This window comes from Flavobacterium sp. 1, from assembly GCF_002797935.1.
In the GTDB taxonomy this organism is placed as follows: Bacteria; Bacteroidota; Bacteroidia; order Flavobacteriales; family Flavobacteriaceae; genus Flavobacterium.
Map to the genome: position 1 here is coordinate 3,748,637 of NZ_PGER01000001.1, position 115,343 is coordinate 3,863,979.

Here is a 115,343-nt window from a genome sequence, read left to right on the forward strand (position 1 = left end):
AAGATAAAGTTACCATTTTGGATGCCAAAACCAAAATTAAGGACAAAGTAGATATCGTAAAAGCTGATACCGATTGGCCTAATCTTGACAACGGAAGCAAAGTGGAACCCAGCGTATTTGAATTGAACATTTCGGAAGAAGTGCCGATTCTCAACATCAATCTGCAGGGAAACTACACGACGCAGCAACTTAAAAAATATGGAGAACTGCTTCAGGACGATATTGAAGAAATCCCTGAAGTGAAAAAAGTGGACATTCTGGGCGTTGATGATAAAGAGGTGGAAATTGCCGTTGATATTTTCAAAATGACGGCCGCCCAAGTTTCTTTTGACGATATTCAAAGTGCTGTCAAATATGAGAATATGACGCTTTCGGGAGGTAATTTAATTTCTCAGGGCTCTCGAAACAACATCAGAATCGTTGGTGAAATAAAAGATCCTAAGGAACTCGAAAACATCATCGTAAAACACAATGGCGGAACCGTTTACCTGAAAGATATTGCAGTGGTTAGTTTCAAAGAAAAAGAAAAAACCACTTATGCCCGTGAGAAAGGAACCGAAGTAGTGATGCTGAACGTAAAGAAACGTTCCAATCAAAATATGATTTCGGCTATTGAACAGGTAAAAGAAAAAATTGAGGAGGCCAAAGCTTCCTATCTGCCTTCAAATCTTAAAATTGAATTAACAAACGACCAATCTTCCCGTGTAGAACATCAGGTTGATGAACTTTCGAACCATATCATTTTCGGGATTGTGCTGGTAATGATTGTACTGATGTTTACAATGGGACTTCGAAACTCGTTGTTTGTGGGTGCAGCCATTCCATTATCGATGCTGATGGCTTTTAGTATACTATCGGCATTTGGACTTACGCTGAACACTATGGTGCTTTTCGGATTAGTAATGGGACTGGGAATGCTCGTGGATGACGGAATTGTCGTAGTCGATAATGTATTTGCCAATATGAAAAAAGGAATGCCAAGAATACAAGCATCAAAAACAGGAATTGGTGAAATCGCCTGGCCGGTAATTTCCTCTACCGCTACAACCTTGATGGCATTCTTACCTTTTGCATTATGGCCTGGAACTATGGGTAAATTCATGAAATATTTCCCAATGACATTAACGGTAACATTATCAGCATCTTTGTTTGTCGCAATGGTCGTCAATGCAGCAATGACAGGAGGCTCAATGGATATTGAAGACCGAAATGTGACTAAAAAATCGGCCAAGACCTACTCAATAATTTTTACTATTATCGCTGTTATTTTTGTGCTTCTCGGAAATATTTATGATTCTAAATTTGCAAAAGCCATTGGACACTTAGCCATTATTTCTCTTGGACTGATGTGGCTGTACAAATTGAAATTGTACCAATGGACACAAGATTTTCAGCACAGCTTTTTCCCTAGAATGGAAGACAGATACAAAACCTTTTTGGCAAAAATTTTGACCAAAAGAAGAGCTTGGTATGCTTTGGCGGGAATTATTGGTCTGTTATTTTTCTCTTTTATCCTTTTGGGAATATTCCCTAGAAAAGTGCTCTTCTTTCCTGACAATATCCCGAATCAGGTAATCACTTATATCGAATACCCGCAAGGAACCGATATTGAAAAAACCAATAAGGCTACCCTATTTGTGGAAAAACAGGTTATCGAAGTTTTAAAAAAATATATTGATCCAAAAACAGATAAAAACTATCTGGCCGAATCCATCGTGTCGCAAGTGGGTGTTGGAGCCGGTAACCCGAATGTTGATGCTGGATCAGCTTCGGAAACGCCTTTTAAAGGAAAAGTGACCGTAAATTTCTCCGAATTTAAATTCAGAAGAGGCATCAACACCGCTGATATTTTGGAAGAAATCAGAGGAAAAGTAAAAGGAATTGCCGGAGCTACGGTTACGGTCGAAAAAGACGCCAACGGACCACCGGCAGGTTACCCGATCAGTATTCAGCTGACAGGTATCGATTATGACGAAATGCTGAAAGAAGCAGACAAGATGATTACTTTTATCAATTCCAAAAACATTCCCGGAATTGAGCGTTTGAGTATTGATGTTAATAAAGAAAGCCCGGAACTTGAGGTAAAAGTAGACCGTGTAAGTGCGGGAAGTTTAGGGGTTTCGACAGGGCAGCTGGGATTCAATTTGCGCCGTTCGGTATATGGTCAGGAAATCTCGACTTACAAAGAAGGTGATGACGACTACAACATCACGATGCGTATGCAGGATGATCAGCGTAAAAACGAAAACATATTATTCAATCAGGCACTGACTTTTAGAAATCCTGCTAACGGACAAATGATGCAGGTGCCAATTTCGGCGGTTTCCGAAACAGAGAAAACCACAACCTATAATCAAATCAAGAGAAAAAACCAAAAACGTATTATGACGGTTTACTCTAATGTTTTGACGGGTTACAATGGAGATGAAATCACCAAACAAATTGCCACCGATTTAAAAGGATATGAATTGCCAAAAACAATTACCTATTCCTTCTCGGGAGTACAGGAAGAGCAAGGCAAAAACCAAAGTTTCCTGATGTATGCGCTCTTTTTGGCTTTGGCCGGAATTACGATTATTATTGTATTGCAGTTTAATTCGGTTTCCAAAACGATGGTGATCCTGTTTACGGTAATCCTGAGTTTTAGCGGGGTCTTTTATGGATACGTCATTGCCAACATGGATTTTGTAATCCTGATGACGATGATGGGAATCATTTCGCTGGCGGGTATTGTGGTGAAAAATGGTATCGTATTAATGGACTTCTTTGTTCTCTTATTAGACAAAAAAGTTGCCGATAATCATCTGGAAAGCCATGACGATTTAACGATAGAAGAAATCAAAGAAGTGATAATCGAATCGGGTAAATCAAGGCTGCGTCCTGTATTACTGACTGCTTTGACAGCCGTTTTGGGATTAATCCCGCTGGCCATCGGACTGAATTTTGACTTTTTCTCTTTGATAACCAACTTGAATCCACATATTTTCATGGGTGGGGACAACGTGATTTTCTGGGGTCCTTTGGCCTGGACCATCATCTTCGGGTTGACTTATGCCACGGTATTGACCTTGGTAATGGTACCGGTAATGTTCTATCTCGTTAAAAGAACGAAGTATTGGTTGAGAGATCGAAGACAAATTCAAGCCGATAAAATATAGATTTTTAAAATCTTTCTAAAAACCCACCTGAAATTTGATTTTGGGTGGGTTTTTGTTTTCTAATCAAGTTTTCCAAAAATTACCTTTACCGGCTGTTAGCCCTGATGGAAGTGACATCCCGTCCCGTCTTTTTTGACAGGACGGAATATAGCGGACAGCAGGAACCCATATTTCCCAATAAAGCCAATTGTTTCGCTCCTTATTATTATTTTTAATTTTAGAGTTTTGTGCTTTACCTTTGCCAGAATTAAAAAATCCATTAAAGTCCCAAATTCAAGATGAAGAGAGAGCATTATATCCCATTTGATAAGGAATTCTTACTCGAAGAGCAACTGGCTGAATTTGCCGGTGATAAAAAGCAGACCGAAAATTTCAAAAAGCTGTTTGACATCATTGAACATTATTTTCACTATGAAGCGTTTAATCTGATTCGGAATATAAAACAGCATTACGCTTTTTTTGATCCTGATTTGCATCCAAAAGAAAGAGAGACTTTTAAGGGCAAAAGTGATTTTGCGCTTTTCAAAGAAAATCTGCTTAAAGTTCTGGATTTAAGCAATTATAGTCGTGTAAGTCAGGAAACTTTGGATCAGGCTTTCCAAGATTCAGATTTGATAGGCTTAAAACTGGCTATTGACTTGGATGTTTATAAGGATTATGAAATTTATGTGAGAGGTCAGCATACTGCCAAAGAAAAGGTTAGCCGATACGTTTTTTGGAAGAAAAAAATTGAGGTCGAATATTATGACCGCGTGATGATTTACCTTAGCTATCATGATGCTGATTATTACAAAAAAAACAAACTCAAAAAAAACAAATCACTAATCGAACCTGGAACTGTAGTTTTAAAAATCTTTAAACGCGTTCCCAAAAACGATCTCGAAACGATTTTTCCAAATGCCATTCCCAAAATGTCGTTAACCGACAAACTATTATTATGGGTTCCAGGTGTTGTGGGGGGGATTTCATTGTTGATCACCAAGGTAATTCCAGCATTGATTACAATGCAATCGGCATACGAATCTGGGGAAACTATAGATTTGTTGAACAGCAAAACGTCGTTGAACCAAGGATTAATTGCGCTTGGAATTTTGGGTGCGTACTTGTTCCGCCAATACAACAACTTTGTAAACAAGAAAATCAGATATTCCAAAATGCTTTCGGACAGTTTGTATTTTAAGAATCTTGGAAACAACAGCGGTGCGTTTTATTCTTTGCTGAATTCTTCAGAAGAAGAAGTCCTAAAGGAAACCATATTGGCGTATTCTTTTTTGAGCAAAAGCGGAACTCCGTTGACCGAAGATGAACTCGATTATCAAATTGAATCCTGGTTTAAAACCAAACACAATACAGACCTTGATTTTGATGTAAAAGAAGCATTGCTTAAATTAAAAAACAGCGGTCTTGCATTTGAAACCAATGGAAAATGGGAAGTGATTTCCATAGGGAAAGCACTAGTAAGAATGGACGAAATTTGGGACGGGGTTTTTGAGTATAATCAATTCGTTAGGGATTAGACAATCGAGAATTCAAGCTATACTAAACTCTGCTTATTCCACAAATCAAAATACTTCCCTTTTTGTTCTAACAAATCAGTATGATTACCCGATTCTACAATCATTCCATTTTCCATAACGAGAATGGTATTTGCATTGGCTATGGTACTCAAACGATGGGCAATTACGATAACCGTTTTACCTTGTGCCTTAAAATTGTCAATCACTTCTTTTACAATTCGTTCTGAGTTGGTGTCCAAGGATGACGTCGCTTCATCCATCAATAAAACCTCTGGATTTTTATATAAGGCTCTGGCAATGGCAATACGCTGTTTTTGCCCACCTGAAAGCATCGCTCCGTTTTCGCCTATTTGGGTTTCAAATCCATTAGGCAATTTTTCGACAAATTCCGTAATTGCTAATTGTTTGGACAAATCCAATACCCGTTGAATGTTTGGAAACGAATCGCCTAAAGCAATATTTTCAATAATATTTCCAGAAAATAAATTGAGCTGCTGCGGAATCACCCCAATGCAGTTGCGTAAACTTTGGTAATGAACAAACTGCGTATCATAATCTCCTATGTAGATTTTGCCCTCTTTTATGGGATACAAATTTTGCAAAAGTGAAATCAAAGTTGTTTTCCCGCTCCCGCTTTCTCCCACAATAGCAGTAGTTTCATTTTTCTTAAATACCGCATTGAAATTTTTGAATACTTCTGTTCTCGAACCATATCGAAAAGACACATTTTCAAATTTTATATCGCCAATACTTTCTCTTTGCAGTTCCACTTTGTTTTCAGTTTCCTCTCTTTCCAAATCCATAATTTCAAAAAGCCGGTCGGCAGCAATCAAGGCATTTTGTGCCGTTTTGTTCATCCCGATTAAGGAAGCAACTGGTGAAGTAAAATAACCAATCAAAGCATAAAACGAAAATAATTCTCCAGGCGTAATCGCTCTGTCTATCACATAACCCGAACCTATCCACATTAAAACAACCGTAAATATTGAAGCCAGAAATTGAGTAGAAGTTCCTGCGAAAATTCCATTCAACCCCGATTTATAAGTAGTAAACAATAATTTCACAAACTTATTTTCAGTTTTCAAATTTGAGAATTCTTCAATGCCAAATTCCTTTACCGTACGAACATGGGTAACACTTTCGACCAATTGAGTCTGCAATTCGGCTGCGTTTTCCATAATGGTTCGTTCTACTTTTTTATTGAATTTGTTCAAAATAAAATAAATCAAAGTATAAAACGGAATTACAAGCAAAATTACCAAAGCCAATTTCCAGTAATAAGTAAACATCAAGGTAAATGAAAAAATCACAATAAACACATTGACAATCATCTCTATCGCAACTTCATTGATAAACGAACGTATTTTGACGGCATCATTAATTCTCGAAGTAATTTCCCCGATTTGCATTGTATCAAAAAAACGTTGTGGTAAGTGAAGTAAATGCTTATAGTAGCCCAAAATCAATTTGGCATCTATCAATTGTCCAGTTTTCATGACAAAAACACTCTTTTTGGACCCGATGTAAGCTTGAAGCAAAATAATGACAATCATGGAAACACTCAATAAATTGAGCAAGTTTCTATTGCCTTCAACCAAAACATAATCCGTAATTTTTTGGATATAAATAGACATCGCCAATCCCAAAACAGTAAAAAGAATGGCACCAACCAATGCCTGAATCAAAATGGTTTTGTGGGGCTGTACCAAATGCCAGAATCGTTTTATGGGAGAAACTTTCTCATTATAAGTTCTAAAATCATCATTTGGAGCAAAAAGAACCAAAACACCTGTCCATATTTTTTGAAATTCTTCAAAAGTGTAGGTTTCCATTTTGCCAAAAGCAGGATCCATAACTTCAATTTTTCCTTTCCCTACAGAATAAATCACCACATAATGATGCAGTTGTTCTTTGACCACTACATGAGCAATAGCAGGAAGCGGAATTTTATCTATGGCATCCATTCCTCCTTTTACGCCCTTGGCTGTAAAATCCATTTTTTCGGCAGCTTCAATTATTCCCAGTACATTCGTACCGCGTTTATCAGTATTGGCATATTGACGAATTCTCGCTATTGGGAGATTAACTTGGTAATGATTTCCAATAGAAGCGAGACAAGCAGCCCCACAATCTTTAATATCATGTTGTTTTATTTTTATGGAGGCCATTAAAGAGTATAGATAATAGAAGAAAGATTTTAGACTTTCCCTGAATTAAAATATTATTTTACAATTATTTCCAAACTTAAGATTTTGGGGCAATTTGTTTCGGGTTCAACCAATCATCCATTTTGTCAAACAACAAATCATAAAGACTTCTTCTTGTTATCATATAACGGGTCGTGAGAGTCATTCCTTTTGAAATTTGGGTTTTATACCCTGATTGCAATTGCATAGCGGTACTATTCAAAGCGCAACGTACTTTAAAAAAAGTTTGATTTTCCTGAATCGTAATATTACGGTCAATGTCAATTACTTTCCCTTCCAGTAATCCCCATTGATTGTAATTAAACGCATCGAGTTGAAATTTTACTTTTTGATTATTATGTATTAATCCAATATCATTAGGCGAAACCGTGCTTTCCACAATAAGCTGATCTGTAGCCGAAATTGTGGCAATAGGTTGTGACGCATTTAAAAATGAACCTACTTGAATTCCAGAAAAGCCCTCTACTGTCCCAGATAAAGGAGCAATTATGACATAATTTTTAGCTTCTACATTTATTTTTTGCAATGTCCCATTTAGATTTTGCAATTGCTCCTCGAGTTCTCTCTTTTTGTTTTGCCATTCAGATCGCTGATTTTTTTCCAATCCGGATAATGCCTGTTGTGCATAAGTAAATTCAAAACTGTATTTTTCGAACTCAGCTTTCGCAATTACGCCTTTGTCATACAATTGTTTGTTTCGGTCGAATCCTGTTTTAGCTTGAGCAATTTTACTAAGCAGCTCCTCGCGTTTGCTGGAATAACTAAACCATTCCTGCTGCAATTCTGGTGTTTTTAGTAAATTACTTTTACCCAAAATAACCAATGACAAATCCTGAATCTGGTTTTGAATAGTAGCCGAAAGTGTTTGATTGGTTGCTTTCTCAGTATCCAGATTATCCAGAGTGAGCTGCACAAGAGTATCGCCTTTTTGCACCATCCTATTGTTCTTGAGATTTACAAAAGTTACTTTGCCATTGACCAAACTAGTGAGTGGCACATTATCGGTAGTCGAGCGTACCATACCACGACTTTGACTACTGATATCTACTTTAATAACGGGCAATAATGCCAGAAAAGCTAAAATTCCTAAAACCACCACCAAGTATATGGAAATGCTCTTGGTTTTGTTTTTGGCGATAAGATTCTCTAGGGTATTTATGGGGTCTGAACTGAAGTTCATTCTTGTTTTATTTTAAAATACGCCTTTACAAATATGAATGTCAATAGAATCTCATAAGCTCTATAAATCCAAATATTTGTATCAAAGCTACAAACATCATACGTTAACTTTGGTTTTATTACAGATTTAATTAAATCAATAATAGCAACTGCGGAGAATACAAGCAATAATATTTTAATTGTTTTCGTTTTCAATTTAAGACTTATTAATTATTAACCTCTTTTAATAGAATGAAGAGTTATTTTTTTTACTATAAAAGCAAGAAAAATAACTCTTTTTCATTTATTTAAAAGAATCTAAGTTATAGTGCAAAAATTGCAACAAGACCAAACAAAGTAGCAGTTTGTTTAACAGTCGTTGCTAATGCTCTTCCCATTCTGTACCCCCATTCTTCAGAAGTACCACCTTCAATATTCAATAATTCAAATTCGTTTAATTCAATTAAATTTTCCATTTTTTTATTTTTTATTAGTTAAAGATTCTCTAAAAAGCCATTGACAAACCCATACGCAAACATACCAAATTCTCTTGAAGCATGCCACGCTGCATAAGGAGATAAAAGATTTATTCCCCCGTCAACTTCTTGTACTTCCAGAGCATTAAGCTCTACTAATTTTAAATTATCTAAATTCATTTTTATGTTTTTTAAATATTAATTAATCGTTTGTAACAAAATCCTTTTCTCACGAACATTTGTTTTTCACAGACTTTATTCAGGCACTTGTGTTCCCTTTGCTCTGTTTTTTTATAGGGTTACATAACAGCTGTAGCAATCCCTCATAATTGACCTAATTACAATTGCAGAAAATGATTTAACTTTCAGAGTAACGTCTTACCAAAAAACTGTTTCACTATCCTGATGCCAAAACTAGTCGAAACTTCCTATCTAAAGCAAACTATTGCTGTCGGGATTCGGGAATTCAGACATGATTTTTAAAAATATTCAGCTCATAAAACAAGTAGACTGCTAATGTCTAATTTAATAACCGTCAATAGTGGCAGAAAAAACAAAACTGCAATAAGAAATACTAAATAGAAGGAGATACTCTTGATTTTGTTTCTGGCAAAAAGATTTTCTAGGGTGTTTATGGGGTCTGAACTGAAGTTCATAGATTTTAAATTGTTTTTTTAGATAAGATCTTTTATTTCAAGTTAATTTTTTTGAGTCTAAGCTTTTTTGATGAAAATATAATTTGATGAATGCAATTGCAATTAAAAATCGATAACTCCTATAAATCCAAATATTGACATCCCAACAGAATAATTCATGCGTGTCACGTTTATCAAATAGTGAATAAAAAAAATCTATTGTAAACAACACACCTATTAGAAGATAAAAGTTTTTTGAAAATTTCATTAAAATTTTAATTTAAAGCTTATGAAAAGCTAGTTTTTACTTGTAAAGAATAGCTGTTGCTACGAAATCAGGAGAATTCGCAGAGCAGGATATCTTTTTTAATGTGTTTTTATATAAGATCAATAATATGAGTTTTTGTCTTGTTGCAAACATATTAGCCATAGTAGATATAGATGAGATTTTGATTGTTAAAAAAATAAATTATTTAATTAGTAAATCTTTTACAAAATGTTTAAATGCTGGGTAAAAACTTATCAAATAGTTAATTAAAAAAATTAGAAAAAAAATTATTGAAACTTTAATAACCTTTGACAAAAAAAACTTTAATTTTTGTAATATATTCATAGTTGTAAAATTAAAAAAAGGGAAATGATTCCCTTTTTAGAGTTAAATGATTAAATGATTATGCAAATGGAATTCCATAAACGAAATTCATTTTATATTTCCAAGTAAGATAATAAGCAGCATCATACCAAAAACTTGTTTCAGTGGTGATCTGTCCTCCTGAAATAGTAATAATTTCTTTGGTATTTAATTCTATCAAAAATTCAGTAGTTATATTTGTCATAAGAATATTTTATTAAAATTATAATGTATGCCATGCATCTCTAGCACCTCTTTTGATATCAGACCAATTGTTAATTATACCCGCTCCAACAAAGGCTATTGCAGCATAAGCTACATCATCTATCCCAAACACCCCCCGTCAACTTCTTGCACTTCCTGAGCATTAAGCTCTACTAATTTTAAATTATCTAAATTCATTTTTACGTTTTTTTAAATGTTAATTAATCGTTTGTAACAAAATCGTTTTCTCGAGAACATTTATTTTTCACAGACTTTATTCAGGCACTTGTGTTCCCTTTGCTCTGTTTTTTATAGGGTTACAGTACAGCTGAAACAATCCCACATAATTGGCCAAATTACAATTGCAGAAAATGATTTAACTTTCAGAGTAACGTCTTACCAAAAAACTGTTTCACTATCCTGATGCCAAAACTAGTCGAAACTTCCTATCTAAAGCAAACTATTGCTGTCGGGATTCGGGAATTCAGACACGATTTTCAGGAATTAAGGGATTGGCGTTTTTATAAACGCCTCAATATCAAAGTTATAATACACTTATAAGAAAATCATTATTTTTATTAAAAATAGTATTGTTTGCTGTATTTTTGTGAAAAACCAAACCCAATGACCTACTTAAACTGGAAGAAAATACTTTTTTTACTCTTAATTCCATTTACTTTATTTGGACAGGTATCAAAAAAAGAACTTTCAAGGCTTCCTTATGATACCTTAAAAAAAATATTTATCAAAAATGATAGGGATACTAAATTACAAAAAGAGATTGCAAATGCCTATTTAATAAAAGCGAAAAACGAGCAAAATCCTATTAGAATAGCAAAAGGGTATTATATGTATTCTGTGTTAAATACAGGAAACAAATCAATTTATTTTTTAGATAGTGTAATTAAATATTCCATAAAAACTAACGATATCGATTTTCCCGCAGTTGCTTATACAGAAAAAGGGTACGAATTAAAATCTCAATTTAAATATAATGAAGCAATTGATAATTTTATTTTGGCTGAAAAATATGCTTTAAAGAACAACATTGACTATTACTTTGAGATAAAATATTCTATTGCAGTATTACGATCTGAAGAGTTGGGCGAAACAATTGAAGCATTAAATTTATATAGAGAATGCTTGAAATACTATAAAAAAAAGGAGTTAAGAACTCCTAAATATTCTATAATGTATCAAAATACACTATTCGCTCTTGCAGATGCATTTAAAACATTAAATCAAACCGACTCTGCAACTTATTATAATAGACTAGGATATACAGAGTCCAAAATGACTAAAAATGAGATATACAATTCCCTTTTCATTTTAAATGAAGGTGCTAATTTAGTCTTGAAAAAAAAATACAAAACAGCTCTTGACAGTATTAAAAAAGCATTGCCAAAAATAATAGTCTATAAAGATGAAGGAAACACTTTGGCTGCCTATTACTATTTAGGAAAGGCCTATGAGGGACTTGGAAATAAACACTTGGCAATAAAAAACTTCATTAAAGTAGATTCCCTTTATAACAAAACAAAAAGAATTACTCCAGAATTCACAAGTGGTTATTCTTTTCTAATCTCTTATTTCAAAGAAAAGGGTGACAAAGGGAATCAATTAAAATATCTCACAAAATATATGTACATAGACAGTACTTTGCAAAAAAATTATAAAGAATTAACAAAAAAATTACAAAAAGAATATGACACACCCCATTTGATTTCCGATAAAGAAAGCTTGATTCAATCTCTTGAAAGTGAAAGAACAACATCATACTGGGGAATTGGAGGTTTGTTTTTAATTACCATTTCCGTTACTAGTTTAGGTATTTATCAACACAATCTGAAAAAAAAGTATAAATCCAGTTTTGAAAAAATCATAAACCAAACGGAGCAATCCAAAAACAACATAACAAATATACCCAACGATGAAATCGAAATTGAAGCCAATAATTCCAATGTAGACATTGGTATTGCTGAAGAACTGGTAAAACAAATTCTTGAAAAACTCAAACGATTTGAATCCAAAAAAGAATACTTACAATCTAATATTACAGTACAAACCCTTTCAAATACATTTGAAACAAACAGCAAATACATTTCAAAAATTGTAAATACCCATAAAGGAAAAACATTTATTCAATACATCAATGATTTAAGAATTGAGTATGCCATTATTCAATTACAAAAAGACAATAAGCTTCGTAAATACACTATTCATGCTCTCTCTTTAGAGTACGGATTTAATAATGCTGAATCCTTTTCAACCGCTTTTTACAAAAAAACAGGCATAAAACCCACTTATTTCATCAAAGAATTAGAGACTCAAACAAAAAACATAATCAAATCAAAATCAATCATTTGAATAATATTTGCTTATCGAAATTCCTGAATTTCGATAAGCAAACCAAAGTATTTTAATTTTAAAAATAAAAGTTACTATAAATTTGCAGTAATTAATAACAACCAAAATATTAAAAATTATGAAAACGGACAAAGAGAAAAAAGCTAACAAAAAATTTGATTTAGAAAAAATGAATGTAGCAAAATTAAAAAACATCCATTTGATCAATGGAGGATTCGGTAAAGATGAAGATGTTGTAACTGTTACAGAAACAAAAACAATTATTGTTAAAGTTACTCGATAGACATTTAAAACTCTAACACTTTATGAAGTCCAGTTATAATCTATTTTTATTTGTATTATTGTTGTTTTCTGGATGCAAATCTGCAAAACAACCGATTTTAATTTCTGATATTTCACAAAATTCAAAAAAAATATTACAATATTGGTATCAAAAAGATTATGACCAAGATGGAAATCCTGGTATTTCTTTAGACAAATGGTATGCCCAAAATAAAAACAAACCCAAAAGCAAAAATATTACAGTTGCGGTAATTGACACTCAAATTGATAAAAACCATGAAGATTTAAAAGACAACATCTGGATCAATCCAAAAGAAATTGTTAATAACGGCATCGATGACGACCATAATGGTTACATTGATGATATAAATGGATGGAATTTTACAGGAACCAAAAATGGAGGTTATATAGTATGGGGAAATTTTGAATATGTTCGCTTTGTGAGAATGTGGAATCCATTATTTAAAAACAAAATTGAAAATGAAATTCCAGTTAAAGACTTACCAAACTATAAAGAATACTTAAGAGCAGAAAAAATACTGAAAGAAAAAACTATTTACTACAAAAATTTACTTAAAATCACAAAACATTGCATGGTCACTTATTCGTTGGCAAAAGATAGTTTAAAACATTATTTTCCAAAAGAAGACTATACTTATCAGGAATTGGATAGCATGTATAAAAAACACAAGATAAACAACAAAACATTCGGTCAAAGGAGCGATGATAAGGATACAGATTTTGGCACACTAATAGACGGCATGATGGTTAATTTTGAAGTTAATCAAAAAGACTTCAAACAGATTAATGAAAACGCCACACAGTCAGATTCTGTCGTCAATAAAAATCTTAACCTGAATTATAATGAACGTATTTCTATAGGAGACAATCCTGACTTTCTTGAAAAGGGTTATGGCACAAACAATATTAGCATAAACAAAGAAGGGTATAGAAATATACAAAATCATAGTACTGAAGTCTCAGGTATTATAGCAGCCAACAGAAACAATAATATTGGCATAAAAGGAATTGCTGAAAATGCAAAAATAATGCCTTTGTGTATTTCCTTTTCTGGTGATGAGCACGATAAAGATATTACTATGGCGATACGTTATGCGGTGGATAATGGGGCCAAAATAATCAATATGTCTTTTGGGAAAGAATTCTCATTGCACAAAGAATGGGTATTCGAAGCTTTTAAGTACGCTGAAGAGCACAATGTTCTACTGGTTCATTGCGCTGGAAATAATGGATTTAATGTTGATGAAAATCCGTATTACCCGAGTGATAATAGTTTTAATGGAACTAAAGAAGTATGCAATAATTTCATCAATGTAGGATCCATTTCTTCTAGACTAGACAGTACATTTGTATCCACTTTTTCTAATTATGGAAAGCAAAACGTAGATTTATTTGCCCCTGGCGAAGAAATCTATACTACTTCCACAGGAAACAACACCTATGTCTCAGATTCAGGAACCTCGCTTGCAGGCCCAATGGTTTCCGGAACCGCTGCATTAATCTGGTCGTACTATCCAAACCTTACAGCAACTGAAGTCAAACAGATCATTCTGGATTCGGGTACTGCTTATGATTTAGAAGTTATTGTTCCTGACACAACTGACAAAAAAGTCCCATTCTCGGAATTATCCAAATCAGGAAAAGTTTTAAATGTATATAATGCCATGCAAATGGCTGAGAAAGTGAGTAAACATAAATCTTAATGAAATCTATTTATACTTTTCTTTTCTTTTTAATTTTTTTCATAAGTTGCAAAACAACAATAGATCCTACATCTATTCCTTTGAAGTCTACCTTTACAAAGGAGCTTAATCCTTTGAACATGCAAACATGGCATCAAAAAGACTACCAGCAAGATACTATCCCAGGAATTTCTCTGGATAAATGGTATAGTCTAAACAAAAAGAAACCCAAAAGTAAAAGCATCATTGTTGCAGTAATCGACACTCAAATCGATTTGAATCACGAAGATTTACAAGGCCAAATATGGACAAACCCCAATGAAATTCCAAACAATGGTATTGATGATGACAAAAACGGCTATATAGACGACATCAATGGCTGGAGTTTTACAGGAACAAAAAGTGGTGGCTATGTTGTATGGAATAGATATGAATACGTGCGAATCGTAAAAGATTGGGAATCATTATTTAAGAATAAAACAGAATCTCAGATCGGCACTCAAGACTTGTATAAATATAAAGAATACCAAAGGGCATTAAAAACACTGGAAGAAAAAGACAAGTATTATCAAAATTGGTTAAAATCCTTAAAGCACAGTGTAGCCATCTATCCCTTGGTAAAAGATACCTTAAAACATTTTTTTCCTAAAGAAGATTATACCTATGAACAACTGGATAGTATGTATAAAAAATATAAAATAAATGATAAAAGGTACAGACAGAGACGTGATGACAATGATAAAGATCTTGGAGCATTAATCGATTATATGATGGGTAATCTTGAAGTTAATGAAAAAACTTTAGAGGATATAAAAGACAAAGAAATTCAACTAGACTCTGTTGTCAATAAAAATTTGAATTTAAATTATAACGAACGACTCTCTATTGGTGATAATCCAACAATCCTAGAAAAAGGATATGGTAATAACAAAGTTAGCAATACGATAAAAGGTGTAAGAACTATTCAAGATCATAACACAATGGTATCTGGTATTATTGCTGCGAACAGGAATAATAGCAAAGGAATAAAAGGGATTGCACAGAATGTAAAAGTCATGCCCTTGAACATTTCTCCATCGGGAGACGAACATGACAAAGACATCACTATGGCGATTCGCTATGCTGTGGATAATGGTGCAAAAATAATCAATATGTCCTTTGGTAAAGAATTCACAATGCACAAAGAATGGGTTTATGAGGCTTTTAAATATGCTGAAAAACACAATGTACTACTCGTTCACAGTGCAGGAAATGATAGTCAAAGTGTAGATGAAAACCCCTCTTATCCTAGTGATATTAGCTATGATGGTTCTAAAGAAATGTGTAACAATTTCATCAATGTAGGTTCTATAACCCACAAACTAAGCAGTACATTTGTGTCAGATTTTACTAATTATGGAAAGCAAAATGTAGATTTATTTGCCCCTGGAGATAAAATTTACACCACAGGAGCAGGCAATATTTATAAAACGGAGTCTGGCACTTCACTTGCGGCTCCAATGGTTTCTGGAACCGCTGCATTAATCTGGTCGTACTATCCAAACCTTACAGCGACTGAAGTCAAACAAATCATTCTGGATTCGGGTACTGCTTATGATTTAGAAGTTCTAGTTCCGGGGATAAAAGACAAAAAAGTTCCTTTCTCGGAATTATCCAAATCCGGAAAAGTATTAAATGTATATAATGCTATGCAAATGGCTGAGAAAGTGAGTAAACATAAAAAGTAATGAACAAATACAAAGTTCTGCCTTTCCAACACTATGTTTTAAGAACTCCATTATTTCCAATTTCTTTCTACAGCAATTTAGCAGCCAATTATTCATTCGAAAACCTTTTGCTACAGTTAGAAAATGACTATGTTCGAGAAGCTATTCACTTAGCTTCTCCTGAACTGCTCTCAGCTTTAGGCAAATGTAAATCAAACCCATCAACCGTATCTGATAAAAAAAAGCTAGCTTTAGAACTCAGCTTTCTTAAATATTTATCCAGAATGTCTGCTCGCTGTACTCCTTTCGGAATATTTGCAGGTTGTACAGTGGGAAAAATAACTCCAGAGACAAACATTACACTTGAATCTCAAGAAAACCACTCTCGGCATACACAATTTGACATGCAGTTTTGGGTAGCCTTATTGCAAGACTTTTCGAGACGAAAAGAGGTCATCCCACATTTAAAATATTATCCTAATACTTCAATTTATGAATTAGGTAACTTTTATCGATTTGTAGAATACAAATACATAAAAACAAAAAGAGAACACCATATTTCGGCAATACGTAAATCCGATTTACTAGCTCTTTTATTGGCCAAAACCAAATCAGGCATAACTGTTCCTGAAATGATTTGTTTATTAGCTGATGATGGTTCCGAAACTGAAGAAGCATTAGAATATATCAATCAACTCATCGATTTTCAATTTCTAGTAAGCGAATTGGATGCAACGGTAACAGGAGATGACGATTGGGGCAGCGTTTTTACTATTCTGAATAAAATTCCAGCTTTAAAAGAGGAATGCGAACTTTTGCAAAAAATAAAAGAACAGTTTTCAGCATTAGACGCAAGTCTAAATCCTTTCGAAAATAAGTACGAGAAAATAAAAACTGAAATTCAAAAATTAGGTATTGAATATGACAACAAATATCTTTTTCAAACAGATTTAAACACAACTGATTTTGTAAATACATTAAGCGACAACGTATCTAGAAAAGTACTTCAAGCCATTCGATTTTTAAATGGAATTCAGAAACAAAAAGAATCTGTGAATCAAATCCATTTCATTAAGGCATTTACCAAAAGATATGAATCAAGAGAAATGCCTTTGACCACAGTCTTAGACACGGAGACTGGTATTGGCTATCTTCAAAATCAAGAGATGAACGACACTCATGATCTTTTAGAACAATTCTCATTTGCAACTAAAATTTCAGACGAAAAAAATCAAAATTGGACTGATTTTGACTTTATTTTGGAAACAAAACTGCAGGAATCTCTTTTAAAAAAAGAAAACATCATAACCCTCTCTGAAAAAGATTTTCCTGAATTTGACCATAATTGGAATAATGCTCCTGCAACCTTTTCGGTCATGATAGAATGTTTAAGAAAGGATGAACGTGAAATTATTGCAATAGAGTCTTCGGGCAGTATAAGTGCCGCAAAATTACTTGCCCGTTTTTGTAATGGCAATAAAGCAATTCACAACTTAAGTTCAGAAATCATACAAAAGGAAACGATCTATCATAAAGATAAAATTCTAGCCGAAATCGTTCATATTCCAGAATCGAGAACTGGAAATATTTTAAGAAGACCCGTTTTAAGAGAATTTGAAATTCCTTATTTATCAAATTCAGGAGTACCCGCAGAATATCAAATTGGGCTGGATGATTTAATGGTCTCCATTAAAAATGACACTATTGTATTACGTTCTAAAAAACACAATAAAGAAATCATTCCATGCTTGTCAAACGCACATAATTATTCCAATAAATCATTGCCCATTTATCACTTTTTGGCTGATTTACAGTCCCAAAATGTAAAACCAATTTATAGTTTCTCATGGGGAGTCTTAGAAAGCCATTATAACTATTTCCCAAGGGTCGTATACAGAGATATCATTCTTAGCAAAGCAAGATGGAGCGTAACCAAAAAAGAAATGGAATCTTTTTATAAACAAAACAGCTCTTCTCTAGTGGAAATCTTTACAATTTGGCGAACTATGCGTAACATTCCCCAATATGTAAATTGGATACATTTTGACAATACTCTTTTAATCGATTTTAAGAATGAAATTGGAATTCAGCTATTCTTAAAATCAATACAAAGTCAAAATATAATCGACTTAGAAGAATTTTTATTTACAGAAGAATCAGTTGTTAAAGATAAAAACGGAGAAAACTTCGCCAATCAAATTATACTTTCATTTTATAAAGAACAAACTTAGAATATGAAGAGAGATTTTTGCTTAGGAAGCGAATGGTTATACTATAAAATCTATACTGGCGTTAAAACTGCCGATATCATTTTACTTGAAAAACTAAATCCAGTAATACAAGAATTAAGAGACGAAAATAAAATCCAAAAATGGTTTTTCATTAGATACAAAGACCCTGAGGAGCATCTTAGAATTCGAATTTATTGTGCAAATTCAGAAAACACATCCCTTATTATTGCGCAATTGTACCCTGTTTTAAACACATTACTCCAAGATAATATTGTTTGGAAAGTTCAAACAGATACTTATCAAAGAGAAATGGAACGATATGGAAAAAACACTATTGAAGATTCCGAAACTTTATTCTGGCAGGATAGCGAAATGATATTAAATTATCTATCTCTAAAATTAAATTTTACAAAAAATAAGATGGAATTAATTTTTAGTTTTCTTTCGATTGACAGTTTTTTAAATTCATTTTCGTTAAGTAATATTCAGAAATTGACTTTAATGGATGAATTACAAGCTTCTTTCAAAAAGGAATTTGATGCAGATAAAACTCTTAAAAAAGAAATGGCTAACCATTATAAAGAATTGTCTCAGGAAGTACAGTTTTTCTTGTCGGGAACAGCTTTAAATGATTTTCCTAAAATTTATGTAGCGATACAAGAAAAACAAAATCAAACTAATAAAACAATCTTGTTAATAAAAGATAAATTAACAATTCCATTATCTGATTTTCTAATGAGTCATATTCACATGATGATGAATCGTCAATACACATCAAAACAAAGAATGTATGAGTTATTAATCTATGATCATTTATTCAGATACTACAAAAGCATTGAGCACTTTAAAACCAATAAATAATTAAGGAGAAAATCGTTTTTATTTTCTCCTTTTCTAAAATAAGCCATAAATACTATTCCGCAGTAACTGGATCAATTATTTCAGAAACTAGGCTGATTTTATTAGCGGGAAACCCACCTTGACTTGCATGTTCCCGAATCATTTCTTCATTTGGGGCAATGTAAACACAATAAATCTTATCATCAGTCACATAACTGTGTTTCCATTGTATTTCCGGTCCCATTTTTCTTAAGACATCGCAAGACGCATTCGAAATCTCCTTTAATTGTTCTGGTGTCAAATTCCCTGCGTTAGGAATTTCTCTTTCAATAACATACTTTGGCATACTAATTAGATTAAAAAAGTTAGAATAAAATAATTATAGAAAACCTCTTTTGGTTTTGCTTTGACCATTAATTAAAGAAATTAAGAAAGATTCATGCAGAAAGGGGCAGTTATACGATTATATTTCAAATGCATAAAAAGTGAAACGCATTGAAACAATCAAAATCGGCTAATACAGTAACCCATAAAAGCCGATTTCTTAACAAACACAAACTTTATAATTTAGAGTTCTGACAAATAGATATTTAAACTAACTGATTCTCTATTTCACCCCTAAACCATGCGCCATATTTGTTTAATAAAGATACAATAAATTCAGTTAAACATGTTTTGCCTTAACAAAGTTATAACATTGAAAATCAGAATAAAAAAAGGAGAAAATCAACAAAGACTTTCTCCTTTTCTTAAATTAACTATGTATTATGCTATTCGTTTGAAGTTGCAAAAGCATCTTGTCTCCAATTTTTAACTTTTTCAATCTTATTATTAGAAAAATCTACTTCACAAAGACTATTTTTTCCGGTTTTTTGTGACCAAAAAAACCATTTTCCTGTTTTTACTCCAGCAACATATTCACCTGAGGCAATTTTATCTCCAGCTTCGTTATAAGAAACCCAAATTCCTTCTAATTTTCCGTTTTCAAAATATCCTTCCTGTTGCACTTGCCCATTTTCATAAAAATAAGTCGCTTTTAATTTTTTACCAAAAGGCTCCAAAACCGGTTTCGCATCTTGGGCAAAAATTGCTCCTGAAAATAATACCGCGGCCAAAATCATAATCTTTTTCATATCGTTAGTTTTTAATTGTTTGTATCTTACTGTATCAAAATTAGGAACAAATTTTACATTAAAAAAACTTTTACTTAACAATTTAGTAACATAGACAAAAGCTTAACATTGGAAATCAAAAAGAAAGAAATACACTGCAAAATAATCACAAAACTTACTGTTCTTTAAAATTAAAAGCCTATTTGAAGAAATTAAAAAAGTAATAAATGTAAAAAATAAACTTTGACAATCTAATATTGAGAATTAGTCCTAAATTTGCAGTCGCGCTAAAAAGCAAAAACTAAAATTTATATCATGTACAGAAGTCATAATTGCGGCGAATTAAATGCCTCACATATCAATACAGAAGTTACGCTTGCCGGTTGGGTTCAAAAATCTAGAGATAAAGGATTTATGAATTGGGTTGATTTACGCGACCGTTACGGAATTACTCAATTGATTTTTGACGAAAGCCGTTCTATAAAAGAAGTTTTTGAAACTGCCAAAACATTGGGACGCGAATATGTGATTCAGGTAAAAGGAACTGTTATTGAGCGTGAAGCCAAAAACAAAAACATTCCAACTGGTGAAATTGAAATATTAGTTACCGAACTTAATATATTAAACGCCGCTTTAACCCCTCCGTTTACTATTGAAGATGAAACTGACGGCGGTGAAGACATCCGAATGAAATACCGTTACTTGGACATTCGTAGAAATCCAGTAAAAAACAGTTTGCTTTTCCGCCACAAGGTAGCAATGGAAGTGCGTAAATACCTTTCGGATCTTGATTTCTGCGAAGTGGAAACTCCATACTTAATCAAATCAACTCCAGAAGGAGCAAGAGATTTTGTCGTTCCTTCCCGTATGAACGAAGGACAGTTTTATGCTTTACCGCAATCACCGCAAACTTTCAAACAATTATTGATGGTGGGCGGAATGGATAAATATTTTCAGATTGTAAAATGTTTCCGTGACGAGGATTTGCGTGCAGACCGTCAGCCAGAGTTTACGCAAATTGACTGCGAAATGGCTTTTGTGGAGCAAGAAGACATTTTGAATGTTTTTGAAGGTTTGACCCGTCATTTATTAAAAGAAATAAAAGGTGTAGATGTAGATAAATTCCCGAGAATTACCTACGATTACGCTATGAAAACCTACGGAAATGACAAACCGGACATTCGTTTCGGAATGAAATTTGGTGAATTAAATGAATTTGCACAGCACAAAGATTTCCCAGTTTTCAATACTGCCGAATTAGTTGTGGGAATAGCAGTTCCTGAAGCGGGAAATTATACCCGTAAGGAAATTGATGCTTTAATTGACTGGGTAAAACGTCCGCAAGTTGGCGCTAGCGGAATGGTTTATGTAAAATGTAACGAAGACGGCACTTTCAAATCATCAGTAGATAAGTTCTACGATCAGGAAGATTTAACCAATTGGGCAAAAACTACTGGAGCAAAACCGGGAGATATGATTTTTGTTCTTTCTGGATCTGCCGATAAAACAAGAGCACAATTAAGCGCACTACGTATGGAATTAGCTACTCGTTTGGGGTTAAGAAATCCAGCTGAATTTGCGCCTCTTTGGGTTATTGATTTTCCATTATTGGAATTTGATGAAGAAAGTGGACGTTATCATGCAATGCACCATCCATTTACATCTCCAAAACCGGAAGACATGCACTTATTAGAAACCAATCCCGGAAAAGTTCGTGCCAATGCCTACGATATGGTTTTAAACGGAAATGAAATTGGCGGTGGATCAATCCGTATTCATGATAAAGCGACACAACAGTTAATGTTTAAATATTTAGGTTTTACAGAAGAAGAAGCCAAAGCACAATTTGGATTCTTAATGGATGCCTTTCAATTTGGAGCACCTCCTCACGGTGGTTTGGCTTTTGGATTGGATCGTTTGGTTGCTATTTTAGGGGGGCAGGAAACAATTCGTGATTTTATTGCTTTTCCAAAAAACAACTCTGGGAGAGATGTAATGATTGATGCTCCATCTGTTATAGATGAATCTCAATTAAAGGAATTACATATTAAATTAGATTCAAACAATTAGGTAAAAACACTTGAATATCAATAATTTTAGAAAAAAAAAATAGCATAATGATTTTCGTATTATATTAAAGGTTACATTTGTGATATTATAAATTATTATTACTATTACAATGCGTACAGGTACAGTTAAATTTTTCAATGAATCTAAAGGTTACGGATTCATTACAGACGAAGAAACAGGAAAAGACATTTTTGTTCATGCTTCAGGCATCAACGCGGAAGAATTACGCGAAGGTGACAGAGTTAGCTATGAAGAAGAAGAAGGAAGAAAAGGTAAAGTTGCTGCTAAAGTAGCAGTACTTTAAGCATAAAAATCGCTTACTGTTTTATTGCAAAAAACGTCTAAAAAACGTTCCGATACATCGGAACGTTTTTTTTTGTGCCATGCTAAAAAACCAGCACCAATAACCTTATTTATAATGAATAAAAATTATGATTGTATTAAGTTAATGTTTCCACTAAATCCGTTACAAAACTTGTGTTTTAATAACACTAAAGCTATCTTTGTAACTTAATTTAAAGTAAAAATTAATAATTATGCAATCCGAACAATTAAACTATATCCCAGTCTTTATGCAGCTTGTTCTAGCTGTAGGATTTGTTGTAGGTATGATCATTATTTCAGGTAAATTAGGACCAAAAAGACTATCTGAAAATAAAGATAAAAACTTCGAATGCGGAATTGAATCAGTTGGAAATGCAAGAATACCTTTTTCGGTAAAATATTTCATAGTAGCTATCTTATTTGTTCTTTTTGATGTCGAGGTAATATTTTTATATCCTTGGGCAGTGAATTTCAAAGAGTTAGGCATCGAAGGAATGATAAAAATGGTTATCTTTATGATGTTGCTTTTAGTTGGCTTTTTCTACATCATCAAGAAGAAAGCCTTAGAATGGGAATAAAATTATTTTAAATTATAAATGTTGAATTACAAACTAATTGAAACATTCAAAAAATTTAAAATTCAACATTCAAAATAAAAAAACAAAATGAGTGATTCAAAAATAAATATGGTTGCCCCGCCAGAAGGTGTTGTTGGAGAAGGATTCTTTGCCACAAAACTGAATGACGTTGTTGGATTAGCACGTGCCAATTCGCTTTGGCCATTACCATTTGCAACATCTTGTTGCGGAATCGAATTTATGGCAACAATGGCTTCACATTATGATTTAGCGCGTTTTGGGTCTGAAAGAGTGAGTTTCTCTCCTCGCCAAGCCGACATGCTATTGGTAATGGGAACTATTTCAAAAAAAATGGCTCCTATTTTACGTCAAGTATACGAACAAATGGCCGAACCTAGATGGGTAATCGCTGTCGGTGCCTGCGCATCATCAGGAGGAATTTTCGATACTTACTCCGTATTGCAGGGAATTGACAAAGTAATACCTGTTGATGTATATGTTCCTGGCTGTCCTCCGCGTCCTGAACAAATTGTAGATGGCGTTATGAAATTACAAGAATTAGTAAAAAGCGAATCTGTAAGAAGAAGAAGCTCACCTGAATACAAAGAATTATTGGCATCTTACAACATTCAATAAGAAAATGGCATTAGAGACAACAGAAATTCAAGAGAAGTTAATCGAAAATTTTGGTTCAAAGGTTTTACAATTTAACCAGGAGAAAGATATTTTTACATTTGAAGTGGATTCGGATATCATTACAGCCGTTATCCTTTTTTTAAAGAATGATTCCACTTTACGTTTTCATTTTTTAACCGATTTATGCGCAGTACATTATCCCGAAAATGACGAAAACAGACAATTTGCTGTTGTTTATCATTTACACAATTGGTACGAAAATAAACGCATTAGAATTAAATCTTTCTTAAACGGCACCAATCCAGAAATTAAAAGTTTATCAAATATTTTTTTATGTTCCAATTGGATGGAAAGAGAAACGTATGATTTTTACGGAATAAACTTCATAGGACATCCTCAATTGAAGCGTATCTTGAATATGGACGAAATGATTTCTTTCCCAATGCGCAAAGAATTCCCTATGGAAGACAGTGGAAGAACGGATAAAGACGACAGGTATTTTGGTAGAACAATAATCAACCAAGAACTAAAAAAATAAATATAATTTTTCACATTAGATAAATGTCAGAACTATTATTACCACCAGAGCATCGCTATGCTAAAATAATCAAAGAGCGACACAATGAAGACGGAAGCGAGCTTTCTATTCTGAATTTAGGTCCAACGCATCCTGCAACGCATGGTATTTTCCAAAATATCCTGTTGATGGATGGTGAAAAAATTCTTGAAGCTGAGCCAACTATTGGTTACATTCACAGAGCTTTTGAAAAAATTGCCGAAAACCGTCCCTTTTACCAAATCACGCCTCTTACCGATAGAATGAACTACTGTTCATCTCCTATCAACAATATGGGATGGTGGATGACATTAGAAAAATTATTGGATATTGAAGTTCCTAAAAGAGCTCAATACCTGAGAGTTATTATAATGGAATTGGCTCGTATTACCGATCACTTGATTTGTAATTCCATTCTAGGTGTTGATACCGGAGCTTACACTGGATTCCTTTATGTATTTCAATTTAGAGAAAAAGTATACGAAATTTACGAAGAAATTTGCGGAGCCCGTCTTACTACTAATATGGGAAGAATTGGCGGTTTCGAAAGAGACTGGTCACCAGAAGCTTTTAGAAAACTAGATGACTTTTTAAGAGATTTCCCAATTGCTTGGAAAGAATTTGAAAACTTATTCGAAAGAAACAGAATATTTATCGATAGAACTGTAAATGTTGGAGCTATCTCTGCTGAAAAAGCAATGGCTTATGGATTTACAGGACCAAATTTACGTGCTGCAGGTGTCGATTACGATGTACGTGTAGCACAGCCTTACAGTTCTTATGAAGATTTTGATTTTATAGTTCCAGTAGGAAAATCTGGAGACACTTACGACCGTTTCTGCGTTAGAAACGCTGAAGTTTGGGAAAGTTTAAGCATTATCCGTCAAGCATTAGATAAAATGCCAGAAGGAAATGAATACCATGCCGAAGTTCCAGAATATTACCTTCCTCCAAAAGAAGACGTTTATACCAATATGGAATCATTGATATACCATTTCAAAATTGTGATGGGTGAAATTCCTGTTCCAGTTGCCGAAATTTACCATCCCGTAGAAGGAGGAAATGGAGAATTAGGATTTTATTTAGTGACAGACGGAAGCAGAACCCCTTATAGATTGCATTTTAGAAGACCTTGCTTTATTTTTTATCAAGCTTATCCGGAAATGATTAAAGGATCAATGTTATCTGATGCGATTGTTATTTTATCGAGTTTAAATGTTATTGCAGGAGAATTAGACGCATAAATTATGGTACACACACATTACAAACAAGAAATAAACATGACTGAAGGATTGATGTCCCGCATCAATGAATTAATCAGCCATTACCCAGAAGATAAAAGAAAATCAGCTTTACTTCCCGTTTTACATGAAGTTCAAGACGCACACGACAATTGGCTGAGTATTGAACTGCAAGATAAAGTTGCCGAAATTTTACATATCAAACCTATAGAAGTGTATGAAGTAGTTACTTTTTACACGATGTATAACCAAAGACCAATTGGCAAATACATGTTTGAATTTTGTCAAACTTCTCCTTGCTGTTTAAACGGTGTAGAGGATTTGATGGATTATACCTGCGGAAAATTAGGTGTTCCTGTTGGAGAACCAACAGCTGACGGTCTTTTTGAAGTTAGAGGAGTTGAATGTTTAGGTGCTTGCGGATATGCTCCAATGATGCAATTGGGAGATTTTTACAAAGAACATTTGAACAAAGAAAAAATCGACCAGTTAATTGCCGATTGTAAAGACGATAAAATAATATTACACGATAAATAATATGTCACAAAAAATATTATTAGACAAAATCAATATTCCAGGGATTAAAACCTATGAAGTGTATCGCCAAAACGGTGGTTACGCTTCTGTAGAAAAAGCATTGAAAACCTTAACTCCAGACGAAGTTGTTGAAGAAGTAAAAACTTCGGGATTACGTGGTCGTGGTGGTGCTGGTTTCCCAGCTGGAATGAAATGGAGTTTTATTGATAAAAAATCAGGAAAACCAAGACATTTGGTTTGCAATGCCGATGAATCTGAACCAGGAACTTTCAAAGATCGTTATCTGATGGAATATATTCCTCACTTATTGATTGAGGGAATGATTACTTCCAGTTATGCATTGGGTGCTAATCTTTCGTATATCTATATTCGTGGAGAATACATGTGGGTTTTCAAAATATTAGAAAGAGCCATTGCCGAAGCAAAAGCAGCTGGCTTTTTAGGAAAAAACATATTGGGTTCTGGATATGATTTAGAATTACACGTTCATTGTGGTGCCGGAGCTTATATCTGTGGCGAAGAAACGGCGCTGATCGAATCATTAGAAGGAAAAAGAGGAAACCCTCGTATTAAACCGCCATTTCCAGCAGTTTCAGGACTTTGGGCAAATCCAACTGTAGTAAATAATGTAGAAACTATCGCAGCTGTGCCGTGGATTATAAACAATTCGGGGGCGGATTATGCCAAAATTGGTATCGGAAGATCTACAGGAACCAAATTAATCTCTGCTTCGGGACATATCAAAAACCCTGGTGTTTATGAAATTGAATTAGGACTAAGCGTCTATGAATTCATGAATTCTGACGAATATCTTGGCGGAATGAGTTCTGACCGTCCATTAAAAGCATTTGTGCCTGGAGGAAGTTCTGTTCCTGTTTTACCAGCACATTTAATTTATAAAACTGCAGCAGGCGAAGATCGTTTGATGTCTTACGAATCCCTAAGCGATGGTGGTTTTGCCACAGGATCTATGTTGGGTTCTGGAGGATTTATTGTTTATAACGACACTTCTTGCATTGTTCGCAATACTTGGAATTTCTCCCGTTTTTATCACCATGAAAGCTGTGGTCAATGTACTCCATGCAGAGAAGGAACAGGATGGATGGAAAAAGTATTGCACAGAATTGAAAACGGACACGGACGTGAAGAAGATATCGATTTGCTACTGAGTATTCAAAGTAAAATTGAAGGAAACACGATTTGTCCTCTTGGAGACGCAGCAGCTTGGCCGGTAGCGGCAGCTATTCGTCACTTTAGAGATGAATTCGAATATCACATTCGTTTCCCTGAAAAAATAAAAAACAGAGACCATTTTGTTGCAGAGCCTTTTGAAAAAGTAAAGCACTTAGTTTCTAAAGAAATAGTATAAAGAAAGAATTTCAGACAATGAAAGTAACCATAGACGGTCAAGAAATTGAAGTAGAAGCAGGGACAACGATCTTGCAGGCTGCGCGCATGATTGGTGGAGAAGTTGTTCCGCCAGCGATGTGCTATTATTCTAAATTAAAAGGAAGCGGTGGAAAATGCCGTTGTTGTTTGGTCGATGTGACTAAAGGCAGTGACGCTGATCCAAGACCTATGCCAAAATTGATGGCATCTTGCGTAACAGGCTGTCAGGACGGAATGGAAATCGCCAGTAAAGCATCTCCAAGAGTTCAGGAAGCAAGAAAATCGGTGACAGAATTTTTGTTAATCAATCACCCGCTGGATTGTCCTATTTGCGACCAAGCCGGAGAATGTGATTTGCAAAACTTAAGTTTTGAACACGGAAAATCAGAATCCCGTTTTATTGAAGAAAAAAGAACTTTTGAACCTGAAGATATTGGCCCGAACATTCAGCTGCACATGAATCGCTGTATTTTATGTCAAAGATGTGTACAAGTTGCGGATCAATTGACAGACGATCGTGTTCATGGTGTAATGGATCGCGGTGATCATGCTAATATCTCGACTTGTATTTCAAAAGCCATAACTAATGAGTTTTCTGGAAATATGATTGATGTGTGTCCGGTTGGCGCTTTGACTGATAAAACTTTTAGATTTAAATCTAGAGTTTGGTTTAACAAGCCTTATAATGCGCATAGAGAATGTACAACACCAGGCTGCTGTGGGAAAACAACTGTTTGGATGTTTGGAAACGAAATTCAACGTGTTACTGGCCGTAAAGATGAATTCCACGAAGTAGAAGAATTCATTTGTAACAGTTGTCGTTTTGACCACAAAGATGTTGCAGACTGGGTAATTGAAGGACCGCGTGAATTTGAAAAAGATTCGGTTATCAATCAAAATAATTATACTCAAAAATTAGAAAAAGTAGAAATAGCTACTGAGAAAAACATACTTTTGGGTAGAGACCAAGATCGTAAAAAAATAAGTATGGCTTCAAATCCATTGGACACTAACACTAATAAATCTTAAAAATGGACAGTACATTTGTTATAGAAAAAGGTGTGTTTATAGTTGTTATTTTTGCTCTTACTATGCTGATGGCTATGTATTCTACATGGGCAGAACGCAAAGTGGCCGCTTGGCTGCAGGATAGAATTGGACCTAACAGAGCAGGACCTTGGGGATTGCTTCAGCCACTTGCTGATGGAGGTAAATTATTTGCAAAAGAAGAATTTATTCCAAACACTCCTAATAAATTTTTATTTGTTGTTGGACCAGCGATTGCAATGAGTACGGCTTTGATGACTAGTGCGGTTATTCCATGGGGAGATAAATTACACTTGTTCGGAAGAGATATTCTGCTACAGGCAACAGACGTAAATATTGCTATCTTATATGTTTTTGGAGTGGTTTCGTTAGGAGTTTACGGCATCATGATTGGTGGTTGGGCTTCGAATAACAAGTTCTCTTTGATGGGAGCTATTAGAGCGGCATCACAAATGGTTTCTTATGAAGTAGCCATGGGATTATCCATAATCGCTTTGACTATGATGACTGGAACTTTAAGTTTAAAAGAAATTTCAATACAACAGTCCGAATGGCATTGGAATGTTTTGTATCAGCCGTTAACTTTCCTAATTTTCTTGATTTGTTCTTTTGCGGAGCTAAACAGAACTCCTTTTGACTTAGCAGAATGTGAATCGGAATTAATTGGCGGTTATCATACAGAATATTCTTCAATGAAAATGGGATTCTATTTATTTGCTGAATATGCAAATATGTTTATTTCCTCTACTATTATGGCTGTGTTATTTTTTGGTGGCTATAATTATCCAGGAATGGCATGGGCGGTAGAAAACTTGGGAGTAAATATTGCGAACGTAATTGGAATGATGGCGCTGTTTGCTAAATTATGCGGTTTTATTTTCTTTATCATGTGGGTTCGCTGGACGATTCCAAGATTTAGATATGACCAATTGATGCACTTGGGATGGAGAATTTTGATTCCGCTTGCGATTGTAAATATTATGATAACCGGAGTTGTGCTTTTAAGAAGTGAAATTGCTGTTTATTTAGGATTTTAGTCTTTTATAGACAAGAGGTGGTCATAATTTTGCAAGAACAAACACAAAAACGCAACTTAAGTTGCTAAAAACAATATAGTAAGGCAGTCACAAATTGTGACCGCCTCATAAAACAAAAATTGAATTAACTGATTTATGAGTGAAGAATTAATCATAACCGAAGAATTTATAATGAGCAAAATATTGCTGATTAGAGATACGAAAGTGATGATTGATTCAGATTTAGCTGTCCTTTATGGAGTAGAAACTAAACAACTCAAAAGACAAGTCAGAAGAAATATAGAACGATTCCCTGAAGATTTCATGTTTGAATTAAACAAAAATGAAGTAGAAATCTTAAGGAGCCAATTTGGTACCTTAAAACAAGGAGCACATTCAAAATATACTCCGATGGTGTTTACAGAACAAGGAGTCGCAATGTTGTCGAGTGTATTAAATAGCGCTACGGCTATAAAGGTAAACATTCAAATTATAAGGGTTTTTACTAAAATTAGAGTTATGTTATCCGATACAATGACAATGAAATTAGATATTGAGGAGATAAAAAACAAACTCACTAACCAAAGCAGAAACATAGAATTGGTTTTCACCTATTTAGATGAGTTGATGGAGAAACAGGATAATAAGATTGAAAGAAATAAAATTGGGTATAAAAAATAAAGTTAATTAGTTCACGAATGCCTTAGCCCTGATAGAAGCGGCATCCTTTTATTTTTTTCTTTAAAAAATAAAAGATACAGCGGATAGCAGGATTAGCTACAAATAAAAAATATAAAATGTCAATAGAAACTATATCCTTATCGGGAAGAAAAAAAATGGTCTCCAATAAAGAGATGACTTTTTTGGAACGCATGTATCTGATTGCGATTGTAAAAGGGTTGGCCATTACTATAAAACACCTTTTTAAAAGAAAAGCGACGATTCAATATCCTGAGCAAGTTCGTGAGATGAGTCCTGTTTATCGTGGTCAACATATGTTGAAACGTGATGAACAAGGCAGAGAAAACTGTACTGCGTGCGGATTATGCGCCTTATCTTGCCCTGCTGAAGCGATTACAATGAAAGCTGGTGAGCGCAAGGCTAATGAAATGCATTTGTATAGAGAGGAAAAATATGCCGAGATATATGAAATCAATATGCTGAGATGTATTTTTTGCGGGCTTTGCGAAGAAGCTTGTCCAAAAGATGCTATTTATTTGACTATTTCTAAAGAATTAGTTCCTTCTAGCTATGAAAGAGAAGATTTTATTTTTGGAAAAGACAAACTGGTTATGCCACTAGAAATGGCGATGAAAAACACTCAACTTAAAAACGCTAACTAATGTCAACAGTACTTGTTTTATTTTGTGTATTGTCTGCAATCACGCTGCTAACTGCATTTTTAACTATTTTTAGCAGAAACCCAATACATAGCGCTATTTACTTAGTGATTTGTTTTTTCTCTATAGCAGGACATTATTTATTATTGAACGCCCAGTTTTTGGCCATTGTACATATCATTGTCTATTCGGGAGCGATTATGATTTTATTGCTCTTCACCATAATGCTTATGAATCTTAATGAAGCTGATGAAGTTCATAAACCAAGGTTCACGAGATTGGGAGCTATTGTTTCCTTTTGTTTGGTTTGTTTGGTTTTGATAAAAATCTTTATTGACTCGAAACCTATTGTAGAATATGATTATACGGGTGAAGATTACCAATCGATAAAAGTACTCGGAAAAGCATTATTGAATGAATATATGGTTCCGTTTGAATTTGCTTCTATCTTGTTATTGGTCGCAATGATTGGAACTGTGTTATTGTCTAAAAAAGAAAAATTAGAAAAATAATGAACAATATTTTAACTCAAATTGGTATAGAGAACTATATCTTCCTGTGTGTAACGCTTTTTTGCATTGGTATTTTTGGAGTTTTATACAGACGAAATGCAATTATCGTATTCATGTCTATCGAAATCATGCTGAATGCTGTTAACTTATTGTTCGTGGCTTTCTCTACGTACCACCAAGACACACAAGGGCAGGTATTCGTATTTTTCTCCATGGCTGTAGCGGCTGCCGAGGTTGCGGTTGGACTGGCTATATTAGTTTCGATATTTAGAAATATTGGATCAATTAGCATCGATAATTTAAAAAACTTAAAAGGATAAATGGCAATGGATACCAATTTAGCTTTAGTCTTACTATTAACTCCTTTTTTAGGATTTTTAATTAATATTTTCTTTGGAAAAAGTTTAGGAAAATCTGTTTCAGGAATCATTGGAACGCTTTCGGTAGTAATTTCCTTTGTTGTTGCGATTTCCTTTTTTCTTCAAATCAGTCAAACAAAACAAGCTATAAACATTCAATTATTTGATTGGATTCAGATTAGCAATTTCAATGTGAGTTTTGGTTTTTTACTGGATCAATTATCAATTTTATGGTTGCTTTTTGTAACAGGAATTGGATCATTGATACATTTATATTCTATCAGCTACATGCATGATGACGAGAATATGCACAAGTTTTTTGCTTATTTGAATTTGTTTATCTTTTTCATGATTTCATTAGTAGTTGGAAGCAACTTATTGGTGATGTTCATTGGTTGGGAAGGAGTTGGACTTTGTTCTTACTTATTGATTGGATTTTGGTATAAAAACCAAGACTACAATGATGCCGCCAAAAAAGCTTTTATCATGAACCGTATTGGGGATTTAGGATTGCTAATTGGAATCTTTATCTTGGGAAGCATGTTCTCTACATTGGATTTTGCCACTTTGAAAACTGCTATTGCTGGAGCCAGTAATGTAGATACATTTTGGTTAAGCATTGCAACTTTGGCTTTGTTTATTGGAGCTTGCGGAAAATCGGCACAAATTCCATTATACACTTGGCTGCCAGATGCGATGGCAGGACCTACTCCTGTTTCAGCATTGATTCACGCTGCTACGATGGTAACAGCTGGTATTTTTATGATAACCAGAATGCATTTCTTATTTGACTTAACACCCGAAATACAAACAATAATTGCCGTAGTTGGAGGTGTAACTTCATTAGTTGCTGCAACTATTGGTTTAGTTCAAACTGATATTAAAAAAGTACTGGCCTACTCTACTGTTTCTCAATTGGGATTAATGTTTTTGGCTTTAGGTTTTGGCGCTTATGAAGTAGCAGTATTTCACGTAATCACTCACGCTTTCTTCAAAGCTTGTTTATTCTTGGGTTCAGGATCTGTGATTCACGGATTACATGGAGAACAGGATATGCGAAAAATGGGCGGATTGAGAAAGGCGATGCCAATCACTTTTTGGACAATGCTTATTTCTTCATTAGCAATTTCGGGAGTTCCTGTATTTTCAGGTTTCTTTTCTAAAGATGAAATTTTGATGACAGCTTTCCATCATAACATCCCGCTTTGGGTTATTGCATCTGTAGCTTCTATAATGACTGCTTTCTATATGTTTAGATTAATGTTCTTGACCTTCTTTAATGATTTTAGAGGAACTGAAGAACAAAAACATCATTTGCATGAAAGCCCAGCTTTAATTACTTTCCCTTTGATTGTATTGGCTATTTTGGCTGCTGTTGGAGGTTTGATCAGTTTGCCTGGAAATAGCTGGCTGAATCATTATTTAGCTCCTTTATTTTCAAATGCAGCGCATGAAGAACATACACTAGGAACTACCGAATATATCCTTATGGCAATTGCCGTTGTTGGCGGATTAGTTGGAATTGGGATTGCTTATGCTAAATATTTCAAGCAAAATGAAGTACCAAGTGAAGATGCTGAAATAACAGGAGTTGCAAAAGTGCTTTACAACAAATACTATATTGACGAACTATACGATTCTTTATTTGTAGCACCAATTAATGGTCTATCAAAATTCTTTAGAGACTATGTAGAAACCGGAATTTCTTTCGTAGTCTTTGGATTAGGAAAAGTAACCAGCGAACTTAGTTACCAAGGTAAAAAAATCCAGAATGGAAGTGTTGGACTATACCTATTTGCTTTTGTTTTAGGCATGTGTGCCATTATTTCTTATTTATTTCTAGCTCAATAATTATATACTATGAACGTATCTCTAATATTAATCATCCTTTTAGTTGGCGCATTTGCAACTTATTTAGCTGGTGACAAGCTCGCTTCAAAAGTGGCATTATTTTTTGGGTTGGCTTCTTTGGGTTGCTCAATTGTTTTGTTAAATCATTTTAATTTAGGAGAAAACATTAGCTATATAAGCCAATGGATTACTTTACCTAAAGTTTCATTTGCATTACAAGCAGACGGATTATCGATAGCAATGGTTTTATTGACAACTGCCTTGACTCCTATTATAATCTTATCTTCTTTTTTGGTAATGATTTCAAAAATGCAAAAGCAATTTATGCTTTAATATTATTCATGTCTTTTGCAATGACAGGAACTTTCTTGGCAAGCGACGGACTTTTATATTATATCTTCTGGGAATTATCTTTGATTCCAATTTACTTTATCGCCTTGATTTGGGGTAACGGAGATGCTGAAGAACGCAAAAAAGCAGTGGTTAAATTTTTTATCTATACGCTTGCGGGCTCCTTATTCATGCTGGTTGCATTTATTTATATGTACCAAAAAGCAGGAAGCTTCCTAATCGAAGATTTATATAAACTGAACTTAACTGTTGACGAACAAAAATGGATTTTTACAGCTTTCTTCTTAGCTTATGCTATTAAGATTCCTTTGATTCCTTTCCATACTTGGCAGGCGAATGTTTACCAAAAAGCACCAACTCTTGGAACAATGCTTTTGTCTGGGATTATGTTAAAAATGGGATTGTACAGTCTTATCCGCTGGCAACTGCCTTTGGCTCCGTTAGCTGCCAAAGAATACATGTTCATATTTATTGGAGTGGGTATTGCTGGAGTAATTTATGGTTCAATAGTTGCATTGAGACAAAAAGACCTTAAAAAATTATTAGCTTATTCATCTCTTGCTCACGTTGGTCTAATCGCTGCCGGAACTTACACTTTAACCCTTGATGGTTTTAGAGGAGCTGTTTTACAAATGATTGCTCACGGATTTGTGGTAGTTGGATTGTTTTTTGCTGCTGAAATCATTTTTAGAAGATACGAAACCAGAGCAATTGCAGAGTTGGGTGGCATTCGCTCTCAATCTCCAAAATTCACTTCTATGTTTTTAATTTTGGTATTGGCTTCTGTGGCTTTGCCAACAACTTTTAACTTTATTGGTGAATTTACCGTATTGTATAGTCTTTATCAAATCAATATTTGGTTTGCGATTTTGGGCGGAACGACTATCATTTTAGGAGCTTATTATATGCTAAAAATGTTTCAACACTCTATGTTAGGAGAAACTAATACAAAAGTATTTGCTGATGTTACTTTCTCTGAAGGCTTGACAATGGTGCTAATTATTGCAGTATTGTTTTTCTTCGGAATGTATCCAAAACCAATCAATGATTTAATAACGCCTAGTCTTGAAATCATTTTAAAGGTGATAAATAAGGCATAGAAGTTTGATTTTAGAATGAAGATTAACGATTTTTTATTTCAGACATTAAATCTAAAAAAGAAATCTTTCAAGTATAAAAAATAAAGAATAATAAAATAAATTAGGTCAAACCAGATTACCATTGTTACCATTTATCAATGCTAAATCTAAAATCCTAAATTAAAAAATAAAAAATGACAACATTAATAGCTGTAATAGGATTAGGTGTTTTATGCCTCATATTTGAAATCTTTGATTTTAGAAAAGCAATTGTTCCAATAACAGTAATTGGATTATTAGCTATTCTAGGGCTGACTGTTTCCGAATTTAATTCACCTGGAAGTTACTATAACAATATGATTGTTGTGAGTAAATTTTCGGTTGCATTTTCTAGTCTATTTATTGTCTTAACCATATTTTTGGTGACCTTAGGACATAATTTTTATGAAAATCATCAAAGCAAAATTTCCGATTTTATTGCTATAAAAGTATTTCTTTTAGCTGGAGCTGTTGCTATGGTTTCTTTTGGAAATCTTGCGATGTTCTTTTTAGGAATCGAAATACTATCTATTTCTCTTTATATACTTGCTGCGAGCAATAGAACCAAAGTTAAAAGTAATGAAGCAGGTATGAAGTACTTCTTGATGGGGTCATTTGCATCAGGAATTATTTTATTTGGTATCTGTATGATTTATGGAGCTATGGGTTCATTTGATATTGTTGAAATTAGTGACATGTCTCAATCAGCAGAATTACCAATTTGGTTCCCAATCGGGATCGTTTTGCTAACTATTGGAATGCTGTTTAAAATCGCAGCAGTTCCATTCCACTTTTGGGCTCCTGACGTTTATGAGGGTTCTCCAACTCTAACAACTGCCTTAATGAGCACTTTGGCAAAAGTAGTAGCCATTGCGACACTTTATAAATTGTTGTCCAGTATGCATGCTGATGTCAATTACTCATTTCAAATTGTTATAGTTGTTATTTCGATTCTTTCTATGACTGTAGGTAATATCATGGCATTAAGACAAGCCAATGTAAAACGTATGCTGGCTTTCTCTGGTATTTCACACGCAGGTTTCATGTTGATGACATTATTGAGCATCTCTAATTCAGCGGGAAGTTTACTATATTACACTTCGGCTTATTCTCTAGCGGGAATTGCTGCTTTCAGCGTTATCCTATATGTGTGCAAGAACAAAGAAAATGAAGATATTGTGAACTTTCACGGCTTAGGCAAGACTAATCCTTTATTGGCAGCTATTTTAACCGGATCATTACTTTCTATGGCTGGAATTCCAATCTTTGCAGGTTTCTTTGCCAAATTGGTTTTATTTGGTCAAACCATTCAAGCAGGCTATTTAGTGGTGGTTATATTTGCCGTGATCAACTCTATTATAAGTGTTGGTTACTACTTTAAATTAATTTTGGCAATGTACACTAAAGAGCCTAACGAAGCCCGCACTGGAAAACCATTCTTGTATTATGCTGTTGCTGTTATTGCTATTGCATTAAATATTATCATAGGATTGTTTCCTTCACTAGTTTTAGATTTATTAGCATAAAACGACATTTATAACAATATGTAAGAGCCAGCTAAATTTAGCTGGCTCTTTTTTTATATAAAAAAAGCCATCAATTAAAAAATTGATGGCTATTCCCCCTAATCTAATCAAACTCAAAACTATTGTTCAAATATTTATAACCTATCTATATTTACTATCTAAATAGATTATAAAAACTGTTTACAAAAATCACTTCTAACTTGTTTAATTTTATCAAATATATCAAATACAAAACTCATATTTTTACGTATTTATACCTGATTTTTCAATGTGAATTTTCTAATTTTCAGAAAATTATAGAAAAAGCTAAACTATATTTATTTTAGTTCACAGCATAGGAATATGCTAAAGAAATACAAACAATAGCTTATATATCGAATATAATCGCTAAATTACGATATGAAATAAATAACGCTATGGGAACAACCAAAAAACAAGATTTCGATCAAGAAACAAATGCAATAGCAGAAATCTGCAAAGCATTGGGACACCCAACCCGAATGCAGATAATGACACTATTATGGAACCAAAACAACAGAACCTGCGGTGAAATTGTCTCTCTAATTCCATTAGCGCAATCCACAATATCTAAACATTTATTAGAATTAAAAAAAGCTGACTTATTAAATGTAAAGAATGTCGGAAAAAAAACGATTTACTCCATTGAAGTAGAAAAAATACAAATTCTGAAAAAATACTTAACCAATTATTTATCCAACAAATTACTTTCAAAAGAAGCAGAAATTGCGATACTTCCCCACAAACCACAAATCAAGAAAAGAGATAAATTACATTTAAAGGAATTTAACTATCAATTTCCAGTTAAAAAAAGTGATCCAAATCAAAGCAATATTAAGTAGTCTTATAATAAAAACTTAAATAACAAAAGTCCGAAATTCAATTTCTTTAATTTTGAACTTTAAATTATTTGGCAGTGCCAAGAAAAATATCAAAATGAAAAATCAATTAAAAATACAAATCTGGTCAGATGTAATGTGTCCGTTTTGTTATATAGGAAAAAGAAAAATAGAAGAAGCCATAACACAATTTGAAAACAAAAATTCCATTGAAATAGAATGGAAAAGCTTTGAATTGGATCCCTCATTTGCAGCTACTCCCAATGAAAGCATCGCAGATCATTTGGCTGACAAATATGGCAGAGATAAAGATTGGGCTCAGTCTATGTTAGAAAACACAACTCAAACTGCTAAAAGTAACGGCTTGGATTTCCATTTTGAAAAAGCAATCTTGGCAAATTCATTAAACGCTCACCGATTACTGCATTTGGCGAAAAGGTACAATCACTCTAACGAGTTAGAAGAACTGCTTTTTAAGGCATATTTTACCGAAGGAAAAAATGTCGACGATTGGAATACACTACAAGAAATTGGGCAAAAAGCAGGTTTGCACATTGAGGAAATCAAACAGCTTATAGATACTGATGCATACACAAAAGAGGTCAGACAAGACCAGCAAGAAGCACAAGATCTTGGAGTAACAGGAGTTCCATTCTTTGTATTCGATAATAAATACGCAGTATCTGGAGCACAGCCAACAGATGTCTTTTTGAAAACCCTTGAAAAAACTTGGAAAGAAGGCAATTTTAACACTCCAATACAAATCCAAAATCCAGACGAAACCAACAGTTGCACAATTGATGGCTGTGAATAATATTAAAGATATGAACGAAATAACAAAAACCCTACGATGGGGAATAATTGGCTGCGGTAACGTTACCGAACTAAAAAGCGGTCCAGCCTATCAAAAAACTGAAGGTTTTACAATAGGAGCAGTAATGCGCAGAGATCCGGAAAAAGTGGCAGATTACGCCAAAAGACATGGTATACCCAAATTTTATACAGATGCTGATGCCTTAATAAATGATCCCGAAATTGATGCTGTTTATATTGCCACACCGCCAGACACCCATAAATATTACGGATTAAAAGTTGCCAAAGCAGGAAAACCATGCTGTATTGAAAAACCATTGGCTCCAACCTATCAAGACTGCTTAGCCATTGTAGAAGCCTTTGAAGCAAAAAAGATACCTGTATTTGTTGCTTATTACAGAAGGACTCTTCCAAAATTTGAGCAGGTCAAAAAATGGATTGATTCAAAAACCATTGGTGACGTGAGACATATCAGATGGCATTTAAGCAAGCCTACGAGCAATCAAGACCGTTCTGATGAATACAATTGGAGAACCGACATAAAAATCGCCACAGGAGGCTATTTTGACGATTTAGCCAGCCATGGACTGGATTTGTTCATTCATTATCTTGGTGATATAAAAGAAGTCTCTGGTCATAGCCTTAATCAGCAGGGACTGTACTCTTCAAAAGATGCAGTTGTTGCCAATTGGCTTCACGAATCAGGAATTACAGGAAGCGGCAGCTGGAATTTTGGTGCTTTCGAACGCGAAGATATTGTTGAAATTTATGGGAGTGAAGGAAAAATCACGTTCTCTGTTTTTGAAAATATTCCTTTAACCCTAAAGACTGCTACAGGCGAATCCACACACGACATACCTCATCCCGAAAATATTCAGCTGCATCATGTGGAGCAAATGCGTGATCATCTGTTAGGAAACTCCAAACATCCTTCCAACGCATTCACAGCGGCGCACACTAGCTGGGTGATGGATCAAATTATTGGAAACTAAATTGATTTAGAAGAATAACTCTATTGATTTAGAAGCAAAAGCATCAATCTTTTTTGTGATTATTTACAATTGCAATCGAGCTCAGATTACAAGATAAAAACAGAGGCAGTTAAAAATAACTGCCTCTGTTTTTATTTAAAGTAATGATTAAAAATCACCAAGTCAAATCAACTTTTTGACCTTTCTTCAAAGTAATACTTTTCTTTTTCTCTCCGCTAATGAGCGTTGTTTTTCCACCAGTTTTAGATAAAACCGTTACTTTTTGAAGTGTCTTATTGTTCCATTCCATTGAAATTTCAAAACCTCCTCTGGCACAAATCCCTTTTACAGATCCGCTTCCCCAAGCATCTGGCAAAGCAGGCAATAATCGAATTTCATTTTCATCAGATTGTACTAGCATTTCGGCAACGGCGGCGGCACCTCCAAAATTACCATCAATTTGAAACGGCGGGTGCGCATCGAATAAATTTGGGTACGTTCCTCCTCCTCTTCTTGGTTTTTCCGTTTTCTTTCCATCAGGGTCAACATATCGAAGTAATTCTCTATACATTTTATAGGCGTGGTTTCCGTCCCAAAGTCTTGCCCAAAGATTAATACGCCAGCCTTTTGACCAGCCTGTGGTTTCATCACCTTTTATTTCTAAAGTTTGTCTTGAAGCATCTGCTAACTCTGGTGTTTTTTCTGGAGTAATGTGATTCCCTGGAAAAAGCCCAAACAAATGCGATTGATGACGATGTCTTGGATCTTTATCTTCCCAATCATGATACCATTCCTGCAAATTGCCTTTTTTACCAATTTGATAGGGATGCAATTTCGAAAGTGCTGTTTCTAATTTTGCTCTGAAATCAACATCAATATTTAGGACTTTTGATGCTTTTATCGTCTTATCGAAACATTCTCTAATCATTGCCAAATCTGCTGTTCCTCCGTAAAGAGTCGCACCAATAAAACCATCAGACAGAATATATTGATTTTCGGGTGAAGTAGATGGTGAAGTGATTAGATTTCCATTTTTATCAGTAACCAACCAGTCCAAACAAAATTCAGCTGCCCCTCTCATCAACGGATAACCTTCGTTTTTTAAGTAATTTTTGTCTTGAGTAAAAACATAATGTTCCCAAATATGCGTGCTTAACCAAGCACCTGCAATTGGCCAGCAAGCCCACATGGGTTCTTCTTTACCAAATTGCCCAACCGGATTGGTCATCGCCCAAATATCTGAATTATGTCCTCCCGCCCAACCTTTATCAACTCCATAAAAAGTCTTCGCTGTTACTTTTCCGGTAACCGAAAGATTTTTTATAAAACTCAAAAGAGGCAAATGCATTTCAGAAAGATTGGTGTTTTCTGCCAGCCAGTAATTTTCTTCTACATTAATATTCATTGTGTAATTACTACTCCATGGCGGATTTAAATACGGATTCCAAATACCTTGCAAATTAGCAGGAACACCCAGAGTTCTTGAACTGCTTATCAATAAATAACGGCCATAATTAAAATAGAGAGTTTCCAGATTCTTATCTTCTTTTCCTTCAGAGTAACGCAACAAGCGTTCATCTGTTGGTAAATCAGGTGCTGTGGTTTTTCCTAAATCTAAAGTTACCCGATTATAGAATTTTTGATAATCGGCAATGTGGGATTGTTTTAATTTATCAAATGATTTTGCAAATGCTTTGTTTAAATTCTCTGAAGCAATTGCTTGATCATTTAAACCTTCGGTTGCAGGATTTTTGTCAAAACCATTAAAGCTTGTAGCAACAGAAACATAAATCAATGCTTCGGTAGCATCTTTTAAACCTAGAGTGGTGTTCGAACTCGTAACTGTTCCGTCCGTATTTTTAATCTGGATTAAAGTTGTAAATCGGGTTCCTCTTTCTTTTACATCCAAATATTCTGGAAGAACTGTATATCCTGAATTTTCATGAATTGGCGCATAACCATTCATTTTCAGTATATTATTTTTTACTTCAACATTTGACTTTAATAAGCTGCTTGAATTAATATCAAAATTCAATGCTCCTTTTTGACTGCTTTTCAATTTAATTACCATGATTTGGTCCGGCGCCGAAACAAAGTATTCGCGGGTAAATTTTACGCCGTCTATTTCGTAAGTTACTTTTGATATTGCATTCGAAATATCCAGTCCTCTGTAATAATTGCTAGCTTTTGCAGTATTTGGACTTGTTATTTCCATCGTACCAAGTGGAGAATACGATTCTGAATTTTTGCCTTGAATTTTTTTATTCAATTCTTCAGCTAATTTATAATTTTCGTTTTTGAGTGCTTCACGGATAGCGGGAATATTTTTATAAGCCTCAGGACTCATGTTTGCATTTACAGGTTCTCCAGACCAAAGCGTGGCATCATTCAGATAAATTTTGTCTAAATCCACTCCGCCAAAAACGGTTGCCCCCATTTTTCCGTTTCCTAAAACGAGACTTTCTTCAAAAAATTCAGCTGGTTTATCATACCAAAGAACATGATTTGATTGCGCATTAATTTCTCCGCAAACAAAAGAGATGATAAAAACTAAAAGTAGTTTATGAAATAAATTTGACTGCATAATTAGATGTTTTTTAATTTTCTTTTTTAACGCAAAACTTTACAGCTATTGTTTGTCCGCGTGAGGGATTACTTCACTATACTTTTATTTTCATAGGAGTTCAGTGAACTTCGTTTGAAACTGGCTGCCGAAGTAGCGTGGATAGCCCGACCGCATTTACAAAAGGCGCGCAATATGCGGCTTGTTGAATAGCGCCTTTTGTAAATGCGGTCACGCCCAAAGTTATTATTTATTTTGGACTATAAACAAAATTCTTGAACGTTACAGAGCCTTCCCCAACAGCAGAAAGACCGAGTTTTAAACTCATAAAACCACCCAATACATTATGATTGAATGATGATACCTCTGCAGAATTTTCAATTTTTAACCAATCTTTGCCGTTAATACTGTAAAACATATTAACGATTTGCTCTTTCTTTTCTAAACGAAGAAATAAATGGTTTTTATTTACTCCTTTTTGAGTTGGAAACTGCCACGATCTAAGGATAGCAGAAATATTTTCTTTATCAGCTGCAATACCTGTATAAATTTTGGTGTCATAAAACAAAATAAGCCCTGCAGATGCATTTCCTTCGATTTCTACTTCAACTTCAGCAGAATAAGAATGATCGGGAGGAGTACATAATAATGGAGAACTTTCACCAATATTACTTCCTTTTCCGTTTATTTTTAATCCATTTTTAGAAAATTGAATCCTGTCAGCTTCATATTGATTATAAAACTGCCATTGAGGCTGCAGTTCCGTAGCTGCAAAAGTATCCGAAAGTGTGAAATTGCTTTTTACAAATTGTCCAGCAGGTTTTTGGATTAAATCGTCGGTTTTAACACCTTCTTTCATTTTAAACCAGCCATCGGCAGTCCATTCAATAGGCTGTAAAAGTGTCTGGCGTCCCATATTGTAATTGTCCTTTTCATAGCCGTGAAAAACCATCCACCAATTTCCTTTCGCATCGTCAATGATGGATGCATGACCTTTTGACCACCATTTTTCGGAGCTGGCATTTGTTCTAATGATAGGATTATTAGGGGAGTTTTCCCAAGGTCCGAAAGGAGATTTTGATCGGGCTGAAATTACCATGTGGCTTGTCGCTGGCCCCGCTGTTCCGCCTTCGGCAACCGTAAGATAATAATATTGTCCTTTTTTTATCACTTTTGGCCCTTCCAAGCAAAAACATTCAATCGACCAGTCTCTTGGTATTTTCCAACCATCATAAGCATGTGTTGCTTTTCCTGATACCGAAAGTCCGTCTTTGGAAAGAGGCACATAACTTCCATCGCTGAAATAAAGAAAACGATTGTCCTTATCATCTGCAAAATGTCCTGGATCTATACTTCCTATCTTCAGATCAACAGGATCACTCCATGACCCATTTATAGTATCTGCCCAAACCACATAATTAGTGTTATTAGCTGGAAAATAGATGTAAAATTTGTTATTGTATTTAACTAAATCAGGTGCCCACACCGAACCTACACTTTTCTTTAATGCATGGGTAACAGGTTTCCAATTAATTAAATCCTTAGAAGTCCAAATTAACAACCCAGGATAATAATTGAACGAGGAATGAACAATATAGTAATCCTCGCCATCCCTAATTATTGAAGGATCTGGATAGTCTCCTGCAAAGATTGGATTGCTGTAAGATTGAGTGTTTTGATCTTTTTTTTGTTGCTGTGCATTGCTGACAAACGACATAAAAAATGTAACTAATAAAATTAACTTTTTCATCTTGCTTTTTACTGGTTACTATTATTTGCTAACACTATATTTCTCGTTTGCAGTAATCATTTCCCAATTATCAGTTCTAAAAGGAGACGCAGGGAAATTTTCTTTATTGAAAAGATTTATTTCTGTATCGTCGTCTGCCCATCCATAATGAACGGCAACTGGATTTGGCACGCTTTCGCTAAAAAGAATTACTTTATTGTCTTTGATTGAAGCCTTGGCTGGATAAAAAACTTTATCTGCACCAGCAATTTCAAAACCTTTTAAGTTTCCATTTGGATCAGTTGTTGACAACCCGCTGCCAATAGAAGCAAAGATTACTATAATTTGGTTTCCTTTAATTTCCATTGCTTTGTACATTGGACCACTGCAAACTTGTTTTTTACCATACACATCATTCAAGGCAATAGATGCTAAACGTTTTGCGACATCTTGCTTGTTAGTTGGGTGAATATCTTTTGCATTTCCAATATCCGTGCTTACTGCCATTCCAGTGTTTGGTACTTTCAGCGTTTCGGTTTGTGCTTCGCGAAGTTCGGCCCAACGGCTTCCTTTTGTACTGTTTCCGCCAAATTCATCAAAGGTTGACAATTGTACAAAGTAAAAAGGAAAATTACCTTGATTCCATTTGGTTCTCCAATCGGTAATCATTAAACGAAATGCTTTCTTGTATTGATTGGCTCTCCAAACATTGGCTTCACCCTGATACCACAAAACGCCTTCAAAAGCATACGGAATCAACGGATTTACCATTGCGTTATATAATAGCGAGGGATAGCTGTTTGGAGAAACTGAAACTTTTACTTGTACGACATTAAATTTCCATAGTCCATCAAGTGCGACAACTGAATCCTTAAAATCAATTTTCAAATCGGCAGGATCTCCATAAATACCTCCTCCTCCGGAATAATCTGTAATTTTAACAGCAATTACATTTGTTCCTTCTTTTAAAACACCAGCCGGAATTTTGTAAACTCTTTTTGTTTCCCAAATATTATTGGTTCCAACTTGTACCCCGTTAACATACGTCTGGTCTTCATCATCAACTTTAGACAAATACAAAACGGCTTCTTTTTTGGCTTGTTCAGCAGACAAAACAATGGTTTTTCGCATCCACACTATCCCATCAATATTTCCAATTTGTTGATTTTCCCAAAGGGAAGGCACTTTTATTTCAGGCCAATTGGCATCCTTAAAATCCATTTCCTTAAATTGATTTTCATTGGCCATAGTAACTTCAAAACCCTGTATTTTTTGTATGTTCTCTAAAAGTGATTTTTTGTATGTTTCAAAAATCGCATCCATATTTACCGAAGGTACATTGGCAATCATATCCTTGAATTCATCGCTTTTTTGAAATCCTTCACGACTAGTCCAAGTTTCTACATTGGTTCCGCCCCAAGAAGTATTGATAATCCCGATAGGAATCTTTAATTCGGCATATAATTTTTTAGCAAAAAAATAGCCAATGGCAGTAAAATTCCCAACAGTTTCTTTGTTGCTAACTTCCCATTTTCCAGCTTTTAAATCTTCTTTTGGAGTACCGCTTAAATCCTGGGCTACTCCAAAATGACGAATCATTGGATAATTAGAATCGTTGATTTCTTTTTCGGAATTCATTGTTTTATACACCTGAAACTCCATGTTCGATTGCCCCGAGCAAATCCAAACTTCGCCAACTAAAACATCTTTAATGACAATTTTGTTGTTTCCCGTTATCGTCAATTCAAAAGGGCCTCCGGCTTTTTCGGCATTTAAACCAATCATCCATTTCCCGTTTTTATCGGCTGTGATGGTTTTGGTTTGTTTATTAAAGTGAACTTCGACTTTTTCATTGGCGTCAGCCCAACCCCAAATAGGAATTATTTTGTTGCGCTGCAAAACCATTCCATCAGAAAACAATAGAGGCATTCGGACATTGGCATTTGCCAAAAAAGAAAAAAATACAATGAAAATTAATATTTGTTTTTTCATTTTAAAAAATTGTTATGAATAGCAATATATCTTACAATTAAAGAACATTAATTGTAAGATATATTTTTGCTGATTAAATTTATTATATAAAAAATAGGACTTTCTTACTTTCGGCAAGATTACAAATTTATACTAAATCTGGCTTAACGAATTGACTTTATCCAATTTTTTAATCTCTGTTTGTTAGAACAGATGTTAGTTTAAACCACTTATCAAAGCTGTAAGAGCCTGAGTATCAAAAACTGTATTATTGCTTCTGTTAAAAATTCCAAAACCATTATTAGTCATACTACCTTCATCCCAATAAAAAGGCACCAACCCATTAGCTTTAGCTTGTTGTACCACATATTTTAAATAATAAGCACGTGATGCTAAATGTTTAGTCAGATTATCTCCTGTTAATGAAGAACGCCTCATTGCGCCAAATTCTCCTAAAATTACAGGAATTCCTTTATCAACAAACTGAGTTTTCATCAATTTAAAATCAGCTGATACTCCAGCCTCTTCACCCCAGGTAGCATTTCTTCCGGTATCTGTTGTAGATTTAAATCCATTTCCCCAATAATAAAACATTTTGCCCCAACTTTCATCCTGAGTCAAACCGCAAAATTGCCAAGGTGCATAATAATGTACTTCTACCATCATACGACCCGCTAATTTATCAGTAGGCAAAGAAGTCATCAATTGGTTTGTTTTAGTAATATCAGTTCTCGGTCCTTGAATTATTAATGTTCTGTAGGCATTTTTACCTCCTGTTGAGCGAACTGCATCAATAAATGTCTGGTGGTACGATTTAAGTACAGCCATTTGTTCTGCATTGTCAACATTAGGCTCATTGGCACTAGCAAAAAGTAACAGTCCGTTAAAATCTCTAAGACTGGTAGCTATTTGCTCCCAAAATGCTTTTTGTTTTTCATTGTTTTCAGCTTGTTTTGCTACTGTAACATTGTTTTCCAGCCATCCGCCGTCCCAATGAACATTTACAATACAATACATTCCATTATCATTACAGTATTTTACTACTTCTTTAACCCTGCTAAGCCAGTCTGCTTTTATTTGTGCAGTAGTAGAATTAGCTAAATATTGATTCCATGAACATGGAATACGTACAGCATTAAAGCCTTTAGCTTTTACTAAATCTATTAACGCTTTAGTCACTTTTGGATTTCCCCAGCCGGTTTCACTTCCGGTGGCTTCCAAAGTGTTACCAATATTCCAACCTATTTTAATTTTGGACGCAATAGTTTTGGCATCACTTCCCATACCTGCGGGATCAGCCGGCAATGGATTGGTGTTATAACTGGGAAATAATCTTGCTGTCAAACTGGTCTTTTTGACCACAACCACTTGTTCTGTTGTGGCTTGCTGAATACTATTCACATCAATAGGAGAATCGCTGCTACAAGCAATATTTCCAAATGAAGCCAAACATAGAATAGCGAAAATTTTGTAATTTCTAAATGGTTTTTTCAAAATAAATAGTTTTTGGTTAAAATGATTGGTTAATAAAATAATTAAAATATTCAGTTCTCCATTCTTTGGACTTGATCACTTTGACAAAAATGGACGCTCTCGAAACTACAAACCAAATTTAACATAACAAATAGCAGGCTGAATGATTATAAATAATTTAAAATATGTGGTTCTACTTTTAAAAATTTCAATCAAAGAAAGTATCAATTTAAAACTCAATCTATATTAAAATACTATGCAGATTGCGAATTATATTATTTCAATCCGTCTTGCAATGCAGTCAAGGCTTGTGAATCATAAATTGTATTATTGGTTCTATTAAACAAAGACATTGTATTTACGCCAAAATCTCCGCCAGCATCCCAATAAAATGGAATTATACCATTAGCTTTAGCTTGTTTTACAACATATTTGTAAAAATCAGCTCTTGATTTTAAATGCAGCGTTAATGCATCACCTGTTAAATTTGAACGTCTTATTGCTCCAAATTCTCCTAAAATAACAGGAATCCCTTTGTCAACAAATTTTGTTTTCATTGACAGAAAAAATTTATCTACATCAGCTTCTTCTCCCCAAGTTGGATTTCGTGCAGTATCAGTAGTCGAATGATTTCCTGCTCCCCAATAGTAAAACATTTTACCCCAATCAGCATCTTTGTCCATCAAACAAAATTGATAAGGATAAAAGTGAACTTCAGCCATCATTCTATTAGGTACTTTATCTGTAGGTAAAGTAGTCATTAGTAAATTTGTTTTCTCAATATCTGTTGATGGTCCTTGAACGATTAAATTACGATATGCATTTTTACCTCCCGTAGACCGAACAGCGTCTATAAATGTTTGATGATAAGAATTCAAAACTGCCATTTGAGCTGCATCGGCAACGTTTGGTTCATTCGCACTTGCAAAAAGTAAATGTTCATCAAAACCACGTAATTGTGTTGCTATTTGTTCCCAAAACGCTTTTTGTTTGGCATTGTTAGCCTCTTTTTTAGCATCGGTGCAATTATTTTCTAACCATCCGCCGTCCCAGTGAATGTTTACAATTACATACATATCATTGTCAACGCAATATTGCACTACCTCTTTTACTCTGGCTAACCATGTTGCATTAATTTGAGCTGTTGTAGCATTTGCATACTGATTCCAAGAACAAGGTATTCTAATAGCATTAAAACCATTTGCCTTAACCAAATCAATCAATGCTTTAGTAACTTTAGGATTTCCCCAAGCTGTTTCACTTCCACTTGCTTCCAATGTATTACCAATATTCCAGCCCAATTTTATTTTGGCAGCCAGTTGCGCAGCCGTACTTCCCATTCCTGTCGCATCATCTGCAATCGGATTGGTATTATAGCTCGGGTATAAACCCGTAACAACGACACCTCCAACTTGTGAAACTGTAATTTGTACAGATGCAGTTTCGCTGGAACTTATAGTAACTGTAGCTGTTCTTGTGACAGTAGTTGTGTTTTCTAAAGCCGTAATTGCTACTAAACCAGTTCCTTTTATTCCTGAATTTTTGCTCAATTGAATCCAAGTGGCATTTGAAGAAATAGTCCATGTCTTAGCATCAGTTGTAACGGTAACACTGGCAGCACTTCCTTTAGCTTCAAAATCTATCTTAGAAACATCTGCTGTAAGTGTTTTTGTTTCTGTTTTTACTTCCTCTGGAGTACCATTATCTGAGCTGCATGCCACAACACATAAAAAAACAAAGCATAGAGAAAAAATAAATCCATGTTTTTTAATCTTGTTATTCATAATATTATTGATTTTAGGTTGGTTATTAGCAAATATTATTTTATTATAACATCAATTTTGTGTTTAATATCGCGGGAAGAATTTCCAATATTCAAAGTGTATTTACCTGGCTCAACAGTCCAACTTTTGGTTTCAACATTGTAATATGCCAATTCTTTTACAGGAACTTGAATCGTTATTGTTGCAGCTTTTCCAGCACCAACGAGTACTTTTTGGAATCCTTTTAATTCTTGAGCTGCGCGTTCGATTTTTGAATCTGATTTAGCAGTATACAATTGCACTACTTCTTTACCGTCTGCTTTTCCAGTATTTTTAACGGTTACTGAAACTATGATTGTTTCACCAACTCCGTACGAAGCTTTATCTGCTTTAGCATCACTGAAAGCAAAAGTCGTGTATGATAATCCGTATCCAAAAGGATATAAAGGAGCAATGTTTTTAGTATCAAACCATCTGTAACCTACCAAAATTCCTTCTTTATACTCAACTGCTTTATCTCCAGGGAAACTATTGGTTGCATGAGCAGGAGAATCCATTAATTTTTTAGGCATTGTCCAAGGCAATTTTCCAGAAGGATTTGTTTTCCCCAGTAAAACATCTGCTAAAGCATTTCCTCCCTCAGATCCATTGAACCAGCTCCAAACTAAAGCATTTGTTTTTTTGCTTAAATCATCAATTTCGAAAGGAGCTCCAGCAATCAATACCACAATTGTTCTTGGATTCACTTCCAACACTTTTTTAATCAATTCTTCTTGAGCAAATGGTAAATTTAGTGTTCTGCGATCTGAAGATTCTGTTTCGTAATCACGGTTTGAACCTGCAAAAACAATAGCAACATCTGAATTTTTAGCAGCTTCAATAGCTTCCTGCAGTTTAGCTGGATCTAATTGATCTATAGTAACCGGTCCTGTAGAAGTTATATTCCCTAAGTTTCCTTTGTTTTTTTCTTCATAACGCTCTAAATACCCTTCAGCATAATTAATTTTGATAGAAGCCGGCAGTCTGTTTTTCAAACCATCTAATGGAGTAATCTCTCTTTTGGTTTTTACACCAGCTCCAAATCCGCCCAAAGCATTTTTCTTTGTTGCATTATTACCAATAACTGCAATTGATTTTACGCCGTCTAATTTTAAAGGCAATGCATTATTTTCATTTTTCAATAATACTATCGCTTCTGAAGCAATTTTGTAAGCATCTTGATAATGTGCTTCGGTAGCGATGCTTCCAATAGCGCGTTTTTTACCGCCCATCGCTTTTACTTGGTATAAAGTATGCAAAATACGTCTCACATGCTTATCAATTTCTTTTTCAGAAACTTCCCCATTTTTGGCAGCAGCACGTAATTTATCGGCTAAGAAAAATTCGCTGAATTTTTTTGGAGTTCCCATTTCAACATCTAATCCGTTCTCTAAAGATTTTACAGTAGAATGAACCGCAGCCCAATCAGACACTACAATACCTTTAAAATTCCATTCGTCGCGTAAAATTTTATTTAGCATATAATCATTCTCACATAAATATTCACCTCTGAATTTGTTGTAAGCTCCCATGATACTATATGCTTTTGCCTCTTTAACAGATGCTTCGAAAGCTGGTAAATAAATTTCACGAAGTGCACGCTCATCAATTTGCACATCAACAAAATCACGATTCGTTTCTTGATTATTGGCAGCGAAATGTTTTACGCAAGCCATTACATCATTATCCTGCAGACCAACAATTAAAGGCACAGCAATTTTTTTGTTCAAAAATGGATCCTCGCTCATGTATTCATACGTTCTCCCTCCAAGCGGAGTTCTTACAATATTAATAGCTGGCGAAAGCAGCATGTCTTTATCTCTGGCACGCATTTCTTGTCCTAAGCTATTCCCAAAAGTATAGCCCATTTCTGCATTCCAAGTAGCTGATAATGCTCCGCCCGCAGGATAGTAAGTTGCAAAATCATTAGTTAATCCAGCAGGAGACCAATTATCACGAGAAATTTCTTCGCGAACACCAAGTGGCCCGTCTGCCATTTTTAATTCTGGAATACCTAAACGTTTCACACCGCCCGAAGTAAACATACTGTTACCGTGTAGCATTCCTATTTTTTCCTCAAGGGTCAATTGCGAAATTAACTTCTCTATAGCATCATCATTCTCGTTTGTAATCTCTTTACCAACATACACGTTTTGTTGTTTTTTTGATTTTGTTGTTTGTGCATTACAGTCTGCAAATGCTATTATAGACACAGCCATTGCAACATATTTGATTGTATTTTTCATTATCCTACTATTATTATAATTATTGATTGGTTATTAGCAACTATTGCTTTATAAAATTAAAAAAGACAACATCATTCTCATTTATCTTGTAACTTCTGCTATACTTTCCTGTGCCGTCAATGCTTATTTTCTCAATTGCTATTGGTTCGCCATTGTTATTTTTCTTGATTGATTTTTCTTGTTCAAGAGTTAGCTGACTTGGTTTGCCCATCGCTAAATAATCAGCATAAGCGTCATTAACTTTATAACCCACTTTATAAATCTCCAGATTGTATTTTCCTTTCTGCAGACCTTCCACTTCAATTTTTACCTCGCCTTTTGATTTTGATGGTAAATCCTTTATGTAATACGCTTGATTATTGACATCCTTTTCAGGTAATGTGTAGGTAGAATTCCAAAATAAAAGCTGCACATCACCTTTAGCATTTTTAGTTGCCCATGATGAAGTGTCCGTATTTTTTAGTTCGATTTCACCCAATTTATTCATTAGATAATAAGAGAAATAAGCTGGTTTTTTGATTCCTTGCGTGTTCAATAAACCAAATCCTCCATGAAAAGGAGTGAATCTAGGTCCCGGCTCTTCGAAAATATCCGTAAAAACCCAATAGGACATTGAGTTTGGAGTATTCCCTACCTGCTTTAGTTTTTGAAGGATATAAGCAGCCGAATGGTAACTGTCATGAATTGCGTCTGCAGGAGTGTAAGAAGAACTCCATTCTGTATAATGCAATTCGAGGTTTGGCTTAGCTGAATTTGTGATTTGTTTTCTAGAATTGATAACATCACCACTAATACTTGATTCATCTTTACTTAAAACCGTACCTGTAGAACCATATTCATCTAAATATCCTTGATTTACACCATACGTATGTGTCGAAATAAAATCTATTGGCACATTGTTTTTAGTGCAAAAATCAATTGTTTCCGGAACCCAGCCAGCACCAGCAGTTGCAGGACCACCTACTTTATAAGTTGGATTTACGCTTTTGATAGCTTTTGCCGCAAATTCATATAATTTAAAATATTCGGCTTGTTTACCAGTCCAAAAACCGGGTGTCAGGTTAGGTTCATTCCAAACTTCAAAATACCAGGTTTTTACTTCTTCAGCTCCGTAGCGTTCTGTAAAATGCTGCGTTAAATTTTTAATTAGATCTCCCCATTTATTATAGTCTTTTGGAGGCGTGACATTTCCTTTCCACCAAAAAATTGTTGCACTTCCACTCGCTAAAGCATTAGGCATAAACCCTAATTCTACAAATGGTTTTATCTTAATACTTAAAAGAAAATCATACAGTGCATCAATGTACTGGTAGTTGTATTCTGGATTTCCTTTACTGTCTTCGCGATAAACTGCCATATCATCGGTCAATAAACCATGCATACGGATGTATTTGAAATCGCATTCTTTTTTGACCAAAGCCAGTTGCTGCTGCCAATCGGCACGCAATCCTTCATTGGCACGACCGGCACCAATACATTCTTTGAACATGGTATTCATTTTCCCATTAACATCATTATAATTTACTTTTATAATTCTGTTATTGGCAACTTGCCCAAACATTGAAACATGGTTTAGACAGCATAAAACAATCAGTATCAATAAATTTTTCCTCATATATTATTATTTTACATTTATTTTTTTGCTTAAATAAATTGCATCCGAAGCTGATCCTATCTGCAATTCAATTGTATTATTTTCCAATTCAAATTGTTGTTTTGCAACATTCCAATATTGTAAATCTTTGGCTCTAACAGTTAATAAAACGTCTTTCGTTTCTCCCGCTTTGAAAAAAACTCTTTGAAACGCCTTCAGCTCTTTTTCAGGACGATCTACTTTTGAATCCAAATGTTTTGCATACAACTGAACCACTTCGTCGCCTTCTCTATTCCCTGAATTTGTGATTGAAACCGTAACTTTTAATTCGCCGTTATTGGTAATGGTTTCTGAATTGGTTTTAATAGAATTGTACTTAAAAGTCGTGTAGCTCAATCCGTAGCCAAAAGCATATAAAGGTTTCCCTTTAAAATACTGATAAGTTCTTCCGTTGCGAATATTATAATCTAATAAATCAGGCAAATCAGTAATATCTTTCACCCATGTCTGCGTTAAACGCCCCGCTGGATTGTAATAGCCAAACAAAACATCGGCAAGTGCTGTTCCTAATTCCTGACTGTTTTGTGCCATGTGCACAATAGCCGGAATGTGTTCTTGTGTCCAATTGATGGCATAAGGAAAACTGCTGATTAAGGCAACAACCGTTTTAGGATTCGCCTGATAAGCAATCTTAATTAAATCTTCCTGTTCCAATGTCAATGACTGGCGGTCAACCGATTCTTTTCCTTCACTCGGAACTGGGCAATCGTTCCAACCGGCATTGCAAACTGGATGATTTCCTACTATAACAATAACTACATCTGCTTTTTTAGCAATTGCTGCTGCTTTACCGTCGGCGTTATTTTTGGCATATAAAATCTCGACGTTGGTGCCTAATTTATTTTTGATTCCCTGCAAAGGCGTTACCACATAAGGAGGTGTTCCGCTATACCAATCTAAAAGCACCTGATCCGCACGAGTTCCAATTATGGCGAGCGTTTTTATTTTTTCTTTTTGTAAAGGCAAAAATTTGGAATCATTTTTAAGCAGTACAATTGATTTTTGAGTTGCTTCTAAAGCGATTTTTTTATGTCCCTCCGTTTTCCAAGGATCTATTGTGTCTTTACCAATGCCAATTTTTGCATACGGATTTTCATCGGGAGCATCGAGCATTCCTAATTTTATCATTACTCGAAAATTACCTCTGATTTCTGCATCAATATCTTTCTCTGTTAAATATCCTTTGGCAACTGCTCCGTTTATACCTTCTTTATAATCGTCTAAAAACTGATTAATTCCAGCTTTTACAGCCGCAACGGCACCCAAATATTGATCGGCATAATATTTATGATCTGAGAGCAACAACTTGAAAGCGCCTCCGTCAGTACAGATAATTCCGTATTGTCCCCATTCTTTTTGAGTAATCTCTTTCAGCATTGGGTGCACCATGGCTGGAATTCCGTTTACTTTATTGTAAGAAGCCATATAAGCACGCGAACCACCCTCGACAACTCCCATTCTAAAAGGAACGGAATAATATTCTCTCCAAAGCCGTTCATCAAAATCGGATGATGTGTAGGTTCTTCCGTCCTCATTGCTGTTCGCCAAGAAGTGTTTCATCAATGAAGCCGACTGCCAATATTTTGGATTATTTCCTTGAAGCCCTTTTACAAAAGCTACGGTCATTGTTCCGTTAAAAAAAGCATCTTCTCCATAACTCTCTTCGGTACGTCCCCAGCGCGGATCTCTGGCAATATCTGCATTTGGAGCTCGGATTACCAAGCCTCCACGATGGTATTTTTGAAAAGCAAAACGTGCTTCATAGCCTTCAACATGAGCTACTTTTTGAATTAAATCTATATCCCAAGTTTCTCCTAAACCATAAGCTTGCGGAAAAATGGTTGTGGTTAAGGGTTCTTTTCCTTTTCCTCCCCATTCGCCTGGACCGCCAAGTGCTAATCCGTGTAATCCTTCGACATGACCCGTTCCGACTACTCCCAATCTGGGAACGGAAGGATTAGTACTTAATACCGCTACTTTTTCTTCAAGAGTCATTAATGACAACAGATTATCAATCCTTTTTTCGGTTTCCAAATTGGGATTCTGAAAAGGATATTGCTGTTTTTTTTGCGCCAAAACTGGTACAATGAACAATAGAAGAATTATATATAGGGTGTGTTTTTTCATTTTTTTAATTGTGATGCGGTAAATGTATTGCCGTAGAGATGCATTGCAGTGCATCTCTACAATTCAACGTGTGTCTCTACATACGTCTTACCGCAAACAATATCAAATAATTTTTAATCCGACAATAAATATTAAACCTAACAGGTTTTAAAAACCTGTTAGGTTTCTGAAATTATAATTTTTTAAATCTGATCGCTGTTCCTCCAGCTCCGCCTAAATGCAATTTCAATACATCCGAAGCTTTAACGGTTTTCTTAGAAATCGCTACAGCTGATGGATTGTGTGTTTCATCCGTACCTTCGGCATCAGTATAAATCTGAGCTTCGTAAGTTGCATTTTTATCTAAGAATGACAATGAAACTTCTACATCACGAGCTTTTTCATTAGTAATAGTTCCTAAAAACCAATCAGCACTATTTCTGTCTTTACGAGCTGTAGTGATGTATTCACCAATTTTTCCTTCTAATACTTTTGTATCTTCCCAATCAGTTGGAACGTCTTTCAAGAATTGCAAAGCTGGTTTTCCTTCGTAATTTTCTGGAAGGTCGGCCATCATTTGAATTGGAGCATAAATGGTTACATACAATGCCAATTGCTGCGCCGTTGTTCCGTGAACTCTTTTTCCTGGGTAACCTTGTTTTACCTCAACATCAAAAATCCCCGGAGTGAAATCCATTGGTCCTGAAAGCAGTCTGGTAAAAGGAATAATTGTTAAGTGATTTGGCGGATTTCCTTCGCTCCAAGCGTTGTACTCTTGTCCCCTTGCTGCTTCTCTTGAAACCATGTTTGGAAAAGTACGGCGTTCTCCTGTGTCTTTTATCGACTCATGGTACAAAACTGCCAAATCATATTGTGCTGCTTTTTCCAACACATATCTGAAATAATTCACACCAAATTGTCCGAAGTGCCATTCTTTCATATTCAATTTTGAACCTACGTGACCAATTTTAACTGAGTGCATTCCCAGTTTTTTGTAAAGTGCAAAAGCATCGTCGATTTCTTTTAAGTAATTAATCAGGTTTGAACCTGTTTCATGATACCCAATTAGCGCAACACCTTTTTTATTTCCATAATCCACTACTTTTTCTAAATCAAAATTGTCTGCACTTTTTGTAAAACTGAACATGTGCATTTTGTTTTCATACCAAGCTGGTGTCCAACCTTTGTTCCAGCCTTCAATCAATAAATGATGAAAACCTTCTCTAGCTGTAAAATCCATATATTCTTCCGCACGTTTGGTTGTTGCTCCCTGAATTGGGCTTTCCCAAAATGAATATTTACCAATGTGCATTCCCCACCAGATTCCGAAATATTTGTATGGTTTAAAGTAATTTACATTCCCTAATTTATTTGGATCATTTAGATTTAAAATTAAATAAGAAGTAATCAAATCTCCTGATTTTTCTCCAATTTGAAGCGTTCTCCAAGAAGAAGTAAACGTATCCTTTACACGAACTTTTACACCATCAGACCAAGGCACCAAATCAGATTTTAATTGTGTTCCGGTAGTATTTACCAAAGTCATACTGGCAAAATCTTTTAGGTTTGCTTCATGAAAACTCAATTTCAGTCCGCTTTTGCTTTCTATAGTAAGCGGTGTCAAAACAGTGTCAAGAGTACTTACTGGCGCATCTTTAAACAAATATTCATCACGATTTTCTCTGTTAGCCGGAATCCACCATGCTTTTCCATCTTCTTTTAGGTTGAAAGTTGTTTTTTCATCCATGATAAAGATGCTGTCTTTTGTCTCTTGTTTTGGATACACATATCTAAAAGCAATTCCATCATCATAAGCACGGAATTGAATTTCCAATTTACGTTTGTTCTTGTCTTTTTGTTGCAATTGAACCACTAACTGATTATAATGATTTCGAATGTTTTTCTTTTCTCCCCAAATTTGTTCCCAAGTTTCATCAAAAGCCGAATTTTTTACGTTTGTTATTTCGAAATTAGAACTGAAATCCTCATTGTTTTTTAGCAAAAACCCCATATCCGATGGTGTAATCACTTGGATTTTTCCGTGTGATACAGCATATTTCGGTGCATTATTTACTAATTCGAATTTTATCTTGTTTCGACCTTCTGGAGAAGCCAGTTCATAAGATTTGCTTTTTTGAGCCTGTGCAGTACCAACAACTGTCAGTGCTGCTAAAAATGCTGGAAGTATTATTTTTTTTAACATGGTATTTTTTTAATTGTAATTTTTTTAAAATCGGGGGAAAACCTAACCTAACCCCCGATTTTCAATCTAAACAAAACTCAAATAATTATTTTACCCACTCTGTTTTGAAAGTGGTTTTTCCAGTTAATGGATTTGATGTTGTTTCAAAATTATTTCCTTTTTTGGAAACTGTAATTGTTTGTACGGCATCACTTTCTGGCAAGAAAACTTTGGCAGTAGCCGTTGTTGTAGCATCTGATGCATATACTTTTAAAGTCAATTTGCTCCAATCCATATCTTTGGTAGACTGAGCCAGTCCAATATGAGGAAGTGCTGTTCCGTCTTTTACTAAAACTACAATTGGCACTTCGCCTGCCTGTATTTTATGCCATCCACCTTTATACACTTTTTTGGTTTGGTAATCAATCCAAGTTCCTTCTGGAAGATAAACGTCTCTTTCGGTAACTTCTTCAAAAAGTGGTGCCACCAAAATACTTGAACCAAATAAATACTCGTTATCTACTAACCAAGCCCCTGGATCATTAGGATATTCCAAAAATAATGCACGCATCATTGGCAATCCATTTAGAGAACTTTCTTTAGCCTGAGCATAGATGTATGGCATTAATTCGTAACGCATATTATCTGCTTTTCTAAATCCTTCCAAGAAATCTTTGCTGTACAGCCAAGGCTCGCGCGGAGGCTCACCGTGGCTTCTTACGTGTGAAGTAAACATCCCGAACGGAGCCCATCTTCTGTATAAATTCTCTGGAGATTTAGTTGCAAATCCTCCAACATCATGACTCCAGAAACTAAAACCGCTTAATCCTAATGAAAGTCCGCCTCTTAGTTCGGCTGACATCGCTCCGTTGCTTGTTTCGGCATCACCACCCCAATGCAATGGGTAACGCTGACTACCTGCCCAAGTGCTTCTGGCCCAGATTAAAGTATAACCTTTTTCTTTTTGAGTAATTTCGGCAACGGCTTTGTTGTAACGTAATGGGTATAAATTATGCTCGTAAAAACCTGTACGTCCTGAATGATAAATTCCTTCCGGCGGTGCAGCTTCTCCAAAATCTACTTTGAAAACAGAAACTCCCTGATCAAATAATCTTTTCAGCTTTGCCTGATACCAAGTTACTGTTTCAGGATTTGAGAAATCCAATACAGCATCTTCATAAGGAAGATTTCCTTTGCGGTCTCTTACTGCCAAATTTTTGTCCATGATTTCATTGAACAATGTATTTTTTGGAGTGAAGTAAGGCAATTGCCATAAACACACGTGATATCCGTCGTCTTTCAAATCTGACATCATTTTTTGAGCATCAGGGAAACGAGATTTTGCAAACTCATAGTTATTTCTCCAATCTACATCAAACCAGCCTGTATCGAAGTGAATTACATCAGTTGGGATTTTGTAAGCACGCAAATCTTTTGCTACTTGACGGCCTTCTTTTTCAGAAAAATAAGTAATACGGCTCATCCAGAAACCAAATGACCAAAGCGGAGGCATTGCTGCTTTTCCAGTTAAATTGGTATATTCATCCAAAATTTCTTTTGGTTCTCCGATAAAGAAAAACAAATCGGCTTCATCATCTCCAATGTACATTTCATTGGCACTTCCAAAATATCTTCCAAAGTCAACTGTAATAGGTGTTGAATGGTGCATGAAAACTCCATAACCACGGCTGCTCATATAAAACGGAACTGGTTTGTACATGGTTTCGTTTTGAATACCATTGGCATCATCAGTCCATAAAACTACTTTTTGACCTCTTTTGTTAAATTGAGTGAATGATTCACCACAACCAAATATTTTTTCATCTGGTTCTAAACTGAAAGCAGCTCCCATACTTCTAGAATAATCACTGTTTCTGCGCACAAACGAAAACGGAAGTGATGGTGTATATCCGTTTGCGAAATCAGAATTATGAAGCGTACTCGTTAGTAATTTTCCTTTTTCATCAAAAATTTTCACATGCCATGGTTTTGACAAAATTTCAATAGAACCATGCTTGCTCGTGTATTTATATCCTCCTTCGATTTTAGAAGATTTCCATAATTCCGGGTGATTCGGAGCAACTCCGTTAATCAACATCAAAGATTCTTTTTGTGGACGAAATTGTGGTCCAGAAGTAGTTTTGATACGAATGGAACGATCCGATACAAACTGAATTTCAAAAGGCAATTCAGGAGAAACTTCATACTCCGTTGTTGGAAATTCATTGGCAGGAACCACACCCGGCTTCATCATCATATTGTTGAAAGCCTGACGTGTTTGATAATTGTAACGCAAATATTTTATAGTTCCTTTTCCTGTTGCAGGATCAAAACTAGCTAACTCATCAGCAAAATAAAAGGTGTTCAAATAATTCTGAAAATCTTTGCTGATATCTATTGGTGCGTTTAACACATCCGCATTTTGAATTTGTGCCGAAGCTTTTGGCGAAAGCAACAAACCAAAACCCATAAAGAGCGATAAGGAAGCTAACTGTATTTTCTTCATTGTGTTTATTTTAGATTATTTAGTTAAATATTTATTTTGCTATAATTACAATTGTCCTTTGTTTTAGTCCGTTTGCTTGAGCTGTTAATTCTATCTTACCGCTTTTAGTTCCAGATTGAACAACAACTAAACATTTTCCGTTAAGCGCAGTGTGTTTTGAACCTTTATACGATTCATGACTTACTGGATCTCCGCTGCAGACTCCCACGATTTTTCCATTTCCTTTCAAAGAAAACTGAATTTCGTTATTGGCATTTGGCGAAAGCACTCCTTTGGCATCAGTAATATCAACAGTTACGAAAGACAAATCAATTCCGTCAGCTTTGATTGTGCTTCTGTCTGCTGACAATTTAAAAGTCGCTGGAGCTCCAGCTGTTTTGATTTCGGATTCTAAAACTGTTTTTCCGTTTTTACGGGATATAGCTTTTAAAGTTCCCGGCTGAAAAGGAATTCTCCACATTACATGCAAATCGTCTCCTTTTTTGCTTTGAATGCCAACTGATTTTCCGTTTAAGAATAATTCTACCTCATCAGCATTATTGTAATAAGCCCAAACATCTACGTTTTGTCCTGCTGTCCAATTCCAATGCGGAAAAATATGTAAGACCGTTTTGTTTGTCCATTCACTTTGGTACATATAGTAAACGTCTTTTGGGAAACCGGCTAAATCTACAATTCCAAAATACGAACTAATAGACGGCCATTCGTAAGGAGTTGGTTCTCCAATATAATCGAATCCAGTCCAGATATACATTCCTGCAAGAAAATCGTGTTTTTTCATCACTTTCCAAGTCGCTTCGTGGGTTGAACCCCAAGGCGCCTGCACCTGATCGTAAGCAGATACTGTATTACCTAGATTTCCATCCGTAAATTTAAGATCCCATCTTACCGGCCATTTCTTAATCTGATCTGAAACCGCATCGTAATGACCGCGTGTTTCCAGAGCCGAAGTGGTTTCGGTCGCTATGAAAGGGACATTAGGAAAGTTTTTTTGATGGTGTTCAAAAGTCTGATGCGCATAATTGTAGCCTATAATATCCAAAGCTCCCGAAGTTGCCAATTTATTGAAATAGGTTTTAGATTTTTCAAATTGCAGCGTTACGTCATCAATATTCATATTAACGGCAGGATTCATTGCAGCAGTTACTAATCTCGTGGTATCCAGCTTTTTCACGATTGCCGATAATTCATTGGCAATTACTGGACCTTCATCACTCCATTGTTCCGGAATTTCGTTTCCGATACTCCACATAAATATGCTCGTATGATTACGGTCTCTAAGGATTTGATCCTGTAAATCTTTGACATGCCATTGATCCCAGTCAAGGCTGTAATCGTATTTGGTTTTAGCTTTTTTCCACATGTCAAATGCTTCGTCCATAACGATGAAACCCATTTTGTCGCAAAGATCTAAAAGCTCTGGGGCTGGCGGATTATGAGAAGTTCTAATTCCGTTTACACCCATTTCTTTCAGAATTTCCAACTGGCGTTCGATGGCTCTTGTATTAATTGCCGAACCCAATGGGCCTAAATCATGGTGCATACAAACCCCTTTGATTTTGACTTGTTTTCCGTTTAAAAGAAAACCTCTGTTAAGATCAAATTTGAAATATCTAATTCCAAAATCGGTTTTGTATTCGTCAACTATCTTATTATCTATGCTAATTGTTGTAACCGAAGTGTATTGTTCCGGTTTTTCATCAGACCATAAAACAGGATTATTAACTAAGACATCTTGATTGAGAACTTGACTTGCATTTGCTGCAAGAGTTATATTTTGGGTAACCGAAGTTACTTTTGTGTCTTTTTTTAAAATAGTAGTAGTTACTATTGCATTTTTAGAAACTGAATTTTGATTTTTAATCGTAGCTTCAATATTTACCGAAGCTTTGTCGACAGTAACTTTTGGGGTAGTAATATAAGTTCCCCATTGATCAACATGTAATTTATCAGTTGTTTCCAACCATACATTCCTAAATATTCCTGAACCGGAATACCAACGTGAATTAGGCTGTTTTGAATTGTCAACCTTAACAATAATTTCATTGTCTTTATCTCCATAATTCAGATAGGGAGAAAGGTTGTAGTGAAAACCAATATATCCATTTGGACGTTTACCAAGATAATGTCCATTTAACCAGACTTGGCTGTTTCTATAAACTCCATCAAAAACTATTGATGTAATTTTTTCTTTATTATCAAGAGCAATTTTAAATGTCTTTTTGTACCATCCTAAGCCTCCGTTAAGAGCGCCACCACCATAACCCGCAGGGCTTTTTTCATCAAACTTTCCTTCGATACTCCAATCGTGCGGCAAATTTAATGTTCTCCAAACTGTAGAGCTGTTAATAGTATCTTTATCTTTTATACTGTCGTTCAAATGAAAACTCCAATCTGAATTGAAAGAAATTTTTCTATTGCAAAAAGCTTCTCCTTTTATGTTGAAAGAACCAAATAATATGATTCCTGCTAACATCAATAATGATAACCCGCTGTTAAAACATTTTCTTTTATTCATCTGTATTATACTTTTTTTGAAAATTAAGTTAGAGATAAAATTACAATTTCTCCCCCTACTTAAAACAATTAATAAGTCTCAGTTTAAAAAACAATGAATGTTTTAAAAGCTGAGACTTAAATAAATTAAACTATTATTGTTTTACTACTAAATGGTAAATCAAATTATCGCCGTCTGCTCTAATAGCTATAAAAGCCAAAGTTGTTTCTGTAAGTTCTACAATCTGAACATTAGTAAAACTAAATGCGGAACTAAAATAGCTCGGTACGCTTGGATGTAACATTTCTGTTCCTCCATTAAAACCAAGTCTGTCATTTGTTGAACCTGTTGTAAGGCTAAAATTGAAAGTTCCTGTTTTAGTTTGCTGTGCAGTACTTCCTAGCGTTGAATCGGTTTGTTTTACCGAAACATTATAACCTCCGTTAAGATCAAAAGTAACTTCTCCCCAATCTTTATTTTCCAGACCTGCCCAAGAAATATCAGATAAATTTGGCCACCAGCCATGACCGCTTACGGCAATATTTTGATAAGATGCTGGTTTCCCGATAAACTCAAGTGGTGCGGTCATGTATAAAATCCATGTTTTGCCTTTAACTCCGTTAGTTAGTAAATTCCATCTTGGATCACTAAATAAACTAGTGTCATTTTGCGCAACGGTTACTGTTTTTGTCGAACTTACTGAACCACCTTGTCCAAAGGCAGTAAGACTAATGTTATAAGTGCCTGAGAATGGCAGTGAAATATTAGTTTCATTCAAATTACTATGTCCTAACGCATTGCCTTTGCTATCCGTATAACTCCAATAAGGAATAATGCCCGAAGTTAAGTTTTTTAGTTTTATTACATTTCCACCTGGATTTGCTACAAGATCCTGAGTAACTTCAAATTTTATATCCGATTTATCCATCGTACTATCCAAAGAATAGGATTCGGGCGAACAAGATGGTACTAGTAATAGTACCACTAACATCAAAAATGATGTAATTAATAATTTAGTCTTTTTCATTTTTTTTAATTTTTAGTTAAAATTACCAACCTGCATTTTGCTTTAAAACACCGCCAGACAATGTGATTTGTGTATTAGGGATTTGCTGCAGTCCTTTAGTTGCCTGAATTTTAGCAACAGTAATTGTTTTTGTTACTGGAACACCTCCACTTAATAAAGTAGTCGTTTCTGCAATAGTTGAAGAAGCTGTACCAATACCCTGACGTAATAAATCCCAATATCTAATACCTTCAAGAGCAAATTCTAAATTTCTTTCTTTAATGATGTTTTCCTTATTTACTGCTAGTGGTACAAAACTAGTTTTATAAGCTCTTTGTCTAACTTGATCAAAATAAGCCTGAGCATTTGCACTTCCTAATTCAGCGGCCATTAATAATACATCAGAATATCTTATTGCAACATAATCTTGAAATTGACTTATATCCCAGAACGCACTACCCATTTTAATAGGAAGTTCTAGTCCATTTTTATCAATCATTGGAGAATATTTTTTATTATAATATCCTGTATACTCTCTTTGATTGTTCAATTTGTTAAATGGAATATTTTCTTCAGCGATTCCAATTATGCTTGCAACTCGTCTTGTATCATTTGCATCGTATGCATTCCATAGTTTTGAGTTTACTGTAACTCCCCATCCATGAGCATAAGGGTAAGAAGAAAACTCCCTCATTCCGAACATTATCATCCAGCCGTTACCATCAGTATTTCCAGCATAATCACTTGTATATGTATACTTTATTGAATATACAAATTCTTTATTACTTTCTCCCGCATATTTATCAATTGATGCTGCCGGCCATAGAGTAGAAAAATCATTAACTAAACCATGACCACTTCCTGCGATAACATCTTCCAAATGTCCTAAAGCCTGAGCTTTTGTTACAACTCCTGCTAAATCAGTTTTTCCATAATATCCTGTGTAATATAAATAAACACGTCCTAATAAAGATTTTGCAGCCCATTTGGTAACACGTCCGCTAGTTGTAGAGCTGTACGCTACTGCAGGCAAATTATTTGAAGCAAATACTAAATCTTCTGCTATAACTTTATAGACATCGTCAGAATTTGCCTGTGGAATATTTTCAAAAGACGGTGCTGTTAATAATGGGATATTACCCCATAAACGTACCATTTCGAAATAAAGATAAGCTCTGATAAATTTAGTTTCAGATTCATAAGTATTTCTTAGAGTTGTGTCACCTTTCCAGTCAATCTGATCCATTTTAGACAAGAAAATATTACAACGATAAAGAGCTTTATAATAAGCAATCCAGTTACTGTTAAGCAAATCTACATCTGCAGGAGAACGGGTAATATCGAACTCGTCTAGAGCCGCAAAACCGTAACCATCTGAAGCACCGGTTCCTCCAAAACAGTCATCAGACATCACTTCGCTCAATACTGGAATACCAATACCGCCAGCACCTGTTGCAACTTGTAATCCATCATAACAACCTACTAATGCTGAATAGGCATCATCCGTAGATTTATAAAAATTTGTGTCTGTCAGCTGCGTTAGAGGTTCTGTTTCTAAACTGCAAGAGCCAAGAGACAATAAACTCAAACAGAAAATATATAAATAAGTATTTTTCATCGTTTTAATTATTAAAGTTTAATATTTAACCCCATCATAAATGTTCTTGGTCTTGGGTAGTATCCTACGTCAACACCTGATGAAAATTTCTGATCATTATTTGAAGAACCAAATCCAATTTCGGGATCCATACCATTGTACTTCGTAAAAGTGTACAGATTTAATGCTGAAAAATAAAGTCTGAACTGGCTTGCAAAAAATGGTTTAAGTTGTTTCATTTTTGCAAAATCGTATCCTAATGTAACTGTGCTGATTCTTAAGAAATCTCCGTCCTGAAGATATAAATCTGAAAACTGTGAAAAGTTTCTGTTATCTTCTGTTACTTTTGGAGTAGTGTTTGAAGTACCCTCTCCGTGCCAACGACCTAAGATAGAAGAATTATAATTACCATAAGTACCAGATTGATCTCTATAAGATTGTACAATTTGATTTCCTGCTACGCCATTTGTCTGCAATGAAAAATCAAAGGCTTTATAATTTGCAGATAAAGAGAATCCATAAGTAAAGTCAGGATTTGGATTACCAATTTTTGTTTTATCAGCAACATCAATTTTATCATCTCCATTAGTATTTATATAAATAACATCTCCTGGAGTTGCATTAGGTTGTAATACTACACCACCTGCTGATTTGTAGTTGTCAATTTGAGCCTGATTTTGAAATACGCCACCTGTTTTATAACCCCAGAAATAACCTAATGGCTGTCCGTTTTCTGCTCTGTAAAATTCACCCGCATTAGCATAAAGTTCATTAGTTATTCCGTGAATAAGTCCATCTGAGGTAGGAATTTGACCCACAGTATTTTTATTATAAGCCCCGTTTGCACTAACGCTATAATTAAAGTCACCAATTTTATTTTGATATTGTAATGATAACTCTAATCCTTTGTTAACTACATTACCGCCATTAATATATGGTGCATCAGCACCATAGGTTGCTAATCCCGGCGCTAAAATCAACCAGTCTTTGTTTGTTTTTTTGTAAGCATCAAAAGTAACACTCAGTGCATTGTCTAAAAATCTAGCATCGAAACCAAGGTCAATTTGCTCTGATGTTTCCCATTTTAAATTCAGATTAGATAATCTGTCAGGATAAGCTCCAGGCGTAAGAGTACCTTCTGTATTACCAAAAATATAATTGGTAGTATTTGATTTTATCGTTGATAAATACTGGAAAGCTCTAGCATTCTGATTTCCAACTTGTCCCCAGCTTCCTCTTAATTTAAGAAAATTTATTGCTTTTGAATCTTTCAAGAATTCTTCATTTGATACAACCCAACCTGCAGATACTGATGGGAAATAACCCCATTGATTCTCTTTAGAAAAAACAGAAGATCCATCCACTCTAAAAGTTGCATTTAACAAATACGTTTCTTTATAATCGTAATTTAATCTTCCATAATAAGACATTCTTTTAGTTTCTTGCTTACTACCATTTAATGATATTTGAGCACCAACTTTATTAATCGTATTGTCTAACCAAGCATGCCCTAAATCATTAAAAATTACATCTGCATTGGTCGCACCAATTGAAGTTCCATCATAATTGATAGAAGATGTACCAACCATAGTTTCAAAATGATTATTGCCAGCCACATTAAACTTGTATGTCAATAAGTTATCCCAAGTAAGAGTTTTTCCTTTGTTCATACTCTGGTTAACTTTATCAACGGTATTATTTGCGTAAGTTGACAAATGATATATAGGAGAATAAGAATGTCCTTCACCTGCATAATAATCAAGACCTAAAGTCGTTTTGAATGTTAAGTTTTTTATAGGCTCAATTTGTAAATAAACATTCCCTAATAATTTCTGATTATTACTTTCATTTTGATTATTGTAATACATCACAGCATAAGGATTTGCCTGACCTGCTAACCAAGGTTCTGTATTATTGGTAGTATTATAATAATTACCATTGGCATCATACATTGGCAAAAATGGCGATACCTGAAATGCACTTCTTAAAGAGTTGTTATATTGATTTCCAACTCCAATACCGTTTTTATTGATGTAGGCAAAACTTAAATTTTCACCAAAAGTAACCACATCTTTGTATAATTTATGCTCTGAATTGAATCTAAAATTATAACGTTCGTAGTTTGATAAATCTGGACCGCCTACAACTCCTCCTTGTTGTAAATAAGATAGTGAGGTAGAATAAACAGAAGTGTCTGAACCACCAGAAGCACCAAGGGAATAATTTTTAGTTGCCACATTATCAACCAACATTTCATCCATCCAATTTGTTCCTTTACCAAATGTAGAAATTTGCGCATTTGTGAAGTATGGAGCTTTTCCTGAATTTACGGCTGCCTCATTTAAGATAGTAGCATATTCTGTCGCATTTAATAAATCAGCTTTTCTAGCTACTGATTGTACACCGTAGTATTGATCAAAAGTTATTTGTCCCGCAGCCCCTCTTTTACCTTTTTTAGTAGTTACCAGAATAACTCCATTTGAAGCTTGAGAACCATAAATAGCAGCAGAAGCAGCATCTTTTAAAACGGAAATAGATTCAATATCTGAATTGTTTAAATAGGAGATGTCGCCTGTTAAGATTCCATCCACAACATAAAGCGGATTGCTTCCTGCTGTTGAACCTATACCTCTAATCACCACATTTAAACCTTCTCCTGGTTGTCCAGATGTAGAAGTAATCTTAAGCCCAGCCGCTTGTCCTTGAAGTGCCTGAAGCGCATTTGTAGTGTTTGTTTTGGCAAGATTATCTCCACTAACCTGAGTAACAGCATTTGTTACCAGTTTTTTCTTCATTGAACCATACCCAATAACTACAACTTCTTTAAGGTCTGCCACATCAGTCTGCAAGGAAACATTAATTGTATTTTGGGTTCCTACAGTTATATGTTGGCTTTTAAATCCCATAAAACTAATTGTCAATACGTCTCCCGTTTTTGCCTCTACCTTAAAGTTCCCATCAAAATCTGTTGATGTTGCTGTTTTGGTTCTATCATTTGTAATAGTAGCACCAGGAATTGCCATGCCATCTCCTGTCGATTTTACATTTCCACTTACAGCTCTGGATTGCTCTTGTGCAAAACCAGACTGCATCGTAAATACAGTAAGCAACAGCGCCATGCAAAACTGGAGCATTGTTGGTTTAATACAGTAATTGCTTTTCATAATAATTAATAATTTGGTTAAATTGTTGTTAGTGTTTGTTTTAATCTAATTAATACGCATTCGAAATAATTTGTTCAAATAATTCTTGTTTTCCGCTTATTGCTTGAGGCTCACCGTTTGCACGGGCAATAGCGCTAAGATCTTCCAGAGTTAATTCTCCTTTTTCATATTTAGCTCCATTCTCCACGTCAAACGAACCGTAACGTTGTTGGCGTAATTCTTTATAGTTTGTGTTTTTCAAAATATGATCTGCGCAGATAAGACCTCTGGCAAAAACATCCATTCCTGCAATGTGTGCAATGAATTTATCTTCGATATCGATTGAGTTTCTTCTCGCTTTTGCATCAAAGTTTATTCCTCCGCCTTGAATTCCGCCACCTTCTAAAATAACCAGCATAGATTGAGCAATTTCAAAAACATCAACAGGAAATTGATCAGTATCCCAGCCGTTTTGGTAATCCCCGCGATTGGCATCAATGCTTCCTAACATTCCAGCATCAACAGCCACTTGTAGCTCATGCTCAAAAGAGTGTCCAGCAAGTGTTGCGTGATTTACTTCTAAATTCAATTTGAAATCGTTTTGAAGCCCATGCTTATGAAGAAATCCTAAAGTTGTTGCCGCATCAAAATCATACTGATGTTTCATAGGTTCCATCGGTTTTGGCTCAATAAGGAAAGTACCTTTGAATCCTTGCTTGCGGGCATAATCTCTACAAATAGTCAAGAAACGGCCCATGTGTTCCTGTTCTCTTTTCATATCAGTATTCAAAAGACTCATATATCCCTCTCTGCCTCCCCAAAACACATAATTTTCACCACCTAAAGCTATTGTTGCATCAATTGCAATTTTAGCTTGAGCTGCGGCATAAGCCACTACATCAAAATTTGGATTAGTAGAAGCTCCGTTCATATAGCGGGGATTGCTAAATAAGTTTGAAGTTCCCCATAATAATTTGATTCCAGTCTCTTCTTGCTTAATTTTAGCATAAGCAACTAAAGCCTGTACACGTTGCTCAAATTCTTCCAAAGTAGGAGCATCATCTACCATATCAATATCATGAAAACAGTAATACGGTATTCCCAGCTTAGTCATAAACTCAAAAGCTGCATCCATTTTATCTTTGGCACGCTGAATAACATCTTCACTTTTATCCCACTCAAATGTTTCAGTTCCAGCTCCAAAAGGATCTCCGCCTTTATTACATAACGTATGCCAGTAAGCCATAGAAAAACGCAAATGTTCTTTTAAAGTTTTACCAGCTACTACGCGATTCGCATCATACCATTTAAAAGCCAATGGATTAGAACTATCCTTGCCTTCAAATTTTATGGTATCAATATTTTTAAAATACGATTGTGTTGTTGTTGTACTCATATTATTATAATTCTATTTTAATATTATTTTTCCATTCTTGATATATATCCTGATACTGAGAAGTCAATATAGGATTTGGCTCAACTCTTTCTATGCATTTTAAACCTTCAAAAGCCTGCTCCAATGAATCATAGTAACCAAAACCGTAAGCGGCTCCTCGCGCGGCTCCTTCAGAACCGGAGGTGTTATACAATTCTAATGTGGTTTGTGTAGTATTGGTAAATATTTCTCTGAAAACAGGACTCAAAAAAAGATTGGCATTCCCTGCTCTAACTATTTCTCCAGATGCCCCAACCGATTTCATGACATCAAAACCATAATTCATAGCAAACACAATTCCTTCACAAGCCGAACGGATAAGATGACCCGATTGATGAATATTAAAGTTTAGATTTTGAATCCCAGAATTGACATTTTTATTATTAAAAATGCGCTCAACACCATTGCCGAAAGGATAAAAACGTAACCCATTGCTTCCTGCCGCTACTTTTGCCGCTTCGGCATTAAGAGAATCGTAAGCTATTAAATTGGTTCTGTCTACAGACATAATTTTACGCAGCCATTGATATAAAATTCCAGAACCATTGATGCACAACATCACTCCGTTATTTTTTTGGGTTTCAGTATTATTGACATGCAAAAAGGTATTGATACGATTTTCTTTGTCATAAACATCCTGATTGCTTACTGCATAAACCACCGCAGATGTACCTGCTGTAGTTGCAATTTCTCCCGGTTTCAAAACATTCAGTGACATAGCATTATTAGGCTGATCACCACCGCGATATGTAATTTTAACATCCGAATTCAACCCTAACTCTGATGCGATATCTGAATGAACTGTAGCTTGATATCCAAAATTAGAAACGATTTCAGGAATCATGTCAATAGGTAATTCCATGGCTTGTAACACTTCGGTTGCCAAAGTACCTTTTGAGAAATTCCATAAAGCGGCTTCCGATAAGCCCGAAGTGCTTATTTGTGCTTTTCCAGATAGTCTTGCAGCTATGAAATCCCCTGGAAGCATCATGTAGACCGCTTTTTGAAAAATCTCCGGTTCAGTGGTTTGAACCCATTTTAATTTGGAAGCCGTAAAATTTCCGGGACTTCCAAGAATTTGTTTATGACAGGATTCATGCCCCATCCTGTCATAAACTTCATTTCCAATACTCGCTGCCCTGCTATCACACCAAATGATAGACGGACGGACAGGATTTAAATTTTCATCGGTCAGAACCAAGCCATGCATTTGATAGGCGATTCCAATTCCAGCAATTTTTTTTAAGTCAATATGATGTTTTGCCCCAAGAGACTGAATACCATTTTTTACATATTCCCACCATTTATTTGGATCTTGTTCTGCCCATCCAAATTTAACAGCAGTAATTTCCATTTCAAATTCAGGAGCTGTTACTGAGGCAACAGTAATTCCTTTATCGGCATCAAATACTGATAATTTTACAGACGAACTTCCTAAATCGATTCCTAAAAAAAACATAATCTTACTATTATTTGAGTAACTTAATATTGTTTTTGTACTTTTGGTCAAATAAACCATAACGTTATGGTTAATTTGACTACAAGTGTACAACGTATTTTTGATATTAACAAAAATTTGCGATTAAATATTTGTTATTGATAAAAAAAACAATCAATATTTATTGATTTAATACACTGGGAAAGCTTTTTTTAACATCATTTATATTAACTTTGAGCACATATTAAGACTGATTATTAACTATTTAATAATAAACAAGCTCAAAAGACACTAAAAAAATAAGTTAATGCCTAATCATAATTATTTCATAATAATTATTGAAGCAATCCAAATAACTTTTAAAAAAAAAATTAATTTAGTGCCAAATTCGCAATGCAATGAGAGAGGAAAATAAGGATCAGGTTTTAATACAAATGACAGAGCATTCTTCTATGAATGCCATTTCTATTGACTGTGTTATATTTGGTTTTGACAACGGAATTTTAGAAGTTCTCTTAGTACAGCACGGAGAAGGTATCAGTAAAGGAAAATGGGGATTGCCTGGTGGCTGGATAAATAAAAAAGAGAGTACCGATGCTGCTGCTCACAGATTATTAGCTGATTTAACTGGAATGGATAACATTTATCTGGAGCAGTTAAAAGCTTTTGGCGAGCCCGAACGTTTCCCTGTGAGAAGAGTTATTACAATAGGATATTATGCTTTAGTAAAAAGAGAAGATTACGACATTAAGGCAGGTTTTACGGCTTCGGATGCCAAATGGTACAAGATAAATGAGATACCCAAACTAATATACGACCATAATGAAATTCTGGACTACAGTATAAAAAACCTGCGCAACAGAGTCCGCCAAGCACCAATCGGTTTTAATCTGCTGCCCGAAAAATTTACATTATTACAGCTCATGCATCTGTATGAAGAAATACTGGGAATAGAGATGGATAAATCCAATTTCAGAAGAAAAATCCTACACATGAAATTACTGGTTGCTTTGGACGAAAAACAAAAAGACGTATCACATCGCGCGGCTCAGCTGTATAAATTTGACTTCGAAATTTATGAGAAGCTGACTCAGAAAGGATTTAATTTTGAATTTTAAATCTTGCTTTTAAAAGCAAAAAATGACATTTTTACATTCTAAAAAAAATCAAAATTGACAACTGAAGCACAAACAGAAATTAAGAATACAGCGATAGACGGCATCACAATTGATTGTGTCATATTTAGCTTTAACAAAGAGAGTCTTGAGGTCCTTTTGGTACAGCATGCCGAAGGTGAGAGCATCGGGAAATGGGGGCTTCTTGGCGGATGGATGAAAAAAGAAGAAAGTGCCGATAACGCTGCACAAAGAATATTGCACGAGCTTACGAGCATGGACAATATCTATTTGGAACAATTGAAAGCTTTTACCAACCCAAAACGTGTAATCGAACGAAGAGTGGTTACCATTGGCTACTACACTCTGATAAATCGTGAAGATTACAACATAAAAGCCAGTTTAACAGTAAGAGAAGCCAAATGGCACAAAATAAATGACATTCCTGATTTAATTTTCGACCACAATGAAATTTTAGATTTTAGCTTGATGCACCTGCAAAATCGGGTTCGACAAGCCCCCATTGGCTTTAATCTCCTGCCCGAAAAATTTACTTTACTGCAGTTAATGCATCTTTACGAAGAAATATTAGGCATCGAATTGGACAAATCTAATTTCCGAAGAAAAATTCTGCACATGAAATTGTTAGTTGCCTTGGACGAAAAACAAAAAGACGTTTCGCATAGAGCCGCAAAACTATACAAATTCGATTCAGAAATTTACGAAAAGCTGACTCAAAAAGGCTTTAACTTTGAGTTTTGATTATTAATTAAGACAAATCTCAAAAGAAAGAATGCTGTAAAATCCAAATCATACTACTTATCAACAGTACCCCTAAATTAACTCTCAATAGCTGAATCCATACGCAAGTATTCTGTAATTTTGCATCATGTATGCTTTAGTCGATTGCAATAATTTTTATGCTTCCTGCGAACGTGTTTTTCAGCCGAAATTCAACGGAAAACCTATTGCCATATTATCAAACAATGATGGCTGCGTAATTTCGAGAAGCAATGAAGCCAAAGCAGCAGGAGTTCCTATGGGTGCGCCAGCATTTAAGATTAAAGAGCTAGTTAAAGAGAAAAATATTCAACTTTTTTCTTCCAATTATCCGCTGTATGGTGATTTGAGCAATCGGGTGATGTCAATTTTAGGGCAGTTTACTCCAAATGTCGAAATTTACAGCATTGATGAAGCTTTTCTAAATTTTGATGGTTTAGACATTTTAGACTATCATGATTATGGCCTCCAAATGAAAAAACGGATTCATAAATGGGTAGGTCTTCCGGTATGCATTGGCTTTGCCGAAACCAAAGCATTATCTAAAATTGCTAATAAAATTGCTAAAGAATTTCAACAGAGAACCCAAGGCGTGTATATAATTGACAGCGAAGAAAAACGTCTCAAAGCCTTGAAGTGGACTAAAATTGAAGATGTTTGGGGTATTGGCTACCGCATGAAGAAAAAGGCAAAACTCCGAAACATACAAACCGCTCTCGATTTTATCCAACCGCAGCACGAAGCTTGGGTTAAGAGAGAAATGGGTGTTGTTGGTCTGCGTCTAAAATGTGAACTAGAAGGAAAATCAGTTTTAGACTTAGAACCTATTAAAGAACAAAAGAAAAGCATTGCCACGACAAGAAGCTTTCCTAAACAAATAGCCAAATTTGATCTGCTTCGGGAACGGGTAACTACTTTTGCTGCCGTTTGTGCCGAAAAATTACGCAAACAGCATACCTGCTGTCACACTATTATTGTCATGCTGGTAGTCGATAAACATACTGTCCAAACATCAAAATATTATTTCAATATGGCGGTGACACTGCCTTATGCAACCCATTCGACCTTAACCATTACAAATGCCGCCGTAGCAATGTTGAAAAAATTACACCTAGGCAATGAAGGCATCAAGTTCAAAAAAGCAGGGGTTATTGTTACCGAACTCATAGACGAAAATAAAAAACAACTGCAGTTATTTGAGGAAGAAAATCCCAAACATTTGGCTTTAATGAAAGCAATGGATCAGCTGAATCATAAAATCGGCGATACTAAAGTAAAATTGGCCAGCCAAAATTTAAGCCTGACTTGGAATATGAATCAGAATCATCTTTCTCCAAAATACACCACCAAGTTTAAAGATATACTGGAAATACAATGTCTATAAAAAAAGAACAAAAATTAGCTTTCTTTCGTCCTGATTTTGAAAGCGAAATACAGATTCCGTATATAACTGAAGGTGTTTCTGCGGGTTTCCCCTCGCCTGCAGCTGATTTTATGGAAACCAATATTGATTTGAATAAAGAGTTAAGCGAAAATCCTTTGGCGACATTTTACATCAAAGTCAAAGGCAATTCTATGATTGATGCCGGTATCAATGACAAAGATGTGCTAGTAGTTGACCGAAGTCTGGAACCTCAAAACAACAAAATTGCCATTTGCTGTATTGATGGGGAATTTACCGTAAAACGCATTCAGGTCGAAAAAGACTGTTTGTATCTAATGCCCGAAAACTCTAGTTATGAACCCATAAAAGTAACCGAAGAAAACCAGCTTATTATTTGGGGAATGGTGACTTATGTGATAAAGAAAATATAAAATAAGTTTTTAAATTTAGAAAATATTGCATCAGCTTTTTCCACTTTAGGTTATTCCTAAATTATTCAAATTCAAAACAAAGAAAACCCATGTAATTTAGACTTTCAATTATATTTATACAATCTATTTTATCGGCTTCTACTCTCAAAATTTTATCGCAATCTTCTAAATCAAAATTAACTTTATAATCAGGAAATAGACTTTTTAAAAAAGTGATAATATAATTTGTATCGGCTTTTCTCCTAACATTCGTTTTAAAAATTTCTACCATAATTTTTAATTCTAAATACTACTTATTTTCTGTTTTCTAAAAAGGATTATAAGAGATTCCGATTCTAAAATACCCTTGAGCATCCTCGTTTTGATCGTATATATAGTCGCTCGTTTTTTCTCCTTTTTTAGTAATACGAATACTGATTATATTTGAAACTCCAGCTTTTGCCATTGCAAATATTTTTGGTGTAATGCGGTGTTCATAGGTTATTCCAGATTTTAAATCCAACTGATTCAACTCATAAATTCCTTTTAAATTAGGCGATCTCATATTTATATAAAAATTCTCAGAATTCAATTCGGTTCCAAACGAAACACGCCCGTTTTCAAACAACTGATGTCTAAACAAAAGACGTTGAGGAAGCACAAAATCAACATCCCATTTAGAATCTTCAAATTTATGATTATACGTAAAAAGTGGCGTAAACGGAATAATCGAAGAAGGATCAACCATTGCCAAAGCTCCAATTGTAATTGTGGTGCTTGCCGTTTTTTTAAGGACTAAACTTGCCGATACAAATCCTTTAACACGTTGAAAATTTTCCTGATTAGCATCTACTGTAGCCGAAGCATTATAAATAATTGGCTTATTAAATAATGTCGAAATATAAGTAGCACTTAATGCCCCAGCAAAATAATGAATCTCTTGATTTTCTCTTGTATAATAGTCATTCAAATCGACGTTATAAATATTTCCAAAATCATACGTTTCATACTTATAACGCAAAGAAGCTGTTAAAACAAAACGTCTGGATTTTGATGCATAAAAAGGCATATTAAAAGCAACTTTTATCCTATTATGATTTTCAATTCTCCCACTTTCAAAAGGCTTTCCGAACAGTTTTGAATCAAAATTAGAAGGACCAAGATTGTCAAACTGTACATCAAAAGTTCTTGTTGTCGGAAATTTATCGGTAATCGCTTTACCAAAGGTTTTCATGTCAGTTTTTTCCTGAGCTATGGATGTCAAAAAAGTCATTAGAAATAAAAAAGTGAGTTTTGCTCTCATAAGTCATTAATACGTTTAAAAAATCATTTATAATTTTAAACAAATGTACTTGTGACGAATCTATTATAATAACATAATTATACCAACGGCTTATCATTTATACAAATGGCGTTCGTATAATTTTATCTGATAACCAATTGTAATTTATAATATTCCTTTAATTTTGTCGTTATGAAAGTCCTTAAAATTTATCAGAACTTCTTTCTTAGAAATCTCATCATAAACGTTATTGTATTTGGAATTATCTTTGTCTGCGTATATGATGAAATAAAATTTGACGGACATGATTGGATATATATTTTAGGCAAAATTGCTTTAGGCTATTTTCCTTGTATTGTTTGGATTACTTTCTTCAATCTTTTTATTATCAAACCTTTTTTATTTGAAAAAAAAATTAAAATTTTTATTTCTCTTCTTTTAGTTTATTGGTCAGCTTTTTATTTTTTTATGAACTGGTATTTTCCCTTTGTGGATTTAGGAAAATTTAGAACTTTATCTATATTATCGCTTGTATTTAACGGTACTCTTTTCTATTTCATGCATATCGTAATCTCTAAAAAAATCTCTCAGACAGATAAAAAAATAATTAATTTCCAATCGGAGCTTTCTTTTTTAAAACAGCAGCTCAATCCTCATTTTTTGCTGAATGCAATGAATAATTTATATGGAGAATCGTTAACAGAACCCCATAAATTGCCTGATAGAATATTGAATCTTTCGGATATGCTCCGCTATCAAATTGAAGCTACCAAAAAAGATCACGTTCTTTTAAATGAAGAAATAGACTTTGTGAAAAAATACACTGAATATCATACCTTTAGAAATGAACGCCTTGACTTTAAACAAAACTATGATGGAACTTTTGATAAAATTGAAATTCCGCCTTTGTTCTTTTTGCCTTTGGTCGAAAATGCAATTAAATTTTCAGGAGAAACAGCTGAACCATATATTCTTCTTGATTTAAAATTAAAATGCCGAAATTTATCTTTTAGTTTAAAAAACAATTGTTTAGAAGATGAATCTAAACTTTCGAGTACTGGAATTGGAATAGAAAATCTAAAAAGACGCCTTGAAGTTCACGGATTAAAACACGAACTTAAATTCAAAAAAGAGAAAAACACTTTTAGCATAACTCTAAATATATGGAACTTACCTACCGCTGTCTCATAATTGATGATGAAACGCCTGCTCACAAAGCTTTAAAATCACATATTTCAAAATATGGTGGCTTAGAGCATTCTGGAAGCGCTTTTAACGGTATGGAAGCGCTGAAAATGCTCAATGAAAACAGCTATGATATTATTTTTTTAGATATTAATATGCCCGTTATTTCTGGAGTTGAACTGATGGAAATGCAACCTAATCGACCAATTACAATTGTTACTACCGCTTATTCTGATTTTGCGCTTTCGGCTTATCAAAATGATGCTGTAGATTATTTACTAAAGCCAATTTCATTTGAAAAATTCTCAAAAGCTATTGAAAAAGCGAAAACCTATTATTCTGGAATTAATTTAAAAAAAGAAGAAAACACAAAAGGAGAAACACTTTCTTATCGCGTGAATGGTCAATTAATGGAAACGTCTTTACAAGATATAATTTATTTAGAAAGTTTAGGGAATTACATAAAACTTTACAGTACAAAAGAAAATTTACCTATCATCATTTACGGTTCTTTGTCGAGTATTACAACTGAATTAGACAAAAATCAATTTCTTCAAGTCCATCGTTCCTATATTGTTAATACAAAAAAAATCAAAACTACAACACCAAAATCAGTAACAATGAGCAACGATGAAATAATTCCTGTTGGAAGAAAATATCAAATCTTATTGGATCCTCTCTTTTAATTTAAACTTAATACCTAATCGACGAAGGCACTAAAAACAAAAATTGCCTTGTCAAAACACAAAACCCTCCCTGTCAATACAAAAGCCACTTCAACTCTTTGATTTATAAAAAATAGTGGGTAAGTATACAAAGTAAAGCTTTCCTAGAAGCTATGCAATAACAACTTTAATTTCTATCAATAGCTTTTTTATGAAATTTAAAAACCTCCTTATCCTTCCTTTATTGCTGTTTGTCAATAATTTATCTTATGCACAAAAAGAATCCACAAATTGGAATGGTAAAAAATGTGCTGTAGTTTTAACCTATGACGATGCTTTGAATATTCATCTGGACAAAGTAATCCCAGCACTTAATTCTTTCAGCTTTCAAGGCACTTTTTATCTTATTGCTTCATCCTCTGTCGTTACAGACAGAAAGGAAGAATGGCGAACGGCATCCAAAAAAGGCCATGAATTGGGAAACCACACATTATATCATCCATGCGACGGCAGTTTGCCGGGACGTGGCTTTGTAACCAAAGACAATGATCTTTCCCGTTATACAGTAGCCAGAGCGATCAAAGAAATAAGAACGGCGAACCAGCTCCTAAAAGATATTGACGGCAAATCAGAGCGTACTTTTGCATATCCCTGCGGTGATCTAAAAATTGGAGACACACTTTATTATGATTATCTGAAAAAAGATTTTGTAGCCGCAAGAGGAGTGCAACCAGGATTCCTTCCGGCAAAAACTGTAGATTTGGCCAATGTGAATTCATTTGTGGAAAACAGAACTACAGCAGCACAAATGATTGCTCAAATTGAAGAAGCCGAAAAGGCTGGATCGTTTATCGTTTTCTTATTCCATGGTGTTGGCGGTGAACATGCACTAAATATAGATTGGGAAGAGCATCAAAAATTACTCCTCTACTTAAAAAACAGAGAAAAAGACATTTGGGTTACGACAATGGTGGATTTGGGTAGATATATTCAAAAACAGCAGTCTTATTAGTTAGTTAGCGGTAATTTAACCACAAAATTGGAAATAACAAATAAATCATGGGAGTTTGTAAACTATGTGGTGCTGAAAATAAATTGGTAAAATCTCACATTATACCAAAATTTATGTTCAAGAAAATGAAAGATGATGACAATGTATTTTATGAAGTTATATATAATTTAGATACAAGTAAATTAAAGTCTAAAAAAACACAAATAGAAGATTACGATAAAAACATATTATGTGAAACTTGTGATAACAAAATTTTAGGAGGCATTTATGAATCCTATGCTCAAAAAGCAATTTATGGAGGCGAACTACCCAAAGAGGTTTCTCCGAAGTGTAAAAATTACCAAAACCCTAATGATGGGGCTGAATATAGTATTTGTAAAAATTTTGATTATCAAAAATTAAAAAAATTTTATTTATCAATTTTATGGAGAGCAAGTATAACCGACAGACCTTTCTTTAGCCATGTTAATTTAGGTCAAAAACATGAAGAGAAAATTAGGAACATATTGCTAAACAATGAAAAAGTTTCAAAAGATGAATATCCAATTGTTATAACTTCATTTATGAGAACTAACAATACTCTAGAGAACTTAATAGCAGAGCCAAGAAGAATAAAAACAAAATCAGGATTAAACGGATATATTTTTCTTATGGATAGTTTACAATTGATCATTTATGTAAATTCATCAGAACATAAAATTTCTGATGTGATACAACGACTTTCAATGAAAGAGGATGAAATGATTACAATGCATCTTCCAAATGGAAAAGAAATTGAATTTTTAAAAACAATGCTTAATAAATAAACTACCGCTAACATAGATGCTACAACGGATTTGGGCAATTGCCATAAAAAAGTTGTTTTTACATTTGACAGATTTAAACAAATACATTCAAAAACAACTGTCGTCTTACAATCCCCACAAAACCATTTTTCTCCAAAAAAAAAGTGTGAAACTAAACGAATTTAGCTTCACACTTTTTATATAACTAACTTATATTATTATTTTACCAAAACTTAGCGTACAGAGCAAAAATAACCAATAATGTGATTACGATCATTACTGTAGTTTGTGGTTTCAATTTGAACATTTCAGTATCCAATTCGAATGCTTTTGGATTCACTTTTGGTCCAGCCATACTGATAGCAATCATTAAAAGCATTGTAAAAGCAAATGATAATCCCATACAAATGTGGAATGGAATTTCGAAAGCTCCTTTTCCGTTATTGTAAGCAGTATATAATAATGTTTCATTTCCGAATAATGCAGGTGCAAATTCATTGAATAAAACAGATAATAAGAAACCTGCAATTACACCAACAATAGCTGCTGTACCAGTTGTTCTTTTCCAGAACATACCAAGGAAGAACATTGCGAAAACCCCTGGACTAATAAATCCAGTATATTTTTGGATATAAGTAAATCCACCTACACCGCCAATTCCTAACAAGTCATTCCAAGTAAATAAAACAGCCAAAAGCATTGCAGCAAAAACGGCATATCTTCCGATGTTTACTTGATGATTATCTGAAGCATCTTTTTGAATGTATTTTTTATGTACGTCTAATGTATAGATAGTAGAGATACTGTTTACTTTACCAGCCAAAGAAGCCACAATCGCCGCAGTCAAAGCCGCAACAGACAATCCTTTTAAACCTGTAGGAAGGAACGTTAACATTGCTGAGTAAGCTCCGTCTTTTCCGCCAACTAATTGTGGTAAATGTCCATTTTGGTATAATACATAAGCAGCAATACCAGGTAACATTACGATAAGCGGCATTAATAATTTCAAGAATCCAGCGAATAAAATCCCTGTACGTGCAGTTTGCAGATCAGCTCCCAAAGCTCTTTGAGTGATGTATTGATTACAGCCCCAATAGTTAAGGTTGATAATCCAGATACCAGCCAAATAAGACATTAATCCAGGAAAAGTAAGGTATTTGTCAATCTCTAATTGAGAAGATGTCGCTGAAGGTTTTGGTATAATCATTTTGAAATGCTCAGGCGCTTTTTCCATTAAAACTTGGAAACCAGCAATGGCATCGTGTCCAAAACCAAAATATTGTCCAACTGTTGTCAAAGCAATGTAAGAAGTAACCAAACCTCCAATAATCAAAACGGCAACCTGAATTACATCGGTATAAGCAACAACTTTCATACCTCCCAAAGAGATAATTAAAGCAAAAACTGCTAATCCTATCATAATAACATGCAGGTATTCACCTCCAGCTAATCCGTTAATAGCAACAGCTCCTAAATAAAGAATAGAAGTCAAGTTCACAAAAACATATAAAAACAGCCAAAAAACAGCCATAATCAAAGCCGTTGATTCGTTATATCTTGTTTTCAAAAATTGAGGCATCGTATAAATCTTGTTTTTCAAATAAACAGGAATAAACCAAACTGCCACAATAATCAATGCAATAGCGGCAAGCCACTCATAAGCAGCAACTGCTATTCCTAAAAAGAATCCTTCCCCGCTCATTCCGATAAATTGTTCCGCTGAAATGTTTGAAGCAATTAATGAAGCTCCAATTGCCCACCACGTCAAAGTTCCTTCTGCAAGGAAATAAGCTTTGGCGTCGTGTTCATTTCTTTCACGCTTGCGATAAATAGTGTATCCGTAGACGGATACCGCTATAAAATAAATAATAAATACTGCGTAATCTGCAAAAGCTAAGTTATTGCTCATTAGTAAATAATTTTTTAAAAGTTAATATAAGGTTATTTGTTTTTCTTTTTAATAATTTGTAATCTAATTCCATTTTGGGGTGCCAAGATAGCACATCTTTTCAATAAAATAGAGCAATTTCTCACTCAAATTAAACATAAAATAAAAAATATGTTTTAATTCTATTGTTTTATTATGAATTATTGAAGCCAAATGTAAAATAAAAAAATTTATTAGCAATGCTTATAAATGTATTTTTTACATTTATTTTGTTTTTTTAATAGTAATCATGATATGATTAGCTTTTTAACTACAAATTTTCAGGCTTAAATTCAGGGCTTGTTCTAATCTTTTGTTCCCATTTCCAAGCACTTGCCATAGCTTCTTCCAGAGTCGAGACGGTTTTCCATCCCAAAACAGTATTAGCTTTATCAGTATTTGCGTATGCCTCAGTTACGTCACCTTCTCTTCTTTCTACTATTTTATAAGGCAATTTTGTTCCGCTTACTTTCTCAAAAGCCGCAATTACTTCCAAAACTGAGCTTCCTGTTCCTGTCCCAAGATTAAAAATCTCTAATGGTTCTGCATTTTTTTTGTTCAATAACCGCTGCAGTGCAATTACGTGTGCTTTGGCCAGATCGACTACATGAATATAATCACGTACACAAGTTCCGTCCACAGTTGGGTAATCATTCCCATAAACAGATAGTTCAGCACGCAATCCCATTCCGGCTTGTGTAATAAATGGAACTAAATTTTGCGGTACTCCAATAGGCAATTCTCCGATTTCGGCAGAAGGATGTGCTCCAATAGGATTAAAATAACGAAGCAGAATAGCATTGATTTTACTCACCTTCACCACATCTTGAATAATCTCTTCCCCTATTTGTTTGGTATTCCCATAAGGAGACAAAGCAGGCTGAATAGGAGTTGTCTCAGCAATAGGCATCACTTCGGCCTGACCGTAAACCGTACAAGACGAACTGAAAATAAAGTGAGCTTCTTTCTTTTTCTCTAATTCCTGCAAAATATAAACCAAAGCACCTAGGTTATTTTCATAATACAGTAAAGGATTTTTTACGCTTTCGCCAACTGCTTTCGAAGCTGCAAAATGAATTACTCCAGCCACATCATCATGCTCTTCAAAGAAACGATGCACTTCTTTTTTTTCTCTTAAATCAATTCCGGAAAAAATTGGTTTTTTCCCTGTAATTCGTTCAATACCATCCAAAACTTCGATAGAAGAATTAGAGAGATTATCGATTACTACTACCTCAAAACCTTGGTTTTGCAATTCAACAACAGTATGAGATCCTATAAAACCCAAACCGCCTGTAACGACTATCTTACTCATTTTATTTGTTTTTTACTTTTTTAAATTCTTTTGTAAATTCCAATCAGCTCAAAGATTTATTCATTTTGGTTTTATAACAAACCCATAACTATATTCCTTATCTTTCAGTTGATACTGCGCATGTGGGAGTGCACCCCAGCTGTTATCCCCACCTACTCCTCTTTGGGCTAAATCTATACATACCACCACCTCATTCCGGGGAGTTATATCATTGATGTGACGGTATTTTTTGGTTAATCCCGGGTCAAAATCTTCAGGATAGTTATGCAGCGCACTCACGCCTAAAGGCTGTAAACCATCAATTTGGATTCCGTTTCCTGATGTATTGGTAAGCGTTAACCAGCGGACATCTGTTTTATATCCATTTTCCTGCGGACGGGTATAAGGAACATACTGATCTGCAGCTTTACTGCTGTAAATTCCTTTAAACGAGGCGGTATTTCTATCCTGATAATTTTCCCAAGGGCCTCTTCCATAATAAGTAAAATTATCCAGCTCCTTTTTAAGAGAGAATATCATTCCAAAACGGGGCATTTCGGACAATGGATTGCTACCGGCCTTAAATGAATTTGACACCTCTAAACTTCCGTCTGTGTTCATAGCATAAACAATCGTATATACAGATGCAACATCTCTTAAAAAAAGAGTAGCCACAACACTTGTTTTTCCAGAGACTTCTTTAATTTCAAAGGTTTTCACATTACTGAATTTCGCTGCGGTTCTCCATACATTGCTTTCTGCCTGCATATTATTTCCAAAATCATTGTCTGTGGGTGCGCGCCAAAAATTAGGAACTGGCAGCTGATTAAAAAATCTTTCCCCTTTGGATTTATAATCTTGAATCAACCCTGTATTCTTGTTTATTTCAACCTCAACGCCAGACGAACTAAGTGTAACAGCATCTTTAGTTTCTTTCACAGTAGGATTTGCCGCTTTCTCCGCAGCTTTAACAAAATAATTATTAGAACCAATTGAAAACTGCTCTCTGGCTGCTTCAAAATTTTGAGGTAAAACTTCGCTGCCATTACGTGTGTAAGCATAAATATTCAAAAGATATTCTGTAGCATCCTTTGCAGTTAATTTAGGTAATTCCAGTTGTATTTCCTTTTTGGATTGAGGAGCAAGACTAACATCTATTGTTGAAGTCTTTATAACCAAACCGTTTTCTAAAACTTCGTATTTGAAAATATAATTATCAAGGTTAGTATAACCAAAACCGTTTTCTACCTCTATTATTCCTTTATTCAAATCAACACCTTTGAATAAAATATCCTGATATACTTTCTTTACTTCAAAAGCACCAGGATGTGGCTTTCGGTCTGGCCAAACCAATCCGTTATGGCAAAAATTTTCATCATTCGTGTAGTTTTGGCTTCCCATGTCTCCGCCATAAGTCCAATATTTGCGCCCCACTTCATCAGTCATTTCAAAACCCTGATCTACCCAATCCCAGATAAATCCACCCTGCATGTTTGTACTGCCGTGAATAATATCCCAATATTCCTGAAAATTACCGCTGCTGTTTCCCATTGCATGTGCATACTCACACATAATAAACGGGCGTTTTACATCCTTGCGTTTAGCATACTCTTTCATGTACTCTATGCTTGGATACATCGGGCATACGACATCTGTATTGTCTTCTTCCATGGCTTGTTCAAACTGAACCAATCGGGTTTTGTCCCTGCTTTTAATCCATTTGTAAGCATCTTGAAAAACTTTACCGTTTCCGCATTCATTCCCCAAAGACCAAAGGATTACCGAAGGCTGATTTTTGTCCCGTTCTACCAAACTGTAAATACGATCCATGTGTGCGGCATGCCATTCGGGTCTGTATGCGGGATGGCTTGCAAAATCAGAAATCCAAGGCAGAGAACCCATACCATGGCTCTCAATATTAGCTTCATCTACCAAAAACAAACCGTATTTATTACACAGTTTTACCCATAATAAATTATTGGGATAATGACTGCAGCGCACGGCATTAATGTTTAATTCTTTCATCAGCTTAATATCCTTCATCATCGTTTCCTCATCCTGATAATGACCCGTTTTAGGATTATGCTCATGAATATTTACACCATGAACCATGATTCGGATACCATTAACTAATAATTGTCCGTTTTTCAGCTCCACCTTTCGAAAACCAACTGATGTTCCTACTGTTTCAATAAGATCTCCGTTTTCATCTTTAAGCGAGAGCAATAAAGTATACAAATTAGGTGTTTCGTTGCTCCACAAACTGGGTTTCGCAACATTCTGGCTAAATGTAACTGATTCTGCTGCATTGGCTTTTACATTTATCTTAACAAATTTTGTAAAGAGTACTGTTCCGTTTTTATCTACCAACTTGGCTTCAACTATCTGATTGTTTTTTGGAACTGAATTCTTGTTCTGAAGTTTTACATCAACAGATAAACTTCCGTTTTTATAAGAAGCATCTAAATCCGGACGCGCAAAGAAATCGGCAATTCGTATATTAGCAGTACTGTACAGATACACATCGCGGTCGATTCCTGATAAACGCCAAAAATCCTGATCTTCTAAATAGGAACCATCACTCCAGCGGTACACTTCTACAGCTACCTGATTCTTACCCGCTTTTACATATTTAGTGATATCAAATTCCGAGGGGCTTTTTGTGTTTTCACTGTAACCTGCTTTCTCACCATTTACCCAAATATACATTGCCGAAGTACCTCCTTCAAAATGAAGATAAACCCTGCGGCTGTTCCAGTTTTCCGGCAGCTCAAATGTACGTTTGTATGAACCCACCGGATTATCATTATGGTTTATAAATGGCGGATTTTTGACAAACGGATAAGTAATATTCGTATAGATAGGAATTCCATAACCCTGCAGCTCCCAATTAGAAGGCACTGAAATTTCTTTCCAATTTGTTATATTAAAATTAGTTTTGAAAAAATCATCCGGTCTTTCATCTGGCGTTGGAGACCAATTGAATTTCCACATACCATTTAAGCTTAGAAACCACGGAGAACGGGTATAATCATCTGCAATAGCAGACGGCTCATCAGCATACGGCAAAAATGCCGCTCGGACTGGCTCTCTATTAATCTGGAATATTCCCGGATTTTCCCAGTCGTTAGCTGTCGATTTTTCTTGTGCAGCTACCGCTAAAGAAAGAAAAACAAAGCTCAAAAGGATTGATTTTTTCATCTATTTATTTTTATAATGTACATCAGAAAGCGCTTTTAATACTGCTGCACTTTTCTCAGGAGTAATATCTCTTTGTGCTTCACCCATCATTTCGTATCCAACCATAAATTTCTTTACAGAAGCTGAACGCAGCAACGGCGGATAAAAATGCATGTGAAATTGCCATTCCGGATGTGCTTCTCCATCGGTAGGCGCTTGATGAATTCCAGAAGAATACGGAAAAGAAGTTTCAAAAAGATTATCGTATTTTATCGTTAATAGCTTTAAAATTGAGGCATAAGCCGAAACTTCATCTGAAGTGAACTCTGTTATTTTTGTAATATGCCTTTTGCTGATAATCATTGTCTCGAAAGGCCAAATTGCCCAAAAAGGAACCAAAGCTACGAAATGTTCATTCTCAACTACGATACGTTCTTTAATTTCTAATTCTTCTTTCAGATAATCCAATAAAAGATTGCTGTTATTTTTTTCAAAATAAGCTTTCAGGCTGTTTTGTGTTTTCTCCACTTGAGTAGGCAGAGAAGACTGCGCCCATATTTGTCCGTGCGGGTGCGGATTGCTGCAGCCCATAACACTTCCTTTATTTTCAAAAATCTGAACGTGATTAATGTAATCAACATTTCCTAAGTCAGTGTATTCTTTTTGCCAAGTCCTAATAATAGTTTCAATTCCCGAAAGATCCATTTCGGGTAAAGTCAAATCGTGTCTTGGCGAAAAACAAACTACTCTGGCGATGCCGCGTTCTGGCTTTGCCTTAAAAAAAGTAGGTTTAGAATCTTCTTCAAACAAGATAGGCTCTTGCTTTACAGCCGCAAAGTCATTCTCAAAAACAAAACTCGATTCATATTTTGGATTCGTTTCCCCATTGGCACGAACATTTCCAGGACATAAATAACAGGTAGCATCGTATTCCGGAAGCTGATCTGTATGAATTTTTTCGTTCTGTCCCTGCCAGGGTCTTTTCGCTCTGTGCGGAGACACTAAAACCCATTCGTTAATTAATGGATTGAAACGTCTGTGCGGATCTTCGTTTATATCAAAATTTTTCATCTTAGTTTGCATTATATAATGATGTACCGTTACCGATTTTTACATCATAAATTTTTAATTCTATATCAAAAGCTTCTTTATACAACTTAGTCAGTTTTTGCTTGATAGCATCTTCTTCTCCTTTTTTAATCAAATTGATGGTACAGCCACCAAAACCGCCTCCCATTAATCGGGAACCAATTACGGCTTTCTCTTTTTTCAGAGTATCCACAATAAAATCCAGCTCATCACAGCTCACTAAATACTCCTTAGACAAACCTTCGTGAGTTTCGAAAAGCAATTTACCCAATTCCTCGATGTTTCCATTATCCAAAGCTTCGCAGGCAAGTGCTACGCGCTTAATTTCTTTAACAACAAAATGAGATCTGACAAACACATTAGGCGGCATTTTATCTTTCAGACGAAGAACATGGCTCTCGTCACAATCTCTAAAACTGGTGATTTCCGGAAAATTACTTTTGATGATGGAAATTCCCTCTTCACATTCTTCACGTCTTGTATTATAAGCAGATGTAAACAAAGAATGCTTCACATTGCTGTCGAATAAAATTAGCGAATAATCATTGAAATCGGCATTGTGGTATTCGTATTCTAAAGTTTTACAGTCAATTTTAATCACTTTATTTTCCAAGCCCATCACACTCGAAAACTGATCCATAATACCGCAGTTGATTCCAACCCAGTGCTCGGCTTTTTGACCCATTAATGCGATATCTACTTTTGGAATTGATAAATCAAAAAGTTCTTTGATTCCAAAAATTGTCCCGCACTCTAAAGCTGCCGAAGAAGATAATCCCGATCCAACAGGAATATTGCTGCTAAACACACAATTAAAACCGTCGAAAGAAAATCCTTTATCCTGCAATTGCTTGATTACACCCAAAATATAATTTGTCCAAACGACTTTGCTTAATACAATCTCTTGCGTCAAATCAACTTCAAATTCTTCATTTAAATCGATGGCAACAATTTTGGATTGCTTCGAATTGTTTTTTGCAAAAGCAAAACAAATAATCTTGTCGATGGCAGCAGGCAAAACATAGCCGTCATTATAATCGATGTGTTCCCCAATAATGTTAATTCTCCCTGGAGAAAGTACTATTTTTTCTGGAGCATTACCAAATGTCTCTTGAAAAAAAGTGGTCGTTTTTTTAATTAATAAATCATTCATTTTCTTTAAATTACTGTTATTTTGAAATTGTTTATCCTCACCCCCAACCCCTCTCCTTTGGAGAGGGGAGTACGTGAGCTATTTATAATTCGTTTGGTATTATCTATTTCTCAGATACTAAGGTTAATTTAGCGCTCTTAAGCCCAGCGCCATTTACTTCGAGTTGTACGTCACCAGCAGTTGTTGTAGATTTTACAAGCACTACCAGCTTTCCGCTAAAAAGTTTCATAGTATCTTTATGAAATATTTCGAGTGAAGTCGCATCGCCATTGCAGGCAGCCCTGTAAGTACCCGCTCCTGTAACCTTAAACTTTAACTGGTTAGTTGCCGTCGGACATGGAATTCCATTTTTATCAACTACAGATACTGTTACGAAGGATATATCTTCGCCATCGGCAGTGATTGTTTTCCTGTCTGCATCTAAAACAATTTGGTAAGGCTTGCCGGCAGTACGCACTTCTTCTTGAGCAACAGCTTTACCATTGTCATCAAAAGCCACAACTTTTACCGTTCCCGGCTCATATTTCACATCCATCCACATCAAGCGGTAGCGGTTCTGAGGTGAGTTTTTGTTTTTTTTCTGCACTCCCATACTTTTGCCATTTATAAAAAGCTCAGCACTGTTGTAGCTTGTATATACAAAAACGGGAGTTGTTTCTCCTTCACGGTCTTCCCAGTTCCAATGCGGCAGGATATGAAGGGTTGGTTTCTCCGTATTCCAACGGCTTCGGTATAAATAATAACGGTCTTTAGGTAAACCGGCTAAATCATTAATTCCAAAATAAGAACTGCGAGACGGCCAACTTTCATCATAAGGTGTAGGTTCTCCTAAATAATCAAAACCAGTCCAAACAAACTCGCCGATTACCCAAGGCTTATCATCTTGAAGCACAAAATCTTCATCAGGAACATTAGACCAGCTGCACGCTTCCAAATCATAAGATGAAGACTGAAAATCAGGATATTGATTGTTTTTTGCTTGAACCACAGGAAATTTATAAATCCCTCTGGAGCTGACAGTTGAAGCTGTTTCTGAGCCTAAAATAAACCCTTGCGGAAATTTTTTAAATGCCTCATCATATAAATGCACACGATAATTCAACCCTGGAACATCCAGCAGTGCCCCAAAACCAGATTCCATAGTTGCTTTTACTTGATCCATACCAACAGTTACCGGACGTGTCGGGTCTTCTCTATGAAATATTTCCTGTAGCCATTTGGCTCTTTTCACACCAGCTTCTCCCCATTGATCTGGCACTTCATTTCCAGAACTCCACATCACAATAGAAGGATGATTTCTTGTTGCCTGCACTAAATTCACGATGTCTTTTTCGGCATAATCCTCAAAAAAACGATGATAGCCATTTTCTACTTTTGGCTTTGCCCATTCATCAAAACTCTCTGCTAGAAACATAAAACCCATTTCATCCGCCAGCTCAAGCTGCTCAAAAGAGGGCATATTGTGCGAACTGCGTATCGCATTACAGCCGAGATCTTTTAATATCTTCATTTGTCTGCGTAACGCGGCTTTATTTACTGCAGCTCCGAGCGGACCAAGATCGTGGTGAAGACAAACTCCTTTAAATTTGGTTATCTTTCCATTAAGACTAAAGCCTTTATTGGCTTCATATTTTATTTCACGAATTCCAAAACGTGTTGAAACCTCGTCTTTCAGTTCTTTTCCAACATACAATTGGGAAACCGCTTTATACAAATGCGGCGTTTCGGGACTCCACAATTTTGGTTTTTCTACTTTTATATTTTGATCGAACTCCTTTCCGAATTGTGAAGTCGATTCTTCTGAATTTAGTTTCTTTCCTTCAGCATCAAAAATAGTGGTGACTAAACGGCTATTTTCCCCTGAAGCTTTTGTCTTAATATTAACTTTGGCAACTTCTTCACTTATAAAAGGTGTAGTCACAAACTGTCCCCATTGATCTATGCTCTCGTTATTTTTTACAATAACACTTACTTTTCGATATAAACCTGCACCAGGATACCAGCGTGAAGCAAATTCTTTATTGGTTAATTTCACCGATAATGTGTTCTCTCCTTCTTGTATAAATTGAGAAACATCAAAATAAAAATAACTGTAACCATACGCCCATTCTCCAACTTTTTTTCCGTTTAGATACACTTGAGGTTCGCTCATCGCGCCTTCGAAAAGTAAAATTATTTTTTTGCCTTTTGAATCTTTAGGCAATGTGAATTTATTGCGGTACCACGCTGTTCCAATATGGGGTAAAGCCCCTGTTCGTCCTGTTTTTTCGGTAGCAATTTTTTCTCCGTTTTGAACAATGGCGACTTTCTGTATATCTACATTTTTATCAAAAGGCCCGTAAATTGCCCAGTCATGCGGAACGGTTACGGATTCCCATTTCGAATCATTAAAATTTACTTTATACGCCTCTTCAAAATCGCCTTTTTGAAATTTCCAATTGGTATCTAACACTTTAACCTCTCGCGTTTGAGACAAAGCCATTTGAGTAAATGCTAAGAATACAACAAGAATACGTATCAATTTCTTCATTCTTTTATTGATTTAACTTTATAAAGTTAATGTTTTTTTAATTTTGACATACCGCAAACTATTCTTTAAACGCATCCAGCGCCATAGACGGTTTCCCATCCGATTTCCAAGCACTTAATTCGTAGTGACTCCAAGATTTTGCCCCTTCCGGTTCCCAGTAAATTACGCCTAACCCTTTGTTATTTGGCACTGCTTTTACCGCTTTTATAACAGTGGCTAACATATCGTGGGTGTTTTGTTCCAAAGTATCAACGCCGCCAACCTCAACAACCATCACTTCTTTGTCATATCTGGCTGACATATCATTTAGATTATTAGCCAAATCGGCAATGTTTTCTTTATAATCCGTTTTAATCCAAAAAGGATAATACGACAATCCAATCACGTCATACTTTACATTATTAGCTTTGGCATTATCAAAAAACCATCTGAATTTTTTACTGTTATTCCCTTCGTCTAAATGAACAATAACTTTTATGTTTTTATCCACAGCTTTGACTGCATCATATCCTTTATTGAGTAACTGTGCCAACTGATTAAAGTTGTCCGTGCTTCCTTCCGGCCATAACATTCCTCCCGGAATTTCATTTCCTACCTGCACCCATTCTGGAGTTACACCTGCTTTCTTTAAGGCATTTAAAACATCATCTGTATGGAAATAAACATCGTTTAACAATTCTGAAAAAGTATGATTTCTCCATTCTAACGGCTTATTTTGCTTCCCTGGATCGGCCCAAGAATCGCTGTAATGAAAGTCAATCATGACCCGCATTCCCATCTTTTGAGCACGAACTGCCATCACTACTGTTTCGTCCTTACTGCAGTGTCCGCTTGCCTTATCATCCGAAGGATTTACCCAAACACGTAATCGAATAGTATTTATCCCTCGGTCTTTCAGCAATTGCAAACAGTCTTTTTTAGTCCCGTCAGCATCATAAAATTGATAACCAGTTGCTTCCATTTGCGGCAGCCAGCCTACATCGGCTCCTTTAGCAAAAGCATTCTCTTTAGTTTTTTCAACTATTGTATTGGTTGTACTGCAAGAAAAAGCAAACGTTATAAGAATCCCTATTGAAAACAATATCTTTTTCATGTTATACTGTTTTTTAATTCAAACTAAAAACCTGAAAAACCGGTAATGATTTATTGCTAAAATCATAGAAAGCCTGATTTTCAAATGTTGAACCATTGCTCGATGCGCTTCCTTTGAAAGCAATCCACTCTCCTCCCCAGTAAGCAAATCCAATACCTGATTTGGATGTTTTTACAAAATCTTTGATTGCCAGCATATAACTTTTTTGTCCCTCTGGAGTTGCTGGATATCCCGAAACCAATTGGTCTGTCTGACCAACTATATTATTTGTGGCATCATTCCAGCTTAATGTAAACGGATAAGCAGTTTCTGCTATAAGTACTTTTTTGCCAAACTTAATTCCCAAAGCATCGATGGTACTTTTGACAACTGCCAAGTCTTTACCATGCCAAACTGGATAATAAGAAAGTCCGATATAATCATAATCGACTGTTTTTACTTTAGAGAAAAACCAATCCGTATCCGATGCTTTTACACCTGCATAATGAATCATGATTTTTGTTTTTGGAGCTTTGCTTCGAATAGCAGCGCTGGCAGTGCTTAACAATGCAATACATTGTGCTTCCTGATTGATTAAGTTACCTTGAGGCCAAAGCAAACCGCTGTTTATCTCATTTCCGATTTGAATAATATCAGGATTTATCTCGGTTATAATTGTAGATGTATAAGTGGCAACTGCCGTTTTCAAATCTGTAAAAGACAAATCTTTCCATTCAGCTGGCGTAGTCTGAGTTCCCGGATCTGCCCAACTATCCGAATAATGAACGGTAAGCCAAACTTTTAAGCCTGCTTGTTTTACACGAGCCGCAAGATTTTTAACTTCTGCTAATCCCGAATGCCCATTAGCTGGATTTTTCCATAAACGGATTCTGATAGTATTGCATCCTGAATTTTTTAAAGTGGTAAGTATATCTTCGGCTTTGCCATTATTTGTAAAAACGACTCCAGCGCTTTCAATTTCAGGAAGAAATGAAATATCAGCAGCTCTAATAAAATCATCAGACACAACAGGCGGATCTACTACAGGTGTATCTGGAGAATCACTGCCAGAACAAGCAAACTGAATAACTATTAAGGCTAAAAGTGAAAATATCGTTAAGAATCTTTTCATATCTGTATATTTTTCTAAAATAATTGAAATTTATAAACTGTATTGTGAACATATTCCTCTCCTTTTTTAAGGACTGCACTAGGAAAATGTTCATGATTTGGTGCATCGGGAAAATTTTGTGTTTCAAAACAAATACCGCTTAAAGAGTGATAATCGGCATTTTCTTTCCCTTTTAGTACATTTTGACAATTACCGCCAACATAAATATGAACTCCAGGCTGATCAGTAAATACGGTCATTTTTAAATTATTCTTTTTACTCAATAATGAAGCTGCAAACTCATTTTTTTGAGTTATCACAAAAGTATTATCAATTACGGAAGGACATTTTTTTGGTGTTAAAAAATCAAAAGGAGTATTTTCAATTTCCAAATACCTACCAGTTGGTATATTTTCTGCTGTGGTTTCCAGCATTTGATTTGTGTTTACAACTAATTCCTGATCTTTTACATCAGATAGATGACCATCCAGATTAAAATAACTATGGTGTGTTAAATTCACTACGGTATCCTCGGTCGTCTTGGCACTGTACTGAAGAATCAGTTCATTTGTTTCAGTAAGCAAATAAGTTAGCTCTACAGTTAAGGTCCCTGGATAATTCTCCTCATTTGACGGACTGGAGTAACTCAAAGTGATTGCCGGATTATCTCCTTCTATTACTTTTTCGACAGCCCAAACCTTTTCGCTAAACCCAGTAATACCGCCATGCAAGGAATTATTATTGTTGTTTTTATTCAAATGTATTTTCTGACCGTTCAATTCAAAAACACTGTTATTGATTCTTCCTGCATATCGACCTACAGTAGCCCCCATATATGGAGCACCTTCCTGCTTAAACGACTGCAGATAATTCTCTAAAGTATCAAATCCCAAAACAACATCAGCAATCCCGCCGTTTTTCAATGGCACTTTCAATTCTGTAAGTGCAGCCCCGTAAGTGATTACCTTTAAGGTCATTCCGTTTTTATTGGATAATTCATAAGAGTATATCTCATCTCCATTTGGTATCAAGCCAAAGAAATTCTTTACAGAAGTAGCAGTAATTTGTGAATTGTGTTTTATTTGCATTGTTTTATTATGAAATTGTAAAATCAAAAGTATGATAAAATTTAAATTAAACATACCAGTACCTACCAGTTTTTGAATCTTAAAAAACCTCAGATGTTTTATTATCCGAGGTTTGATCATTATTACAATACACTTTTGTTTATAATCAAAAACTTGTAATCGAAATACGCATTATGGTACTGGAATTAACATATATCTTTGATCAATATCATTAAACCAAATATTGTACTTACCAACAACACCATAAATATCAGCTCCAGCACTATCACTAATCCAAGTACTGTCAGCAAGAAATTTAAATTTTCCTGCGGTTGTAAATGTATAAGTGATTTTCCAGATATGAGCATCAAAAGCTGACTTAGACATAGATATGCTAGTAACCCAATTATCTAATGGTGCTGCATCTCCAATGATACCAACCGTAGCATACGTTTTCATAGCCCAGTATAATATTGTTTTGCCGGATCTGCTGAATCTCTAAATATTTCAATACCAGTACCTACCAGTTTTTAGTATATTTGTCAAAAAACCAATTTATCCTATGAAAATTATTTCTATCCAAAACAATCTCGGTATTCCAAAATACAAGCAAATTATCAATTCCATTGAAAAGGCAATTGAAGAGGAAAAACTTACAAAAGGAGATCGGCTCCCATCTGTAAATAAAGTATGCTTAGAATTTTCATTATCTCGTGATACAGTCTTATTAGGATATGACGATTTAAAAAAAAGAGGAATAATTTATGCCATTCCAGGCAAAGGTTATTATGTCAAAAGCATTGAAATCACTATAAAACAAAAAATATTTCTGCTTTTTGACGAGCTTAATATTTTCAAAGAAGATATTTACAATTCGTTTTTAAAAAACATTGGAAAGAATGTTCAAGTTGATATTTTCTTTCACCATTTTAATGTTCAGGTTTTTCAAAAATTGATTAATGACTGTAACGGAAATTATACCAAGTACATCATCATGCCCACCAACTTGATCGATGTAGCCTCTTTTATAAAAACCCTGCCAATAAACGATGTAATCATCTTAGATCAGACAAATGAAGAGCTAAAATCCTATCCAGCAATATATCAAAATCACAAAAAAGACATCTTCGAGGGACTCCATAAAGGCAAAACAAGACTCAGTAAATATAAAAAATTCATTATGATTTTCCCAGGTTTCAGAGAACCGCCAGCAATGAAAATCGGGTTTGAAAACTATTGCACCGAGCATGCCATTAACTATGAAATCATCCAGGAATTTACGGATAATGACATCACAATTGGAGGCGTTTACATCATTCCAAATGACAGAGATCTCGTTCGGGTAATTGAGAAAGCTCGAGAACAAAATCTTAAATTAGGAACTGATTTTGGTATTATATCCTATAACGAAACTCCATTAAAAAAAGTAGTCTCAAATGGAATTACAACTATCTCAACCGATTTTAGCACTATGGGAAAACTATTAGCGCAAATGGTTCTTCACGGAAAAAAAGAACAAATTGAAAACAAGAGTGCATTAATCATTAGAAATTCGCTGTAAAAAACAAAATAAGAAGATTACAGTTAATCTTCTTATTTCTAACTTAACTAAAACTAAACCAAATTTACTATTACTTGTTTTTTACATCTTAAGAAACTTCATAATCTGATTTTTGCAATATCTATACCTAGAGCAAAAGCTCCAGGTATAAATAAATTACCAAAATTTTTGTTTTTTGTTTAATGATTTTTTACAACTCAATAAACAACACTAAATGCAAATTTATTAAACCAATAACAACAAACCACTGTATTATTGAATCTACAGGTACAAAGTAACGACTATACTAAACACTTTTGGGGGGTCAAATCGGTAAAAAATATAGGTCAAAATCGTAATTTTCTATAATAACAAATAATACATCATACATTTTAATTGAATTAAAAAACTAGAAAGGAAAGAATAAAAGCAGATTTAATTCCAAAAATCAAAACCATCTAGAAATCTAGATGGTTTTATTATTTCATCAGCATCAGATCTTTAAAATAAAATGGAAATCAAGTAAACCTATAGACACATAAAAACTTTTTTTATAAGAAAAATTGCTAGACTCCTAATTTATTGGCAATTTTTTTATCAAGTTCATTTGATTGTCTGCTTTTTTAAATTACTTTTACAAATGTAAAAAACACACTTATAATAAATTCATATTTATGCAAAAAATAAAAGTTCATTATGACGGCAAAAGATTCCTTAAAAAAACAACTTATGAAAAAATTGAAATCTCTACTTGTTTTTAGCGGTCTTTTTTTTGTCGCAACAACGGTCTTAGCACAGAAAACAAAAGTGCCTAAAGAAAAAAACATGGGAGCTTATCTGATGGTTTATTTTAAAGACGACACTCATGGTTTGTACATGGCTTTGAGCAAAGACGGCTATAGTTTTACCGATGTAAATAATGCCAAACCTATTATAGCCGGCGATACGATAGCCGAGCAAAAAGGAATACGTGATCCGTACATTTACCGAGCACCCAACGGAATCTTTTATTTAGCATTGACCGATTTGCATATTTATGCCCAAAAAGCTGGTTTTCGAGAGACGGAATGGGAACGTGACGGCAAGCAGTACGGCTGGGGCAACAACCGCGGATTGGTTTTAATGAAATCGCCCGATTTGATTCATTGGTCACATACTGTACTTCGCGTAGACCAGGCTTTTCCTGAATTGAAAGATATAGGCTGTGCTTGGGCACCTGAACTCATTTATGACGATAAAAAGCAAAAAACCATGATTTATTTTACCATGCGTTTTGGCAACCAAAAAAACAAAGTCTATTATTCCTATATGAATAAGGATTTTACAAAATTGGAAACTCCGCCAAAACTTTTATTCGAGTATCCAAAAGACATTACCTATATAGATGCCGACATCACCAAAGTAGGCAACAAATACCATATGTTCTATGTGCCTCATGACGGAACACCAGGCATTAAGCAGATGGTTTCCAACTCTGTTAATACTGGCTATCAATATGACGATAAATGGTACGATCCTGAACCCGCCAGCTGTGAGGCTCCAACTGTTTACAAACGCATTGGCGAAAACAAATGGGTGCTGATTTATGACATTTACGGCATTAATCCACACAATTTTGGTTTTAGCGAGACCTCCGATTTTGTAAACTTTACAAATCTGGGACACTTTAATGAAGGCGTTATGAAAACGACCAATTTTTCGGTGTCAAAACATCCGGCCGTTATTCAAATCACAAAAAAAGAAGCACAAAAACTAGCTAAAAAATGGAACTGCGAAATAAAATTTTAAGACATCAAATAGCATCATGATAAACATTTCCAACTTTCAAAAACAAAAAAATATTTTCTAGGATTACTATTTATTTGCTTTTCGGCATTCGCCAATAACCCCAAGGAAGCCTATATATTCTCCTACTCATCAGGAAAAAGCTTCGACGGCCTCCATTTTGCTTGGAGTATTGACCAAATCAACTGGCATCCCATAGGTTCAGAATACAGTTATATACATTCCGATTATGGAACATGGGGATCCGAAAAAAGAATGGTTTCGCCAATACTGTTTTCTGACGCTAACGGTCAGTGGCATTGTCTTTGGAGCCTTAATGAAAAGGACGGAACTTTTGCACATGCAGCATCCGATGACCTACTTTATTGGGGTCGCCAATCCTATCCTCCAGTCATGACTAATAAAAACTGTCTGTTGCCTGATGTGTCTTATAGCAAGGAAAAAGAAGAATACACCATCACATGGTTAAGCAAAGACCAGACAGAAACAAAAGCTTGGTGTACAACAACCAAAGATTTCAAAAAATATTCGGAAACCAAAAATATTCCTGTATCCGAACATAAAAACTCACGAAGCACCTTCCTTATTTCCGGAAAATCAGAAACGGGGTCTGTCAACAAAGTAGCTTGGAGCATTGTAGAAGGACTTATCAAAACCCAACAATTGTCAGTCTATAAAAATCAGCTTTGGTCAGAAACTACCAAAACTGATGCTGAACGTTTTGCAGGATTGAAACCTATAGAAGCCAAGTTTACTGCGGATGTATCAAAAAACAAAAAGATCAGCAACACCTTATTGGGAATCTTTTTTGAAGACATCAATTATGCAGCAGACGGTGGTCTGTATGCCGAACTGGTTCAAAATAGAGATTTTGAATACACTATAGCCAATACTAAAGGCAGGGACAAAACATGGAACAGCACCAAAGCCTGGAGCTTAAAAGGAGAAACATCAAAATATGTTATCGATTCTGTAAATCCAATTCATCCCAACAATAAGCATTATGCAAAACTTTCGATTACGCAAACTGGCACTACTTTAATCAACGAAGGTTTTGATGGCATTGCAGTTAAAGCCGGCGAAAAATATGATTTTTCAGTATTTGCCCGCGCCTCTGATGGCAAATCAGGCAAGCTTCTTGTACGTCTGATTGGCAAGAATGACGAAATTTATGGCGAAGCCTCAACAGTTGCAATTGGCAAGGATTGGAAAAAATACAGCGGAACCATTACAGCTAAAACGACTATAGCAGATGCAAGTCTGGAAATCGTTCCACAAATGACGGGAACGTTGGATTTGGACCTGATTTCGCTTTTCCCACAGCAAACATTTAAAGGCCATAAAAACGGATTGCGTGCCGACTTGGCCCAAACTCTTGCCGATCTAAAACCAAAGTTTATCCGTTTCCCAGGAGGCTGTGTTACTCACGGCGACGGATTAGAAAATATTTATAAGTGGAAAAACACAATTGGCCCGCTCGAAACACGAAAACCCATGCGTAATCTTTGGAATTACCATCAAACTGTTGGTTTAGGCTATTTTGAATACTTCCAATTTTGTGAAGATATTGGTGCTGCGCCGTTACCTGTAATTGCAGCCGGTGTTCCTTGTCAAAATTCCTCAACTGGAGGTGCTGGACAACAATGCGGCATCCCAATGTCTGAAATGAGCGACTATGTCCAAGATATTCTGGATTTGGTCGAATATGCCAATGGCGACGTGACTACCAAATGGGGTAAAAAACGTGCTGAAGCTGGACATCCAAAGCCCTTTAACCTAAAATATATCGGCATTGGCAATGAAGACCTTATTACCGATATTTTTGAAGAACGTTTCACTATGATCTTCAAAGCGATGAAAGAAAAACATCCTGAGATAACCGTAATTGGAACAGTAGGCCCAAATTTTGAAGGTACTGATTACCAAGAAGGCTGGGATATTGCTTCAAAATTGGGCGTACCCATGGTGGACGAACATTACTATCAGCCTCCAGGCTGGTTCATCTACAATCAGGATTATTATGACAGCTATGACCGTACTAAACCCAAAGTCTATCTTGGAGAATATGCCTCTCACCTGCCAGGAAGACCCAATAATATAGAAACAGCCTTATCCGAAGCCTTGTATATGACCTCGTTGGAACGCAACGGTGATGTGGTAAGCATGTCTTCTTATGCACCACTATTGGCAAAAGACAAACATACACAATGGAATCCCAACCTAATTTATTTCAGCAATACCGAAGTAAGACCAACAGTAGGCTATGAAGTACAGAAACTTTATGGACAAAACGCCGGTGAGCAATATATTCCATGCGAAATTAACCTTTCAAATAATCAGGAAAATGTAAAAAACCGTATTGCTATATCTGTCGTTCGTGACTCCAAAAGCAATGACCTGATTGTAAAACTGGTTAACCTTCTGCCGATTGCTGTCAGCACATCTATTGATTTGAAAAACAGCAGTTTGGAAAACACACAGACTGTAAAAACAGTATTAAAAGGTGAGCCAAGCGACAGAAATGCAAGACCGGTTGTCACTGCCTGTTCTGCTTCAGAATTAATGAATACTGAATTGCCAGCATACTCATTTACTATTTACCGCATTAAAACGGTTGGCACAAATAAATAAAATTCAAAAAACATGATACAAGATAGTATTAAAAAAACGCTTTGGCTTGGACTGATACTGGTTTCAGCAGTTGCCGTTTACGGACAGTCAGCTAAACTTGAAAGTTTTCCATTGTCCTCTGTTCGTTTGCTCGACAGCCCTTTTAAAGCAGCTCAGCAAACCGATTTGAAATATATTTTATCCCTTGATGCTGATCGATTATTGGCACCTTATTTCAAAGAAGCTGGATTGGAAACAAAGGCAATAAATTATCCTAATTGGGAAAATACCGGTCTTGATGGTCATATTGGCGGTCATTATCTTTCGGCTCTTTCTGAGATGTATGCCGCAACGGGCAATCAGCAGATAAAAGAAAGATTGGACTATATGCTTAACAGTCTGGAAAAATGCCAGCAAAAAAACGGAAACGGCTACATTGGCGGTGTTCCTGGAAGCAAAGCCTTATGGGAGGATATTGCCAAAGGAAAAATTGACGCCGGAAGTTTTTCATTGAATAACAAATGGGTGCCTTGGTACAACATCCATAAAGTATATGCCGGACTGGTTGATGCTTACACTTTGACTGCAAGTGAAAAAGCCAAAAAAATGCTGATCCAGCTTTCGGACTGGTGTCTCAATCTTACCGCAAAGCTGTCTGATGACCAAATCCAGCAGATGCTGCGTAGCGAACACGGCGGTATGAATGAAGTTTTTGCTGATGTTGCAGTAATTACTGGTGATAAAAAATACTTGGTTTTGGCACAAAAATTCTCCCACAAAGCCATTCTAGATCCGCTTTTAAAAAATACCGATGCCCTTAACGGAATTCACGCCAATACGCAAATTCCTAAAGTAATAGGTTTTATGCGTGTTTCCGAAGTTTCAGGCGATAAAGAATGGGCAAATGCAGCTAACTTTTTTTGGAATACTGTGGTAAATAACCGAACAATTTCAATCGGAGGAAACAGCGTCAGAGAGCACTTTAATCCAACAAACGATTTTTCCTCTATGCTGGAATCAAGAGAAGGGCCAGAAACCTGCAACAGTTACAACATGCTTAAATTGAGCAAGCATTTGTTCCTTGCTAATCCTTCTTCAAAATATATGGATTATTATGAGCGCACTACGTACAACCATATTCTGTCGTCCCAGCATCCTGATGGAGGATTCGTGTATTTTACGCCTATCCGACCGCGTCATTACAGAGTGTATTCAGAACCGCAGCAGTCTTTCTGGTGTTGTGTGGGTTCCGGTTTAGAAAATCACGGAAAATATGGAGAGCTTATTTATGCCCATGACAAACAAAATCTCTACGTAAATCTTTTTATTCCTTCAACCCTAAACTGGAAAGAAAAAGGAATCACAGTAACTCAAAACACCAAATTCCCATTTGAAGAACAATCTTCTATTACGCTAACGCTAAAAAAACCACAGCAATTTGCTGTTAAATTCCGTTATCCTTCATGGGTCGAGGATGGAAAAATGAAAATTACGGTCAACAACAAAGAAATTACTCTCGAAAAAGACCAGAACTCCTATGTTTCCATTGAACAAAAATGGAAAACTGGAGACGTAATTTCAGTTGTATTACCAATGCAGAACAAAACAGAACAGCTTCCAGATAAATCGGCTTGGGTTTCTTTTCTGCACGGCCCAATTGTACTAGCAGCAATTACAGACACTACAGACCTTAAAGGTTTAATAGCTGATGACAGCCGCATGGGACATATTGCCAGCGGACCAATTTACCCAATAGAAGATGCGCCTTTACTTGTTTCCAATAATACAGATTTAGCCACTTCATTAAAAACTGTAGTCAACAAATCTTTTACTTTTTCTGCTTCAGATATTATTTATCAGGAAAAATACAAGAACCTACAGCTCGTTCCGTTCTACCAGATTCATGATGCCCGCTACGTCATATATTGGCCATACACGACTCAGGAAAAATTGCCCGAAATACAAAAAGCAATGAAAGAGCGTGAGGAAGCTCAAATGAAATTAGAAGCGCTTACTGTCGATTTAGTTACCGCGGGAGAACAACAGCCGGAATCTGACCATAATTTCAAAGGAGAAAAAACAGATACCGGAATTTTCAAAGAACGCCATTACCGCAACGGACAAGGTTTCTTTATCTATGATTTAAAAAATCCGCTTTTGGAAGCCCGAAAAGTACGCATTACTTATTTTGGTTCTGACAAAGACAAAAATTTTGATGTTTTGGTTAATGATGTTTTGATTACATCAATAACTATGGATGGATCCGAAGGAAATCAGTTTATAGACAAGATAATCGAACTTCCAGCAGCAATTATTGAAGGAAAGCAAAAAATGCTGCAGATACAATTTAAGGCAAAGCCAAATTCGAGTATAACGGGAATTTATGAGGTTCGCTTACTGAAGTAAAAAAGAAATGATAAAATCAAATAAGATAAAAATGAAAAAGCTTTCACCACTATTATTTTTATTAGCGTTTATCTGCATGCTGCCTTGTATAGCAAAAGCTCAAGACAGTAAGATAGTAAAAAAAGGCACTGTTATCCATACGCAGCTTTATGGACACTCGCTGGAAGGTAATTTGAGTAATGATACAGCTGACAGATCAATTTGCGTTTATCTGCCGCCCAGTTATAAGCAATCATCAAAAAAACGTTATCCCGTTGTTTATTTTTTACATGGTTTTACGGACAATGATACCAAATGGTATGGACTCGAAAAGCACTGGATAGATCTTCCTGCAATTTTAGATTCTTTAAATTCGAACGGACATCAAGAGATGATATTTGTTACGGCAGATGCTAAGACGCGTTTTGGCGGCAGTATGTATTCAAATTCAGCCACTACTGGGAACTGGGAAGATTACATCTCTACTGAATTGGTAAATTATGTTGACTCCCATTACCGCACCTTTGCCAAACCATCTGCAAGGGGTATCGCAGGTCATTCCATGGGAGGATACGGTGCGTTACGCATTGCACTAAAACATCCTGAGGTTTTCTCATCTTTATATTTGCTAAGTCCGGCAAGTCTGGCGCCATTTAAAACCGTTGCAGGCCCTGCTGATCTCGCTAAAATGGAAACCGTGAAAACAGTTTCTGATTTCGAGAAAGCTGATTTTGCGCTTAAATACGCTTTTGCGTCAGCTGCAGCCTGGTCGCCAAATCCCAATAACCCGCCATTTTTTATCGATTTGCCTGTAAAATCAGGCAAGCCTGTTCCAGAAATCATGGCTAAATGGAGTGCTAACGCACCCTTAGTTTACATTGATCAATACATCTCAGCACTTGCCAAAATGCAGGCAATAGGTTTTGATGCAGGTGATAAAGATGCAGCAATAGCATTAACAGTTAAAAGTTTAGATTCAACATTAACTAGCTATAACATTCAGCATAGTTCGGCAATTTACGAGGGAACACACATAGATCATATTGGGCAAAGAATTAAAGATGTTATGGTTCCTTTTTTTGAAAAAAATTTAAAATATTAATTATACCAATTAGAAATATAGCTTCCATCGGTTGAAAAGCTAATTATGTGGATTTATCTCTTTTCAGTTCTATTAATGTAATTTAAATTGATTTCAAATGATTAACAAACAAAACAAGAGGATTGTAAAAAGTAAAGTCTTGGCCCTAGCCTTTGTAGCCGTATTTCTATTTATCAGGTCAGACCGAGCTTTTTCGCAAACAACAGAAAAACCAGCCGAAGTAAAAATAATGCTGGATAAACCAGTCGGTGATATGTATCCAATGTGGGCATGGTTTGGCTACGATGAACCGAATTACACCTACATGAAAGACGGCAAGAAGCTCCTGACCGAATTGGCGGCACTTTCGCCTACGCCAGTTTATGTACGGGCACACAGTCTGCTCGTAAGCGGAGATGGTGTTGCAGCGCTTAAATGGGGCAGCACGAATGCTTACACAGAAGATGCCAAGGGTAACCCTATCTATAACTGGAAGATCGTCGACAGTATTTTTGACACTTATATCAAGCGTGGTATGAAACCGCTTGCCCAAATCGGATTTATGCCTCAAGCATTGAGCACGCATCCGGAGCCTTATAAACATTCGTGGAAACCTGGCGATCCATACAGCGACATTCTTACGGGTTGGGCCTATCCGCCAAAAGACTACAATAAATGGGCTGAATTAGTTTACCAATGGGTAAAGCATAGTGTCGAACGCTATGGCAAAAAGGAAGTAGAAAGCTGGTATTGGGAAGTCTGGAACGAACCCAACGGTTACTGGAAAGGCACTATGGAAGAATTCTTTAAACTATATGATTATTCAGCCGATGCGGTAAAAAGAGCACTTCCAACCGCGAAGATTGGCGGTCTTAACATCGCTGGTACAAGGAGTGATAATGCTCAAAAGTGGACCAACGCTTTTTTACAACATTGCATCAGCGGCACTAATTATGCAACAGGCAAAAAAGGTTCACCATTGGATGCTTTTCTTTTTCATGCAAAAGGAAATCCAAAATTAGTCGATGGCGTGGTACGAATGGATATGTCTCCACAATTAAAAGACATTTCTACTGGATTCAAAATTGCATCATCTTATCCCGAAACCAAGAATTTGTCGATAATCATTGGCGAAAGCGACCCAGAAGGATGTGCCGCATGTGGAATGGCTACCAATCCGCAAAATGCCTACCGAAATGGAACTATGTACAGCAGTTATACAGCCGCTTCATTTGCCAGAAAATATTTGTTGGCCGATAAATATAGTGTCAATTTTCTAGGTGCTGTTTCTTGGTCTTTTGAATTCGAAAACCAGCCTTGGTTCTATGGCTTTCGCGATTTGGCTACCAACGGGGTAGATAAACCGGTTCTTAATGTTTTTCGCATGTTTGGTAAAATGAGCGGTAAACGCGTAGCTGTAGAAAGCAGCCGAATGACCCCATTAGATGCTATTGTTGAGAACAGCGTACGTGGCGAGCAGTCTGAAATTGGTGCACTTGCCAGCATTGATAAAAAAACTGCAGGCATAATGTTGTGGAATTATCATGACCTTGACCAGCTGGGAACTCCGGAATCAGTTAGAGTAAATATAAGCGGCATTAGCGCCAAGAAAGTAACGCTTACCCATTACACCATCGACAGCCAGCACAGTAATTCATACGAAGTTTGGAAAAAAATGGGCTCACCGCAAAACCCTACAGCCGAGCAAATAGCAACACTCGAAAAAGCTGGCCAGTTGGAAACCGTTGGAAATCCACAAAAACTAGACGTGAAAGCAAGTAGTCTGGTTATTAACATCGTTTTACCGAGACAAGCGGTATCGTTGCTGAAACTAGATTGGTAAGCTATTTAAATAAAATCTGAGGCGAATAAAATCTTATAATTGAACATTCTAAAACCATGAAAAAAACTCTCCTGATTCTAATAAATGTGTTGTTTACCCTGAATTCTTTTTCTCAAAGTGACACCTTGAACGCACCTAAGGCAGTGCTGCCAAACGTTTACGCAGATCCTCATATTACTGCTTTCGGGAAGAAATTTTATATCTATCCAACGACCGACGGTTCCGAAGGATGGAAATCCACCAGCTTTACTTGCTGGTCTTCCAAGGATTTGGTAAAATGGCAATACGAGAACGTAATCCTTGATTTACCCAAAGACATCAGCTGGGCCAAAGAACGGGCTTGGGCTCCAGCAATAGCTTTCAAAAACGGAAAATATTATTATTATTTTTCGGCAGACACAAATATTGGTGTGGCAGTTTCAGATAAACCAACAGGCCCTTTCAAAGATGCTTTGGGAGTTCCGCTAGCAAAAAAAGGCATGCTCAAAGGGCAAATGATAGATCCGATGGTTTTTGTTGACGACGACGGCTCGGCTTATTTATACTTTGGCCAAGGGAATTGCAATATGGTAAAACTGAACGATGATATGATTTCGTATGATGCCTCAAAAATTATATCCATAAAGCCAAAAGGATATAATGAAGGTTCATTCGTATTTAAAAGAAATGGAAAATATTACTTGATGTGGTCGGAGTTTGACACCCGGGATCCAAGATATTCTGTTGCTTACGCCACTTCCGATTCACCTTTAGGACCTTTTACAAAAGCTGAAGGTTATCCGGTTTTAAAGGGTAAAGGCATCGTTAAAGGAGCTGGGCATCATTCGGTTGTAAAAGTTCCAGGCAAAGACGAATGGTACATTGCCTATCATCGTTTTAAAATTCCAGATGGCAACGGCTATAATCGGGAAACCTGCATTTCTCCGATGAGGTTTGACAATGAAGGCAACATATTACCTGTTGATGTTTTCGAAAAAATTGAAGCTGTAAAAATTCAAGGTAAAGATTGAATTTAATTTACCGATTTTAATCGGTTTGTGATTCTTTTTCTTTAAATACCAGCTTAAACCCAGAAGTAAAAAAATGATATTTTCTTTTTTTGCTATTGTAAAAAAAATTTATCTATATTTGCAAATGTGTTTTTTACACTTATTATTTTATTCTTCCTTACACTCTCAAAAATAGCCTGTTATTCAACGAGACGAATCAACATCAGAATAAAATAATAGACTCTTATAAATTGAATAAAGCGGTTAAACAAAACTGCTTTATATTATAAAATCGTTTATAAAAGATTTTGGGGAAAATAAAATGGTTTATCAAAACCATAACCAAAAACTGCCAATACTGTTATTAAAAAAATTAACACCATATATTATGAACCAAAAAATTGACAATTTAGCCGCAGACAACATAAGAGCGCTGGCTATATCTATGGTAGAAAAAGCAAATTCAGGACACCCGGGCGGTGCCATGGGAGGCGCTGATTTTATGCATATTTTATACACTGAATACTTAGATTTTGACCCAACCCAGATGGACTGGCCATTCAGAGACCGTTTCTTTATGGATGCGGGACACTTATCGGCTTTGATGTATGCACAATACTATTTATTAGGAAACTATAAAAAAGAAGACGTACAGCAGTTCAGACAATGGGGTTCGGTAACGCCGGGACATCCTGAAGTTGATGTTTTAAGAGGAATCGAAAACACCTCGGGACCATTGGGACAAGGGCATGCAATGGGTGTTGGAGCTGCCATCGCTGCTAAATTTCTTGATGCCAGATTCAAAGGACTTTTTGAACATAAAATATACGGTTTTATCACTGACGGAGGGGTTCAGGAAGAGATTTCGCAGGGAGCAGGAAGAATCGCGGGACATTTGGGATTGAACAATTTTATCATGTTCTATGATTCAAATGATGTGCAGCTTTCTTCTATGACCGATGAAGTGACTTCAGAAGATACTGCCATGAAATACAGAGCTTGGGGATGGAACGTAATCACGATAGACGGACACGACCATTCGGAAATCCGAAAAGCATTGGATGCAGCCAACCAAGAAACCGAAAGACCAACCTTGATCATCGGAAAAACGATTATGGGCAAAGGCTGTGTTACTGCTGACGGCTCTATGTATGAAGGCGAATGCGAACTGCACGGAAAACCTATTGGTGACACCAAAGCTGATTACATCAAAACATTGCTGAACCTCAAAGCCAATCCAGAAGATCCTTTTGCCATTTTTGAAGATGTAACTTCACATTATGCTGCTATTTTGTCCAAAAAAGCAGAAAAAGCTTCTGTCAAAAAACAGAAAATTGCCCAATGGGAGAATGAAAATCCGGCATTGGCACAAAAAATGGAATTGTTTTTATCCGGAAAATTACCCGAATTGGATTTAAGCAGTGTGGCTCAAAAACCAAATGCAGCGACTAGAGATGCTTCGTCTGCAGTGCTGGCCTATTTGGCTGAAAATGTTGAAAACATTATCGTTTCTTCGGCAGATTTATCCAACAGCGACAAAACGGACGGTTTCCTGAAAAAATCATCTGTTTTGCAAAAAAATAATTTCAGCGGCGCCTTTCTGCAGGCTGGAGTTGCCGAATTAACCATGACATCAATTGCCAACGGTATTGCGCTGCATGGCGGTGTAGTTCCGGTAGTGGCGACATTTTTTGTGTTTTCAGATTATATGAAACCGGCTATCCGATTGGCTGCCATTCAGGAACTTCCAGTAAAATATGTCCTGACGCACGACTCGTTCCGAGTGGGAGAAGACGGGCCAACGCACCAGCCTATTGAGCAGGAAGCGCAAATGCGTTTATTGGAAAAAGTAAAAAACCATTCGGGACACCAAAGTCTGCTTGCTCTGCGCCCTGCCGATGCCATCGAGACTTCTGTGGCTTGGGATATGGCTTTGAAAAACACCAAAACGCCAACGGCTTTAATCCTTTCCAGACAAGGGATAAAAGATATTCCAGCTGCTAAAACTTCAAGATATGATGAAGCAGCGGGAGCTAAAAAAGGCGGTTATTTGGTGAAAGAAACTGCAAATCCAGACATCACCTTAATTGCAAACGGATCGGAAGTTTCAACGCTTATCGATGCTGCCGTGATTTTGGAAAAAGAACAAGGTCTAAAAATAAACATCGCTTCCATTATTTCCGAAGGCTTATTTAAATCACAGTCTAAATCATATCAAGAAAGCATTATCCCGAAAGGAAAACTGGTTTTCGGACTTACTGCAGGACTTCCTGTAAATCTTGAAGGCTTGATTGGCGATAGCGGAAAAATAATTGGATTAGATCATTTTGGCTATTCTGCACCGGCTGCCGTTTTGGATGAAAAATTTGGATTTACAAGCCAAAGCGTTTGTGTTGAAATAGTAAAATATATTGAGGAAAGTGCTCAGATATTGAGCAATTAAGATATTAAAATTCTGAGATACTAAGCAAAAAACTTAGAATTTTAGTATCTCAGAAACTTAGCAGCTTCAAAAAAAATTAAAAACTTAGAATCTTAGAAACTTAGATTCTTTAAAAAACAAAAACTATGAAATTTTTTATCGATACAGCAAATTTAAAAGACATCAAAGAAGCCAATGATTTAGGAGTATTGGACGGTGTAACCACAAACCCTTCACTAATGGCGAAAGAAGGAATCACAGGAGCCGACAATATCATTGCGCATTATGTGAAAATATGTGAATTGGTTGATGGCGACGTAAGCGCCGAAGTGATTTCGACTGATTTTGCAGGAATGGTTGCCGAAGGAGAAAAATTGGCAGCATTGCATCCTCAAATCGTGGTTAAAATTCCAATGATTAAAGACGGAATAAAAGCCATCAAATATTTTTCAAACAAAGGGATCAGAACCAACTGTACATTAGTATTCTCTGCAGGTCAGGCATTACTTGCCGCCAAAGCTGGTGCAACTTATGTATCACCATTTATCGGAAGGCTTGATGATATTTCTACAGACGGACTGCAGCTGATTGAAGACATCAAATTGGTTTATGACAATTATGGTTATGAGACTCAAATACTTGCAGCTTCTGTGCGTCACGTCATGCATATTATAAATTGTGCCAAAATTGGTGCTGATGTAATTACTGGACCATTGAGTGCAATCGAAGGTTTACTAAAACACCCGCTTACCGACAGCGGATTGGCAACTTTCTTGGCGGATTACCAAAAAGGAAATAGTTAGAACTAAAATACCTTTAAAAAAGACTCCCTTAGTCTATCTAATACATATTCTTGTATTATGTCTATGTAATAAAATAATAGGGCAATCAATTGTCCTATTATTTTATATTAGCCCTTCATCATTTTTTCAAGACTAGATCATAACCATAAATCAGCAAAATGAAAAACATATTATCCTCCTTGATTATCATGTGCTTTTGTTTAAGCGGTCACGCTCAAAATTTCCAAAAAACAAGTCATGGGATTAAAACTGTTGCCAATGGCAATACTGTTGAAATACAATTTTATAGTCCGTCTATTGTGAGAGTCATCAAATTCCCTGTAGGTAAATCTTCTTACTCAAAAGAAAGTCTTTCAGTAGTTTTAAATCCTTCTCAAACAACTTTTACAGCCAAAGAAGACAACAAATTTATACTCTTAAAATCAGATAAATTAAACATAACAATAAATGCTTCGTCTGGAGATATAACATTTGGGTCAGCTTCAGGAAAGCCACTGTTAAAAGAAAAACCTGAGGGAACAAAATTTGTCCCTTTTAACGATGCCGGAGTTAATACGTATAATGTGTATCAATCCTTCAGTTTAGATAAAGAGGAACCTATCTATGGTTTGGGTCAGCATCCAAGAGCTGATTTAAACCAAAGAAACCAAAAATATCATCTGGAACAGGGAAATACTGACGATGCTGTAACCTTTTTCCAATCCGTAAAAGGTTATGGACTGTATTGGGACAACTATTCTCCGACCGAATTTACGGATGATACAAACGAAACCTCTTTTAAATCAGAAGTTGGAGATGCTGTAGACTACTATTTTATGTATGGAGGCAATGCTGATGGAGTAATTGCCAATATGAGAGAACTAACGGGTAATGCTCCAATGTTTCCATTATGGACATATGGTTTTTGGCAGAGTAGAGAACGTTATAAAAGTCAGAATGAAATAGTAAATGTGGTAAAAAAATACCGCGAGCTGGGAGTTCCACTGGATGGTATTATTCAGGATTGGCAATATTGGGGTAATAATTATCTATGGAATGCCATGGATTTCTTAAATCCAGAATTTTCGGATCCTAAAAGAATGATAGAAGATATTCATGGTCTTAATGCCCATATGATAATTTCGATTTGGTCATCTTTCGGACCAGAGACCAAACAGTACAAGGAAATGAACAAAAAAGGAATGCTTTTTAATATAAGAACTTGGCCTGAATCGGGCATAGAGACTTGGCCTCCTAATCTTGATTATCCTTCGGGGGTAAGGGTATATGACCCTTATAACCCTGAAGCACGCGATATTTACTGGAAATATGCCAACGCCAGTTTGTTTGCCAGAGGCATCGACGGATGGTGGATGGATTCAACAGAACCCGACCATTTTGGAGCAAAACAGGAAGATTATGATACCCAAACATATCTAGGCTCATTCCGTAAAGTACGTAATGCCTTCCCGCTGATGACTGTAGGCGGTGTGTATGACCATCAGCGCAAAACTACTTCTGACAAACGCGTATTTATCCTAACTAGGTCTGCCTTTGCGGGGCAACAACGTTATGGAGCCAATACATGGTCAGGTGACACAGGTTCTAGTTGGGAAACACTTCGCAATCAGATACCGGCTGGTTTAAATTTTACACTTTCTGGAATTCCGAATTGGAATTCGGATATAGGTGGTTTTTTTGCAGGAGCATATAATACCGGAAACGGAGGAACAGGCTCTAAAAACCCTTTATTTCAGGAACTATATGTTCGCTGGATCCAGTTCGGCACCTTTAATGCTATGATGCGTTCGCATGGTACAGATGTCCCGAGGGAAATATATCAATTTGGGAAAAAAGGTGAACCTATATATGATGCTATAGATAAATTCATCAACCTGCGTTATGCATTATTGCCATATATCTATTCTACTTCATGGGAAGTTACCAACAAACAGTCTAGTTTTATGCGTGCTCTTTTTATGGATTTTGCAAATGACAAAAAAGTTTGGAATATTAATAATCAGTACATGTTTGGTAAATCCATTCTTGTAGCTCCAATTGTCCAAGCCCAATATACTCCAGAAACTATAGTAAAAGTAAATGAAGAAACTGGATGGGATAAACAGGATTCTAAAGGAAATGATGCAAAAACCACTGTAGACTTTACTTCAGAAAAAACAAATAAAGTATATCTGCCTGAAGGTACTGTTTGGTACGACTACTGGACAAATGAGAAGTTTAATGGCGGTCAAGAAATTACAAGAAAAACGGCAATTGACATGATTCCACTTTATATTAAGGCGGGAGCCATAATTCCTCTGGGGCCACAAGTACAATATGCAACTGAGAAAAAATGGGATAATCTTGAAATAAAAGTATATCCTGGTGCAGACGGCACTTTTACACTCTATGAAGACGAGTTTGACAACTACAATTATGAGAAAGGAGCATACACGGAAATAGAATTTTTATGGAGTGATGCATCGCAAAAATTAACTATTGCCAATAGAAAAGGATCATACAAAGGAATGCTTCTAAATAGAAAATTTACTATTATACTGTCTTCTGGACAAAAAAAAGCAGTAAATTATGATGGTAAAAAAACAGTAGTGAAATTTTAGATTACACAGTAAAAAAAAAATGTAACCTGAGTTTTTTCATTTTTTAAAACTTAAATTTTGTCCAACAAAAAAAGGAAGTTTCTTCGATAGAAACTTCCTTTTTTATTTATTTCAGGAATTAAAACTAATTAACTCTTCTTAAAAATTTATAGCAAAATCATTCAAGAGTTTAGCATCATATTTCTCTTTGTCAAAAGTATAGAGATAAGAACCTTTTCTTGATGATGTCATGTCTTTCTCATCCAATTTTATCAGGATATCCAATGAATTTATTTTGCTGATAAAATTTCTCTTATCAATTTCTTTGTCCAAAATCGATTCATACAGTTTAAGCAGCTGGCTCATTTTGAATTTTTCGGGCAAAAGTTCAAAACCAACTGGTTTCATAGATGTTCTGTAACGTAATCTTCTAATCGCATGGGCTAACATCTTATCGTGGTCAAAAATCAATTTTGGCACTTCAGAAACACTAAACCATTTGGCATGATAATTCTGAATCAATTCAGCATTATGGTTTTCAATATTTATCAAAGCATAATAAGCAACCGAAATTGTTCTTTCAACCGGATCACGGTCAATTTCACTATACGTGTAAAGCTGTTCCATATAAATATCATTAAATCCTGTATAGGTATTTAAGACCCTAATGGCAGCATCATCTAATACCTCTTCTTTCTTAAGAAATCCTCCCATTAATGACCATTTTCCTTTTTCGGGTTCAAAATCCCTTTTAATCAAAAGAATTTTCAACCCTCCTTCATCAAATCCAAAGATGATACAATCGACCGCTAAAAGAACTTTATCTTCAGTACTATAACTATTTAACATATTTACATTTATATATAAGCTGTAAATATAAGAACTTCCTCAAAACTACCAAATTAATTTAGTGTGGTTTACACACTAATACTGGTAAAACCACATAAAACACATCTTAAGTTATTGATTATCTGAATTTTTAATTAAAATTACAGCTTTTTTCACAATAGATTAAGTACTCAATCAAACAATCAAATTTGTAATAAAACATCCAACTACAGACTGCTTTTCGAACATAAAAGATATAATTAAGTGTTAAAAATACATTTAAAGATGTTTTTTATCACTTTTTAAGAGCAAAAAAGGAATGATTTCACATTTATTTAACAGGTTAAATACTATTTTTTTTAATAAAAATTTAAGAAATAAAAAAAAAGTTGAATCGGTCAAAAAAAATCATTTAAAAACATAATGTATTGATTTTCAATGTATTAATTATTTCGAAAACGTTTTTTGTTTCTAAAAAATACACATATTCTTTCATTTTCAGAAATATTTTAGGATATCCATTTTTTTTTCCGTCTTTTTTTATCAGATTAATTTGTTTTTATGCTTTTTTTTTATTTAAATTTACAAATGTAAAAACTACACTTATAATTAACCCAAAATGCAATCAGTATGACAACAAACCACAGATTATTTTTTTATTGCAATTTTTTATTGCCTAAAAAAGAATGGCTAATAGCATTATTTATGATGCTATTTAGCACTTATACCGTATCAGCTCAACAAGCCAATACAGTATCAGGAAAAATTACATCCGAAAAAGACGGCTTGCCTCTTCCAGGAGTAAATATCTTAGTAAAAGGAAGCTCTACAGCCGCTTCTACAGGATTTGACGGACAATATTCTATTAATGCAAAACCAACAGATGTCCTTGTTTTCTCATTCATAGGATTTGAAACTAAAGAATTAACAATTGCTAACCGCACAGAAATCAATTATGCTTTAAAAGATGACACCAACAAATTGAATGAAGTAGTTGTAGTTGGGTTCGGAACACAAAAGAAAGCAGATTTATCAGGAGCTGTAAGCGTTGTTAGCTTAAAAGATGCTAAAACAATGGTTACTTATGATGCTGCAAAAATGCTCCAAGGACAAGTAGCTGGTGTAACAGTACAATCATCTGGAGAACCAGGAGGATATGTTAATATAAAAATTAGAGGGATTTCATCTTTTTCAAACAACAACCCCCTTTTCGTAATTGATGGCATCATGGTAGAAGCTCCTAACGATTTTGCACCAGGTGATATTGAATCGATGCAGGTATTAAAAGATGCCGCTTCTGCAGCTATTTATGGTGTGCGCGGAGCCAATGGAGTAGTAATTATTACTACCAAAAAAGGAAAAACAGGAAAAATGAGTGTTGGATTTAAATCTATTACAGGATTCCAACAAGTACAAAAAAAATGGTCAGTAACAGACAGAGTAGGATACCAAACGATCACTAGTGCGGCTGAAAAAAATGCAGGATTATCAGTAGCACCTGGAAATAATCCAACAAGTCCATCATATATCAGCAATGTAAATACTGATTGGCAAGAAGAAGGATTTGGCACAGGAGTTGTACAAAATCAATCCATAACACTTAGCGGTGGAGCTGAATCTTTAGCATATAATATGAATTTGGATTATTTTGATAATGACAGTTATCTTAAAACTCCACAAGAATATAAAAGATATTCTATGAATTTGAATTTGTCAGGAAAAAAAGGCAGATTAAGTTACGGCTCAAAAATTGCATATACGCAATCAGGCAAGGAAACTTTCAATAGTTATGTCGGGGAATCTGCTATTGCAAGTTTAATAACTGCAATACCTACAATGCCTGTATATGATTCTAACAGATTAGGCGGATACGGCGGAACTGATAATGCAACTCAAAGAGCTATTTCGATGAACGTTATTGGATTTAACAACTTACTTACCAATACTGGCAACAGAAATCGTTTTATCGGAGATGTTTGGGGACAAATTGAAATCGTAAAAGGCTTAAAATACAAAATTGATGCTAGTTACGACAGAACAGATATGCAAAACAGATTGTTTATACCGCCAAGTGATTTAGGATGGTATTATATTACTACTAATGATGAAGCTTCACTAAACGTAAATAATGCAAACCAGACAAACACTATTCTTAACAACTTATTGACGTATGAAAAAAGTTTTGACAAACATAAATTTGATGTTTTAGCTGGACTAATTGAGACACGTAATGACTACTACAACCATTGGTCAAGAGGCGTAGGTTATACTCCTGGAGAAATTAGCCATATAGAATATGCAGATGCTATTAGTGCTGGAGAATACGAAAACCACATTACAGGTAAATCTTATATCAGCAGACTTAATTATTCATTTGACGATCGCTACTTGGTACAAGCCAATTTCAGACAAGATAAATCATCTCTTTTTGGTGAAAACTATAACAAAGCTAATTCATATTCATTCTCAGGTGCATGGAAAATAAGCAATGAAAAATTCATTCATTTACCAGAATGGTTTAACACTTTAAAACTAAGAGGAAGCTGGGGTAAATTAGGCAACAACACCTTAGGGCCTTACCAATTTGCTACAACAGTGAATCGTTTTGCAGGATATGATTATAATAATACTTTGGCGAATGGTACAACTGTGGTAAGTTTAATAGACCCAGATCTACGTTGGGAAACATCATATACGAGTGACGTAGCATTAGAGTTCGGTCTATTCAACAATGATTTACAATTTACTACAGAATACTTTAGTAAAAAAT

General features: G+C 35.3%; 82 protein-coding genes and 1 pseudogene (2 of these 83 running past the window's edge). 47 read left to right on the plus strand and 36 right to left on the minus strand.

Annotated elements, in window-relative coordinates:
* Together CLU83_RS15245 and CLU83_RS15250 are read left to right on the plus strand one after the other, a co-directional pair.
* On the plus strand, positions 1–3,158 hold the 3' portion of the coding sequence (locus CLU83_RS15245; protein WP_100432401.1) for an efflux RND transporter permease subunit. 307 nt of this gene lie to the left of the window's left edge; 3,158 of the gene's 3,465 nt are visible here — the last part of the coding sequence; its start codon lies off the left edge, out of view; its stop codon occupies positions 3,156–3,158.
* Positions 3,159–3,436: 278 nt separating this feature from the next.
* On the plus strand, positions 3,437–4,675 hold the full coding sequence (locus tag CLU83_RS15250; protein ID WP_100432402.1) for a TMEM143 family protein: 1,239 nt from the start codon (positions 3,437–3,439) through the stop codon (positions 4,673–4,675).
* A 17-nt stretch (positions 4,676–4,692) separates the two neighbouring features.
* On the opposite strand, the gene CLU83_RS15255 is transcribed toward CLU83_RS15250, so the two are convergent.
* The 5 genes from CLU83_RS15255 to CLU83_RS22155 all read right to left on the minus strand — a co-directional run bounded on the left by CLU83_RS15255 (position 4,693) and on the right by CLU83_RS22155 (position 9,987).
* Positions 4,693–6,843 (minus strand): peptidase domain-containing ABC transporter, encoded by a 2,151-nt coding sequence (locus tag CLU83_RS15255; RefSeq protein WP_100432403.1) that lies wholly within the window; start codon positions 6,841–6,843, stop codon positions 4,693–4,695.
* 76 nt (positions 6,844–6,919) lie between these two features.
* Positions 6,920–8,062 (minus strand): HlyD family secretion protein, encoded by a 1,143-nt coding sequence (locus tag CLU83_RS15260; protein ID WP_198512301.1) that lies wholly within the window; start codon positions 8,060–8,062, stop codon positions 6,920–6,922.
* A gap of 301 nt (positions 8,063–8,363) precedes the next feature.
* A complete protein-coding gene (locus CLU83_RS22150) occupies positions 8,364–8,516 on the minus strand; it encodes a hypothetical protein (RefSeq protein ID WP_157802110.1) in 153 nt (50 codons plus the stop codon).
* 18 nt (positions 8,517–8,534) lie between these two features.
* Positions 8,535–8,696 (minus strand): bacteriocin, encoded by a 162-nt coding sequence (locus CLU83_RS22540; RefSeq protein ID WP_232727137.1) that lies wholly within the window; start codon positions 8,694–8,696, stop codon positions 8,535–8,537.
* A 1,126-nt stretch (positions 8,697–9,822) separates the two neighbouring features.
* A complete protein-coding gene (locus tag CLU83_RS22155; RefSeq protein ID WP_157802111.1) occupies positions 9,823–9,987 on the minus strand; it encodes a hypothetical protein in 165 nt (54 codons plus the stop codon).
* 623 nt (positions 9,988–10,610) lie between these two features.
* On the opposite strand from CLU83_RS22155, the gene CLU83_RS15270 reads away from it, so the two are divergent.
* The 6 genes from CLU83_RS15270 to CLU83_RS15290 all read left to right on the plus strand — a co-directional run bounded on the left by CLU83_RS15270 (position 10,611) and on the right by CLU83_RS15290 (position 19,136).
* On the plus strand, positions 10,611–12,353 hold the full coding sequence (locus CLU83_RS15270) for a helix-turn-helix domain-containing protein (RefSeq protein WP_100432404.1): 1,743 nt from the start codon (positions 10,611–10,613) through the stop codon (positions 12,351–12,353).
* Positions 12,354–12,471: 118 nt separating this feature from the next.
* Positions 12,472–12,636 (plus strand): hypothetical protein, encoded by a 165-nt coding sequence (locus tag CLU83_RS22160; RefSeq protein WP_157802112.1) that lies wholly within the window; start codon positions 12,472–12,474, stop codon positions 12,634–12,636.
* Between the two features lie 22 nt (positions 12,637–12,658).
* Positions 12,659–14,359, plus strand: coding sequence for a S8 family serine peptidase (locus CLU83_RS15275; protein WP_100432405.1), 1,701 nt, complete (start codon positions 12,659–12,661; stop codon positions 14,357–14,359).
* 119 nt (positions 14,360–14,478) lie between these two features.
* Positions 14,479–16,065 carry a S8 family peptidase gene (locus tag CLU83_RS15280; protein ID WP_157802113.1) on the plus strand — a complete coding sequence of 529 codons (1,587 nt, stop codon included), beginning with the start codon at positions 14,479–14,481 and terminating at the stop codon, positions 16,063–16,065.
* Positions 16,065–18,275 (plus strand): lantibiotic dehydratase family protein, encoded by a 2,211-nt coding sequence (locus CLU83_RS15285; protein ID WP_100432407.1) that lies wholly within the window; start codon positions 16,065–16,067, stop codon positions 18,273–18,275. Before CLU83_RS15280 ends, CLU83_RS15285 begins: the two co-directional genes overlap by 1 nt.
* A 3-nt stretch (positions 18,276–18,278) precedes the next feature.
* Positions 18,279–19,136 (plus strand): thiopeptide-type bacteriocin biosynthesis protein, encoded by an 858-nt coding sequence (locus tag CLU83_RS15290; protein WP_100432408.1) that lies wholly within the window; start codon positions 18,279–18,281, stop codon positions 19,134–19,136.
* 52 nt (positions 19,137–19,188) lie between these two features.
* On the opposite strand, the gene CLU83_RS15295 is transcribed toward CLU83_RS15290, so the two are convergent.
* Positions 19,189–19,461, minus strand: coding sequence for a DUF4242 domain-containing protein (locus tag CLU83_RS15295; protein ID WP_100432409.1), 273 nt, complete (start codon positions 19,459–19,461; stop codon positions 19,189–19,191).
* A gap of 424 nt (positions 19,462–19,885) precedes the next feature.
* On the minus strand, positions 19,886–20,248 hold the full coding sequence (locus CLU83_RS15300) for a toxin-antitoxin system YwqK family antitoxin (protein WP_100433761.1): 363 nt from the start codon (positions 20,246–20,248) through the stop codon (positions 19,886–19,888).
* A 294-nt stretch (positions 20,249–20,542) separates the two neighbouring features.
* Here CLU83_RS15300 and aspS point away from each other — a divergent pair, with 294 nt between their 5' ends.
* From aspS to CLU83_RS15400, 20 genes and pseudogenes are all read left to right on the plus strand, one after another.
* On the plus strand, positions 20,543–22,297 hold the full coding sequence (gene aspS, locus CLU83_RS15305) for an aspartate--tRNA ligase (RefSeq protein ID WP_100432410.1): 1,755 nt from the start codon (positions 20,543–20,545) through the stop codon (positions 22,295–22,297).
* Positions 22,298–22,406: 109 nt separating this feature from the next.
* Positions 22,407–22,601, plus strand: coding sequence for a cold-shock protein (locus tag CLU83_RS15310; RefSeq protein ID WP_077378011.1), 195 nt, complete (start codon positions 22,407–22,409; stop codon positions 22,599–22,601).
* Positions 22,602–22,833: 232 nt separating this feature from the next.
* Positions 22,834–23,199 (plus strand): NADH-quinone oxidoreductase subunit A, encoded by a 366-nt coding sequence (locus tag CLU83_RS15315; RefSeq protein ID WP_100432411.1) that lies wholly within the window; start codon positions 22,834–22,836, stop codon positions 23,197–23,199.
* Between the two features lie 87 nt (positions 23,200–23,286).
* Complete coding sequence (locus CLU83_RS15320) at positions 23,287–23,835, plus strand: NADH-quinone oxidoreductase subunit B (RefSeq protein WP_100432412.1); 549 nt, start codon at positions 23,287–23,289, stop codon at positions 23,833–23,835.
* Between the two features lie 4 nt (positions 23,836–23,839).
* A complete protein-coding gene (locus tag CLU83_RS15325; RefSeq protein ID WP_100432413.1) occupies positions 23,840–24,373 on the plus strand; it encodes an NADH-quinone oxidoreductase subunit C in 534 nt (177 codons plus the stop codon).
* Between the two features lie 23 nt (positions 24,374–24,396).
* Complete coding sequence (locus CLU83_RS15330) at positions 24,397–25,635, plus strand: NADH-quinone oxidoreductase subunit D (RefSeq protein ID WP_100432414.1); 1,239 nt, start codon at positions 24,397–24,399, stop codon at positions 25,633–25,635.
* A 3-nt stretch (positions 25,636–25,638) separates the two neighbouring features.
* Positions 25,639–26,169, plus strand: coding sequence for an NAD(P)H-dependent oxidoreductase subunit E (locus CLU83_RS15335; RefSeq protein WP_100432415.1), 531 nt, complete (start codon positions 25,639–25,641; stop codon positions 26,167–26,169).
* 1 nt (position 26,170) lies between these two features.
* Complete coding sequence (gene nuoF / locus CLU83_RS15340) at positions 26,171–27,538, plus strand: NADH-quinone oxidoreductase subunit NuoF (protein WP_100432416.1); 1,368 nt, start codon at positions 26,171–26,173, stop codon at positions 27,536–27,538.
* Between the two features lie 17 nt (positions 27,539–27,555).
* Entirely contained in the window at positions 27,556–28,587 is a 1,032-nt protein-coding gene (locus tag CLU83_RS15345; protein ID WP_100432417.1) for a 2Fe-2S iron-sulfur cluster-binding protein, read from the plus strand.
* Between the two features lie 2 nt (positions 28,588–28,589).
* Positions 28,590–29,642: an NADH-quinone oxidoreductase subunit NuoH gene (gene nuoH / locus CLU83_RS15350; protein WP_100432418.1), complete on the plus strand. Its 1,053-nt coding sequence runs from the start codon at positions 28,590–28,592 to the stop codon at positions 29,640–29,642.
* A gap of 135 nt (positions 29,643–29,777) precedes the next feature.
* Positions 29,778–30,302, plus strand: a complete 525-nt coding sequence (locus tag CLU83_RS15355) for an ORF6N domain-containing protein (protein WP_100432419.1) — start codon at positions 29,778–29,780, stop codon at positions 30,300–30,302.
* 116 nt (positions 30,303–30,418) lie between these two features.
* Positions 30,419–30,964: an NADH-quinone oxidoreductase subunit I gene (locus CLU83_RS15360; protein WP_100432420.1), complete on the plus strand. Its 546-nt coding sequence runs from the start codon at positions 30,419–30,421 to the stop codon at positions 30,962–30,964.
* Entirely contained in the window at positions 30,964–31,473 is a 510-nt protein-coding gene (locus CLU83_RS15365; RefSeq protein ID WP_100432421.1) for an NADH-quinone oxidoreductase subunit J, read from the plus strand. The genes CLU83_RS15360 and CLU83_RS15365 overlap by 1 nt, the downstream gene beginning before the upstream one ends.
* A complete protein-coding gene (gene nuoK / locus CLU83_RS15370) occupies positions 31,473–31,793 on the plus strand; it encodes an NADH-quinone oxidoreductase subunit NuoK (RefSeq protein WP_100432422.1) in 321 nt (106 codons plus the stop codon). The genes CLU83_RS15365 and nuoK overlap by 1 nt, the downstream gene beginning before the upstream one ends.
* Positions 31,794–31,799: 6 nt before the next feature.
* On the plus strand, positions 31,800–33,683 hold the full coding sequence (gene nuoL, locus CLU83_RS15375) for an NADH-quinone oxidoreductase subunit L (protein WP_100433762.1): 1,884 nt from the start codon (positions 31,800–31,802) through the stop codon (positions 33,681–33,683).
* Between the two features lie 9 nt (positions 33,684–33,692).
* Positions 33,693–35,134 (plus strand): annotated as a pseudogene (locus tag CLU83_RS15380) (NuoM family protein).
* A 173-nt stretch (positions 35,135–35,307) separates the two neighbouring features.
* Entirely contained in the window at positions 35,308–36,678 is a 1,371-nt protein-coding gene (locus tag CLU83_RS15385; RefSeq protein WP_100432423.1) for an NADH-quinone oxidoreductase subunit N, read from the plus strand.
* Positions 36,679–37,094: 416 nt separating this feature from the next.
* Positions 37,095–37,538 carry a helix-turn-helix transcriptional regulator gene (locus tag CLU83_RS15390; RefSeq protein ID WP_100432424.1) on the plus strand — a complete coding sequence of 148 codons (444 nt, stop codon included), beginning with the start codon at positions 37,095–37,097 and terminating at the stop codon, positions 37,536–37,538.
* Between the two features lie 94 nt (positions 37,539–37,632).
* A complete protein-coding gene (locus CLU83_RS15395) occupies positions 37,633–38,349 on the plus strand; it encodes a DsbA family protein (RefSeq protein WP_100432425.1) in 717 nt (238 codons plus the stop codon).
* Positions 38,350–38,359: 10 nt separating this feature from the next.
* Positions 38,360–39,340 (plus strand): Gfo/Idh/MocA family protein, encoded by a 981-nt coding sequence (locus CLU83_RS15400; protein ID WP_100433763.1) that lies wholly within the window; start codon positions 38,360–38,362, stop codon positions 39,338–39,340.
* Between the two features lie 154 nt (positions 39,341–39,494).
* Here CLU83_RS15400 and CLU83_RS15405 read toward each other — a convergent pair whose 3' ends face one another.
* From CLU83_RS15405 to CLU83_RS15480, 16 genes are all read right to left on the minus strand, one after another.
* Positions 39,495–41,903 carry a glycoside hydrolase N-terminal domain-containing protein gene (locus tag CLU83_RS15405; protein WP_100432426.1) on the minus strand — a complete coding sequence of 803 codons (2,409 nt, stop codon included), beginning with the start codon at positions 41,901–41,903 and terminating at the stop codon, positions 39,495–39,497.
* 229 nt (positions 41,904–42,132) lie between these two features.
* Complete coding sequence (locus CLU83_RS15410) at positions 42,133–43,632, minus strand: family 43 glycosylhydrolase (protein ID WP_232727139.1); 1,500 nt, start codon at positions 43,630–43,632, stop codon at positions 42,133–42,135.
* 21 nt (positions 43,633–43,653) lie between these two features.
* Positions 43,654–45,603, minus strand: a complete 1,950-nt coding sequence (locus CLU83_RS15415) for a sialate O-acetylesterase (RefSeq protein ID WP_100432427.1) — start codon at positions 45,601–45,603, stop codon at positions 43,654–43,656.
* 195 nt (positions 45,604–45,798) lie between these two features.
* On the minus strand, positions 45,799–47,076 hold the full coding sequence (locus CLU83_RS15420; RefSeq protein WP_198512302.1) for a glycoside hydrolase family 5 protein: 1,278 nt from the start codon (positions 47,074–47,076) through the stop codon (positions 45,799–45,801).
* 254 nt (positions 47,077–47,330) lie between these two features.
* Positions 47,331–48,839, minus strand: a complete 1,509-nt coding sequence (locus CLU83_RS15425) for a cellulase family glycosylhydrolase (protein ID WP_198512303.1) — start codon at positions 48,837–48,839, stop codon at positions 47,331–47,333.
* Between the two features lie 35 nt (positions 48,840–48,874).
* The gene (locus CLU83_RS15430; protein ID WP_100432428.1) at positions 48,875–51,103 is read right to left on the minus strand and encodes a glycoside hydrolase family 3 C-terminal domain-containing protein; all 2,229 of its coding nucleotides are present in this window, start codon (positions 51,101–51,103) and stop codon (positions 48,875–48,877) included.
* Between the two features lie 40 nt (positions 51,104–51,143).
* The gene (locus tag CLU83_RS15435; RefSeq protein ID WP_100432429.1) at positions 51,144–52,718 is read right to left on the minus strand and encodes a glycoside hydrolase; all 1,575 of its coding nucleotides are present in this window, start codon (positions 52,716–52,718) and stop codon (positions 51,144–51,146) included.
* A gap of 6 nt (positions 52,719–52,724) precedes the next feature.
* Entirely contained in the window at positions 52,725–54,884 is a 2,160-nt protein-coding gene (locus CLU83_RS15440; RefSeq protein ID WP_100432430.1) for a glycoside hydrolase family 3 C-terminal domain-containing protein, read from the minus strand.
* A gap of 172 nt (positions 54,885–55,056) precedes the next feature.
* Positions 55,057–57,066 carry a glycoside hydrolase family 97 protein gene (locus tag CLU83_RS15445; RefSeq protein ID WP_100432431.1) on the minus strand — a complete coding sequence of 670 codons (2,010 nt, stop codon included), beginning with the start codon at positions 57,064–57,066 and terminating at the stop codon, positions 55,057–55,059.
* Between the two features lie 85 nt (positions 57,067–57,151).
* Positions 57,152–59,551, minus strand: coding sequence for an alpha-xylosidase (locus CLU83_RS15450; RefSeq protein WP_100432432.1), 2,400 nt, complete (start codon positions 59,549–59,551; stop codon positions 57,152–57,154).
* 31 nt (positions 59,552–59,582) lie between these two features.
* Positions 59,583–62,069: a glycoside hydrolase family 2 TIM barrel-domain containing protein gene (locus CLU83_RS15455; protein WP_100432433.1), complete on the minus strand. Its 2,487-nt coding sequence runs from the start codon at positions 62,067–62,069 to the stop codon at positions 59,583–59,585.
* A gap of 133 nt (positions 62,070–62,202) precedes the next feature.
* Complete coding sequence (locus tag CLU83_RS15460; protein ID WP_198512304.1) at positions 62,203–63,075, minus strand: hypothetical protein; 873 nt, start codon at positions 63,073–63,075, stop codon at positions 62,203–62,205.
* Between the two features lie 22 nt (positions 63,076–63,097).
* Entirely contained in the window at positions 63,098–64,672 is a 1,575-nt protein-coding gene (locus tag CLU83_RS15465) for a RagB/SusD family nutrient uptake outer membrane protein (protein WP_100432434.1), read from the minus strand.
* 11 nt (positions 64,673–64,683) lie between these two features.
* On the minus strand, positions 64,684–67,815 hold the full coding sequence (locus CLU83_RS15470; protein WP_100432435.1) for a TonB-dependent receptor: 3,132 nt from the start codon (positions 67,813–67,815) through the stop codon (positions 64,684–64,686).
* 49 nt (positions 67,816–67,864) lie between these two features.
* A complete protein-coding gene (gene xylA / locus CLU83_RS15475) occupies positions 67,865–69,190 on the minus strand; it encodes a xylose isomerase (protein WP_100432436.1) in 1,326 nt (441 codons plus the stop codon).
* A gap of 4 nt (positions 69,191–69,194) precedes the next feature.
* Complete coding sequence (locus tag CLU83_RS15480) at positions 69,195–70,688, minus strand: FGGY-family carbohydrate kinase (protein WP_100433767.1); 1,494 nt, start codon at positions 70,686–70,688, stop codon at positions 69,195–69,197.
* A gap of 377 nt (positions 70,689–71,065) precedes the next feature.
* On the opposite strand from CLU83_RS15480, the gene CLU83_RS15485 reads away from it, so the two are divergent.
* From CLU83_RS15485 to CLU83_RS15500, 4 genes are all read left to right on the plus strand, one after another.
* A complete protein-coding gene (locus CLU83_RS15485) occupies positions 71,066–71,785 on the plus strand; it encodes an NUDIX domain-containing protein (protein WP_100432437.1) in 720 nt (239 codons plus the stop codon).
* Between the two features lie 54 nt (positions 71,786–71,839).
* Positions 71,840–72,544: an NUDIX domain-containing protein gene (locus CLU83_RS15490; protein ID WP_100432438.1), complete on the plus strand. Its 705-nt coding sequence runs from the start codon at positions 71,840–71,842 to the stop codon at positions 72,542–72,544.
* 127 nt (positions 72,545–72,671) lie between these two features.
* Positions 72,672–73,946, plus strand: coding sequence for a Y-family DNA polymerase (locus tag CLU83_RS15495; protein WP_100432439.1), 1,275 nt, complete (start codon positions 72,672–72,674; stop codon positions 73,944–73,946).
* On the plus strand, positions 73,937–74,377 hold the full coding sequence (locus CLU83_RS15500; RefSeq protein WP_100432440.1) for a LexA family transcriptional regulator: 441 nt from the start codon (positions 73,937–73,939) through the stop codon (positions 74,375–74,377). Before CLU83_RS15495 ends, CLU83_RS15500 begins: the two co-directional genes overlap by 10 nt.
* Before the next feature lie 61 nt (positions 74,378–74,438).
* Here CLU83_RS15500 and CLU83_RS15505 read toward each other — a convergent pair whose 3' ends face one another.
* Positions 74,439–74,648 carry a hypothetical protein gene (locus CLU83_RS15505; protein ID WP_232727141.1) on the minus strand — a complete coding sequence of 70 codons (210 nt, stop codon included), beginning with the start codon at positions 74,646–74,648 and terminating at the stop codon, positions 74,439–74,441.
* A gap of 36 nt (positions 74,649–74,684) precedes the next feature.
* Positions 74,685–75,659: a hypothetical protein gene (locus CLU83_RS15510; RefSeq protein ID WP_100432442.1), complete on the minus strand. Its 975-nt coding sequence runs from the start codon at positions 75,657–75,659 to the stop codon at positions 74,685–74,687.
* 171 nt (positions 75,660–75,830) lie between these two features.
* Between CLU83_RS15510 and CLU83_RS15515 the strand changes: the two genes are divergently transcribed.
* The 4 genes from CLU83_RS15515 to CLU83_RS15530 all read left to right on the plus strand — a co-directional run bounded on the left by CLU83_RS15515 (position 75,831) and on the right by CLU83_RS15530 (position 79,306).
* Positions 75,831–76,829, plus strand: coding sequence for a sensor histidine kinase (locus CLU83_RS15515; protein ID WP_100432443.1), 999 nt, complete (start codon positions 75,831–75,833; stop codon positions 76,827–76,829).
* Positions 76,802–77,509: a LytTR family DNA-binding domain-containing protein gene (locus CLU83_RS15520; protein ID WP_100432444.1), complete on the plus strand. Its 708-nt coding sequence runs from the start codon at positions 76,802–76,804 to the stop codon at positions 77,507–77,509. The genes CLU83_RS15515 and CLU83_RS15520 overlap by 28 nt, the downstream gene beginning before the upstream one ends.
* A gap of 190 nt (positions 77,510–77,699) precedes the next feature.
* On the plus strand, positions 77,700–78,500 hold the full coding sequence (locus CLU83_RS15525) for a polysaccharide deacetylase family protein (protein ID WP_100432445.1): 801 nt from the start codon (positions 77,700–77,702) through the stop codon (positions 78,498–78,500).
* Between the two features lie 47 nt (positions 78,501–78,547).
* Positions 78,548–79,306, plus strand: coding sequence for a hypothetical protein (locus CLU83_RS15530; protein WP_100432446.1), 759 nt, complete (start codon positions 78,548–78,550; stop codon positions 79,304–79,306).
* 202 nt (positions 79,307–79,508) lie between these two features.
* On the opposite strand, the gene CLU83_RS15535 is transcribed toward CLU83_RS15530, so the two are convergent.
* The 10 genes from CLU83_RS15535 to CLU83_RS15580 all read right to left on the minus strand — a co-directional run bounded on the left by CLU83_RS15535 (position 79,509) and on the right by CLU83_RS15580 (position 94,167).
* On the minus strand, positions 79,509–81,194 hold the full coding sequence (locus CLU83_RS15535) for a sodium/sugar symporter (protein WP_100432447.1): 1,686 nt from the start codon (positions 81,192–81,194) through the stop codon (positions 79,509–79,511).
* A 289-nt stretch (positions 81,195–81,483) separates the two neighbouring features.
* Entirely contained in the window at positions 81,484–82,527 is a 1,044-nt protein-coding gene (gene galE, locus CLU83_RS15540) for a UDP-glucose 4-epimerase GalE (protein ID WP_100432448.1), read from the minus strand.
* Positions 82,528–82,587: 60 nt separating this feature from the next.
* Positions 82,588–85,707: a glycoside hydrolase family 2 TIM barrel-domain containing protein gene (locus tag CLU83_RS15545; RefSeq protein ID WP_100432449.1), complete on the minus strand. Its 3,120-nt coding sequence runs from the start codon at positions 85,705–85,707 to the stop codon at positions 82,588–82,590.
* Entirely contained in the window at positions 85,708–86,757 is a 1,050-nt protein-coding gene (locus CLU83_RS15550) for a UDP-glucose--hexose-1-phosphate uridylyltransferase (RefSeq protein WP_100433768.1), read from the minus strand.
* A 1-nt stretch (position 86,758) separates the two neighbouring features.
* The gene (galK, locus tag CLU83_RS15555) at positions 86,759–87,928 is read right to left on the minus strand and encodes a galactokinase (RefSeq protein ID WP_100432450.1); all 1,170 of its coding nucleotides are present in this window, start codon (positions 87,926–87,928) and stop codon (positions 86,759–86,761) included.
* A 103-nt stretch (positions 87,929–88,031) separates the two neighbouring features.
* Positions 88,032–90,458 carry a DUF4982 domain-containing protein gene (locus tag CLU83_RS15560; protein WP_100432451.1) on the minus strand — a complete coding sequence of 809 codons (2,427 nt, stop codon included), beginning with the start codon at positions 90,456–90,458 and terminating at the stop codon, positions 88,032–88,034.
* Between the two features lie 58 nt (positions 90,459–90,516).
* Positions 90,517–91,551: a glycosyl hydrolase 53 family protein gene (locus CLU83_RS15565; protein ID WP_100432452.1), complete on the minus strand. Its 1,035-nt coding sequence runs from the start codon at positions 91,549–91,551 to the stop codon at positions 90,517–90,519.
* 13 nt (positions 91,552–91,564) lie between these two features.
* Positions 91,565–92,662: a glycosyl hydrolase 53 family protein gene (locus tag CLU83_RS15570; RefSeq protein WP_100432453.1), complete on the minus strand. Its 1,098-nt coding sequence runs from the start codon at positions 92,660–92,662 to the stop codon at positions 91,565–91,567.
* Between the two features lie 14 nt (positions 92,663–92,676).
* Positions 92,677–93,729, minus strand: coding sequence for an aldose epimerase family protein (locus CLU83_RS15575; RefSeq protein WP_100433769.1), 1,053 nt, complete (start codon positions 93,727–93,729; stop codon positions 92,677–92,679).
* A 171-nt stretch (positions 93,730–93,900) separates the two neighbouring features.
* Positions 93,901–94,167, minus strand: a complete 267-nt coding sequence (locus tag CLU83_RS15580; RefSeq protein WP_100432454.1) for a hypothetical protein — start codon at positions 94,165–94,167, stop codon at positions 93,901–93,903.
* A 103-nt stretch (positions 94,168–94,270) separates the two neighbouring features.
* Between CLU83_RS15580 and CLU83_RS15585 the strand changes: the two genes are divergently transcribed.
* The 10 genes from CLU83_RS15585 to CLU83_RS15630 all read left to right on the plus strand — a co-directional run bounded on the left by CLU83_RS15585 (position 94,271) and on the right by CLU83_RS15630 (position 111,766).
* The gene (locus CLU83_RS15585) at positions 94,271–95,269 is read left to right on the plus strand and encodes a substrate-binding domain-containing protein (protein WP_100432455.1); all 999 of its coding nucleotides are present in this window, start codon (positions 94,271–94,273) and stop codon (positions 95,267–95,269) included.
* A gap of 708 nt (positions 95,270–95,977) precedes the next feature.
* Positions 95,978–97,036: a glycoside hydrolase family 43 protein gene (locus CLU83_RS15590; protein WP_100433770.1), complete on the plus strand. Its 1,059-nt coding sequence runs from the start codon at positions 95,978–95,980 to the stop codon at positions 97,034–97,036.
* A 252-nt stretch (positions 97,037–97,288) separates the two neighbouring features.
* Entirely contained in the window at positions 97,289–99,664 is a 2,376-nt protein-coding gene (locus CLU83_RS15595; RefSeq protein ID WP_232727143.1) for an alpha-L-arabinofuranosidase C-terminal domain-containing protein, read from the plus strand.
* Between the two features lie 12 nt (positions 99,665–99,676).
* Positions 99,677–102,049, plus strand: coding sequence for a glycoside hydrolase family 127 protein (locus CLU83_RS15600; protein WP_100432457.1), 2,373 nt, complete (start codon positions 99,677–99,679; stop codon positions 102,047–102,049).
* Positions 102,050–102,080: 31 nt separating this feature from the next.
* Complete coding sequence (locus CLU83_RS15605) at positions 102,081–103,130, plus strand: alpha/beta hydrolase family protein (protein WP_198512305.1); 1,050 nt, start codon at positions 102,081–102,083, stop codon at positions 103,128–103,130.
* Between the two features lie 97 nt (positions 103,131–103,227).
* Positions 103,228–104,952 (plus strand): beta-xylosidase, encoded by a 1,725-nt coding sequence (locus CLU83_RS15610; protein WP_100432459.1) that lies wholly within the window; start codon positions 103,228–103,230, stop codon positions 104,950–104,952.
* Positions 104,953–105,008: 56 nt separating this feature from the next.
* On the plus strand, positions 105,009–105,962 hold the full coding sequence (locus tag CLU83_RS15615) for a family 43 glycosylhydrolase (RefSeq protein ID WP_100432460.1): 954 nt from the start codon (positions 105,009–105,011) through the stop codon (positions 105,960–105,962).
* Between the two features lie 367 nt (positions 105,963–106,329).
* Entirely contained in the window at positions 106,330–108,384 is a 2,055-nt protein-coding gene (locus CLU83_RS15620) for a transketolase (protein WP_100433771.1), read from the plus strand.
* A 125-nt stretch (positions 108,385–108,509) separates the two neighbouring features.
* Complete coding sequence (gene fsa, locus CLU83_RS15625; RefSeq protein WP_100432461.1) at positions 108,510–109,166, plus strand: fructose-6-phosphate aldolase; 657 nt, start codon at positions 108,510–108,512, stop codon at positions 109,164–109,166.
* A gap of 158 nt (positions 109,167–109,324) precedes the next feature.
* Positions 109,325–111,766 carry a TIM-barrel domain-containing protein gene (locus CLU83_RS15630; RefSeq protein WP_100432462.1) on the plus strand — a complete coding sequence of 814 codons (2,442 nt, stop codon included), beginning with the start codon at positions 109,325–109,327 and terminating at the stop codon, positions 111,764–111,766.
* A gap of 138 nt (positions 111,767–111,904) precedes the next feature.
* Here the strand turns inward: CLU83_RS15630 and CLU83_RS15635 are convergent, their stop codons facing one another.
* On the minus strand, positions 111,905–112,594 hold the full coding sequence (locus tag CLU83_RS15635; protein WP_100432463.1) for an NUDIX domain-containing protein: 690 nt from the start codon (positions 112,592–112,594) through the stop codon (positions 111,905–111,907).
* Positions 112,595–113,278: 684 nt separating this feature from the next.
* On the opposite strand from CLU83_RS15635, the gene CLU83_RS15645 reads away from it, so the two are divergent.
* Positions 113,279–115,343, plus strand: partial view of a TonB-dependent receptor gene (locus CLU83_RS15645; protein WP_157802114.1) — the 5' portion only. Its footprint extends 908 nt past the window's final position; only the first 2,065 of its 2,973 coding nucleotides appear in the window; the start codon lies at positions 113,279–113,281; its stop codon lies off the right edge, out of view.

Excerpts from the sequence above, each read along its gene's own strand:
- CLU83_RS15600 (WP_100432457.1), top strand. The coding sequence starts at position 99,677 with ATGATACAAGATAGTATTAAAAAAACGCTTTGGCTTGGACTGATACTG.
- CLU83_RS15315 (WP_100432411.1), top strand. The coding sequence starts at position 22,834 with ATGCAATCCGAACAATTAAACTATATCCCAGTCTTTATGCAGCTTGTT.
- CLU83_RS15480 (WP_100433767.1), bottom strand. The coding sequence starts at position 70,688 with ATGTTTTTTTTAGGAATCGATTTAGGAAGTTCGTCTGTAAAATTATCA.
- CLU83_RS15495 (WP_100432439.1), top strand. The coding sequence starts at position 72,672 with ATGTATGCTTTAGTCGATTGCAATAATTTTTATGCTTCCTGCGAACGT.
- CLU83_RS15390 (WP_100432424.1), top strand. The coding sequence starts at position 37,095 with ATGGGAACAACCAAAAAACAAGATTTCGATCAAGAAACAAATGCAATA.
- CLU83_RS15250 (WP_100432402.1), top strand. The coding sequence starts at position 3,437 with ATGAAGAGAGAGCATTATATCCCATTTGATAAGGAATTCTTACTCGAA.
- CLU83_RS15615 (WP_100432460.1), top strand. The coding sequence starts at position 105,009 with ATGAAAAAAACTCTCCTGATTCTAATAAATGTGTTGTTTACCCTGAAT.
- CLU83_RS15570 (WP_100432453.1), bottom strand. The coding sequence starts at position 92,662 with ATGAAAAGATTCTTAACGATATTTTCACTTTTAGCCTTAATAGTTATT.
- CLU83_RS15610 (WP_100432459.1), top strand. The coding sequence starts at position 103,228 with ATGATTAACAAACAAAACAAGAGGATTGTAAAAAGTAAAGTCTTGGCC.
- nuoL (WP_100433762.1), top strand. The coding sequence starts at position 31,800 with ATGGATACCAATTTAGCTTTAGTCTTACTATTAACTCCTTTTTTAGGA.
- CLU83_RS15400 (WP_100433763.1), top strand. The coding sequence starts at position 38,360 with ATGAACGAAATAACAAAAACCCTACGATGGGGAATAATTGGCTGCGGT.
- nuoH (WP_100432418.1), top strand. The coding sequence starts at position 28,590 with ATGGACAGTACATTTGTTATAGAAAAAGGTGTGTTTATAGTTGTTATT.
- CLU83_RS15300 (WP_100433761.1), bottom strand. The coding sequence starts at position 20,248 with ATGAAAAAGATTATGATTTTGGCCGCGGTATTATTTTCAGGAGCAATT.
- CLU83_RS15580 (WP_100432454.1), bottom strand. The coding sequence starts at position 94,167 with ATGAAAACGTATGCTACGGTTGGTATCATTGGAGATGCAGCACCATTA.
- CLU83_RS15430 (WP_100432428.1), bottom strand. The coding sequence starts at position 51,103 with ATGAAAAATACAATCAAATATGTTGCAATGGCTGTGTCTATAATAGCA.
- CLU83_RS15335 (WP_100432415.1), top strand. The coding sequence starts at position 25,639 with ATGGTACACACACATTACAAACAAGAAATAAACATGACTGAAGGATTG.
- CLU83_RS15260 (WP_198512301.1), bottom strand. The coding sequence starts at position 8,062 with ATGAACTTCAGTTCAGACCCCATAAATACCCTAGAGAATCTTATCGCC.
- CLU83_RS15325 (WP_100432413.1), top strand. The coding sequence starts at position 23,840 with ATGGCATTAGAGACAACAGAAATTCAAGAGAAGTTAATCGAAAATTTT.
- CLU83_RS15470 (WP_100432435.1), bottom strand. The coding sequence starts at position 67,815 with ATGAAAAGCAATTACTGTATTAAACCAACAATGCTCCAGTTTTGCATG.
- CLU83_RS15545 (WP_100432449.1), bottom strand. The coding sequence starts at position 85,707 with ATGAAAAAATCAATCCTTTTGAGCTTTGTTTTTCTTTCTTTAGCGGTA.
- CLU83_RS15440 (WP_100432430.1), bottom strand. The coding sequence starts at position 54,884 with ATGAAAAAACACACCCTATATATAATTCTTCTATTGTTCATTGTACCA.
- CLU83_RS15415 (WP_100432427.1), bottom strand. The coding sequence starts at position 45,603 with ATGAAAAAACAAATATTAATTTTCATTGTATTTTTTTCTTTTTTGGCA.
- CLU83_RS22160 (WP_157802112.1), top strand. The coding sequence starts at position 12,472 with ATGAAAACGGACAAAGAGAAAAAAGCTAACAAAAAATTTGATTTAGAA.
- CLU83_RS15630 (WP_100432462.1), top strand. The coding sequence starts at position 109,325 with ATGAAAAACATATTATCCTCCTTGATTATCATGTGCTTTTGTTTAAGC.
- CLU83_RS15255 (WP_100432403.1), bottom strand. The coding sequence starts at position 6,843 with ATGGCCTCCATAAAAATAAAACAACATGATATTAAAGATTGTGGGGCT.
- nuoK (WP_100432422.1), top strand. The coding sequence starts at position 31,473 with ATGAACAATATTTTAACTCAAATTGGTATAGAGAACTATATCTTCCTG.
- xylA (WP_100432436.1), bottom strand. The coding sequence starts at position 69,190 with ATGAGTACAACAACAACACAATCGTATTTTAAAAATATTGATACCATA.
- CLU83_RS15510 (WP_100432442.1), bottom strand. The coding sequence starts at position 75,659 with ATGAGAGCAAAACTCACTTTTTTATTTCTAATGACTTTTTTGACATCC.
- CLU83_RS15525 (WP_100432445.1), top strand. The coding sequence starts at position 77,700 with ATGAAATTTAAAAACCTCCTTATCCTTCCTTTATTGCTGTTTGTCAAT.
- CLU83_RS15450 (WP_100432432.1), bottom strand. The coding sequence starts at position 59,551 with ATGAAGAAAATACAGTTAGCTTCCTTATCGCTCTTTATGGGTTTTGGT.
- galK (WP_100432450.1), bottom strand. The coding sequence starts at position 87,928 with ATGAATGATTTATTAATTAAAAAAACGACCACTTTTTTTCAAGAGACA.
- CLU83_RS15505 (WP_232727141.1), bottom strand. The coding sequence starts at position 74,648 with ATGGTAGAAATTTTTAAAACGAATGTTAGGAGAAAAGCCGATACAAAT.
- CLU83_RS15585 (WP_100432455.1), top strand. The coding sequence starts at position 94,271 with ATGAAAATTATTTCTATCCAAAACAATCTCGGTATTCCAAAATACAAG.
- CLU83_RS15405 (WP_100432426.1), bottom strand. The coding sequence starts at position 41,903 with ATGCAGTCAAATTTATTTCATAAACTACTTTTAGTTTTTATCATCTCT.
- galE (WP_100432448.1), bottom strand. The coding sequence starts at position 82,527 with ATGAGTAAGATAGTCGTTACAGGCGGTTTGGGTTTTATAGGATCTCAT.
- CLU83_RS15485 (WP_100432437.1), top strand. The coding sequence starts at position 71,066 with ATGAGAGAGGAAAATAAGGATCAGGTTTTAATACAAATGACAGAGCAT.
- CLU83_RS15270 (WP_100432404.1), top strand. The coding sequence starts at position 10,611 with ATGACCTACTTAAACTGGAAGAAAATACTTTTTTTACTCTTAATTCCA.
- CLU83_RS15620 (WP_100433771.1), top strand. The coding sequence starts at position 106,330 with ATGAACCAAAAAATTGACAATTTAGCCGCAGACAACATAAGAGCGCTG.
- CLU83_RS15635 (WP_100432463.1), bottom strand. The coding sequence starts at position 112,594 with ATGTTAAATAGTTATAGTACTGAAGATAAAGTTCTTTTAGCGGTCGAT.
- CLU83_RS15290 (WP_100432408.1), top strand. The coding sequence starts at position 18,279 with ATGAAGAGAGATTTTTGCTTAGGAAGCGAATGGTTATACTATAAAATC.
- aspS (WP_100432410.1), top strand. The coding sequence starts at position 20,543 with ATGTACAGAAGTCATAATTGCGGCGAATTAAATGCCTCACATATCAAT.
- CLU83_RS15295 (WP_100432409.1), bottom strand. The coding sequence starts at position 19,461 with ATGCCAAAGTATGTTATTGAAAGAGAAATTCCTAACGCAGGGAATTTG.
- CLU83_RS15320 (WP_100432412.1), top strand. The coding sequence starts at position 23,287 with ATGAGTGATTCAAAAATAAATATGGTTGCCCCGCCAGAAGGTGTTGTT.
- CLU83_RS15285 (WP_100432407.1), top strand. The coding sequence starts at position 16,065 with ATGAACAAATACAAAGTTCTGCCTTTCCAACACTATGTTTTAAGAACT.
- fsa (WP_100432461.1), top strand. The coding sequence starts at position 108,510 with ATGAAATTTTTTATCGATACAGCAAATTTAAAAGACATCAAAGAAGCC.
- CLU83_RS22155 (WP_157802111.1), bottom strand. The coding sequence starts at position 9,987 with ATGACAAATATAACTACTGAATTTTTGATAGAATTAAATACCAAAGAA.
- nuoF (WP_100432416.1), top strand. The coding sequence starts at position 26,171 with ATGTCACAAAAAATATTATTAGACAAAATCAATATTCCAGGGATTAAA.
- CLU83_RS15455 (WP_100432433.1), bottom strand. The coding sequence starts at position 62,069 with ATGAATAAAAGAAAATGTTTTAACAGCGGGTTATCATTATTGATGTTA.
- CLU83_RS15355 (WP_100432419.1), top strand. The coding sequence starts at position 29,778 with ATGAGTGAAGAATTAATCATAACCGAAGAATTTATAATGAGCAAAATA.
- CLU83_RS15520 (WP_100432444.1), top strand. The coding sequence starts at position 76,802 with ATGGAACTTACCTACCGCTGTCTCATAATTGATGATGAAACGCCTGCT.
- CLU83_RS15515 (WP_100432443.1), top strand. The coding sequence starts at position 75,831 with ATGAAAGTCCTTAAAATTTATCAGAACTTCTTTCTTAGAAATCTCATC.
- CLU83_RS15445 (WP_100432431.1), bottom strand. The coding sequence starts at position 57,066 with ATGTTAAAAAAAATAATACTTCCAGCATTTTTAGCAGCACTGACAGTT.
- CLU83_RS15550 (WP_100433768.1), bottom strand. The coding sequence starts at position 86,757 with ATGAAAAATTTTGATATAAACGAAGATCCGCACAGACGTTTCAATCCA.
- CLU83_RS15500 (WP_100432440.1), top strand. The coding sequence starts at position 73,937 with ATGTCTATAAAAAAAGAACAAAAATTAGCTTTCTTTCGTCCTGATTTT.
- CLU83_RS15565 (WP_100432452.1), bottom strand. The coding sequence starts at position 91,551 with ATGAAAAAGATATTGTTTTCAATAGGGATTCTTATAACGTTTGCTTTT.
- CLU83_RS15595 (WP_232727143.1), top strand. The coding sequence starts at position 97,289 with ATGGTTTCGCCAATACTGTTTTCTGACGCTAACGGTCAGTGGCATTGT.
- CLU83_RS15575 (WP_100433769.1), bottom strand. The coding sequence starts at position 93,729 with ATGCAAATAAAACACAATTCACAAATTACTGCTACTTCTGTAAAGAAT.
- CLU83_RS15275 (WP_100432405.1), top strand. The coding sequence starts at position 12,659 with ATGAAGTCCAGTTATAATCTATTTTTATTTGTATTATTGTTGTTTTCT.
- CLU83_RS15330 (WP_100432414.1), top strand. The coding sequence starts at position 24,397 with ATGTCAGAACTATTATTACCACCAGAGCATCGCTATGCTAAAATAATC.
- CLU83_RS15605 (WP_198512305.1), top strand. The coding sequence starts at position 102,081 with ATGAAAAAGCTTTCACCACTATTATTTTTATTAGCGTTTATCTGCATG.
- CLU83_RS15365 (WP_100432421.1), top strand. The coding sequence starts at position 30,964 with ATGTCAACAGTACTTGTTTTATTTTGTGTATTGTCTGCAATCACGCTG.
- CLU83_RS15360 (WP_100432420.1), top strand. The coding sequence starts at position 30,419 with ATGTCAATAGAAACTATATCCTTATCGGGAAGAAAAAAAATGGTCTCC.
- CLU83_RS15560 (WP_100432451.1), bottom strand. The coding sequence starts at position 90,458 with ATGAAGAAATTGATACGTATTCTTGTTGTATTCTTAGCATTTACTCAA.
- CLU83_RS15425 (WP_198512303.1), bottom strand. The coding sequence starts at position 48,839 with ATGAATAACAAGATTAAAAAACATGGATTTATTTTTTCTCTATGCTTT.
- CLU83_RS15590 (WP_100433770.1), top strand. The coding sequence starts at position 95,978 with ATGAAAAAATTGAAATCTCTACTTGTTTTTAGCGGTCTTTTTTTTGTC.
- CLU83_RS15435 (WP_100432429.1), bottom strand. The coding sequence starts at position 52,718 with ATGAGGAAAAATTTATTGATACTGATTGTTTTATGCTGTCTAAACCAT.
- CLU83_RS15385 (WP_100432423.1), top strand. The coding sequence starts at position 35,308 with ATGACAACATTAATAGCTGTAATAGGATTAGGTGTTTTATGCCTCATA.
- CLU83_RS15530 (WP_100432446.1), top strand. The coding sequence starts at position 78,548 with ATGGGAGTTTGTAAACTATGTGGTGCTGAAAATAAATTGGTAAAATCT.
- CLU83_RS15395 (WP_100432425.1), top strand. The coding sequence starts at position 37,633 with ATGAAAAATCAATTAAAAATACAAATCTGGTCAGATGTAATGTGTCCG.
- CLU83_RS15465 (WP_100432434.1), bottom strand. The coding sequence starts at position 64,672 with ATGAAAAATACTTATTTATATATTTTCTGTTTGAGTTTATTGTCTCTT.
- CLU83_RS15345 (WP_100432417.1), top strand. The coding sequence starts at position 27,556 with ATGAAAGTAACCATAGACGGTCAAGAAATTGAAGTAGAAGCAGGGACA.
- CLU83_RS22540 (WP_232727137.1), bottom strand. The coding sequence starts at position 8,696 with ATGAATTTAGATAATTTAAAATTAGTAGAGCTTAATGCTCTGGAAGTA.
- CLU83_RS22150 (WP_157802110.1), bottom strand. The coding sequence starts at position 8,516 with ATGGAAAATTTAATTGAATTAAACGAATTTGAATTATTGAATATTGAA.
- CLU83_RS15280 (WP_157802113.1), top strand. The coding sequence starts at position 14,479 with ATGCAAACATGGCATCAAAAAGACTACCAGCAAGATACTATCCCAGGA.
- CLU83_RS15410 (WP_232727139.1), bottom strand. The coding sequence starts at position 43,632 with ATGAAAAAGTTAATTTTATTAGTTACATTTTTTATGTCGTTTGTCAGC.
- CLU83_RS15535 (WP_100432447.1), bottom strand. The coding sequence starts at position 81,194 with ATGAGCAATAACTTAGCTTTTGCAGATTACGCAGTATTTATTATTTAT.
- CLU83_RS15310 (WP_077378011.1), top strand. The coding sequence starts at position 22,407 with ATGCGTACAGGTACAGTTAAATTTTTCAATGAATCTAAAGGTTACGGA.
- CLU83_RS15460 (WP_198512304.1), bottom strand. The coding sequence starts at position 63,075 with ATGAAAAAGACTAAATTATTAATTACATCATTTTTGATGTTAGTGGTA.